Source organism: Vibrio tarriae (assembly GCF_002216685.1).
In the GTDB taxonomy this organism is placed as follows: domain Bacteria; phylum Pseudomonadota; class Gammaproteobacteria; order Enterobacterales; family Vibrionaceae; genus Vibrio; species Vibrio tarriae.
The window spans coordinates 1-114,179 of record NZ_CP022352.1; the positions used below are offsets into that span (position 1 = coordinate 1).

General features: G+C 45.7%; 118 protein-coding genes and 16 pseudogenes. 40 read left to right on the forward strand and 94 right to left on the reverse strand.

Annotation, left to right across the window (positions count from 1 at the left end):
* Nucleotides 1-623 precede the first annotated feature (623 nt).
* The gene (locus CEQ48_RS00010) at nt 624-851 is read right to left on the reverse strand and encodes a helix-turn-helix transcriptional regulator (RefSeq protein ID WP_308507404.1); all 228 of its coding nucleotides are present in this window, start codon (nt 849-851) and stop codon (nt 624-626) included.
* A 110-nt stretch (nt 852-961) separates the two neighbouring features.
* On the opposite strand from CEQ48_RS00010, the pseudogene CEQ48_RS00015 reads away from it, so the two are divergent.
* The 4 genes and pseudogenes from CEQ48_RS00015 (at nt 962) to CEQ48_RS19770 (ending at nt 3,546) form a co-directional block, all read left to right on the forward strand.
* Nucleotides 962-2,259 (forward strand): annotated as a pseudogene (locus tag CEQ48_RS00015) (phage/plasmid replication protein, II/X family).
* A 76-nt stretch (nt 2,260-2,335) separates the two neighbouring features.
* A complete protein-coding gene (locus CEQ48_RS00020) occupies nt 2,336-2,614 on the forward strand; it encodes a single-stranded DNA-binding protein (RefSeq protein WP_089069804.1) in 279 nt (92 codons plus the stop codon).
* Nucleotides 2,615-2,630: 16 nt separating this feature from the next.
* On the forward strand, nt 2,631-3,290 hold the full coding sequence (locus CEQ48_RS00025) for a gcrA cell cycle regulator family protein (protein WP_089069805.1): 660 nt from the start codon (nt 2,631-2,633) through the stop codon (nt 3,288-3,290).
* Between the two features lies 1 nt (nt 3,291).
* The gene (locus tag CEQ48_RS19770; protein ID WP_061051257.1) at nt 3,292-3,546 is read left to right on the forward strand and encodes a hypothetical protein; all 255 of its coding nucleotides are present in this window, start codon (nt 3,292-3,294) and stop codon (nt 3,544-3,546) included.
* 602 nt (nt 3,547-4,148) lie between these two features.
* Here CEQ48_RS19770 and yciH read toward each other — a convergent pair.
* From yciH to CEQ48_RS00050, 4 genes are all read right to left on the reverse strand, one after another.
* Nucleotides 4,149-4,460, reverse strand: a complete 312-nt coding sequence (gene yciH, locus CEQ48_RS00035) for a stress response translation initiation inhibitor YciH (RefSeq protein ID WP_089069807.1) — start codon at nt 4,458-4,460, stop codon at nt 4,149-4,151.
* Entirely contained in the window at nt 4,457-4,852 is a 396-nt protein-coding gene (locus CEQ48_RS00040; protein ID WP_089069808.1) for a DUF3319 domain-containing protein, read from the reverse strand. The genes yciH and CEQ48_RS00040 overlap by 4 nt, the downstream gene beginning before the upstream one ends.
* Before the next feature lie 163 nt (nt 4,853-5,015).
* Complete coding sequence (locus CEQ48_RS00045; RefSeq protein ID WP_089069809.1) at nt 5,016-6,029, reverse strand: D-alanine--D-alanine ligase; 1,014 nt, start codon at nt 6,027-6,029, stop codon at nt 5,016-5,018.
* A gap of 150 nt (nt 6,030-6,179) precedes the next feature.
* A complete protein-coding gene (locus CEQ48_RS00050) occupies nt 6,180-6,755 on the reverse strand; it encodes an SPOR domain-containing protein (RefSeq protein ID WP_181710944.1) in 576 nt (191 codons plus the stop codon).
* A 218-nt stretch (nt 6,756-6,973) separates the two neighbouring features.
* On the opposite strand from CEQ48_RS00050, the gene CEQ48_RS00055 reads away from it, so the two are divergent.
* On the forward strand, nt 6,974-9,655 hold the full coding sequence (locus tag CEQ48_RS00055; RefSeq protein ID WP_089069811.1) for a bifunctional acetate--CoA ligase family protein/GNAT family N-acetyltransferase: 2,682 nt from the start codon (nt 6,974-6,976) through the stop codon (nt 9,653-9,655).
* A gap of 49 nt (nt 9,656-9,704) precedes the next feature.
* On the opposite strand, the gene CEQ48_RS00060 is transcribed toward CEQ48_RS00055, so the two are convergent.
* The gene (locus CEQ48_RS00060; protein ID WP_089069812.1) at nt 9,705-10,592 is read right to left on the reverse strand and encodes a LysR substrate-binding domain-containing protein; all 888 of its coding nucleotides are present in this window, start codon (nt 10,590-10,592) and stop codon (nt 9,705-9,707) included.
* A gap of 235 nt (nt 10,593-10,827) precedes the next feature.
* On the opposite strand from CEQ48_RS00060, the gene CEQ48_RS00065 reads away from it, so the two are divergent.
* A complete protein-coding gene (locus tag CEQ48_RS00065) occupies nt 10,828-12,963 on the forward strand; it encodes a TonB-dependent hemoglobin/transferrin/lactoferrin family receptor (RefSeq protein WP_089070536.1) in 2,136 nt (711 codons plus the stop codon).
* Nucleotides 12,964-13,250: 287 nt separating this feature from the next.
* Here CEQ48_RS00065 and CEQ48_RS00075 read toward each other — a convergent pair whose 3' ends face one another.
* The 3 genes from CEQ48_RS00075 to CEQ48_RS00085 all read right to left on the reverse strand — a co-directional run bounded on the left by CEQ48_RS00075 (nt 13,251) and on the right by CEQ48_RS00085 (nt 15,715).
* Complete coding sequence (locus CEQ48_RS00075) at nt 13,251-14,948, reverse strand: SgrR family transcriptional regulator (protein ID WP_089069813.1); 1,698 nt, start codon at nt 14,946-14,948, stop codon at nt 13,251-13,253.
* A gap of 80 nt (nt 14,949-15,028) precedes the next feature.
* Nucleotides 15,029-15,232, reverse strand: a complete 204-nt coding sequence (locus CEQ48_RS00080) for a DUF3389 family protein (protein WP_231975517.1) — start codon at nt 15,230-15,232, stop codon at nt 15,029-15,031.
* A gap of 30 nt (nt 15,233-15,262) precedes the next feature.
* Entirely contained in the window at nt 15,263-15,715 is a 453-nt protein-coding gene (locus tag CEQ48_RS00085; RefSeq protein ID WP_000029665.1) for a hotdog fold thioesterase, read from the reverse strand.
* A 167-nt stretch (nt 15,716-15,882) separates the two neighbouring features.
* On the opposite strand from CEQ48_RS00085, the gene CEQ48_RS00090 reads away from it, so the two are divergent.
* Nucleotides 15,883-16,674, forward strand: a complete 792-nt coding sequence (locus CEQ48_RS00090; RefSeq protein WP_000753575.1) for a M48 family metallopeptidase — start codon at nt 15,883-15,885, stop codon at nt 16,672-16,674.
* A 156-nt stretch (nt 16,675-16,830) separates the two neighbouring features.
* On the opposite strand, the gene CEQ48_RS00100 is transcribed toward CEQ48_RS00090, so the two are convergent.
* The gene (locus CEQ48_RS00100; RefSeq protein ID WP_089069814.1) at nt 16,831-17,313 is read right to left on the reverse strand and encodes an RNA-binding S4 domain-containing protein; all 483 of its coding nucleotides are present in this window, start codon (nt 17,311-17,313) and stop codon (nt 16,831-16,833) included.
* A 151-nt stretch (nt 17,314-17,464) separates the two neighbouring features.
* On the opposite strand from CEQ48_RS00100, the gene CEQ48_RS00105 reads away from it, so the two are divergent.
* The gene (locus CEQ48_RS00105; RefSeq protein WP_198301125.1) at nt 17,465-18,214 is read left to right on the forward strand and encodes a substrate-binding periplasmic protein; all 750 of its coding nucleotides are present in this window, start codon (nt 17,465-17,467) and stop codon (nt 18,212-18,214) included.
* 71 nt (nt 18,215-18,285) lie between these two features.
* On the opposite strand, the gene CEQ48_RS00110 is transcribed toward CEQ48_RS00105, so the two are convergent.
* Complete coding sequence (locus tag CEQ48_RS00110; protein WP_089069816.1) at nt 18,286-18,954, reverse strand: glutathione S-transferase family protein; 669 nt, start codon at nt 18,952-18,954, stop codon at nt 18,286-18,288.
* A gap of 11 nt (nt 18,955-18,965) precedes the next feature.
* Nucleotides 18,966-19,577 (reverse strand): glutathione S-transferase, encoded by a 612-nt coding sequence (locus CEQ48_RS00115; protein ID WP_089069817.1) that lies wholly within the window; start codon nt 19,575-19,577, stop codon nt 18,966-18,968.
* A gap of 101 nt (nt 19,578-19,678) precedes the next feature.
* Between CEQ48_RS00115 and CEQ48_RS00120 the strand changes: the two genes are divergently transcribed.
* Both CEQ48_RS00120 and CEQ48_RS00125 read left to right on the forward strand, forming a co-directional pair.
* Nucleotides 19,679-20,275 (forward strand): TetR/AcrR family transcriptional regulator, encoded by a 597-nt coding sequence (locus CEQ48_RS00120; protein WP_089069818.1) that lies wholly within the window; start codon nt 19,679-19,681, stop codon nt 20,273-20,275.
* The gene (locus CEQ48_RS00125; RefSeq protein ID WP_089069819.1) at nt 20,272-20,664 is read left to right on the forward strand and encodes a PPC domain-containing DNA-binding protein; all 393 of its coding nucleotides are present in this window, start codon (nt 20,272-20,274) and stop codon (nt 20,662-20,664) included. Before CEQ48_RS00120 ends, CEQ48_RS00125 begins: the two co-directional genes overlap by 4 nt.
* Nucleotides 20,665-20,743: 79 nt before the next feature.
* Here CEQ48_RS00125 and CEQ48_RS00130 read toward each other — a convergent pair whose 3' ends face one another.
* From CEQ48_RS00130 to CEQ48_RS00155, 6 genes are all read right to left on the reverse strand, one after another.
* Complete coding sequence (locus tag CEQ48_RS00130; RefSeq protein WP_089069820.1) at nt 20,744-22,336, reverse strand: ABC transporter ATP-binding protein; 1,593 nt, start codon at nt 22,334-22,336, stop codon at nt 20,744-20,746.
* Nucleotides 22,333-23,388: an ABC transporter permease gene (locus tag CEQ48_RS00135; RefSeq protein ID WP_181710946.1), complete on the reverse strand. Its 1,056-nt coding sequence runs from the start codon at nt 23,386-23,388 to the stop codon at nt 22,333-22,335. Before CEQ48_RS00135 ends, CEQ48_RS00130 begins: the two co-directional genes overlap by 4 nt.
* On the reverse strand, nt 23,388-24,485 hold the full coding sequence (locus tag CEQ48_RS00140; RefSeq protein ID WP_089069822.1) for a microcin C ABC transporter permease YejB: 1,098 nt from the start codon (nt 24,483-24,485) through the stop codon (nt 23,388-23,390). Before CEQ48_RS00140 ends, CEQ48_RS00135 begins: the two co-directional genes overlap by 1 nt.
* Before the next feature lie 8 nt (nt 24,486-24,493).
* A complete protein-coding gene (locus tag CEQ48_RS00145) occupies nt 24,494-26,311 on the reverse strand; it encodes an extracellular solute-binding protein (RefSeq protein WP_089069823.1) in 1,818 nt (605 codons plus the stop codon).
* 231 nt (nt 26,312-26,542) lie between these two features.
* The gene (locus CEQ48_RS00150) at nt 26,543-27,064 is read right to left on the reverse strand and encodes an NUDIX hydrolase (RefSeq protein WP_113605248.1); all 522 of its coding nucleotides are present in this window, start codon (nt 27,062-27,064) and stop codon (nt 26,543-26,545) included.
* Between the two features lie 92 nt (nt 27,065-27,156).
* Nucleotides 27,157-28,089 carry an exopolyphosphatase gene (locus CEQ48_RS00155; RefSeq protein WP_089069825.1) on the reverse strand — a complete coding sequence of 311 codons (933 nt, stop codon included), beginning with the start codon at nt 28,087-28,089 and terminating at the stop codon, nt 27,157-27,159.
* A gap of 235 nt (nt 28,090-28,324) precedes the next feature.
* Between CEQ48_RS00155 and CEQ48_RS00160 the strand changes: the two genes are divergently transcribed.
* Nucleotides 28,325-28,579: a putative hemolysin gene (locus tag CEQ48_RS00160; RefSeq protein ID WP_089069826.1), complete on the forward strand. Its 255-nt coding sequence runs from the start codon at nt 28,325-28,327 to the stop codon at nt 28,577-28,579.
* Nucleotides 28,580-28,645: 66 nt separating this feature from the next.
* Here CEQ48_RS00160 and CEQ48_RS00165 read toward each other — a convergent pair whose 3' ends face one another.
* A complete protein-coding gene (locus tag CEQ48_RS00165) occupies nt 28,646-29,599 on the reverse strand; it encodes a YdcF family protein (protein WP_089069827.1) in 954 nt (317 codons plus the stop codon).
* A 219-nt stretch (nt 29,600-29,818) separates the two neighbouring features.
* On the opposite strand from CEQ48_RS00165, the gene CEQ48_RS00170 reads away from it, so the two are divergent.
* On the forward strand, nt 29,819-31,291 hold the full coding sequence (locus CEQ48_RS00170; protein ID WP_089069828.1) for a peptide MFS transporter: 1,473 nt from the start codon (nt 29,819-29,821) through the stop codon (nt 31,289-31,291).
* A 99-nt stretch (nt 31,292-31,390) separates the two neighbouring features.
* On the opposite strand, the gene CEQ48_RS00175 is transcribed toward CEQ48_RS00170, so the two are convergent.
* From CEQ48_RS00175 to CEQ48_RS00195, 5 genes are all read right to left on the reverse strand, one after another.
* Nucleotides 31,391-32,296: a DMT family transporter gene (locus CEQ48_RS00175; protein ID WP_089069829.1), complete on the reverse strand. Its 906-nt coding sequence runs from the start codon at nt 32,294-32,296 to the stop codon at nt 31,391-31,393.
* 57 nt (nt 32,297-32,353) lie between these two features.
* Nucleotides 32,354-33,058, reverse strand: a complete 705-nt coding sequence (gene phnR, locus CEQ48_RS00180; protein ID WP_044126517.1) for a phosphonate utilization transcriptional regulator PhnR — start codon at nt 33,056-33,058, stop codon at nt 32,354-32,356.
* Between the two features lie 24 nt (nt 33,059-33,082).
* On the reverse strand, nt 33,083-34,783 hold the full coding sequence (locus CEQ48_RS00185) for a putative 2-aminoethylphosphonate ABC transporter permease subunit (RefSeq protein WP_198301100.1): 1,701 nt from the start codon (nt 34,781-34,783) through the stop codon (nt 33,083-33,085).
* A gap of 10 nt (nt 34,784-34,793) precedes the next feature.
* Nucleotides 34,794-35,966, reverse strand: coding sequence for a putative 2-aminoethylphosphonate ABC transporter ATP-binding protein (locus tag CEQ48_RS00190; protein ID WP_089069831.1), 1,173 nt, complete (start codon nt 35,964-35,966; stop codon nt 34,794-34,796).
* Nucleotides 35,967-36,102: 136 nt separating this feature from the next.
* On the reverse strand, nt 36,103-37,113 hold the full coding sequence (locus CEQ48_RS00195) for a putative 2-aminoethylphosphonate ABC transporter substrate-binding protein (RefSeq protein ID WP_089069832.1): 1,011 nt from the start codon (nt 37,111-37,113) through the stop codon (nt 36,103-36,105).
* Nucleotides 37,114-37,355: 242 nt separating this feature from the next.
* Between CEQ48_RS00195 and phnW the strand changes: the two genes are divergently transcribed.
* The 4 genes from phnW to rnk all read left to right on the forward strand — a co-directional run bounded on the left by phnW (nt 37,356) and on the right by rnk (nt 41,268).
* Nucleotides 37,356-38,459, forward strand: a complete 1,104-nt coding sequence (gene phnW / locus CEQ48_RS00200) for a 2-aminoethylphosphonate--pyruvate transaminase (protein ID WP_055049881.1) — start codon at nt 37,356-37,358, stop codon at nt 38,457-38,459.
* 17 nt (nt 38,460-38,476) lie between these two features.
* Nucleotides 38,477-39,874, forward strand: a complete 1,398-nt coding sequence (locus tag CEQ48_RS00205) for an aspartate aminotransferase family protein (RefSeq protein ID WP_089069833.1) — start codon at nt 38,477-38,479, stop codon at nt 39,872-39,874.
* A gap of 6 nt (nt 39,875-39,880) precedes the next feature.
* Nucleotides 39,881-40,696, forward strand: a complete 816-nt coding sequence (phnX, locus tag CEQ48_RS00210) for a phosphonoacetaldehyde hydrolase (protein WP_089069834.1) — start codon at nt 39,881-39,883, stop codon at nt 40,694-40,696.
* A 164-nt stretch (nt 40,697-40,860) separates the two neighbouring features.
* Nucleotides 40,861-41,268, forward strand: a complete 408-nt coding sequence (gene rnk / locus CEQ48_RS00215; RefSeq protein WP_000080748.1) for a nucleoside diphosphate kinase regulator — start codon at nt 40,861-40,863, stop codon at nt 41,266-41,268.
* Nucleotides 41,269-41,328: 60 nt separating this feature from the next.
* On the opposite strand, the gene yjjG is transcribed toward rnk, so the two are convergent.
* Nucleotides 41,329-42,003, reverse strand: coding sequence for a pyrimidine 5'-nucleotidase (yjjG, locus tag CEQ48_RS00220; RefSeq protein ID WP_089069835.1), 675 nt, complete (start codon nt 42,001-42,003; stop codon nt 41,329-41,331).
* A gap of 200 nt (nt 42,004-42,203) precedes the next feature.
* Between yjjG and CEQ48_RS00225 the strand changes: the two genes are divergently transcribed.
* From CEQ48_RS00225 to msrB, 5 genes are all read left to right on the forward strand, one after another.
* Nucleotides 42,204-42,380, forward strand: coding sequence for a hypothetical protein (locus CEQ48_RS00225; RefSeq protein ID WP_181710949.1), 177 nt, complete (start codon nt 42,204-42,206; stop codon nt 42,378-42,380).
* Between the two features lie 4 nt (nt 42,381-42,384).
* Nucleotides 42,385-43,035: an isoprenoid biosynthesis glyoxalase ElbB gene (elbB, locus tag CEQ48_RS00230; RefSeq protein ID WP_089069837.1), complete on the forward strand. Its 651-nt coding sequence runs from the start codon at nt 42,385-42,387 to the stop codon at nt 43,033-43,035.
* Between the two features lie 268 nt (nt 43,036-43,303).
* Nucleotides 43,304-43,714 carry a large-conductance mechanosensitive channel protein MscL gene (mscL, locus tag CEQ48_RS00235; RefSeq protein WP_089069838.1) on the forward strand — a complete coding sequence of 137 codons (411 nt, stop codon included), beginning with the start codon at nt 43,304-43,306 and terminating at the stop codon, nt 43,712-43,714.
* A gap of 231 nt (nt 43,715-43,945) precedes the next feature.
* Nucleotides 43,946-45,694, forward strand: a complete 1,749-nt coding sequence (locus tag CEQ48_RS00240) for a formate--tetrahydrofolate ligase (protein WP_089070538.1) — start codon at nt 43,946-43,948, stop codon at nt 45,692-45,694.
* Between the two features lie 138 nt (nt 45,695-45,832).
* Nucleotides 45,833-46,969 carry a peptide-methionine (R)-S-oxide reductase MsrB gene (msrB, locus tag CEQ48_RS00245; RefSeq protein ID WP_198301101.1) on the forward strand — a complete coding sequence of 379 codons (1,137 nt, stop codon included), beginning with the start codon at nt 45,833-45,835 and terminating at the stop codon, nt 46,967-46,969.
* 76 nt (nt 46,970-47,045) lie between these two features.
* On the opposite strand, the gene folE is transcribed toward msrB, so the two are convergent.
* Nucleotides 47,046-47,699 carry a GTP cyclohydrolase I FolE gene (folE, locus tag CEQ48_RS00250; protein ID WP_000016195.1) on the reverse strand — a complete coding sequence of 218 codons (654 nt, stop codon included), beginning with the start codon at nt 47,697-47,699 and terminating at the stop codon, nt 47,046-47,048.
* A gap of 151 nt (nt 47,700-47,850) precedes the next feature.
* Here folE and moeA point away from each other — a divergent pair.
* From moeA to CEQ48_RS00270, 4 genes and pseudogenes are all read left to right on the forward strand, one after another.
* Nucleotides 47,851-49,087, forward strand: a pseudogene (gene moeA / locus CEQ48_RS00255) (molybdopterin molybdotransferase MoeA).
* An 8-nt stretch (nt 49,088-49,095) separates the two neighbouring features.
* Entirely contained in the window at nt 49,096-49,854 is a 759-nt protein-coding gene (gene moeB / locus CEQ48_RS00260) for a molybdopterin-synthase adenylyltransferase MoeB (protein WP_198301126.1), read from the forward strand.
* A 153-nt stretch (nt 49,855-50,007) separates the two neighbouring features.
* Entirely contained in the window at nt 50,008-50,376 is a 369-nt protein-coding gene (locus tag CEQ48_RS00265) for a VOC family protein (RefSeq protein ID WP_089069841.1), read from the forward strand.
* Between the two features lie 21 nt (nt 50,377-50,397).
* Nucleotides 50,398-51,228, forward strand: coding sequence for a sulfurtransferase (locus tag CEQ48_RS00270; RefSeq protein ID WP_089069842.1), 831 nt, complete (start codon nt 50,398-50,400; stop codon nt 51,226-51,228).
* 69 nt (nt 51,229-51,297) lie between these two features.
* Here CEQ48_RS00270 and CEQ48_RS00275 read toward each other — a convergent pair whose 3' ends face one another.
* Nucleotides 51,298-52,593, reverse strand: a complete 1,296-nt coding sequence (locus tag CEQ48_RS00275) for a glycoside hydrolase family 18 protein (RefSeq protein WP_089069843.1) — start codon at nt 52,591-52,593, stop codon at nt 51,298-51,300.
* A 123-nt stretch (nt 52,594-52,716) separates the two neighbouring features.
* Nucleotides 52,717-53,709, reverse strand: a complete 993-nt coding sequence (locus CEQ48_RS00280; protein WP_055027760.1) for a sugar-binding transcriptional regulator — start codon at nt 53,707-53,709, stop codon at nt 52,717-52,719.
* A gap of 618 nt (nt 53,710-54,327) precedes the next feature.
* On the opposite strand from CEQ48_RS00280, the gene tal reads away from it, so the two are divergent.
* The 3 genes from tal (at nt 54,328) to CEQ48_RS00300 (ending at nt 58,064) form a co-directional block, all read left to right on the forward strand.
* Nucleotides 54,328-55,278 carry a transaldolase gene (tal, locus tag CEQ48_RS00290; protein WP_000066347.1) on the forward strand — a complete coding sequence of 317 codons (951 nt, stop codon included), beginning with the start codon at nt 54,328-54,330 and terminating at the stop codon, nt 55,276-55,278.
* Between the two features lie 96 nt (nt 55,279-55,374).
* Nucleotides 55,375-57,369 (forward strand): transketolase, encoded by a 1,995-nt coding sequence (gene tkt / locus CEQ48_RS00295; RefSeq protein ID WP_198301102.1) that lies wholly within the window; start codon nt 55,375-55,377, stop codon nt 57,367-57,369.
* Nucleotides 57,370-57,551: 182 nt separating this feature from the next.
* A complete protein-coding gene (locus tag CEQ48_RS00300) occupies nt 57,552-58,064 on the forward strand; it encodes an RNA methyltransferase (RefSeq protein WP_089069845.1) in 513 nt (170 codons plus the stop codon).
* A gap of 338 nt (nt 58,065-58,402) precedes the next feature.
* On the opposite strand, the gene CEQ48_RS00305 is transcribed toward CEQ48_RS00300, so the two are convergent.
* The 7 genes from CEQ48_RS00305 to CEQ48_RS00335 form a co-directional block, all read right to left on the reverse strand.
* Entirely contained in the window at nt 58,403-61,678 is a 3,276-nt protein-coding gene (locus tag CEQ48_RS00305; protein WP_089069846.1) for a hypothetical protein, read from the reverse strand.
* 275 nt (nt 61,679-61,953) lie between these two features.
* Nucleotides 61,954-62,994 carry an AbrB family transcriptional regulator gene (locus CEQ48_RS00310; RefSeq protein WP_089069847.1) on the reverse strand — a complete coding sequence of 347 codons (1,041 nt, stop codon included), beginning with the start codon at nt 62,992-62,994 and terminating at the stop codon, nt 61,954-61,956.
* A gap of 12 nt (nt 62,995-63,006) precedes the next feature.
* On the reverse strand, nt 63,007-63,978 hold the full coding sequence (locus CEQ48_RS00315; protein WP_089069848.1) for a D-2-hydroxyacid dehydrogenase family protein: 972 nt from the start codon (nt 63,976-63,978) through the stop codon (nt 63,007-63,009).
* Nucleotides 63,979-64,014: 36 nt separating this feature from the next.
* Nucleotides 64,015-64,704, reverse strand: a complete 690-nt coding sequence (locus CEQ48_RS00320) for a DUF4336 domain-containing protein (RefSeq protein ID WP_089069849.1) — start codon at nt 64,702-64,704, stop codon at nt 64,015-64,017.
* Between the two features lie 34 nt (nt 64,705-64,738).
* On the reverse strand, nt 64,739-65,260 hold the full coding sequence (locus CEQ48_RS00325; RefSeq protein ID WP_089069850.1) for a GNAT family N-acetyltransferase: 522 nt from the start codon (nt 65,258-65,260) through the stop codon (nt 64,739-64,741).
* 32 nt (nt 65,261-65,292) lie between these two features.
* Nucleotides 65,293-65,724 carry an NUDIX hydrolase gene (locus tag CEQ48_RS00330; RefSeq protein WP_089070539.1) on the reverse strand — a complete coding sequence of 144 codons (432 nt, stop codon included), beginning with the start codon at nt 65,722-65,724 and terminating at the stop codon, nt 65,293-65,295.
* A gap of 75 nt (nt 65,725-65,799) precedes the next feature.
* Complete coding sequence (locus CEQ48_RS00335) at nt 65,800-66,150, reverse strand: GlpM family protein (protein WP_089069851.1); 351 nt, start codon at nt 66,148-66,150, stop codon at nt 65,800-65,802.
* A gap of 191 nt (nt 66,151-66,341) precedes the next feature.
* On the opposite strand from CEQ48_RS00335, the gene CEQ48_RS00340 reads away from it, so the two are divergent.
* Nucleotides 66,342-67,067: a tRNA (adenine(22)-N(1))-methyltransferase gene (locus CEQ48_RS00340; RefSeq protein ID WP_089069852.1), complete on the forward strand. Its 726-nt coding sequence runs from the start codon at nt 66,342-66,344 to the stop codon at nt 67,065-67,067.
* Nucleotides 67,068-67,076: 9 nt separating this feature from the next.
* Complete coding sequence (locus CEQ48_RS00345) at nt 67,077-68,018, forward strand: LysR family transcriptional regulator (RefSeq protein ID WP_089069853.1); 942 nt, start codon at nt 67,077-67,079, stop codon at nt 68,016-68,018.
* Here the strand turns inward: CEQ48_RS00345 and CEQ48_RS00350 are convergent.
* The 7 genes from CEQ48_RS00350 to CEQ48_RS00385 all read right to left on the reverse strand — a co-directional run bounded on the left by CEQ48_RS00350 (nt 68,015) and on the right by CEQ48_RS00385 (nt 74,712).
* A complete protein-coding gene (locus CEQ48_RS00350) occupies nt 68,015-68,305 on the reverse strand; it encodes a putative quinol monooxygenase (protein ID WP_000581563.1) in 291 nt (96 codons plus the stop codon). The genes CEQ48_RS00345 and CEQ48_RS00350 overlap by 4 nt on opposite strands.
* Nucleotides 68,306-68,308: 3 nt before the next feature.
* A complete protein-coding gene (gene nfsB, locus CEQ48_RS00355; protein WP_089069854.1) occupies nt 68,309-68,962 on the reverse strand; it encodes an oxygen-insensitive NAD(P)H nitroreductase in 654 nt (217 codons plus the stop codon).
* Nucleotides 68,963-69,215: 253 nt separating this feature from the next.
* Nucleotides 69,216-72,374 carry an efflux RND transporter permease subunit gene (locus CEQ48_RS00365; RefSeq protein ID WP_089069856.1) on the reverse strand — a complete coding sequence of 1,053 codons (3,159 nt, stop codon included), beginning with the start codon at nt 72,372-72,374 and terminating at the stop codon, nt 69,216-69,218.
* Nucleotide 72,375: 1 nt separating this feature from the next.
* Entirely contained in the window at nt 72,376-73,380 is a 1,005-nt protein-coding gene (locus CEQ48_RS00370; RefSeq protein WP_089069857.1) for an efflux RND transporter periplasmic adaptor subunit, read from the reverse strand.
* Nucleotides 73,381-73,489: 109 nt separating this feature from the next.
* Nucleotides 73,490-73,948, reverse strand: coding sequence for a YeeE/YedE family protein (locus CEQ48_RS00375; RefSeq protein ID WP_055033627.1), 459 nt, complete (start codon nt 73,946-73,948; stop codon nt 73,490-73,492).
* A 10-nt stretch (nt 73,949-73,958) separates the two neighbouring features.
* Nucleotides 73,959-74,378 (reverse strand): YeeE/YedE family protein, encoded by a 420-nt coding sequence (locus CEQ48_RS00380; protein WP_000144307.1) that lies wholly within the window; start codon nt 74,376-74,378, stop codon nt 73,959-73,961.
* A 16-nt stretch (nt 74,379-74,394) separates the two neighbouring features.
* Complete coding sequence (locus CEQ48_RS00385) at nt 74,395-74,712, reverse strand: ArsR/SmtB family transcription factor (protein WP_000165908.1); 318 nt, start codon at nt 74,710-74,712, stop codon at nt 74,395-74,397.
* A 154-nt stretch (nt 74,713-74,866) separates the two neighbouring features.
* On the opposite strand from CEQ48_RS00385, the gene CEQ48_RS00390 reads away from it, so the two are divergent.
* Together CEQ48_RS00390 and CEQ48_RS00395 are read left to right on the forward strand one after the other, a co-directional pair.
* Nucleotides 74,867-75,052, forward strand: coding sequence for a YgaP family membrane protein (locus tag CEQ48_RS00390; protein WP_000151361.1), 186 nt, complete (start codon nt 74,867-74,869; stop codon nt 75,050-75,052).
* Between the two features lie 69 nt (nt 75,053-75,121).
* The gene (locus CEQ48_RS00395; protein WP_089069858.1) at nt 75,122-76,825 is read left to right on the forward strand and encodes an FAD-dependent oxidoreductase; all 1,704 of its coding nucleotides are present in this window, start codon (nt 75,122-75,124) and stop codon (nt 76,823-76,825) included.
* 128 nt (nt 76,826-76,953) lie between these two features.
* On the opposite strand, the gene CEQ48_RS00400 is transcribed toward CEQ48_RS00395, so the two are convergent.
* Nucleotides 76,954-77,832, reverse strand: a complete 879-nt coding sequence (locus CEQ48_RS00400) for a DMT family transporter (protein ID WP_089069859.1) — start codon at nt 77,830-77,832, stop codon at nt 76,954-76,956.
* 406 nt (nt 77,833-78,238) lie between these two features.
* The gene (locus CEQ48_RS00405) at nt 78,239-79,369 is read right to left on the reverse strand and encodes a linear amide C-N hydrolase (RefSeq protein ID WP_089069860.1); all 1,131 of its coding nucleotides are present in this window, start codon (nt 79,367-79,369) and stop codon (nt 78,239-78,241) included.
* Nucleotides 79,370-79,776: 407 nt separating this feature from the next.
* Between CEQ48_RS00405 and CEQ48_RS00410 the strand changes: the two are divergent.
* Nucleotides 79,777-80,546: pseudogene (locus tag CEQ48_RS00410) on the forward strand (IS30 family transposase); the annotation flags it as partial.
* 2 nt (nt 80,547-80,548) lie between these two features.
* On the opposite strand, the pseudogene CEQ48_RS20495 reads toward CEQ48_RS00410, so the two are convergent.
* From CEQ48_RS20495 to CEQ48_RS00435, 4 genes and pseudogenes are all read right to left on the reverse strand, one after another.
* Nucleotides 80,549-80,837: pseudogene (locus tag CEQ48_RS20495) on the reverse strand (DUF1289 domain-containing protein).
* A gap of 119 nt (nt 80,838-80,956) precedes the next feature.
* Nucleotides 80,957-81,157: pseudogene (locus CEQ48_RS00425) on the reverse strand (DUF2867 domain-containing protein); the annotation flags it as partial.
* A 33-nt stretch (nt 81,158-81,190) separates the two neighbouring features.
* Nucleotides 81,191-82,042: an IS3 family transposase gene (locus tag CEQ48_RS00430; RefSeq protein ID WP_089069862.1), complete on the reverse strand. Its 852-nt coding sequence runs from the start codon at nt 82,040-82,042 to the stop codon at nt 81,191-81,193.
* Nucleotides 82,039-82,347 carry a transposase gene (locus tag CEQ48_RS00435; protein WP_004413754.1) on the reverse strand — a complete coding sequence of 103 codons (309 nt, stop codon included), beginning with the start codon at nt 82,345-82,347 and terminating at the stop codon, nt 82,039-82,041. Before CEQ48_RS00435 ends, CEQ48_RS00430 begins: the two co-directional genes overlap by 4 nt.
* Nucleotides 82,348-82,438: 91 nt before the next feature.
* On the opposite strand from CEQ48_RS00435, the gene CEQ48_RS00440 reads away from it, so the two are divergent.
* The 4 genes from CEQ48_RS00440 to CEQ48_RS00455 all read left to right on the forward strand — a co-directional run bounded on the left by CEQ48_RS00440 (nt 82,439) and on the right by CEQ48_RS00455 (nt 85,170).
* The gene (locus CEQ48_RS00440; RefSeq protein WP_089069863.1) at nt 82,439-82,891 is read left to right on the forward strand and encodes a GNAT family N-acetyltransferase; all 453 of its coding nucleotides are present in this window, start codon (nt 82,439-82,441) and stop codon (nt 82,889-82,891) included.
* 194 nt (nt 82,892-83,085) lie between these two features.
* Nucleotides 83,086-83,805 carry a hypothetical protein gene (locus CEQ48_RS00445; RefSeq protein ID WP_134818271.1) on the forward strand — a complete coding sequence of 240 codons (720 nt, stop codon included), beginning with the start codon at nt 83,086-83,088 and terminating at the stop codon, nt 83,803-83,805.
* A 208-nt stretch (nt 83,806-84,013) separates the two neighbouring features.
* Complete coding sequence (locus CEQ48_RS00450; RefSeq protein WP_004413754.1) at nt 84,014-84,322, forward strand: transposase; 309 nt, start codon at nt 84,014-84,016, stop codon at nt 84,320-84,322.
* Complete coding sequence (locus tag CEQ48_RS00455; RefSeq protein WP_089069862.1) at nt 84,319-85,170, forward strand: IS3 family transposase; 852 nt, start codon at nt 84,319-84,321, stop codon at nt 85,168-85,170. The genes CEQ48_RS00450 and CEQ48_RS00455 overlap by 4 nt, the downstream gene beginning before the upstream one ends.
* Here CEQ48_RS00455 and CEQ48_RS00460 read toward each other — a convergent pair.
* The 13 genes and pseudogenes from CEQ48_RS00460 to CEQ48_RS00545 all read right to left on the reverse strand — a co-directional run bounded on the left by CEQ48_RS00460 (nt 85,142) and on the right by CEQ48_RS00545 (nt 92,316).
* Nucleotides 85,142-85,588: a VOC family protein gene (locus CEQ48_RS00460; RefSeq protein ID WP_089069865.1), complete on the reverse strand. Its 447-nt coding sequence runs from the start codon at nt 85,586-85,588 to the stop codon at nt 85,142-85,144. The genes CEQ48_RS00455 and CEQ48_RS00460 overlap by 29 nt on opposite strands.
* Before the next feature lie 196 nt (nt 85,589-85,784).
* Nucleotides 85,785-86,300 carry a ClbS/DfsB family four-helix bundle protein gene (locus CEQ48_RS00465; RefSeq protein WP_089069866.1) on the reverse strand — a complete coding sequence of 172 codons (516 nt, stop codon included), beginning with the start codon at nt 86,298-86,300 and terminating at the stop codon, nt 85,785-85,787.
* Nucleotides 86,301-86,497: 197 nt separating this feature from the next.
* The gene (locus CEQ48_RS00470) at nt 86,498-86,650 is read right to left on the reverse strand and encodes a DUF645 family protein (RefSeq protein ID WP_162813140.1); all 153 of its coding nucleotides are present in this window, start codon (nt 86,648-86,650) and stop codon (nt 86,498-86,500) included.
* A gap of 383 nt (nt 86,651-87,033) precedes the next feature.
* A pseudogene (locus CEQ48_RS20005) lies at nt 87,034-87,187 on the reverse strand (DUF645 family protein).
* A pseudogene (locus tag CEQ48_RS20440) lies at nt 87,171-87,215 on the reverse strand (DUF645 family protein); the annotation flags it as partial. The pseudogenes CEQ48_RS20440 and CEQ48_RS20005, both read right to left, overlap by 17 nt.
* Nucleotides 87,216-87,525: 310 nt before the next feature.
* Entirely contained in the window at nt 87,526-88,389 is an 864-nt protein-coding gene (locus tag CEQ48_RS00490; protein ID WP_000030909.1) for a hypothetical protein, read from the reverse strand.
* Between the two features lie 198 nt (nt 88,390-88,587).
* Entirely contained in the window at nt 88,588-88,767 is a 180-nt protein-coding gene (locus CEQ48_RS00495) for a DUF645 family protein (protein ID WP_089069867.1), read from the reverse strand.
* Nucleotides 88,768-89,095: 328 nt separating this feature from the next.
* Complete coding sequence (locus CEQ48_RS20160; protein ID WP_001894441.1) at nt 89,096-89,353, reverse strand: hypothetical protein; 258 nt, start codon at nt 89,351-89,353, stop codon at nt 89,096-89,098.
* A 252-nt stretch (nt 89,354-89,605) separates the two neighbouring features.
* Nucleotides 89,606-89,781: pseudogene (locus CEQ48_RS00510) on the reverse strand (DUF645 family protein).
* 359 nt (nt 89,782-90,140) lie between these two features.
* A complete protein-coding gene (locus CEQ48_RS20500) occupies nt 90,141-90,323 on the reverse strand; it encodes a DUF645 family protein (protein ID WP_198301103.1) in 183 nt (60 codons plus the stop codon).
* Between the two features lie 317 nt (nt 90,324-90,640).
* Nucleotides 90,641-91,006 carry a hypothetical protein gene (locus CEQ48_RS00530; RefSeq protein WP_061051366.1) on the reverse strand — a complete coding sequence of 122 codons (366 nt, stop codon included), beginning with the start codon at nt 91,004-91,006 and terminating at the stop codon, nt 90,641-90,643.
* A gap of 179 nt (nt 91,007-91,185) precedes the next feature.
* The gene (locus tag CEQ48_RS00540) at nt 91,186-91,575 is read right to left on the reverse strand and encodes a VOC family protein (RefSeq protein ID WP_055032899.1); all 390 of its coding nucleotides are present in this window, start codon (nt 91,573-91,575) and stop codon (nt 91,186-91,188) included.
* A gap of 204 nt (nt 91,576-91,779) precedes the next feature.
* Nucleotides 91,780-92,316, reverse strand: coding sequence for a nucleotidyltransferase family protein (locus CEQ48_RS00545; RefSeq protein ID WP_089069869.1), 537 nt, complete (start codon nt 92,314-92,316; stop codon nt 91,780-91,782).
* A 207-nt stretch (nt 92,317-92,523) separates the two neighbouring features.
* On the opposite strand from CEQ48_RS00545, the gene CEQ48_RS00550 reads away from it, so the two are divergent.
* Together CEQ48_RS00550 and CEQ48_RS00555 are read left to right on the forward strand one after the other, a co-directional pair.
* Nucleotides 92,524-92,766 (forward strand): type II toxin-antitoxin system ParD family antitoxin, encoded by a 243-nt coding sequence (locus CEQ48_RS00550; RefSeq protein WP_089069870.1) that lies wholly within the window; start codon nt 92,524-92,526, stop codon nt 92,764-92,766.
* Nucleotides 92,763-93,062, forward strand: a complete 300-nt coding sequence (locus CEQ48_RS00555; RefSeq protein ID WP_000802134.1) for a type II toxin-antitoxin system RelE/ParE family toxin — start codon at nt 92,763-92,765, stop codon at nt 93,060-93,062. The genes CEQ48_RS00550 and CEQ48_RS00555 overlap by 4 nt, the downstream gene beginning before the upstream one ends.
* A 117-nt stretch (nt 93,063-93,179) precedes the next feature.
* Here CEQ48_RS00555 and CEQ48_RS00560 read toward each other — a convergent pair whose 3' ends face one another.
* From CEQ48_RS00560 to CEQ48_RS00765, 28 genes and pseudogenes are all read right to left on the reverse strand, one after another.
* Nucleotides 93,180-93,620, reverse strand: a complete 441-nt coding sequence (locus CEQ48_RS00560; RefSeq protein WP_089069871.1) for a GNAT family N-acetyltransferase — start codon at nt 93,618-93,620, stop codon at nt 93,180-93,182.
* Between the two features lie 263 nt (nt 93,621-93,883).
* Nucleotides 93,884-94,099 carry a hypothetical protein gene (locus CEQ48_RS20175; RefSeq protein WP_232477816.1) on the reverse strand — a complete coding sequence of 72 codons (216 nt, stop codon included), beginning with the start codon at nt 94,097-94,099 and terminating at the stop codon, nt 93,884-93,886.
* A 136-nt stretch (nt 94,100-94,235) separates the two neighbouring features.
* Nucleotides 94,236-94,370 (reverse strand): Tfp pilus assembly protein, encoded by a 135-nt coding sequence (locus tag CEQ48_RS20180; protein WP_232477838.1) that lies wholly within the window; start codon nt 94,368-94,370, stop codon nt 94,236-94,238.
* Nucleotides 94,360-94,422: pseudogene (locus CEQ48_RS20185) on the reverse strand (DUF645 family protein); the annotation flags it as partial. The pseudogene CEQ48_RS20185 and the gene CEQ48_RS20180, both read right to left, overlap by 11 nt.
* Nucleotides 94,423-94,771: 349 nt before the next feature.
* Nucleotides 94,772-94,882 (reverse strand): annotated as a pseudogene (locus tag CEQ48_RS00585) (GNAT family N-acetyltransferase); the annotation flags it as partial.
* A gap of 33 nt (nt 94,883-94,915) precedes the next feature.
* Entirely contained in the window at nt 94,916-95,767 is an 852-nt protein-coding gene (locus CEQ48_RS00590; protein WP_089069862.1) for an IS3 family transposase, read from the reverse strand.
* A complete protein-coding gene (locus CEQ48_RS00595) occupies nt 95,764-96,072 on the reverse strand; it encodes a transposase (protein ID WP_004413754.1) in 309 nt (102 codons plus the stop codon). Before CEQ48_RS00595 ends, CEQ48_RS00590 begins: the two co-directional genes overlap by 4 nt.
* A 190-nt stretch (nt 96,073-96,262) precedes the next feature.
* Nucleotides 96,263-96,649, reverse strand: coding sequence for an MmcQ/YjbR family DNA-binding protein (locus CEQ48_RS00600; RefSeq protein WP_001015086.1), 387 nt, complete (start codon nt 96,647-96,649; stop codon nt 96,263-96,265).
* 255 nt (nt 96,650-96,904) lie between these two features.
* A complete protein-coding gene (locus CEQ48_RS00605) occupies nt 96,905-97,030 on the reverse strand; it encodes a DUF645 family protein (protein ID WP_089069872.1) in 126 nt (41 codons plus the stop codon).
* A gap of 293 nt (nt 97,031-97,323) precedes the next feature.
* Complete coding sequence (locus CEQ48_RS00620; RefSeq protein WP_000110029.1) at nt 97,324-97,812, reverse strand: GNAT family N-acetyltransferase; 489 nt, start codon at nt 97,810-97,812, stop codon at nt 97,324-97,326.
* A 131-nt stretch (nt 97,813-97,943) separates the two neighbouring features.
* Nucleotides 97,944-98,426: a GNAT family N-acetyltransferase gene (locus CEQ48_RS00630; RefSeq protein WP_089069874.1), complete on the reverse strand. Its 483-nt coding sequence runs from the start codon at nt 98,424-98,426 to the stop codon at nt 97,944-97,946.
* Nucleotides 98,427-98,796: 370 nt separating this feature from the next.
* Complete coding sequence (locus CEQ48_RS00635; protein WP_089069875.1) at nt 98,797-99,114, reverse strand: hypothetical protein; 318 nt, start codon at nt 99,112-99,114, stop codon at nt 98,797-98,799.
* A gap of 375 nt (nt 99,115-99,489) precedes the next feature.
* Nucleotides 99,490-99,903, reverse strand: coding sequence for a VOC family protein (locus tag CEQ48_RS00640; protein ID WP_000049417.1), 414 nt, complete (start codon nt 99,901-99,903; stop codon nt 99,490-99,492).
* Between the two features lie 182 nt (nt 99,904-100,085).
* Nucleotides 100,086-100,442, reverse strand: coding sequence for a hypothetical protein (locus CEQ48_RS19795; protein ID WP_157724675.1), 357 nt, complete (start codon nt 100,440-100,442; stop codon nt 100,086-100,088).
* A gap of 214 nt (nt 100,443-100,656) precedes the next feature.
* Nucleotides 100,657-100,836 (reverse strand): annotated as a pseudogene (locus CEQ48_RS20505) (DUF645 family protein).
* 297 nt (nt 100,837-101,133) lie between these two features.
* Nucleotides 101,134-101,604, reverse strand: coding sequence for a GNAT family N-acetyltransferase (locus tag CEQ48_RS00665; RefSeq protein ID WP_089069876.1), 471 nt, complete (start codon nt 101,602-101,604; stop codon nt 101,134-101,136).
* Between the two features lie 144 nt (nt 101,605-101,748).
* A complete protein-coding gene (locus CEQ48_RS00670; RefSeq protein ID WP_089069877.1) occupies nt 101,749-102,108 on the reverse strand; it encodes a VOC family protein in 360 nt (119 codons plus the stop codon).
* Between the two features lie 213 nt (nt 102,109-102,321).
* A pseudogene (locus tag CEQ48_RS00680) lies at nt 102,322-102,493 on the reverse strand (DUF645 family protein).
* 303 nt (nt 102,494-102,796) lie between these two features.
* Nucleotides 102,797-103,654 carry a DUF2806 domain-containing protein gene (locus CEQ48_RS00690; RefSeq protein WP_089069878.1) on the reverse strand — a complete coding sequence of 286 codons (858 nt, stop codon included), beginning with the start codon at nt 103,652-103,654 and terminating at the stop codon, nt 102,797-102,799.
* Between the two features lie 198 nt (nt 103,655-103,852).
* Nucleotides 103,853-104,035: a DUF645 family protein gene (locus CEQ48_RS00700; protein WP_089069879.1), complete on the reverse strand. Its 183-nt coding sequence runs from the start codon at nt 104,033-104,035 to the stop codon at nt 103,853-103,855.
* A gap of 309 nt (nt 104,036-104,344) precedes the next feature.
* Nucleotides 104,345-104,758 carry a VOC family protein gene (locus CEQ48_RS00710; protein ID WP_089069880.1) on the reverse strand — a complete coding sequence of 138 codons (414 nt, stop codon included), beginning with the start codon at nt 104,756-104,758 and terminating at the stop codon, nt 104,345-104,347.
* Between the two features lie 183 nt (nt 104,759-104,941).
* Nucleotides 104,942-105,595, reverse strand: coding sequence for a hypothetical protein (locus CEQ48_RS00720; protein WP_089069882.1), 654 nt, complete (start codon nt 105,593-105,595; stop codon nt 104,942-104,944).
* A gap of 197 nt (nt 105,596-105,792) precedes the next feature.
* The gene (locus tag CEQ48_RS00730) at nt 105,793-105,969 is read right to left on the reverse strand and encodes a DUF645 family protein (RefSeq protein ID WP_089069883.1); all 177 of its coding nucleotides are present in this window, start codon (nt 105,967-105,969) and stop codon (nt 105,793-105,795) included.
* Nucleotides 105,970-106,269: 300 nt separating this feature from the next.
* Nucleotides 106,270-106,806 (reverse strand): nucleotidyltransferase family protein, encoded by a 537-nt coding sequence (locus CEQ48_RS00740; protein WP_089069884.1) that lies wholly within the window; start codon nt 106,804-106,806, stop codon nt 106,270-106,272.
* A gap of 195 nt (nt 106,807-107,001) precedes the next feature.
* Nucleotides 107,002-107,155: pseudogene (locus CEQ48_RS20550) on the reverse strand (DUF645 family protein).
* 326 nt (nt 107,156-107,481) lie between these two features.
* Nucleotides 107,482-108,072 carry a hypothetical protein gene (locus CEQ48_RS00755; protein WP_089069886.1) on the reverse strand — a complete coding sequence of 197 codons (591 nt, stop codon included), beginning with the start codon at nt 108,070-108,072 and terminating at the stop codon, nt 107,482-107,484.
* A 165-nt stretch (nt 108,073-108,237) separates the two neighbouring features.
* Nucleotides 108,238-108,918 (reverse strand): hypothetical protein, encoded by a 681-nt coding sequence (locus CEQ48_RS00760; protein WP_032475733.1) that lies wholly within the window; start codon nt 108,916-108,918, stop codon nt 108,238-108,240.
* 220 nt (nt 108,919-109,138) lie between these two features.
* Nucleotides 109,139-109,438, reverse strand: coding sequence for a hypothetical protein (locus CEQ48_RS00765; RefSeq protein WP_142578499.1), 300 nt, complete (start codon nt 109,436-109,438; stop codon nt 109,139-109,141).
* Between the two features lie 273 nt (nt 109,439-109,711).
* Between CEQ48_RS00765 and CEQ48_RS00770 the strand changes: the two are divergent.
* A pseudogene (locus CEQ48_RS00770) lies at nt 109,712-109,949 on the forward strand (RNA recognition motif domain-containing protein).
* Between the two features lie 296 nt (nt 109,950-110,245).
* On the opposite strand, the pseudogene CEQ48_RS00785 reads toward CEQ48_RS00770, so the two are convergent.
* From CEQ48_RS00785 to CEQ48_RS20225, 5 genes and pseudogenes are all read right to left on the reverse strand, one after another.
* Nucleotides 110,246-110,407: pseudogene (locus tag CEQ48_RS00785) on the reverse strand (DUF645 family protein); the annotation flags it as partial.
* Between the two features lie 250 nt (nt 110,408-110,657).
* Nucleotides 110,658-111,296: an HD domain-containing protein gene (locus CEQ48_RS00790; RefSeq protein ID WP_089069888.1), complete on the reverse strand. Its 639-nt coding sequence runs from the start codon at nt 111,294-111,296 to the stop codon at nt 110,658-110,660.
* A gap of 164 nt (nt 111,297-111,460) precedes the next feature.
* On the reverse strand, nt 111,461-112,126 hold the full coding sequence (locus CEQ48_RS20015; RefSeq protein WP_089069889.1) for a hypothetical protein: 666 nt from the start codon (nt 112,124-112,126) through the stop codon (nt 111,461-111,463).
* Between the two features lie 212 nt (nt 112,127-112,338).
* Entirely contained in the window at nt 112,339-113,052 is a 714-nt protein-coding gene (locus CEQ48_RS00800; RefSeq protein ID WP_000123659.1) for a Fic family protein, read from the reverse strand.
* A gap of 252 nt (nt 113,053-113,304) precedes the next feature.
* A pseudogene (locus CEQ48_RS20225) lies at nt 113,305-113,485 on the reverse strand (DUF645 family protein).
* Between the last annotated feature and the right edge of the window lie 694 nt (nt 113,486-114,179).

Below are 114,179 nucleotides of genomic sequence, written 5' to 3' on the forward strand. Positions count from 1 at the left end.
AACATAATGTCGAGTAATACGAATTAAGGTGTTGCCCGTTTTTAAATCACGGCTCGATTTTCTCTGCTATACGCTCGCGTGTAGAGAGAAAATGAGCAGCCAAGCGGAAAGAACGCCAAGCACTTCCCATCATGCCGACACCGCGCGGCAGTTTCCCTCACCGTATTTTTGGACTATCTCGCGCCTCTGTGCGCGACCCTCACGTTACTGCGTGACCACAATGACGACCAAACGACGGAATGACGACGACGAGAACTGAGGAGGAGGATTGGAGGAGAGCTGGGAGTAGCTTAGTGCGAATGGATGTGGATGCGGGCTTCATCCTGAAGACCGCGCCGCACCATCGCACAAGCATTCACGTAATCGGCCAAACTGACCACAGGGTACACTATCTTTAATAGTGTACTCTTGTCTCATTTTGAGACAAGTTTGGATGAATCACCGCTTCTTCGTTCTGGGATAAAGCAACTCGCTTGCGTGCATCTCGTCCATCTCGTCATGGTTAAGTTGCTGATACTTTAAGCTATTTATAAAACTTTCGTGATCCTTGATATGTTGCCATGTTCTTAGCGTGATCACATCTGTTTGGTGCTTGGCTAATGTGTTGCTCAATTATGAAATCATCAAGTGTGTAACGACCATAAAAGGTATCCGTTGCAAATTTCGTCTGCGGTTATACCCAAGTTTTCAGCCAACAACTTGATCTGGCTGGCTTTAGGCTCAGTATCTCCATTTTCCCACTTTAGATAAGTCTGCTTCGCAACTTTGACCCTCTTAGCGATTTCTTCTTGTGTGAATCCACATCGAGAGCGTGATTCCCTAAGTACGTCTTTAATCATTGTATCCTCCATATAGGTACGCTTTTTTATTAGTTTAACACCACCTTTTTACACCAATCGCTTGAAATACGCATTATTAGACTGTAACTTATAAAAAAACGTACTTGACAGGGTTTTTTGGCGTGATAGATAAGCTTAAAATATCAATACCGTTCAAAGCTGAATTTACCTTCTCGACGCCATCAAGCGAAGTCGGGCGAGGCTGTGTCTTATGTTGATATTAAAGAGTGTTCACGCCGTGGCATTGGTCTTGAAGCTAAGACCATCTTCTTTACTGGTGAGGTTGGGGCAGAGCAGTACGAAGTCGCAGACCTCCGTCATCCGTTCGAATCATTGCCAACACACTTCACTGGAATGGCATTCAAAATTTATCAGGGTACGTATCTCCGCTCCCCATGTGTTGAGTTGAAAGCGTCACCAGCCAAAATCCTCCAAGGCCATAACGTCTACGGCCCAACATCTATCGAGGTTGGAGCCATCGAAATGTTGATGGCGTTCTACAACAATTATTCTGACGTCTACGAAATGCTAGATGTTCACTTGGCAACGCTGGATGCCATTGATGCCACTTACTCAGCGCGTGTGAAAACTGAGCTTCAAGCTAGACAAGTTATCCAGCAACTGAAAAAACGTATCCAATAAGCAGATGAGAACCGCCGTACGCAATGAGCATGAAACCACTGTGTACTTCAATAAAGGCTCTCGCCACTGCGATCGTAAAGCCTATCTAAAAGGCCCCGAATTTAACCATCAATTAAATCATTTTCGGTCACTTCAAGAAAAAGGTGATACGTCGTATGACCGTGTTATTGACGTTATGTCTGACCCAAGATTGATTAACTACGCTCGGCATCTTGTTCGCCTCGAAGCCGGAGCACATCGCAGATACCTAGACGACTTAGACATACCAAAGAACCTGTTCGACGCAATTAACTACCAGAAACAATACGAATCTACGGGACGCAACTTAATCGCTGACATCTGGACAAAAGCGTTCACACCGTTACTAGAAGCACTGGAGGGGCAACACATGAACATCTTTAACGACGAAGAAGTGCACAACAAACTCAAGCAAACTTACTTCCGGTATACACCTAAAGGTAATGTGTCATACGCTAGAGCTGACAAGCTTTTCAGGTTCTATCGTCAGTTAGTATCTGATGGATATCATGCTACTTATCAATCGTTCACATCTCGACAAACTTTCGCTCGTCACCTAAACGACTTGCTTGCAATCGGCTTCTCCAAAGCTCAACTCCAAAACCTTCAAGGCAATGGCAACGACAATGTTGTTCCGTTGCTTCAGGTTATCGAAATCAATTTCTCACAGCAGCATCCGGCTGACTATGTAGAGCCTATCGTCGGCCATATCTCTCGCATGTATGGGTATGGTGACAACGTTATCCGTTTAACCGCTTAGTTCAGGGGTGTGTACTCATAGGAATAGGAGCGGGTACATACCATAGAACGGCACCAACACACATAAGGACTCATTAATGCTTAAAATCGAAATCTTCCCAGAAAATGCACATATCGAAACCCGCACTATCCCAAGCAAGGATGACCAGCCTGGTCGTGAGATATATGAGCAAATAGCTTATGCACACCTCGGTGGTAAGTTCCCCGTAGAAATGAAGCTTCAACTGGAAAAAGGACAACCAGCGTATGTTGCAGGACAGTATGCAATACATCCCTCTAGCTTTGCTGTTAATAAGTACGGCTCTCTGGAGTTGAAGCGCTTCGGCTTCCTGATAGAACCCATAAACCAAAAATAAAGGCTAGGTTAATGTTATGGAAAACGTCAGTTCAATTTTACCGGAGCAAGACTTCTCTTGCTCCTTTGCAGACCTTTTAAAACGTCCACGCCACGCGCAAGAGCCACAAAAACTAGAGCCAAAACGCACGATTATTCGATGGACAGAAGAGGAGAAAACACAGCTTACCGCCTTGTTTAAGCAGGGCACTAATATTGAAATCATTGCATCTCAACTCAATCGTCCGGTCGATGGCGTTCTAGGTCAAATCCGCAAGCTCGGCTTAAGACGTTGCAAGACGCTAACGCTTGAGCAAGAGCAATTCTTAAAACGTGACTTCTGGCTTTTGGGTGTCGAGGGTTGCGCTAAAAAGCTCTGTCGTAACCGTAGCACCATAGCTTATTACGCCAAGCTACTTAACCTCAAAAAACCCACTCGAGACGAAGTTGACCCACCAATCCCACGCTGTTTATTACCTTATGACATGGTTAAACGGGTAGCGATTCTACAGCGCAAATCACCGACATCGAGAAACCAAGTTGAAGATGCGGTGGTTATCTTTTACGACAAGAACGGCCCATCAACCGCAATGATGGCCATGCACTTAGACGAACTCTGTGCAGCATTGGACACACACTTTAGACGTAAGTCTGGCGTCACCGCATCAGCTTTGATGTATGGGTATAAGGCGGTGTGATATGAGCACTCGTTATAGAACTCACCGGTTTAAACGCCGTGATCATTGTCCCCAATGTGGGGATATCGACTTCCTATGCACCGAGTACATTATGGATAATCAGGTTTACATGTACGAGGAGCAGTGTCCTAGGTGTTACGACTTCTGGCAAATAGGCCTTGAAGACTCACTCAACGATTACCGTAAATTCAACAACATCACATCTGGAGGCAAGTGTGAAAAAGATCTTCTACAAGGGCGGCGTCAGCATGGTTAATCGCCAAGATGACCCAACATATCAATGCACATCTTGTTATAAACCGTGGTTCCAAGATGAAATTTTTACAGGCTTAGTCATTATGCAGCCGCAATGTCCATCCTGTGGGGCTGTCATTCGCAAGCTCACCAAAGACCAACCATTAATCACCAAATGACAGGGAGCTAACTGCCATAAGGCTTAAGCTTTGTGGCAGTTGAAACCTGTAACACTAATCAAGCCGCTTGAAATCTGTTACAAAAATCATCCATAAACTAAAACACCTTAGTGCGTATTATGTATGTTATGTTAAATCATGACATGAAAACAAGTCGCAAACCTCAATCTGCTCCCTATTCTTAATCCAGCATTAAACATAACTTCATTTACCATAAAATACCTAATAATCATATTTATCATTTGACAATGTTAAGTATGATTATTAGTGACATTGTCACTGTACTTGCATCAATTGTGTGTGCAAAAGTGTTTGTGTAATCCCTTGATTTGAAAACCTGTTACCAACACTTTCAAATGTGTTTAGGTTTGCTTCGCTAAAAAAGAACTCCACTCTAAGGTGGAGTTCTTGGCAGTTTGGGGTTACACGAGGAGTAAAATACGACTTAACCACCTGCTAATTTTACTTTGTGTCCTTTCGATTCAAGCAAGGTTTTGAGTTGATCTCTAACATCTCCTTGAATTTCAATATCGCCGTCTTTTACAGCTCCACCGCATCCACATTTTTTCTTGAGTTCAGCGGCAAGAAGCTTTAGAGCGGCATCATCAAGGTCTAAACCTTTTACTATGGTGACCCCTTTTCCTTTACGGCCTTTAGTTTCACGGAAAATGCGGACAATACCATCGCCTTTTGGACGCTCTATTTTTTCATTCTCAGGCTTAACGCGCCCGACTTCGGTTGAATACACCAATGTCATACTATTACTATCTTTTTTTGTTGCGCTTGTTGTTGCATCGCTCGTTGTCTTGCCACGAGGTAAGCTTCGATATGTTTTTGAATGGCGATTTTGGAACCTTTAATCAAACGGCCATTAAAAAAGCAATACCACTCATTAGCTTCACCGGTATCGTTTTTGATAGTAAAGCCATTGAATTGCTCTTGAACTCCAGCCGAAACTTCACGTTTCTGGCCGATCGACTCAAATTCTTTTGGATCAATAATCGATGCAGTATCGCAAAACCAGTCAATGCTCTTCTTTACCGCAGCCAAATTACCCGTCAATACGTGGTTTTTTATCCTGACTTGCCATATTTCAGTTGAATTGGCAGCCGATTGGAGATTGAAACCTCGATAGATTGCAACAGCCATAGATACTCTGCTTTTTTATCCCTAGGTACCTAAATAATAATTCTATATCTCAGGTTATCAAGTATATTGTCGCTAATTCGTTAGCTTACATAGAGTTATCTCATGTCTGTTACGACCTTTTCAAACCAAATCAGAGGAGCCAAGTGACAACGTCACCTGATTCCTAATGCCCTACTTCGCATTTTACTAATGTGTTTGTGACACATTGCGCGAGGAATTCACTAAATCGGTGTCCGTTGTGCTCTAGCATTTTCGGAAACATGGAAATCGGTGTCATTCCTGGAAATGTATTGACCTCATTGAGGTAAATTTGTCCCTCTTGAGTCAAGAAAAAGTCGATACGAGATAAATGACGAAGATTCATATGGATGAATACACGTTCAGCATATGTTTGAATTAATTCTTTGTGTTTCTCTGTTAGATTTTCAGCTTCTAAGACGGTTTTGGCGTGGCTATTCGCACTGTACTTTTCTTCATATGAATAGAATGTATCTTCTGGTGCAATCACTTCTCCCGGCTTTGAGATATAAAGTTTTCCGTTCATCTCATAAGCAGAAACCTCTAACTCTCGAGGTTTAACGGCTTGCTCGACGAGAACTTGCTCTGAGAAACCAAAAGCAGCCTTAATAGCTGGGGCAATCTGATCTTCTGTGGTTACTTTGTAGCATCCAACTGAAGAGCCTTGACGAGCAGCTTTGACAAAGATACTTCCCCAATGACCAAAAGCTTGCTTGGCTTTTTCAATCGATCTTGGTGTATTTTGGGTTAAAAATAGATACGGTGTGTTAGGAATATCTAATGCGTCATACCACAGTTTGGACGTGATTTTGTTAAAGCTGTTTGCACTGGCCTCTGGCCCACAGCCTAGATAAGGAATGCCTGCCAGTTCTAACATGGATTGAATATCCCCTGTTTCTCCCGGGAAACCATGGATGCAAGGAACAACAAAATCTATTGGGTAGGAAGCATTATCGCTATTTAATGTTGCGCTATTTGTATCGAGGTAGACGAGGGCTCCATGTTCGGAAAACCATCCCTCTTTTTTCATCTCGACTCGAATCACGTGAAACTCTGGAGTCAGTTCAAGCTGTTGTTGGATGTAGTTGGCTGATACGAGAGAAATTTCGTGCTCAGATGAGCCGCCACCGCACAAAAGTAGGATTGTTGTCTTAGTCATTAATCTTTCCGTGACACCGAAGTAGTAATTGATGGCTATGATAGTTCATTCAATGTGAAGTTTCAGTCAATGTTATCGTTTCTCACGAAAACCTTATTCAACTGCTCACAGAACAAACAATAAAGGGGCCTGCGCCCCTTTAAAGAAGGATTAGTTGAGCTTATTAAGCGTCGGAAATTCCGAGTTCTTGATCGAATCAATACTCTTCACGAAAGGCTTCATTGCTCGCAATTCGCTTGGAAGAATTGAAATGGCTTCTGCGGCCTCTTGGCGAGTCGCATAATCTCCGTAAAGCACGGTGTACCATTTTGTACCATTGACCATTTTGTAGTTCTCCCAAATAGGCTGGCCATTTTTAGGTAGCTTAGAAGCAAACTGATCCACTTTGCTTTGCGCGCCAACAGCAACTACTTGAATAGTAAATCCATAACGAGGATTCATTGCTACTTGTTTGGCGGTAGGCGGAGTAATTGAGACTGCAGGCTTAACCTGAGGACTCATCTTTACCACTTTTTTCTCGCTCTCTGGAGCCATTTTGACAACGTTTTGTTCAACATTCTGTTCAGAAATACCATCTGCCACACCATTTTCGGAAATGACAGGCTGCTCCACGGCTGCAGCGGAATACTCTTCGCGATGACTTTCTGTCTTCACGTCTGTGGTGTATTCACCGGATGCGCAAGCTGCAAGAAGTGCTGATAGCCCAATAACTGCGATTTTTTTCATAGATGTAGTCATGCCTTAGGTACAAAGTGCTTTAAATCATGCACATTGCAACCAAGAGAATCAAGCTTACCATATCAATATATGCATCTATCCTGTGATTTATGGCACAAACTCACCAAAGGGAACTGTAAACTCGATCACAGAGGGCTGTTCTAGCCCAACAGAGCTCACAAGAATTGGTTACCATGTAAACAAACACTCCATCAGGTAGGCAGAATATGAACCACTTGAATCAACTGCTTAGACCCAAATCAGTCGCTGTGATTGGGGCATCCATCCGACCTTTCCGCGCGGGTAATATTGTGATGAAAAACTTATTACAAGGTGGTTTTGATGGAGCAATTATGCCTGTCACACCCTACTATCCTGCCGTTTGCGGCGTATTGGCTTACAAAACGATTTTCGATCTTCCGATTGTGCCTGATATTGCGATTCTTTGTACTCACGCCTCGCGCAATCTCACCTTATTTAAGCAACTAGCTGAAAAAGGCGTCAAACAAGTGATTGTTTTATCTTCCGATATGTACTCTCTGGATGTACAAGGCGAAGAAATTCAAGCTCAATGCATGACGATCGCCAATTCTGTGAATATGCGAATTTTAGGGCCCAATAGTTTGGGACTTATCTTACCTTGGATTCAGTTCAATGGTTCGTTTTCTCCCGTTTCAGCCTTAAAAGGTAATATTGCTTTTGTGTCACAATCTGCTGCTGTGTGCACCACTATCCTTGATTGGGCTAATGATAAAGGCATTGGTTTTTCAGCATTTATTTCTTTGGGTAACGCAAGTGACATCGATTTTGCTGACTTGCTTGATACCCTCAGTACCGATAAGCATACCGATGCGATCTTGCTGTACGTCGATACAATTCGTGACGCGCGACGTTTTATGTCTGCCGCTCGCGCAGCTTCTCGTAACCGCCGGATCCTAGTCTTAAAAGGTGGCCGTACTAAAGCAGGAAGGAAAGCGGCACAAATGCATACCGGTGGCGATGATACTTTAGATATCATTTACGACTCTGCGATTCGCCGTACAGGTATGCTTCGAGTCAATAACACGCACGAGTTGTTCGCGGCTGTAGAAACATTGACCCATTCAGTACCACTCCGCGGTGAACGCCTTGCGATTATTACCAATGGTGGTGGCCCAGCTATTATGGCTGTCGATGCGTTATTGGAACGTGGAGGCAAACTTGCCCAGCTTGAAGATGAGATTTATGAGAAGCTCAATCTGTCTCTCCCTCAAAGTTGGTCACACAGTAATCCCGTCGACATTGTCGGTGATGCTGATCATCAGCGCTATGTATCAACCCTAAACATTTTATTGGAAAGCGATACCATTGATGCGATTTTGATCATGCATAGCCCTTCTGCAATTGCGCATTCAGAACAAACTGCTCAAGCATTGGTTGAAGCCGTTCAAAAGCATCCTCGCGCCAAACGGTTTAATATTTTGACCAACTGGTCTGGTGAATTATCTGCCAAGCCCGCTCGCACTATTTTTAATCAGGCTGGGATCCCGACTTACCGTACGCCCGAAAGTGCGGTGACTGCCTTCATGCACTTAGTCGAGTACCGACGTAACCAAAAGCATTTGATGGAAACCCCGACCACAACAGAAGTGGTACATGCTTCAGAGATGCAAACCGCGAAGTCATGGATACATGAACACCTAAGCGAACATGATCAGGTCAATCTGGATACACATCAAATTGGCACTTTACTTAAATGCTTTAATTTCAATGTATTGCCAACATGGATTGCTTCTGACAGTACAGAAGCGGTGCATATAGCCGAGACCATTGGCTACCCTGTGGCGGTGAAGTTACGCTCCCCTGATATCGCGCACAAATCCGATGTGCAAGGTGTCATGCTGAACTTACGTAACCGTATAGAAGTGGCCAATGCCGCGCAAGCGATTCTGGATAGAACTCAACTTTCTTATCCCTCTGCGAATATTCACGGTTTATTAGTTCAAGGCATGGCAAAACTGGCCGGTGGAGAAGAACTTAGGATCAAAGTCAAAACCGATGCGACTTTTGGGCCGGTGATTTTATTAGGGCAAGGCGGTTCTGAGTGGGATGAATCGCTGGATGCCGCCGCCGCGTTACCTCCTCTCAATATGACGCTAGCGCGCTACTTGATTGTTCGAGCGATACGTAGCGGCAAAATCCGGCTACAAAAACTCCCCGTTCCTATTGATATTGAAGGTTTATCTGAATTTTTGGTTCGTATTTCGCAAATGATCGTTGAATGCCCACAAGTTCATGAGCTGGATATCCATCCCCTGCTTGTCAATGGCAGCCAGTTTACTATCTTGGATGCTAATCTGGTGCTGCACCAGTTCAGTGGTGATGCGCAAAGCCGACTTGCTATTCGACCCTATCCGACTGAGCTGGAAGAAAGATGCCAAGCACGCGATGGAGAGTGGCTAACCGTACGTCCCATATTGCCTGAAGATGAGCCGAAACATGCCGCATTTATCAAGAAAGTTTCCAAGGAAGACCTCTATAAGCGCTTTTTCTCTGATGTCGGTGAGTTTAATCATGAAGCTCTCGCAAACTTAACTCAAATCGATTTTGACCGAGAAATGGCGTTTGTCGCGGTCAGCGGTGAAGGTGAGGACTCAGAGATTATTGGAGTCTCTCGAGCGTTAATTAATCATGAAAATACTGATGCCGAATTTGCCATCTTGATTCGTTCGGATATGAAGGGAAAAGGGCTCGGTAAGATCTTGATGCGGAAAATCATTGATTACTGTCGATCCAAAGGGACGCAACAAATGTCAGGAATGACGATGCCAACCAATCGCGGCATGTTGACCTTAGCGCAAAAAATGGGTTTTGCCGTCGACATTCATTTTGAGGATGGCACTGCTGACATGGTCCTACCATTACACTAAATATAAAAGTGACAGAAGATCCCGATGATCTTCTGTCACTTTTTCGGATCTACTCCCAACGCCAATTCTTCTTCAGGTATTGAATACACCAAGATTTGGCCTCACCCATCTGGTTACGTCGCCAAGCTAGTACTATATCCATCTCTAGATCTTCAGAACCATGAATTCCCTTTAGCTCACCTTTATCAATATAAAGCTGAGCCACTTGTAATGGCAAAGTACCAATCCCTAAGCCCGCCACTAACGCTTTGCATTTTGCGTCCAAATTACTGACTGTTAAGCGAGGTTGACGCTGTAGAATATTTACACTCATTGCTGGCTGTTCACGAGCCGTATCGGCAATGGCAATAGCACGATACTTTTCTCTGGCCTCTTCATTAAACTCCCCCGAACGACGATGCACATAGTGTGTTGGCGCGGCAACCCAGATCATTTTCATGTTACCAATGGTTTCGGCTTTCACTTCTTGTGGTAATGACTCTATGCGTGGGCAAATCAGCAGATCCGCACGTCCCGTAGCTAACGCTTCCCAACAACCCGCCAAAATTTCATCTTGAATGCGCACTCGCGTTTTACTGATGTTACCCAGCGCTTCGACCATAGGAAAAAGATTGGCTGCGGGCACAATGCCATCCAGTGCAATCGTGATGTCGAGCTCCCAGCCATTGGCCAGTAAAGTGGCATCATTGACCAATTTTTCGGTCGCAGCCAAGATGGCCCTGCCCCGCTCTAAGATAAGTTTGCCCGCTTCAGTAAAATTGGCTCGATGACCGGAGCGATCAAAGATCATCAAATCCAAATCTTGTTCAAGCTTTTGGATTTGATAGCTCAATGAACTCGGTGCTCGATTAAGCTCATTGGCGGCCGCTGCAAAGCTCCCCCTACGTTCGATTGCATCCAAAATATGCAGCGCTTCAAGAGTGATTGGACTTAACAATGCTTTCTCCTATAGATAGTTTATCTTCAATTAACAGTGATAAACATCACGGTTAGCAACAAATTAAATATCTCTAAAATTAATATAACCTTTTGATTATCAGATTCATTTCAAAAAAATCCGGCTTAGTTTTTTTCACACGAGCCAAACAATTAAACACAAATGATAGCAATTATCATTAATGTTAATTAAAATCCATGCGTTTTACTCAACATGGAAATTGCAGGTAGCTCAAATGTATAAAAAGTCTCTGCTCTCTAGCGCGATCATGCTAGCACTCGTGCCTTCAGCATACGCTGAACAAGAGTCACAATTCAATGAAGTTGTCGTCACAGCGACACGTTCAGCTCAGGATAAACAAGACGTTGCTGCTTCTATTGATACCGTCAGCGCTAAAGATATCGATAGTAGTTTGGCCACAAATGCTAAAGATGCACTCAAATACACCCCAGGTGTAGAAGTGAAATCTGGTAGTCGCTTTGGTATTTCAGGTTTCAACATTCGCGGCATAGAAGATAGTCGCATTTTGACTGTGATTGATGGCGTTCAGCAACCAGTAGGTTATAACCCAGGTGCGACAGAGCAACGTAAGTACAGTAATGCGATTGAGGTAGATACTTTACAAGCGATTGAAGTGAACAAGGGCCCCTCTTCGACCCTGTATGGCTCAGATGCATTGGGAGGCTTGGTTCAATTTCGTACTAAGAATCCAAGTGATGTATTAGTTGGTGAAGAGGATGGTCATCGCTTTGGTATTAAGTCAACTTACACTTCTGTGGATGAGCAGTTCAAAAATACCCTGACTTGGGCAATGCGCGAAGGCAAACTTGAGACGTTAGTAATGGCCACCTATGCACAAGGTCACGAAACTCAATCTCACGGTTCTGGTGCTGACATTGAAGGACCTAAACGCGGTGCAACTAACCCAGCGGATACTGATCTAGGTAATGTGCTTGCTAAAGCTCAGTACCAAGCAAATGAAAACCATCGTTTGGGGTTAACCCTAGAGCATTACACTAAAAACTATGATGAAGATGAACTCAATTACAATGGCTATGCAATTATGCCAGGGTTTGTCTATAGCAATAACTTTAATGAAGACGTGAATAAGCGTACTCGTGTCTCGTTAGACCATCAATGGTTAATGAATGCTCTGCTCGCAGACGAAAGCAACTTAACATTAAGCCACCAAGATTCTAGCTCTTTGAATAAAAACTACGACACGACGCCAAGTAGTGGTGCTCGTATGCGTGAACGTGATTCAGCAGATAAAGCAGTTCAATTTGATGCGCAATTTAATAAGCTAGTTGAAGTTGATGGTGTGTCCCATGATGTAACGTATGGTGGTGGTTTCCTAAACAATGCGTTCAGTCTAGAAAACACCGATCATTTTTATAGAACAGGAACTTCACGTTCCGGTAGCACAGGAGTACCTGATGCAGACGTCGTGAAATGGGGTCTGTTCGCTCAAGATCAACTGTATCTAATGGATGAACAACTAATCCTGACCGCAGGTTTACGTTATGACTCGTTTGAGGCAACACCAAAAACAGATTCAGGGTTTACCACCAAATATCAGCCAAATAAAGATAATGCCTTCACCGGAAAGCTTGGGGCAGTTTACCACTTAGAAGATAATCTCGCGCTGTTTGGTCAGATCAGTCAAGGATTTAAAGCTCCAACAGTGTATGACCTTTACTATTTCTACAATCAAGGGGCGATTATTGAAGCTAACCCTGATTTAAAAGCGGAACGCAGTATCTCGTATGAAGTGGGAACTCGCGGAAATAATGCGTATGGCAATATGGAATTTGCTGTATTTATCAATGATTACAAAGATTTCATCACACAAACCAAAACCGGTCAGTCTGGTGGCAAAGATGTAATCAGTAAATACAACATCGACGAAGTTCGTATTTACGGAGCTGAACTCAGTTCTACTCTATTACTGGATACGGTATCACCTCTTCCTCATGGTAGCTATGCTCGCCTAACGGTCGCTTATGCGCACGGTGAAGATAGAGCAGCGGGTAAAGAGATTGATACCGTTGCGCCATTAACCAGTGTGTTTGGGCTAGGTTATGATCAAGTGAACTTTGGTTCAGCGCTCAATGTGAAAATGGTGGCCAGCAAAGATGAGTGGCAACTTGATAACAACCTCGATGTAGCGGGTTATACCGTAGTTGACCTTACTGCGTATTATGTTCCAGTAAAAGATCTCACGGTTCGTGCTGGACTGTTTAACTTATTTGATAAGAAGTACTGGCACTACTCGGATGCTTCTGGAAAAACAGGAACCGAAGCGTTCAATATTGACTACCAATCTCAACCAGGACGTAACTGGGGAATTTCTCTCGATTACCAGTTCTAATCAAAAGACAAAAAGCCAGCTTACGCTGGCTTTTTTCTTAAAGAACACTTCATTCAAAAGGAATTTAAAAGGTGATGAAATGAATTATTTGTTCTCTGCCATCTCTTTTTTTACCATTACTGCGGCAGCAACGATAAAAGCAATGATCAGTGCCAGTTCCACTTATCCTCCTAAGCGATTCTACTGAGTTCGCACATAGTCTAGCACTGGGCTTACCGACAAGCAGTGTTTATTTTGTGAAACTGGCTAATTAGCGATCGAGATCAAATCCCACGAGTGAGTAAAAGCTAGTGTTCTGACAAATCGGGTTTTACCCAGACTTGGCTAAAATCGAACCAACCTAGCGCATTGCATTTCGCATTTTGTAGCGCACCGCACTGATCTTTACTGATTCCTAACCAGCAGTGGAACATCGGGATCAGTTGGTGTTTTTCCACCAGTGATTTCCCCAGTTCTTTCGCGGGGAAGAGCGCAGAAGAGTCAGCACGCCAAGCATCAATTAAACTCACCCACTGATTGAAATCCTCTCCTTTGCTCAAAAACTCAATATCGGAGTAATTGAGTAACCACCCCGCTAACGCATCATCACGATGATTAGCAATACCCATTGGCTTGATCCAAATATCCACATTTTCAGTTTCAACTACCGTGTGTTCATATTTGATGACATTGACTGTGATCCCATCTTGGCTGAGCAATTGTTTAATCGCATTAGCAACAGTCGGAAACATTGGATGCTGAGCGTGATAGGCAATCGTGAGTTCTTTGGTTTCTGGCGGTAACGTTCTTTGCGCTGCCGCTGCGTGATGATACCACCCGGGTTTTAACCCATAGGCTGGCAAGACCCCAAGTTCAATGATTTTCTCTTCTGGCAGAAGACGAAACAGATTGAGCGCATTGAGTTTGTCCGTGAGATAGCGTGCCCAATGTTCATCTTTGGCAACGCCATTGCGACGATTAAGCAGTAAATAGGTGCAGCCGGGATCCAGTTCTACCTCTTCTGTTGATGATCCTCGAGCGGTTTTCATCGGATTGGATAAGCTTGGAAAAACCATGGAAGAGTGCACTTCATCAATCACCCAAACTTCAACTCGGTCCAGCAGTGGACGAAAACCAAAATAGCCATCAAACGCTTGCAAAACCAAACGTTTTTCATCGTTTAGAACCACTTTGTAGGGCCCTGTCCCCACTGGCATTAAATCAAAGTCAGGATTGCGATCGGACTCCGCTGGGAGGATTTTGGCACAGGCTTCGGCAAGCAATAGCGGTAAGCGGATATCGGGCTTTTGCAGATGCACATCGACCGCCCAAGGGTAAGGTGAGTCAACTCGGTCAATATGGGCAAAAAGATTAAGCAACCGTAGCTGCCAAAGATTTTGCACAATCAGTTCGGTGGTGAGGAGATTGCCATTATGAAAGCGCACCCCGGGACGTAAGTAAAACCGCCAGTGAGTATCTGATAGTGCCTGCCAAGCGTGTGCTAAATCAGGCTGTAATTGCTCTTCTTCATCAAGGCGTGTGAGTCCGCTAAACACCTGTCGCGCAATATGCTGTTCAGAGCGGCGCATCGGCTTTTGTGGGTTCAACATCGATAGCTGACGATAGTACGGCAACCTGACAACTTGCAGACCTTCTTGATGCTGAACGCCAAGATAGCTTTCGATCACTTGAGTTAATTTTGCGGCGTCCTGATCAAGCACGGCAAACGCTTGGCCTATCTTTCCTTCATTGAGATAGCGGCGCGCAAGGTTCTCACTGACATCCGCACGACTGCGTTTAAAGATCAGTTGCGAGAGTTTGCCGCGCCCAGCCGCAGGATGCCACTCAATCCAGCCCTCTTCTTCCATTTTATTGAGGACAATACGCGCATTACGTCGAGTGCAAAAAAGAATATCGGTGACATCTTCCAGTTGGGTTTCAACGTCTTGACCTTGAAAATGTTCAAAGAGTGTTTCGAACTGAACACGTAAACGCGGGCTGCTCATAAAGAGGAAATCTCATCTAACTTCTAATTCTAGACAGTTTCCTTATTTTGTAAGCTTTAGCAAGCCCACCGCAAAAACTTTTAAAGCAAGTCACAACCTAACGTTTGAGCAATGGCGCTCAGTTGCTCTTCATCATCGAGCTTCACTGACCATTTGCTTTCACTGCCATTGGCGATCATCACATTTGCCCCCTTTCCCATTAGCGTGATGGCCTCCGCTTGGGCTTGCAAGGTAACGCGATTCTCGTGTCCGAGCCGTACGACAACTTCATGGGGGGTTACAATGATTTTGCCACCACTAAATTGAATCACCATTTAAACCTCGGCTACTGGTTTGGCTTGCTTTGGTCGTGAACGTTTCACCGCGACCGTCAAACGGCTAATACAAACCAGTCGTCCTTGTTCATCTTTGATCTCAATTTGCCACACTTGAGTCGATACCCCGATGTGCAACGGTACTGCAGTACCTGTCACTGAACCTTCACGCATCGCACGGACATGGTTAGCATTGATATCCAAGCCCACACAGTAAGCGTCTTCACCCACACTGAAATTGGCCGCTACTGAACCTAAGGTTTCCGCGAGCACCACCGAAGCGCCACCATGCAACATGCCAAGTGGCTGATGTGTGAAATGGCAGACCGGCATAGTGGCGGAAATGCTATTTTCTGTCACTTCGGTGTAAATGATATTTAAATGTTCAATTAACGTATTTTTCGATGTGGCATTGAGTGTTTCTAAACTGATGGGCTTATTCCAAATCGACATCGTTTGAGTCCTGAACGAGTAAAAGTGACTCATTGTAACGACTCCATCCAACGAACACAAAGTCGTGCACCAACTCTGCGACAGTAAAGATGAGGGGATAACATTATGAATGTATGGTGCTAATATAAACGCCATTCATCGATCGCCACAGAAATAAGGACTATAAGATGAAAAAGACGCAACTGGCGCTCACTTTATTAATGACTCTTGGTTTAGCGGCATGCAGCGCTTCACCGACAGGCCGAAATCAATTGCTACTGTTTTCTGACAACGACATGAGTCAGCTTGGCGCGAAGTCTTTCACGCAGATGAAACAGGAAATTCCAATCAGTAAAGATGCAAAAACCAATGCGTATGTGCAATGTGTAACCAAAGCGATTACCGCTCAAGTACCTAAGCAAAGCAGTTTTGAGCAATGGGAAGTGGTCGTGTTTGAGAGTGACCAAGTTAACGCGTTTGCCCTGCCAGGTGGGAAAATTGGGGTATACACGGGTCTACTGAAGGTTGCGGTGAATCAGGACCAGTTAGCGACCGTGATTGGCCATGAAATCGCTCATGTGCTGTCAAACCACAGTAATGAGCGTTTATCGCAGTCGCAATTAGCGAACGCGGGCTTACAACTGACGGATATCGCAATTGGGGCATCTGAATATGCGCAATATCGTAATCTGACCATGTCCGCGCTCGGCGTTGGTGTGCAGTACGGGGTGATTTTGCCCTATGGTCGCAACCAAGAGTCAGAAGCCGATATATTAGGATTGGCCTTGATGGCAAGAGCAGGCTTTGACCCTTATCAGAGTATTGAGCTTTGGAAAAATATGGCTAAAGCCTCTGGAGGAAAACAGCCGCCTGAGCTGCTTTCGACCCACCCATCACACAGCACCCGTATCAGCGATTTGAGTGCAACGATCAATACACTGCCACCACATCAAGGTTCTAAAGCTCAGTGTGCTCTTTAGTTTCTGGTTTTTAATAACGCCTTGGTTTTCAGGTGCTCTCGTCTGCTAAATACTGTTTTTATAAAAACGACGAGATTTCAAAAACATAGCGCCTTCATAAAACAAACATCACTAGACTGAGCTATTCAGTCTAGTGATGTTCGTCACAACGTCACGTCAAAAGAATCGGATAGCACTGCGTCCTGATGGGGATTTGCTGTCGCTTTGTGGTGATTTTTTATCGTTCTTGGCTTTTTTTTGTCCAGATGCGGTTTTGCTGTTTTTTGATGGCTTGGATTTGGCCGAAGTGTTGGCAGAAGACTTCTTCTGCGTTTTTGTCGGCTTGAGCGACGATGCTAGCTCAGGTTGAGTATCGAGTGACTCTGACTCTGTGACAGGTGCATCACAAATCACCAAATAAAACTCTTGGTTAAATTCAATCAGATCGCCATCAAACACTTTGCAGCGTTTGCGAGTTTCTACATCGCCATTAACAAACACATAGCCTTCACTGATCACGTGTTTTGCTTCACCACCTCCACTTACGGCATTGGCAATTTTTAACACTTTGTACAGCTCAATCGGCTGGCAAGAGACCTCAACACCAATCGCTTCTATTTCGATTTCTTCATCTTGCGGGTTGAATTGCTCGTCGGTCATGACACTACTCTCAAAAAATTTTTACGCAGTTTAGCCTTTTCAATGGTTTTTACCAACGCCTATCCAAATAGCCACTAAACTAAAGTGAAATTCCATCTCCTCAAATAAGGTGACTATGCGCATTGGGTTACTTTTTATCTCACTTTACTTGATCTCGGCGAATCTCCATGCGAATCCGCAAAGGGTGACCATTTTTGCGGATGATGCTTATCCGCCATACAGTTATGTTGAAAATAGTCGTGCCGTGGGTATCTATCCTGAAATACTTCGTGCCGCCGATGTTTTGATGACAGAATTTGAGATTGATTTACAACCCATCCCTTGGCGACGTGGACTCAAGCTACTCGAAGCAGGAAGAATTTTTGCTTTGCTTCCCCCCTATTATTATCCGCAGCGCCGACCTTACATCCATCCTTACTCAGACCCTATCCTAGATGAAGAGGTGGTGGTCTATTGTCAAAACGCATGGCTCAACAAACGTAAGTCAGCCGAATGGCCTCGGGACTTTTACGGTTTAACCATAGGAATGAACGATGGATTCAGTCTAGGCGGGCAAGTGTTTTGGAAAGCCGTCGAAGAAAAGCAGATTGAGGTGAAATACGCTAATGGCAATCGCGTCAATCTACTAAAGTTACGCGGTGACAGAATAGATTGCTATGTCAACGATCGCATCTCTATTTTATGGGAACTCACACGATTAAAACGTGAAGGCATTGTCGATACCGTTAATTTTTCCATAGCCACCAAAATCAGTTTAGAGCAAGGCTACATCGGGTTTACCAACCAAAACCTCGAGCAATATCCTTACCAGAGCCAGTTTGTAGCCTCATTCAACAGTGCTCTTGCTGAGCTAAAAAGCAGCGGCCAACTCGACAAGATTGTTGACCGCTATATTGAATAATGCAGTTCCCTTACGACTTCAAGCTACAGCGGCGTTAGCGCGCTGCAATGCCAAGTTGTTTGGGTATCATTTTAGCGTGTCACCATATTGCGGATCTGTTTAGCTCGCTCATCATCACTGACATTACTTGGAGGTGGCACGGTTAACCCTTTCACTACGGCAGGACGCGCAGCGATCTCGTTCATCCAACGCTGTAAATGAGTCAGACCGTCAATCGAGATTCCACTCCATTCATGGATTCGAACCCATGGAAAGGTCGCGATATCGGCAATCGTGTATTCATCTCCAGCCAAATACGGGTTTTGGGCTAGCTGGCCATCCATCACTTCAAACAAACGGCGTCCCTCTTTTTGATAACGATCGATAGCCGGTTGGATTTTCTCTGGGAAATAGCGATAAAACACGTTAGCCTGCCCCATCATTGGCCCTACGCCGCCCATTTGAAACATCAACCATTGGATCACTTTGGAGCGCGCTTTGCTTTCTTGGGGTAAGAACTTTCCGCTTTTCTCTGCTAGATAGAGCAAAATCGCACCCGACTCAAACACCGCAAAGTCTTCATTGTCACGGTCAATAATCGCTGGAATACGCCCATTCGGGTTAATCGCGGTAAATGCGGGCTGTTTTTGGTCGTTGTTCGAAAGGTTGAGCGCGTGGGTGGTGTATTCCAAACCCATCTCTTCCAATGCGATGGCAATTTTGTGGCCATTCGGTGTTGCTGCAGTATAAAAATCAATCATAGAAAAATCCTTTATTGAAAGGCTGGTCGTTGCGAGATTTGCTCAAACCAACGAGTGATGTGCGGATAGTGTTCAAACACAGGAAGTTCGAGCGCTTTTTGGGCGAAACCAATAAAAATGTAGGCGGTAATATCAACAATAGTGAAACGATTCGTCGCAATAAATTGCGATTGTGCCAATCGCTGCTCAAGTTGTGGTAAAAACGCAGCCACGCGAGCTTTGCTCTCTTCACCCCAAGCGTACACGCAGTGTTCACGATCTTTATAGATGCCACTTAAATTTCGAAAGGCTTGAAATCCCGCATACAGTCCTTGAAACTCAACCACTCGGTGCCACATCTCAACTTGGGCTTGTTCTAATGCTGAATCTCCGAACAACTGGTGAGTATTGGGGGAAGCAAGATCAAAATAGCGGCAAATTGCCACGCTTTCACACAGTGTTGTGCCATCATCAAGTTCAAGTAGAGGCACTTTTCCGTTCAAGCTTTTGCTCTTAAACGTATCCGATAAGTTTTCACCACCACGAACGTCAACTTGTACACGCTCAACATCAATACCTAATTCTTTAAGAAAAATCGAGACTCTGCGGCTGCTTGGTGTCATTGCGGTTTCATATAATTTCATTTTGTTATCCTTAATTACTTTTTCTGAACGATCGTTCTGGATATACTCTACGCAGTTTCTGAACGTTCAGTCAAGAATAGATTTAAGCAACCGAGTTTCCAATGGCAAGAAAATGCAACTTTGATCGCGAAGAGAAATTACACCAAGCAATGACGCTGTTTTGGCAAAAAGGGTATGCCAATACCGCGATATCCGATTTGGTCGATCACTTACAAATCAATCGCTTTAGCCTTTACAACACGTTTGGTGATAAGCAAAAGCTCTATTACGAAGCGCTGGATCGTTATCTGAATTTGGTCAGTTCCCCTGCCCTTAAAGATCTCGAGCTCGAAAGTGCGGCGTGGCCAGAATTGAAAGCGTTTTTGCAGCATTTTGCCGCGCTCCAACGCGAGGGAAACTGTGGTTGTTTTATGCAAAATGCCTTGGTTGAGCATGCAAACACGGACGATGAAGTCTTAAGCAAAGGTCACGCGTTATTTGATCATCTGCTGCACCTGATCGCCCGTGCGCTCAACAATGCGACGCAACAAGGTCAAATTGCTTCTCATCTTTGTGCGGACTCTTTGGCGCCATTAGTTTTGACCCAGATGCAAGGTATGCGCGTGCTTGGTAAAGCGCAGCGCCATGCCAATCTTGAGCAGGGATTAGAAGCCTTGATCCGTTTGATAGAGGGCGATTTTATAGGGGCTAAAGCATGATCCATTTGATTGCCCTGCGCTTAACTCGAGGAATGGATTTAAAGCAGCAGATTGTACAGCTCGTTCAACAACATCGAATCCATGCAGGCTCTATCGCGTCGTGCGTGGGATGCTTATCGACGTTGCATATTCGCCTTGCCGATAGTTTTTCGACCCTACAAGTGAGTGCCCCGTTTGAGATTCTGTCACTCTCCGGTACTTTAACGTACCAACATTGCCATTTGCATATCACGGTTGCTGATGCGCAGGGGCGTGTTTGGGGTGGGCATTTGCTCGAGGGTAACCTTATCAATACCACGGCAGAATTGATGATCCATCACTATCCGCAGCACCACTTTACACGAGAGTTTGACCCCAATACTGGTTATAGCGAACTTGTGATCTCATAGTGAATCCTTCCTACTTGAAGCAGCAGTGTTGGCTGCAACTCCAAGTAAGAAGAGTATAGGAATGCAATAGCTCGTCGGATTACAACAGAGAAAGACGCACTAGCTGCTGCGTATAAGGGTGACTTGGATTCTCAAATAGGTTTTGAGTTTCACCATGTTCGACAATTTCCCCCGCTTTCATCACTATGGTGTGGTGACATAAAGCGCGGATCACCGCGAGATCATGGCTAATGAACAGATAGGTTAATTGGTATTTCAGCTGCAAATCTTTCAGCAAATCCAGTACTTGCGCTTGCACAGTTCGGTCTAACGACGAAGTTGGCTCATCAAGCAATATGAACTCAGGCTTGAGCACCAACGCACGCGCAATCGCGATACGCTGCCGTTGACCACCAGAAAATTCATTGGGATAGCGATGCCGAGTGTCCACATCTAGGCCGACTTCCTGCATCACCGCGCAAATCGCGTGATCAATCTCGTCATCATTAAGCTGGCTATGCACGCGTAAACCCTCGCCTATCACTTGCGCTACCGACATTCGAGGATTAAGCGCAGAATATGGGTCTTGAAACACCACCTGCATTTTACTGCGATACGGCAGCATTTCACGGCGTTTGAGAGCTTGCAGATCTTGCCCTGCAAAACGGATAGCCCCTTGTGAGGTGAGAAGCTTGAGAATCGCCATGCCCGTGGTCGATTTCCCTGAACCGCTTTCCCCCACCAAACCAAGCGATTGCCCTTTAGCCAAGGTAAAACTCATATCTGTGACCGCTTTAATGTAGGCTTGAGTACGGCGAAAAAAACCGCCTTTGATTGGAAACCACACCCGTAACTTTTCCGCTTGCAGCAGCGTCGGAGCATCCATCGCCATAGGGACGGGCACACCACGCGGATCGGCATTGATCAACTGCTGGGTATAGGGATGTGCAGGCGCAGCAAACAAAGTGTGGCACGCGTTAGTTTCAACCAATTGGCCATTTTGCATCACTGCCACTCGGTCAGCAATTCGGCGCACTATGCTCAGATCATGGGTAATGAACAACATCGCCATGCCCAATTCTTGTTGTAGAGATTTAAGTAAATCCAAAATTTGCGCTTGTACCGAAACATCTAATGCCGTGGTAGGTTCATCGGCAATCAGTAGCTCGGGTTCATTGATTAGCGCCATGGCAATCATCACACGTTGCCGCTCACCGCCTGAGAGCTCATGCGGATAGGCATTGATCTTGATTTCAGGGTGACGAATACCCACCTTGCCAAGCCATTCAATCGCTTTTTGCTCTGCTGCCGTTGCACGTAATCCTCGATGGATCGCTAAGGTTTCTACCAACTGTTTTCCAATTTTTTGCAGAGGATTAAGCGAGACCATCGGCTCTTGAAAAATCATCCCTATGCGTCCCCCGCGGATGCCGCGCAGCGCGCGCTCTGAGCAGCGCAGGGTATCAACATCGCCAAAATGAATGCTGCCACTTAAATAGTGCGCCGATCCTTTGGGCAACAAACGCAAAATCGCGTTGGCTGTCACGGATTTTCCCGACCCACTTTCTCCCACCAAAGCCAGCGTTTCACCACGCGCAATGGTTAAGCTTACCCCTTCCGTCACACGGCGTGCCTGCCCTGCGATACCAAAACCCACCGACAGATTATCTATTTTCAATACCCAATCGTTCATGCACGGCTCCGTTGTAAATGAGGGTCAAAGGCATCACGTACCGCTTCACCGATAAAGACCAGTAAAGTCAGCATGACCGACAGCACCACAAACGCTGAAATACCAAGCCAAGGCGCTTGTAAGTTGGCTTTGCCCTGTGCGAGCAGTTCGCCCAATGACGGTGAACCGGCCGGCAAGCCAAAGCCAAGAAAATCCAATGAGGTGAGAGTAGTGACTGAGCCAGAAAGAATAAACGGCATCATGGTTAACGAGGCGACCATAGCGTTAGGCAACATATGGCGCAGAATAATGCGCATATCACTGACTCCCATCGCTTGTGCAGCACGTACATAATCAAAATTACGGCAACGTAAAAACTCGGCACGCACGACGCCCACCAAGCTCATCCAACTAAACAGCACCATGATGCCGAGCAACCACCAGAAATTCGGTTCAACAAAGCTCGATAAGATGATCAAAAGGAACAAGGTTGGCATGCCAGACCACACTTCAATAAAGCGCTGCCCAAACAGATCAAGCCAGCCGCCGTAATAACCTTGCGTAGCGCCGATTAAAACGCCAATCAGTGACGAAATCACCGTGAGAATAAAACCAAACAACACCGAGATTCGAAAACCGTAAATGATCCGAGCTAACACGTCGCGCCCTTTATCATCCGTGCCTAACCAGTTCACTGAATCCGGCGCAGAAGGCACACTGCTGGTGATATCAAAATTGATGGTGTCATAATGAAAACGGATTGGCGGCCAGATGATTTGCCCTTTCTCTTCAATCAAGCCAACCACATAGGGATCGGTGTAATCCGCTTCCGTATCAAATTCTCCACCAAATTGGGTTTCGCTATAGCGCTGTACGATCGGCATGTACCACGCTCCGTCATACTGAATGAGGAGTGGTTTGTCGTTAGCGATAAGCTCAGCAAATAAGCTCACCACAAACAGCAATAAGAAAATCCACAGTGACCAAAAACCACGCCGATTGGCTTTAAATCGCGCCCAGCGTGCCTCAGTCAACGGATTCGGCACACGCTTGCTTGCTTTTGTCATCCCCATCAACGAGCCTCAAAATCAATGCGTGGGTCAACCCACATGTAAGTCAAATCTGAAATGATGCTGAGCAACAACCCGAGCAAAGTCATGATATACAACGAACTGAATACCAAAGGATAATCACGTTGAATCGTGGCTTCAAAGCCAAGTAGACCAATACCTTCCAGCGAGAACATCACTTCAATCAGCATCGAACCCGTGAAGAAGATACTGATAAATGCGCTCGGAAATCCGGCAATGATGATCAACATGGCATTACGAAACACATGTTTGTAGAGAATGCGCTGTTCATCCAACCCCTTCGCGCGCGCGGTGACCACATATTGCTTGTTAATCTCATCTAAAAACGAGTTTTTGGTGAGCATGCTTAACGTAGCAAAACCGCCAATGACCATGGCTAATGTGGGTAACGTGAGGTGCCAAAAGTAATCCAGCACTTGTTGATACCAAGGCAAGCTGGCGAAGTTATCGGAAACTAAACCGCGCAGCGGAAACCAACTGAAATAGTTGCCGCTGGCAAAGAGGATAATCAAGATGATCGCAAACAGAAATCCGGGAATAGCGTAGCCAATGATCACCACCGCACTCGACCAAACATCAAAACGCGAACCGTGATGAATCGCTTTGCTGATCCCCAAAGGAATCGAAATCAGATAGATCAGCAGCGTGCTCCACAATCCGAGGGAAATGGAAACCGGTAATCGCTCCACAATCAAATCAATCACATCGCCGCCACGAAATAAGCTTTCGCCAAAATTAAACGTGGCGTAATCCTTAAGCATCTGGAAATAGCGTTCATGGATGGGCTTATCAAAGCCAAAACGACGGGTGATCTCTTCGACCACTTGCGGATCAAGTCCACGTGAACCTTTATACCCAGAAACCGGATAACCAGAAACCGGCGCATCCGTCGACGCCGCGACTTCTTGCCCGCCCCCCGTAAAACGCTCCATGACGCCGGAGGTGTTACCTTCCAACTGAGCAATGGCCTGCTCTACTGGGCCCCCTGGCGCAATCTGAATAATAAAAAAGTTAATGGTGATGATGGCCCACAAGGTGGGCACCACCAGTAACAAACGGCGCAGAATATAACTGAGCATTGCGCCTCCTAACGCCGTTTTTCAGGTAGCCGCGCGGCTTTCTCTTGATCTATCCACCAGGTGTCTAAACCGAGGGAATATTTCGGTAGCACACTTGGGCGGCTGAATTTATCCCACATCGCCACACGGTACATACTCAAATGCCATTGCGGAATGAGGTAGAAATTCCATTGCAACACGCGATCGAGCGCTGAACCCAGTGCGCGAAGTTTTTCGGTATCTTGCTGGCTTTTGGCTATTTGTTCGGTCAGAGCATCAATCACCGGATGATTGGCCCCCGCTGAGTTGTAGCTGGAATCCATATAATTGGAATTCCAGACAATCAGTAGATTCGGGCTAGGGTAAGGATTCGCGCTAAAGCCGTGCGATATCATGTCAAAATCACGATCACGCAGACGTTTGGTATATTGCGTGGTGTCGACCGTGCGGATCTTCATCTCAATCCCCATGAGCTGCAGATTTTTTTGCAGAGGAATCGCAATTCGCTCTGTTGTTGGACTGTAAATCAACAGTTCAAAACTGAGTGGCTCACCAGTCTTGACGTTGGTCATCACCTTATTTTTTAGCTCCCATCCCGCTTCTTTCAGCAAGGCAAATGCTTCGCGCATTTGGGTACGAATTCGTCCGCTGCCATCGGTCACGGAAGGCTGATAAGTTTCCGTAAATACCCGAGCGGGCAGTTGTTCTTTGTAAGGGGTGAGCACAGCAAGTTCTGCGGCATTCGGCAGGCCTTGAGCCTCGTATTCGGTGTTTTGGAAATAGCTGCGGGTTCGCTGGTATTGATCGTAGAACAGGTTTTTGTTCATCCATTCAAAGTCTAAGGCGTAGTTGAGTGCCTCACGGACTCGAACATCTTGGAATACAGGACGCTGTGTATTGAAAATAAATCCCTGAGTAGAGGCTGGCGCTTGGTGAGCAATTTCCTCTTTCTTAATCAAACCTTGGTCAAAATTACGCCCAGTGTAAGAGGTCGCCCAGAACTTGGCTTGGTTCTCTTCACGTAAATCAAACTCACCCGCTTTAAACGCCTCCAGCATCACGGTGTCATCGCGATAGTAGTCGTACTGGATCTGGGCGAAGTTGTTACGCCCAACGTTGACAGGCAAATCTTTTGCCCAATAGTCCGGATTCAGCTTATAGGTCACACTCTGACCGGGTTTGAAATCGATAATTTGATAAGCGCCACTCCCAACGGGAGGCTCATTGAGCGGCTCGGCCAAATTCTTGTCTTGCCAGTAATGTTTGGGTAAGACTCGGGTCGATTGCGCCAAGCTGAATAACTGTTCACGGTTTGGCTGCTTCATTTCAATGCGTACTGTCCGCTCAGCAATGGCTTTCACGGATTTTACATCCTGATAATACACTCGATATTGCGGGACACCTTCTGCCATAAACTTCTCAAAAGAGAACTCCACATCCTGCGCGGTGATCGGTTTGCCATCATGGAAACGCGCATTCGGATTGAGATCAATTTCCAGCCAAGTGAAATCATCGGAATAGCGAATTTTACTGGCAATCAACGGATAGTAAGAGTCAATTTCATCCGCAGGAGAAAACATGAGAGGATCATACAACTCCGCGGTATTGGCCGCCGACACGCCACGTGAAGCAAAACGGTTAAAGTTATCGTAGGTGCCCAACTCACCGAAGGTCACTTTACCGTATTTGGGGGTTTGTGGATTGACATAATCAAAGTGCGTGAAGTTTTCTGGGTACTTTGCTTCCCCAAACCCAACCAGCCGAGTGGTTTCAATCACGGCCGCCCAACTGAATTGGCTCGATAACGCGAGCGTCACTCCTAAAGCAATCGGCTTCCAACTGCGCATGGCTTTCTCCCTAAAGACGTAAACGAACAGTGATTTCTATTTCAGACAAAAATATCCCTTCCTACTTGAGGCTGCAGCGGCCTTGGCTGCGTTTATCTCTAAGTCGCTTGGATATAGGACACTGCAAATTATTAATAATTCAGTTACTTGGATAAGTATAGTCACAAACTACTTGATGTGGCAGGACGGCGACAAGAGAGCTCAGGGGAAATCCTTCCCCTGAAAATGTGATCAATGAAGGGTTTTAGCAATTAACCGTAAAAGATAGGTTTCACGCTCAATGCTCATGCCTTTGCGTGGATCATTGAGCAGGGTTTGCTCGTTATGAGCAATCGCTTCGTGAATGTTCACCCATACGGGTTTCATACCATTGCCTTGTTCATAACTTTCCAACTGAGTCTGACCCAGTTGTTCGTCCACTTCGCAACGGTAACAGTAAGAAACCATATGAATCACATCGACATCTTGCTGTTTGTTCCATGGACGAAATTCTTGATATAAACCAAATGGTTTAATGTTACGGATATTTTGTGCCCCTGTTTCTTCTTGCAGTTCGCGGATCATGCCCATCAGCACATCTTCATTGCTTTCTAATCCACCGCCGGGCAAAGAATAATCGTGGTAACGCTCAGTATAGAGCAGCAAAATGCGCTCACCGCGCATAGCAATCGCGCGAGCGGCTTTACGTTGCATAATTCGCTGCTGGTTCAACGGCTTAATATCAGGGTGTACAGCGACATATAGAGGTTTCATCGGCTCTCCTTTTCCAACGGTTTTGAGCGATGCTAACACATCAAAAAGTCGAAGACCCTGATAAATCAGGGTCTATTTGCGCTGAATCAAATTTAACCATCTGCATTGATCTGGGTGATCAAGGCTTTTTCGACGCGATCCGCATCTTCAATCGCGATCTGGCAGGTACCTGCGGCAGCATGTCCGCCACCACCGTATTGAAGCATCAATTGACCGATATTGGTTTTCGAGCTGCGATCGAAAATCGATTTTCCGGTGGCGAAAACGATGTTCTGTTTCTGGAATCCCCACATTTTATGAATAGAGATATTGCACTGCGGATAGAGGGCATAAATGATAAAACGGTTCCCCGCATAGATGGTTTCTTCTTCTGTAAGATCAAGCAACACCAGATTTTGGTAAACCTTACCACAGCGCTGGATCTGCTCTTTGAACAAGGTTTCATGTTTACGGTACAGATCTACCCGTTCTTTCACATCAGGCAGTTGCAGGATTTCGTCAATCGATGCGTGAGTGCAGTGATCAATCAATGCCATCATTAAGTTGTAATTAGAGATCCGGAAATTGTGGAAGCGTCCAAGACCAGTACGAGCATCCATCAAAAAGTTCAGCAAATTCCAACCCGTAGAATCTAAGACCTCATCACGAGTAAATTGCGCCGAGTCCCCTTTATCTACCGCCTCCATCATTTCAACCCATTCAAAGGGAAAGGTTTTGGTTCCGCCGTAGTGCTCCCACACCACACGCGCAGCCGAAGGCGCATGTGGGTTAATAATGTGATTGGCTCTCTCGCCTCTATTTCTGAGAGTTTCTGAGAGGTGATGATCAAATACCAAATGCGCCTTGGCGACATAAGGCAAGTTAGTGATGATGTCTCGCTCCGTGATAGGGACCTTACCATCTTGCATATCTTTTGGATGGACAAACTGGATGTCATCTATCAGCTCGGTACTTTTGAGCAAAATTGCACACACCAAACCATCAAAATCACTGCGTGTCACTAATCGATACTTGAGTGATGACATGTTATTCCCTCTTCAAAGACTTGAGATCCCCACCCATTGGAAAATGCCCTTTGTGCCAAATAAACTGACGCCGACTGCCAATTCTGGGATACCAAACCTAAAATGAAACAAAAATGTTGTTTATTAGAGCTTTTATTAATTGTAGACAGCATCAATCTTTTGACAAATCTGACATATAGCAAAAAACAATTTTTGTAGAATATGGATATGCAACCCATAACAGGATGAAGAAAGTATGAATAAAACAACCTTATTATTAGCAAGTGTGGCAGGTGCCACCTTACTAGCAGGATGTGCGCGTCAAGAAAACGAATACACCGTAAAAGAATACGTATCAATGGCCAATCCAGCAGCAGTGTTTTGCGTTAAACAAGGTGGTGAGCTAGAAACAGTCACTGAAAATGATCAACGCATCACTTACTGTGTGACCAAAAATGGCGAGAAAGTTGAGCAGTGGGAATATTTTCGCCAAAACCATGACCAACAATAGTCATCGCCGGTTGGGATAGATGAGGCAGCCTAGCTGCCTTTTTGGTTTTTATTGGTACACTTTCGGTTAGCGCTTCCACCAACGTCCTGAACGTTCGAGTTCGGGATCGCTCAAACGGTTCAATAACGTCAGTTCAGTATCCAAGATAGCCAACGCTTCACAAAACACCTGCTGATCTATCTGACTGTCCATGGTGGAATGATTTACCGCTAGGCTATGATTAGCTTGCTCATGGTTAACTTGGTCATGGCTAACTTGACCATGCTGAATCTGGTAAACCGTGGACTCCACGACGGTTTCAATCACATCGAGCAATGAAAGCAATCTGGGCTCTTCACTCATGGTGTGGCGAAGTTCGGCGATCGCTTTTTGCGCAATCCAATAAGGCTGCTGCTGAACTTGCGTGAGCGGCCTTTGGAAAGCGTTTGCCACAACGCCTTCAAGAAAAACACGATAAGTCGTCAGTTCATCGACCCACAAAAAACGTAAGCCTTGCGGGTTTTGGTGAGGATACGGCACGCAAAGATGAGCCTTAAGATCGCGCGCAATCTCTAACCGGACGCCAGACTGTGCGCAGCGCTCAACCAACTTGCGTAACAAACCTTGTTCATCCATCAGTTGCTGGATTTCAAAAATTCGTTTGAGATGGTAGTCATTGGATACCAAGGTCAAGGCAAGTGTTTCACCGCGCTGCACAACACCACTTTCCAATAATACCTGCGCCACATGCTCAATATTTTCCACTGTGCTGGTGGATTCTTGCTCAAGCAGCACATCGATTAGTGGGAATGACAGCCCTAATTGTTGGCGACGTTGCTCAAAATACTCATGCATTCGCTTTGCTTCAGACACCGTCTGGCCGAGAGTAATACCACCGCAAAAGACCACTCGTGCCGCCGTATTTTCATGACACTGTAACGCAGAGATCAATCCATCGACGCGGCTTTTGCCTTCTAATGTTAGTTGGTTAGCATTAAGACGTTTACCGAGCACCACATAAATCGGACACACTGCTGACATTCAATCTTGCCTCTCTGACGTTCAGTATTAAAAAACCGTTATAGGAAAATAAATTCATTTTCCCCTCAGCACCGACCGGCACCACCCAATCGTTGCGATAGAGAAAATGAGTGCATCACAGATTTTTTCTGCCATAATCGCGCCCTCATTTTATTAGATGCTGATGTAAAGACTAAGTTTAGAGATATACACCAGCTTAATGTGAAGAAACAGACCGATATGTGGAATAAACTCAATAAATCAATGATGTTCTGCCAAATGATGTTTGGCCTCTCGTTCTACGGCGTCATGGTGATCTTAACTCGCTTCTTCTTGGAAGATCTCAACTACAGCGAAGCCGATACCATGATGGTCGTGGGTGCATTCTCGTCGATTGGGCCCCTGTTTGCCATCGCCGGAGGTTTTATTGCCGATAAATTTCTCGGCGCGTATCGTTCATTGGCCATTTCTTACGTAACGTTTGCGATCGGTTACGCTTTATTGGTTTTGGGTGCATCATCCACCCATGTTCCCTTAAGTCTGGTTGGCATCGCTTTGGCCAGCTACGCTCGCGGCTTAATGTCACCTTCTTATCCAAGCTTGTACAAACGTACTTTTGCCAGTGAAGAAGATTTCAATAATGGCTATCCCGTTAACTATTCGGTCAACAACGTCGGCGCACTTTTGGGACAATACCTGTTTCCAATGCTAGTGTTGCTGCTGGGTTTTCACGGCAGCTTCGCGCTTTCTGCATTAATGGCAACCTTAGCCACCATCACCCTAGTGGTGATGCGTCGTCCACTGATTGAAGTGGCCAGCGAGAAAGATCAGCAATCCGTGAGCTTGAGCAATTGGATGGCGTTCACCCTACTTTCACTGGCGATGGTTGGTTTGGTATTTTTCATGTTCTCAAACATGGCGATTGGCCAAAACATCGTGTATGCGATTGGGCTTGCAGCGATTGTCTATTTCATCAGTTTGATGTTGAAAGCTCGCCGCGCGGAAGCTCTAAAAATGGGCACCATCTTGATTGTGACGGTACTGACCACCTGCTTCTTTGTGTATTACGGGCAAATGATGACCTCAATGACCATGGTCACGATTAATACCATGCGCGGCGAACTGTTTGGCATCATCCCGATTGCGCCGGAAGCCTCGATGGCCATGAACCCACTCTGGTGTATTGTGGCAGGCCCCGCCATTTCCTATCTGTTTTCTACACTAGAAAAGCGTGGCATTACCTTCTCAACCGCAACCAAAATCGCGTTTGCCTTTGTGCTAACCGCTATTTCATTTGGCATTCTGACGTTTGCCGTTTCAACCGTTGGTGAAGAGGCAATTATCCGCCCAGAAGTGTTCTTGGTGATCCATTTCTTCCAAGCGTTTGCAGAAGTCGTGGTGGGAAGTTTAGTAGTAGCGTTTATTCTGTCGGTCGCACCCAAGCAGATTGAGAATTTCTCAGTGAGCTTGTTTTATATCGCGATGGCGCTCAGCGGCATTATTGGCGCAGTCTTCTCCACCTCCATCGCGTTAGAAAAAGGCCAAGTTGTGACTCAGCAGATCGTACAGATCATTTACGGCGACTACTTCAAGTTGCTAACGGTACTCGCAGTCGTCATGGTGGGTGTGGCTCTGCTCGCGTCTGCGCTGATCCGTAAAATGCTTGCCGCAGCAGATGCGTATTCACCAAGTATCCAAGATAAGCAAGCTTAACAAGCAGTGAATCAAACCATCGCACAAACCAGAGATGGCAATGCGACTGCTGATGATTGATGAAATGGCCTGCGGGCCATTTCTTTTATCCCGTTTTTCTTATCTGGCGAAGGCAACAACCAACCCTGCCACAATCGCGCTAACGCCGAGTAAACGAGTTACGTACCAACGCTCTCCAAGAAATGCGATCCCCATAAACAGTCCAAACACGATGCTAGTTTGACGCAGTGCGACAATAAAACTGACGTTTTCGGTCAACGTCATGGCATAGAGGACCAAGCTATAGGTTCCTCCCATCATCAATCCCGCGAGGGTCGCGGTATAACGAATGCGCCATGCTTCAATAAACGGAGCGCGTTGACCAGTGAGCAAATACCAGATCGCCAGTGGTATGCACATTGCCCAAAATTGAATCCCCAAATAAAGCACGGCAGAGTAACTGGCAGGCATCTGTAAACCTACAGTCTGTTCTATGATCGCTAGCGCTTCTTTATCGATAATCGAATACCCTGCCGTGCCTAGCGCCGCGACCAAAGCCCACACAATGCCGAGGTTGGCATAATCGGCGAAACGAAACTGACGAAACTTTTGCAGCGGGATCATCAAGCAGCCGAGCGTGATCAACGCAAATCCCAGCCACTGATTAAGCTGTAAGTTATAGCCCAGCATCACAGTGCCTGCACCAACCAACAATACGGGCAATCCGCGCGCTAAAGGATAAGCAATGCCGATATCCACTTTGCTGTAAGCAAAAGCCAGCCCTAGCATGTACACCATCTGGCTCAGCCCACTCACAATCAGGAGTAACCAAAATTGAGTCGGCAGCGTTGACCAACCAATCTTAGTGAAATACCACAAAATATAAGGAGTGAGGAGTAGTGACGTCGCTGACGTGGCGCCAAGAAAGAACGAAGGACCCGAACTTTGGTAGCGTTTGCCGATGATGTTCCAGCCCGCATGCAACAGCGCAGAAAACAGCACAATTATGATAGGCACAATAGACATACGACAACCTTGTCATAGCCCTGTCGAAGACAGGGCAGAAATGCATGAGTGATAGAGTTAGCGCTTCAATTCAGCCATCGACTCAATGGTAATGGCATCGTGACGCCAATACTCAATATCACAATCGATCAACTCGCCTTTCTGGTTATAGTTGACCCGCTCCACCACCATTGCTGGTGTACCCGATGTTGCGCGCAGAGCTTGAGCCATTTCGCCCAGTAACGAGCTGGTTGATATACGGTAGTGAATCGTCTGGTATTGTGTCGCATAGTGTTCACGATACAGATCGGTGAGTGACTGTGACAGATCAAAATCGAGCAGATTCGGAAACAGCTCTGGGCGAATGTAGTTGGTCACATACACCACAGGTCGGTTATCCAAATAACGCACACGGTCTACACGATACACATCCGAAAACGGTTTAAGTTTTAAAAGGCGAGTCGCCTGCTTGTTGGCGATCACTGCTTTGGCAGACATCAGCTCCGTTTTCGGCTGGCGATTTTGCGCCAACGCCATATTGGTAAAATTGAGCGTTTGAGTGGGGTCATAGCGTAAAGGTGCGGGCGAAATAAACCAACCGCGGCGATCTTCACGATAAATCTTCCCTTCAGCTTCAAGTAGGGAAAGCGCCTCACGCAAGGTGACTCGCGTAGTATCAAATGATTCGGCTAACTTGCGCTCAGCGGGCAGCTTTTGGCGCGGCATCAGCATGCCGGCATCAATCTGCTCTACGATGGCATCTTTAATTTTTACGTATTGCACTTGCGATCCTATTGCCTCTTTCCACTAACGCTTGCGCCAAGCTTGCAGGCGGCCAAACAATCCAAACTCTAATCCCACATGCAGCAATTTGGCTAATGCGGCCGAGAGCATAATCATCACCGCCATGGCGGCGGCAGCGCCCGTTTGTCCTGCATCATCCATATTCAGTACCGCAACCGATGCGGGTACGGTGTCGGTTGAGTAGAGGAATACTACCGCAGAAGTGGTGGTTAATGCATTAATAAACAAATAGCTAGCAATGTCCAATACCGCAGGTAAGGACACGGGTAACGTCACTTTCCACAGTAAACGATATTGCGGCAGCTTGATGGAGGCGGCCGTCGCCTCCAATTCAGGTGGCAACTGTTTAAGCGCGGTAGCCGCTGTCATATGCCCCACCGTGTAGTAATGCACCACGGTATTGATCACCAAAAGCAGCATGCCGCCGTACAACCCATTGAGCGGATTAGACGCGTGATTGAAAAAGAAGATGTAACCCAAACCCAGCACTAAGCCGGGAACCGCCATCGGTACCATACTCAGCATCTGCATCGTCTGACGCAGCGGCGCGAACACTCGCCCTTTTTCAATACTGTAAGCGCCGAGAAAAATGATCACCGTTCCACACAACGCGGTGAAGCTGGCTAAGGTGAGTGAGTTAAAATACGGGCTCCAACCATAGGCACTGGTTTCGGCAAATTGGTAATGTTTGAGCGTCAGCGCCGTATTCCATGGCCAAAACGTCACCAGCGAGCCGTATACCGCAGTGGCTAATACTGCCACAATCGCCACGCAAATCAGTACACAATAGAGTAGGCATAAACCATCACGTAGCCGATGTGGTGCAGGTTGGTAAGCCACAGAACGGGTATCAAACAGGCTTTGCTGTTTTTTCTGCACCCAGCGATCGGCAATAAACGCAAACACGGCGGGTAGCAACAGCACAATACTGGTCACCGCGCCCATCGCGAAATTCTGTTGCCCCACTACTTGTTTGAAAATGTCCGTTGCAAGCACGTTATAGCTGCCACCAATCACTTTCGGTACACCGAAATCACACACCACCAAGGTAAAGACAACGATCAACGCACTGATCAACCCATATTTGGCCGCCGGTAGCGTAACAATAAAAAACGTTTTGATGGGGGATGTTTTCAGCGCCCTCGCCGCTTCATACAAACGGGCATCAGAGGTGCTCAGCGAAGTAGTCAGAATCATCAACGCATGCGGAAATGTCCAGAAAATCAAACCCAGCGTAATACCTAAGCCTCCATAAATGGATTCACCGCCGAGCCAACTCTTAAGCATCCCTTGATTACCAAATAGGAAAATCAGACTGATCGCGGGCAGTAATGAAGGCGCGAGAATCGGCGCACTGCCTAACACTCGAAACAGATGTTTTCCCGGCATACAAGAGCGGGTCAATGCGTAGGCGTAACCAAACGCGAGAATACCAACAATCGCCGTCACACTGATACCAAGCACTAAGGTATTGCGCAAAGATTGCCAGAGCGCTGCCGAGGAAAAATATTGGGCGAAGTAAGCGAGTCCGACAAATTCACCCTGCCCATTTTGCACGCTTTTCACCAACATAGCGGCCAGCGGCGCGACAATAAACAGCAGCATCAGTGATAGCAGGATTAATAAGGTGGTCGATAAAATCAGGCTATCGCGACTCCAATGCGGCAATATCCGCACTGAAAAAGTACGAGCGACATTCAACATACTTTTCTCCTTATGCCGCATAAGCACAGCTGGCTGTAGCTGCTGGCGTTGTCGACATGACCTTACGACGGTACGCGCGCAGCTGCCCTGCTCTCAATGCCAAATATCGAACATCGCCCGTTTTTAAATGCATGGTTTGTACCTGTGTGATCGGTAAATCGACACACACGGGCGGAGCCAAACGCTCACCTTGAAACATACATTCGACTCGATAAAACGCGCCAAGAAACTCCAAATGGCGAATGACGACTGGAATGGCCTCGTTGTAGCGCGTAACCAGTTCTAGATTTTCAGGGCGCACAGCCAAATCAAATTGTTCACCTTGGCAAGGCGTATAATTTTCGATTTTGGGCAAAGCAATAAGAGATTCAGCAATACGCAGTTGCTGGGAACTCGCCATGGAAACGGGAATAAAATTCATCGTGCCAACAAACTCAGCTACAAAACGGCTGGCGGGCTTTTGGTAGATCTCTTGCGGCGTACCAACTTGCTCAATCACCCCGTGGTTCATCACCACAATGCGATCCGCCATGGTTAACGCTTCTTCTTGATCATGCGTGACCATGATGGTGGTAATGCCCAATTTACGTTGCAGTTGGCAGATTTCTTCGCGCAAATGCGTTCTTACCTTGGCATCAAGAGCGGAAAGCGGTTCATCAAGCAGTAATAACCCCGGCGATAATGCCAAAGCACGCGCTAACGCCACCCGCTGCTGCTGACCGCCAGAGAGCTGGCTTGGGTATTTTTGTGCCGATGTGGCGAGCCCGATCATCTCCAACCACTGCTCCACTTTCTCTAACGCATCACGGACTGACATGCCTTGATTGCGCAAACCGATGGCGATGTTTTCTTCCACCGTTAAATTGGGAAATAGAGCATAAGATTGGAACACGATGCCGAAATCACGCTGCTCGGGTGGTAAAAAAGTAATCGCTTGCTGGTTTTGGTGAATGGTGCCAGAGGTGGGGAGATCTAACCCCGCGATGGCGCGCAATAAGGTGGTTTTGCCACAGCCAGAAGGGCCAAGAAAGCAGACAAACTCCCCTTTTTCAATCGACAAACTGATGTCATTGAGCGCGGTAAATGAGCCAAACTGTTTTACCACATGACGAATATCGAGGTAGCTTCTGCTGATCGCTTGAGGTTCATTCTGCTGCTGTGAATTAAGATTGTGCATGGTCATAAAAGCACCTTTAATTTGGTATAGTCCAAAACTAACAAGACTTTATTGCACTGCGGTGACAGTTTTATCGCTGATGCGTGACCATCTGATGACAGAGAGATAAAAAAGGAGGCTTTCGCCTCCTTTGATGAACAAGTTAAGATTTGGGTTCCGATTTAGCATCAAACTTTTCAGACCAGGTTTGCAGCACGCGGGCACGATCACTTCCCATTTGCGTGAAGTCCATCTTCGCCATCACTTTTTCAACATTGGGATAGTTAGGAACTTGCTTCCTGACATCTTGATGACCTACAACGGGATAGCTTTCAATATACAGCTCATTCGCGACTTTAGAGACAGACCAATCGACCACACGTTTTGCCGCATCGCTTGCTTTGACTAGCCCTACCGCTTCCGATTCCCAGCCAATGCCGTTTGGTACAATCACATCCAACGGTGCGCCTTGGGTTTTGAGTTTTGCGCCACGCGTTGCCATTGAGATGCCGATCGCCACTTCACCCATCCCCGCTTGAACGCAAGGTTTTGAGCCAGAATGCGTGTAATGGGCAATATTTTTATCAAGACGTTGCATGTAATCCCACGCTTTATCTTCGCCCATGTTTTGCAACCATGCGGAGACTTGCATGTACCCCGTGCCGGAAGACGCAGGGTTAGGCATCGCAATGTGGCCTTTGTAAACAGGGTTGGTCAAATCTTCCCAACTCTGTGGCTTGGGTAAATTCAGCTGTTTTGCCACCGCTTCGTTAAAGCATACCGCGTTAAAAAAAGCATCGTTGCCATACCATGCTTGCTGCGCTTGTGGATCGTTCAAATTAGCTCGTAACTCGTTCGCCCCTTTTGGAGTATAAGGTTTTAGTACACCTTGATCTTTGAGGAGAGCCATTGACGATCCAGCCAATCCCCACACCACTTCGGCACGTGGGTTGTCTTTTTCAGCCAGCAGTTTTGCCGTCATGATCCCGGTCGAATCGCGTACCCACTTAATCTCAATATCTGGGTTCTCTTTTTCAAAAGCGCTTTTGTATTTCGCCAGCAGATCGGTTTCAAATGCGGTATAAACCGTGACTTCTTGTCCCGCAAACGCGTGAGCAGACATAAGTGCTGCGATCGCCGTTAAGGTTCCTTTCAATATACGTGGATTCATCATTCTCTCCGATTGATTAAGTTTGGTATGTACCAGAATTGATATTTACCCTACCCAGTCTGTGTGACGATTCGATGAAGAAAAATTGGCAGTTTCACGACGATTTTGGGTTCTTTTCATGCCACTTTTCCTGCATCCGCGGTTATGAAACTTTTATGAAATTCGCATTCAGAGGGTTTACCGCGTGCATTTCTCGTTGTTAGATAGCGTCAAATTTATTGGTATAGTCCAAAAAGGGAATAGACATGAAGAATGCTTATCTACTGCTGACACCAGGACCGCTTTCCACCTCAGAATCCGTGCGTGAAGCTATGCTTAAAGACTGGTGTACTTGGGATGATGATTACAACTTAGAGATTGTTGAAGTGATCCGCCGCAAACTCGTCACACTGGCCACCACACAATCCGGTTACACCTCGGTGTTGATGCAAGGCAGTGGCACCGCTTCTGTCGAAGCCACCATTGGAAGCGTGATGTTACCGACGGATAAGCTACTCGTGATTGATAACGGTGCTTATGGCGCACGCATCGCGCAAATCGCTCAGTACCTGAATATCGCATGTCGTGTTATTGCTCCCGGAGAAACGGCGCAGCCTAATCTTGATGAGATTGCCGATGTGCTGACCCATGATCCGGCAATTACGCATGTGGCAATTGTGCACTGCGAAACCACCACCGGCATGCTGAACCCGATTGCTGAAGTGGCTAAGATCGCTAAACAGCATGGCAAGCGTGTGATTCTCGATGCGATGTCGAGCTTTGGCGGTATTCCGATGGATATTGGTGCTCTGGGTATCGATTTTATGATCAGCTCAGCCAACAAATGCATTCAAGGGGTGCCGGGATTTGGTTTTGTGATTGCCAAACGCAGCGAGCTTGAACAGTGCCAAGGCCGCGCACGCTCACTCACTTTAGATTTGTTCGACCAATGGCAATGTATGGAGAAAAATCACGGCAAGTGGCGTTTTACCTCTCCCACTCATACGGTTCGTGCGTTCTATCAAGCGTTACTTGAGTTGGAAAACGAAGGTGGCATCGCGGCGCGCTATCAGCGTTATCAGACCAATCAGACCCAATTGGTGAAAGGCATGCGTGAACTGGGTTTTGCCCCGTTACTCCCAGAAAAGCTGCATTCCCCCATCATCACCTCTTTCTATTCACCTGAACATTCGGATTACCAGTTTGCGGAGTTTTATCAGCGCTTAAAACAGCAAGGCTTTGTGATTTATCCCGGCAAAGTCAGTCACGCTGACTGTTTTCGGATTGGCAATATTGGTGAGGTGTATCCGCAAGATATTGAGCGCCTACTGAGCGCCATGCAGCACGCTATGTATTGGCAACAAGCGTAAACGGTTAGGAAAATCCGATGAAAGCATTCGATCCCCTCTCGCCACATAGCGCAACTCACTGGCGCAGCGAAGGCGATATCAATACCACCGCCGCACGTCGTGATTGGTTAGCGCATGTGAATGATGAAACCACTCTGAATTTGTTACAACGTGACGAAAATGTATTTCTGCATCAAGCCATGTCCACACCTTGTCTCGATGTATTGGCCAGTGCAGCGGGCTGCTATTTGTATGATGTGTCAGGGAAAAGTTATCTCGATTTTCATGGCAATAATGTGCATCAACTCGGTCATGGGCATCCGCAGGTGATCGAAAAAATCACCGAACAGATGCAAACCTTGCCTTTCGCCCCGCGCCGTTTTACCCATGACACCGCCATTCGCTGCGCAGAAAAGCTCACGGAGATTGCCGGCGGTGAGCTAAACCGAGTGCTGTTCGCTCCCGGCGGCACTTCGGTGATTGGTATGGCGCTCAAATTAGCTCGTCATGTCACGCAGAATTTTAAAGTGGTCAGTTTGTGGGATGCTTTTCATGGCGCGTCGCTGGATGCGATCTCTATTGGCGGCGAAGCTTGCTTCCGTCAAGGCATGGGGCCACTGATGGCAGGCGTGGAGCGTATTCCTCCAGCCATCACTTATCGCGGTGCATTTCCCCGAGAAGACGGCTGCGATGTGCACTACGCCGATTACTTGGAATACGTGATTGAAAAAGAAGGCGGCATTGGCGCATTCATCGCCGAAGCGGTACGCAATACCGATGTACAAGTACCAAGCCGCGCCTATTGGCAACGCGTAAGGGAAATCTGCGATAAACACAATGTATTGCTGATCATTGATGACATTCCCAACGGCATGGGGCGCAGCGGTGAGTGGTTTACTCACCAAGCGTTCGGCATCGAGCCTGATATTTTGTGTATCGGCAAAGGTTTGGGGGCTGGTCTTATCCCCATCGCCGCTCTACTTACCAAGGATAAATACAACACCGCCGCGCAGGTTTCTTTGGGGCATTACACCCATGAAAAAAGCCCGCTGGGCTGCGCTGCAGCATTAGCCACAATTGAAGTGATTGAGCAGCAAAACTTACTCGCTAAAGTTCAAGCGGATAGCGTTTATATGCGTCAACGTCTTAGTCAAATGCAGCAGCAATTTTCACTGATTGGCGATGTGCGCGGTATGGGTTTGCTTTGGGGCATTGAACTGGTAACTGATCGCGAGACCAAACAGCGTGCTCACGATGAAGCCGAAGCCATACTTTATCACTGCTTACGTCATGGGCTGAGCTTTAAAGTCTCACAAGGCAATGTGCTGCAGCTTAGCCCGCCATTGATCATTTCACGTCAAGAGCTAGATCAAGCTCTCGATATTCTCTATTCCGCTTTGCTCGCTGTTAGCCAGCAGATGAATTACTCATATTAAGGAAAAATTATGAACTCTCCGATTCAAGCCGTTATTTTCGATTGGGCTGGCACTATTGTGGATTTTGGATCCTTTGCGCCGACCTCTATTTTTGTTGAAGCTTTCAAGCAAGGTTTTGATTTTGAGATTAGTCTTGCCGAAGCTCGCGAGCCAATGGGACTGGGCAAATGGCAACACATTGAAGCAGTAGGAAAACTCCCCTGTGTTGCGCAGCGCTGGCAGAAGCAATTTGGACGCCCGATGCAAGCCAGCGATATTGATGCGATTTACGCCGCCTTTATGCCGCTGCAAATCGCCAAAGTCGCCGATCACGCAGCACCGATCCCACACTCACTTGAAGTGGTTGAACAGATCCGATCGCGTGGGATCAAAATCGGATCTTGCTCTGGTTATCCACGCCAAGTGATGGACGTGTTGATCGCTGCGGCAGCCGATTACGGTTATCGTCCGGATTATGTGGTTGCTACCGATGATTTACCGCAAGGTGGCCGCCCCGCCCCTTTTATGGCACTCAAAAATGTCATTGAGCTTGGCGTGACCGATGTACGCGCTTGCGTGAAAGTCGATGATGCGCTGCCCGGCATCGAGGAAGGCCATAATGCGGGGATGTGGACGGTCGGTTTACTACTGTCAGGCAACGAAGCTGGGTTAACCCTTGAAGAGTATCAACATGCCGATGCCAAAACGCTGCAAGTGGCGCGCGAACGTGCACAAGCCAAACTGCAACAGGCAAAACCGCATTATTTGATCGATACGGTTGCAGACTTGCCTGCCGTGCTCGCACAAATTGAGCAAAGATTATTAGCCGGTGAACGACCTTAAGCGGTCAGTTCGTTTACTCTATTTCTCGCTCCCCTTCTAAAAATCTGGTTATCTATTGGGGACTTGAAATCTTCTGCTATGCGAGCTATGGTTAGTCCGACAACTTAACAAAACTGATTGATACCGCCCTGTTTTCAGGGCGGTATTTATTTGGGAGGAATAAAATGTCTCAACTTAATACTATCGTGGTGTCCACTCGCGATATGGACAGAATCAGCCAGTTGATGGATAACCTAGCCACTTTGTCGCCAGAGCTAGAGAAACTGGAAGAAGAATTGGATCGCGCCACTGTGCTCGAACCTGCAGAGATGCCAGAGAATGTCGTCACCATGAATTCTACAGTGCGCTTTAAATTTTTGGGCAGCGATGAAGTGATGGAAAAAACCTTGGTGTATCCAAACGATGTGAAAAGCAGCGCGGATGTTTCGATTTTCGCCCCTGTGGGAAGCGCATTGCTTGGTTTGGCAGTCGGTCAACAACTGGCTTGGCCAATGCCGGGCGGTACACTCAAAACCCTCGAAATCATCGATATCGTCTATCAACCTGAACGCGCAGGCGAATTCCACCGTTAATCAGATATCCGGTGCAAAGTGGTTCACTTTGCACCAGGAGCGCCTCGCTTATTCATGGCATTACGCCAACAAAATTTCTCTCAGCTCATGCAGTGAAGCGACTTCATAATGTGGCGTAATGCCTTCTGGTTTCGGGTGCTGATGCACATTGAGCCAGCAAGTTTCGATGCCAAAATTCAAGCCACCAAGAATGTCAGAATGTGGATTATCCCCGACCATCAGCACTCGGCTTTTAGCAGGGTTTCCCATACGCTCTAACGCGTGGGCAAAAATGCCAGCATCGGGTTTAGCAATCCCAACTTCCTCGGAAATCACAATGTGGTCAAAAAAGTCGGTCATGCCGGTTTTGGCCAATCGTACATCTTGTAGTTCAGTAAAACCGTTGGTGATAATGCCCAAACGCGCTTTACCTTGTAGCGCCTGCATCAACTCCATTGCGCCCGGTAGCAAGGTGCAAATATCCGCCATGGCTTGCAAAAATGCGCTATTAAGCTCGGCAGTGGTGGTATTGAGCTTTTCAGCCCAGCCCGAAAAGCGCGTATGTTTCAATTGCGCGGCAGTGATATCACCATTTTGGTAATCCACCCACAGCGGTTTATTCACTTCTTGGTATTGGTGAAAATCTTGTTCGGTAAACTCCACGCCTTTCCGCGCGAACATCAGCTGCATTCCTTTAAAAGCATCGAAATGAAACAAGGTCTCGTCAGCGTCAAATAAGATCCAATCGTACTTCATGATGATCTCCTTAAAATCAAGCCGACAGTGTAGTGTTTTTCGCTGTGAATGAACATGGTTATCATTTTGTTAAACCGCCAGCAAATATGTAATTTATTTCCGTCAACTGACAGATTCGGTGACTTAGCGCAAAAAGTAGCCCGACATTTCTTTTTATAAAGAGCCGTGAAGCGATACATTGAACGGCAGAAGGAGTGGTTATGAAGCGTTTTTTCCCGTCAGCAGTGATGTTGATCCCGTTTGTGGTCAAACATTACCCCGAGCAGGAAGAGTATTCAGCGGCAGAAGATGGCGCGGAGCATGACACTCCTTCCTCGATAGCTAAAGACCATCTCACCGACACGTCTAAGGCGCATAAGCAATCTATGGAGGATTAATGTCATGAAGAAAGTCGCGGTTATTCTCAGTGGCTGTGGAGTTTTCGATGGAGCAGAGATCCACGAATCGGTGCTTGCGCTGCATGCCATCGAGAAACAAGGAGCCAGTTGGCACTGCTTTGCGCCGAATGTGGAACAGATGCATGTCATTAACCACCTCACGGGTGAAGAGATGCCAGAAACACGCAATGTGTTGGTGGAATCTGCCCGCATTGCGCGCGGAAAAATCCAAGATGTAGCCACACTCAATGTGAATGAATTTGATGCACTTTTGCTACCGGGTGGGTTTGGAGCCGCGAAAAATCTCACCGACTTTGCGGTGAAAGGCGCACAATGCAGTATCAACCCTGATGTAGCTGCCGCTTGCCTTGCTTTTGCGGATGCGCAAAAACCTGCGGGTTATATCTGTATTGCCCCAACCATCATACCGATGATTTATGGCGAAGCGGCGCAAGGTACGATTGGCAACGATCACGGCACCGCGACTGCGTTTAATCAGTTAGGTGGACAGCATGTAGACTGTCCAGTGGAAGGTATTGTATTTGATGAAAGGCACAAAGTGCTTTCCACTCCCGCTTACATGTTGGCGGAGAATATTTCCCAAGCCGCTTCCGGTATCGAAAAATTGGTTGAGCGCCTACTGCAACTGGCTTAGTGTTTTACTAACTCAATCAACAACCATGCCCACTTTATGTGGGCATTTGTTTTAATTTTCAGACCAACAAATAATACTAATTTGTTCCAGAAATAAAACTGACACATTAATAATGATAGTTTTATAGAAATTACAAATGGCCTAATTGCCATAATCTTGAAGCCAATATAACCTTGATAACGTAACAGGCAGCAAAAGACCGTTTGGTTCTCCTGATACCGTTACCCTTTTAACTTTAACTTTTAATCCAAATTTTGGAGAAAACCCAATGAGCTTACTCAAAGAGTTCAAGGCTTTTGCATCTCGTGGCAATGTGATCGACATGGCAGTCGGTATCATTATTGGTGCAGCGTTTGGCAAAATAGTGTCATCTTTTGTAGCAGACATCATTATGCCGCCAATCGGTATTATTTTAGGCGGTGTGAATTTTAGCGATCTAAGTTTCGTGTTACTTGCCGCACAAGGTGATGCCCCTGCCGTCGTGATTGCCTACGGTAAATTTATTCAAACCGTGGTCGATTTTACGATTATCGCTTTCGCTATTTTCATGGGTTTAAAAGCAATCAATAGCTTAAAGCGCAAGGAAGAAGAGGCACCGAAAGCCCCACCTGTACCGACTAAAGATCAAGAATTACTCTCAGAGATTCGTGACTTGCTGAAATCTCAGCAAGATAAATAATGCTGCACGGTAACCCTCTTTGTAAGGCGCTTGGTTGAGCGCCTTTTCAATCATCATGGGGTAAAAAGCAGTAAAAACCGTGTGCTTCAATTGATCAAAATCAGCAATTCGCTAAAATCCCACTCGCTCGCAGAATTCACTCCACAAGAATCTTTACAAGCCACAATTTATCGCTATGATTTGCGCGCAAACGTTTGCCTCACCATTTTAACCACTTACGATGAGGGTTTTATGCTGCCAGATATTGAAATTTGCCGCGCTACACCATTAGCGTCTATCGACACCATTGCTCAAAAAGCGGGATTGCTCGCGAATGAGTACGAAAGCCACGGACTGCATAAAGCCAAAGTGTCACTGCACTGTCTAAATCGATTAGCCAGTAGGCCTAAAGGCAAATTTATTCTGGTCACCGCGATTACCCCAACGCCATTGGGTGAAGGCAAAACGGTCACCACGATCGGTTTGGCGCAGGGGTTAGCCAAACTTCATCATTCAGTGATGGCTTGCATTCGCCAGCCTTCAATGGGACCGATTTTTGGGGTAAAAGGCGGCGCGGCGGGCGGCGGTTATTCACAAGTTGCGCCGATGGAAGAGCTGAATCTGCATTTAACCGGTGATATTCACGCCGTGACGGCGGCGCATAACCTTGCGGCGGCAGCGATTGATTCACGAATTTATCACGAGCAACGCCTCGGCTATGCAGATTTTGAGCGCCGCACCGGCATGCAAGCGCTGCGCATTGACCCTAAACAAGTGGTGTGGAAACGCGTGATGGATCATAACGATCGTGCGCTGCGCATGGTGATGGTTGGCCGCAATGAACCCGGAAAAAACATTAATGGTTATGAACGCGAAGATGGGTTTGATATCTCTGCCGCCTCCGAATTGATGGCGATTCTGGCTCTCGCCTCCGATCTACGCGATTTGCGTCGCCGCATCGGTAATGTGGTGTTGGCTTATGATTTAGACGGTAATCCGGTCACCACCGAAGATCTGAAAGTGGCCGGCGCAATGGCCGTCAGCATGAAAGAAGCCATTGAGCCGACCTTAATGCAGACTTTAGAAGGCGTACCAACGCTGATTCACGCAGGCCCATTTGCCAACATCGCGCACGGTAATTCATCGATCATTGCTGATGAAATCGCCACCCGTTTGGCGGACTACACGGTGACCGAAGGTGGTTTTGGCTCCGATATGGGATTTGAGAAAGCGTGCAACATCAAAGCCAAAGCATCTGGTAAAACACCAGACTGTGCAGTGATTGTCGCCACCTTACGCGGCTTAAAAGCCAATTCAGGCCAGTACGATTTACGTCCCGGTCAAGCCGTACCTAATACCTTATTCGCGCCAGACAGCGCCGCTTTACAAGCCGGTTTTGCCAACCTGAAATGGCATATTGATAACGTTAACCAGTATGGCGTTCCTGCCGTGGTGGCGATTAACCGCTTCCCACAAGATTGTTCCGAAGAGCTAGAGCAACTGGTTAAACTGATTGAAGCCCTGCCCAATCGCGTATCGGTAGCCATTTCTGAAGGCTTTGCCAAAGGTGGTGAAGGCACCCAACTCCTTGCCGAAAAAGTGGTTGAGCAGTGTCAACATCCAGCGAAATTCACTCCGCTCTACCATTCAGACATGCCATTGGATGAAAAACTCAAAGCCGTGGCAATGAAAGGTTATGGTGCAGCCGACATTGACCTGAGTGATAAAGCAGCGCAGCAATTAGCCAAACTGCAAGCTCAAGGCTTTGATCATCTTGCGGTTTGTTTGGCAAAAACACCGCTGTCGATATCTACCGATCCCGCCGTTAAAGGCGCGCCGCGTGATTTTATCGTGCCAATCCGCGAGCTACGTTTATGTGCAGGTGCAGAGTTTGTCTACGCCCTGTGTGGCAGTGTGATGACCATGCCGGGGCTCCCGGAAAAACCGTCCTTTATGTCACTTGATTTGGATCACAACGGCAATATTATCGGCCTCAGTTAATCGCATTTCTTATTCGCGCCGTGTTGTCACTTGCTTCACGGCGTCATTTTCAAATAAAAGTCGTTCTTGCAATGAAATTTCTGATCCGCTTTGTCGTTCTTTTTCTATAACTCTGTAAAGAACACAAAGGAAATGCTCATGAAACGACTCTTTACTTGGGGAGCGCCACTTTTCGCCTTGCTGGCACTCACCCTTTCTCTGTTTAGCCAAGCTGACACCAAACCAAGTACCATCGCCTCAGCTTCAGCCAATTACCAGCAAGCGACATTGGCTGGTGGCTGCTTCTGGTGTACAGAATCGGATATGGAGAAACTTTCCGGTGTCGTGGATGTGATTTCAGGTTATGCCGGTGGAGATGTCGATAACCCGACTTATAAGCAAGTCTCATCGGGTAAAACAGGACACATCGAAGTCATTCAAGTGACATTTGACCCGAAGATCGTCACTTATGAACAAGTGCTGGATAACTTCTTCCGACACATCGATCCAACCGATGATCAAGGCTCGTTTGTGGATAGAGGTGAACAATATCGCCCGGCGATTTTCTATCATAACGCCGAGCAACTTGAAGTCGCTAAACGTTTTATGATGGAGATTGATCAGCTCGGCATATTCAAAAAGCCACTCAAAACCGAGTTGATTGAGTTTAAAAAGTTCTGGCCAGCAGAAGACTATCATCAGGACTACTACAAAAAGAGCAAAGTTCGCTATAGCTACTATCGCCACGCATCAGGACGCGATCAGTATTTAGATGAGATTTTCGGCGCTGACCGTAACACGCATCCGAAAACCCTTCGCCAGTGGATTGATGAGAAAAATGGGCAAGCGAATGTCAAAGCTTATGTCCGCCCATCAGATGAGCAGATCCGCGCCAAACTGACTAGCTTGCAATACAAGGTGACTCAACGCGACGGCACAGAGCGTCCGTTTGATAACGAGTATTGGGATAACAAAGAAGAAGGGATTTATGTCGATATCGTCTCGGGTGAACCGCTGTTCTCTTCCACCGACAAGTACGATTCCAAAACTGGTTGGCCGAGTTTCACTCAACCGCTCAACTCGAGTTACATTGTCACTAAAGATGACAATAGCCTGTTCTACACGCGTACCGAAGTGCGTAGCCGCTTTGCCGATTCACATCTCGGCCATGTGTTTAACGATGGCCCTGCTCCAACCGGTTTGCGCTATTGCATGAACTCCGCCGCGATGCGTTTCATCCCCAAGCAAGAGATGGCAGCGCAAGGCTACGGTGAATATTTAGCTCTATTCAAATAATTAGCTATACCAATCCCCGAAAAGCAATCAGCCCTCAATTTGAGGGCTGATTCATATTCACTTTTAAGAGAATGAATTAACGCAAACCGTGTAGGAATTCCGCACGCGTCGCAGGGTTAGATTTAAAAATCCCCCCCAAAGCGGTTGTTGTGGTGACGCTGGTCGCGTCCATCACGCCGCGAGATTTCACGCAATAGTGAGTCGCATCGATGGTGACTGCCACATCATCCGACTCAAGCAACGTTTGCAGCGCAACTAAGATCTGCTGCGTCATACGCTCTTGCACCTGCGGACGCTGGGCAAAAAAGCGCACAATACGGTTAATTTTCGATAAGCCGATGATTTTGCCGCGCGGAATATATGCCACCGCTGCCGTGCCATCGATGGTGACTAAGTGGTGTTCACAAGTACTGGTCAGTGTGATGTCTTTCACTTTAACCATCTCGCTCACTTTCATCTTGTTTTCGATAACGGTGATCTTGGGGAAGTTGGCATAATCCAACCCTGAGAAAATCTCATCCACATACATCTTAGCGATGCGTTGTGGGGTTTCTTCCAAACTGTCATCCGTTAAGTCCAGTCCGAGCAGGTTGAGGATCTCACGCATATGCTGTTCGATTTTTTCCTTTTTCTCTGCTGGTGTCGCCAAGTTGGGCTGCATTGGTGTTTCCAACCCTCGGCGCTCTAGCGCATCTTTCACCAACTTCGCGGATTCGCTAAGACCTGACATTCCTCTACCTCTTAAATACCCCTTTCGGATGGCTGACAAGAATACTCGGATTTAGCGACAATTACACCCCAAAATTCACGTGGATTCTGCATCACAGAAGGATTCTGTGCTACAGTTTGCCGCAAAAGAACAACAACATAGGACATTCCCGATGGGCTGTTGCGATGCTCCCGGCTTAATGCCGATTGAAGATGCACTTGAGAAAATGCTGTCACGCATTCAACCCGTGCAAACCACTTTACGTTTGCCTCTGCCTGAGGCGCTCGGCTATGTGCTCGCCGAGGCGATCTTATCGCCCATTCATGTGCCACCGTTTGATAACTCAGCGATGGATGGTTATGCCGTCCGTCGCGCTGAACTTGCGCAGCAAAAAACCGCTGCCCGTTGCAGGAAAATCGTTTGCTGGTCAACCCTTTACAGAAGAATGGCCACCAATGACCTGCGTGCGCATTATGACGGGTGCACAAATCCCTGCCGGTTGTGATGCGGTGATCATGCAAGAGCAAGCGAGCATCACCGAAGAGGGTGTGGTGTTCTGCCAGCATGAGGTCAAACTCAATGGCAATATCCGCCCAACCGGTGATGACATTCGCCAAAACGATGTGGTGCTGGAACGCGGTGCACGCTTAACCGCACGTGATATCCCGATGATTGCGACTCTCGGCATTAGCCATGTCACCGTCTATCGCAAACCGAAAGTCGCGTTTTTCTCCACCGGAGATGAGCTCAAACCACTCGGTGAACCGCTGCAAGCCGGACAAATTTACGACAGCAATCGCTACGGCATTAAACCCTTGATTGAAAACTTCGGCTGCGAAGCGATTGATCTCGGCATCGTGCCAGATTGCCCTACCACTCTGAAAGCCACGTTTGAGCAAGCACAAAGCTTGGCAGATGTGGTGGTCACCTCCGGTGGCGTCAGCGTGGGTGAAGCCGATTACACCAAAGATATTTTGGAAGAGCTGGGTGAAATCGGTTTTTGGAAACTGGCGATCAAACCGGGTAAACCTTTTGCATTTGGTGCATTGCAGGATGCTTGGTTCTGCGGCCTGCCGGGCAACCCGGTTTCCGCGGTGCTGACCATGTACGTGCTGGTGCAACCTATGCTTGCCAAATTGGCGGGACACAGCGCTTGGCAAGCCCCGGAATCGATCCCGGCGATCACGCGTAGCCCCTTTAAAAAAGCACCGGGACGGACGGATTTCCAACGCGGCATTTACCGCATTGAAAATGGTCAATTCGTGGTGGAAAGCACCGGTAACCAAAGCTCTGGCGCATTCCGCTCAATGAGCTTGGCTAACTGCTTTGTGGTGCTTGAGCGTGAACGTGGCCGTGTGAAAGTCGGCGAAACGGTTCAAATCCAACTGTTTAACCCAACCCTGTACTAGGAGTGATGGTGGATATTCTCAGCGATGCAGAAATGCTGCGTTACAACCGACAGATCATTCTCAAAGCGTTTGATTTTGAAGGACAAGAGAAACTAAAGCAGAGCTCGGTGCTGATCCTCGGTGCGGGTGGTTTGGGCTGCGCGAGTAGCCAATACCTAGCGACGGCGGGGGTCGGTCACATCACATTGATTGATGATGATGTGGTGGAGCTCTCTAACCTCCAACGTCAAGTGCTACACCATGATGCGGATATTGGCCGTGCAAAAGTGGATTCAGCGGCCGATTCGCTGCATCTACTCAATCCTCATCTTCAGGTTGAGACGATCCAAGCGCGTTTGAGTGATGACGAATTGGATGCGCTGATCGCACGCCACGATCTGGTACTGGACGCTTGCGATAATGTGGGCACACGTAACCAGCTCAATCGCCTCTGCTTTAAACACAAAACACCGCTGGTTTCCGGAGCGGCGATTCGCATGGAAGGCCAAGTGAGCGTGTTTACGTATCAAGATCCCGCGCAGCCTTGCTATCAATGCTTAAGCGCCCTATTCGGCTCATCGGCACTCAGTTGTGTTGAAGCGGGCATAATGGCTCCAGTGGTAGGCATTATTGGTGCTGTTCAGGCGATGGAAGCCATTAAGGTGTTGACCGGTTTGGGGACACCTAAGCAAGGTAAGATATTGATTCTTGACGCGATGAACATGTCATGGCGTGAAATGAACCTGATGAAACTTCCTCAGTGTCCGGTTTGCCATACATCTGAATGACTGAAATAACGGTTTGAGAACAGATAGAGTGTGGCAGTGCTCCAATTTTGGGGTGTTGCCATTCCTCTGCCGCCAAATCTGTGGCTGGCTCGCTAGTTCAACATCATAAAGGCCGCTACAGTTATCTCAGTTGATGTATTAAGGAGAGTCGCTATGTCCAATCTCAACGTTTTGGAAATTAAATCTTTCGTTCCTGCTCAGGACTTCACCGCCTCCAAACAGTTTTACTTATCCCTCGGTTTTGAAGTGGTTTCAGAATTTGGTGATGTGGCTTATTTGCGTTTAGGCAAATGCGCATTTTTGCTGAAAAACACCCATCAGCGCCCCCATCAAGGGAATACTATGATGCATCTGTTAGTGGAAGATGCACAAAGTTGGTTCGATCAGGTCAAAACGTTGCAATTGGAAGAGCGTTTTGAAAGCAAAGTGACTGACCTCGTCACTCAGCCTTGGGGCATGTTGGAGTTTTGTTTAGTTGACCCGAGTGATGTTCTGTGGCGTATTGGTCAACGTATTGGGTAATCACAAAAATAAGGAATAACAATGACCTCCCCACTCGTCACGGCGCAATGGCTGCAACAACATCTGCACGACCCCAATTTGGTGATCCTCGATAGCAGTATCGAGTTTCAAATTCCGACCGAATCTGAAAAAGATTGGGTCAACAAGATCCCTAATGCGCAGCGCTTTGATTACGACAAAGTTTTTTGTGACCCAGATTCGCTCTTGCCGCATATGATGCCTTCTGAGGAGCGCTTTAACACTCTCGCTCGCGAACTGGGTCTCAACCAAGATTCCTTTATTGTGGTGTACGACAACAGCGGCACGTTTGCCTCTCCCCGAGCATGGTGGATGTTCAAAGCCATGGGACACCACAAGGTGTATACCCTCAATGGTGGTTTAACCGAATGGAAAGCTCAGGGTTACAACGTCACTCAAAACTATCGTGAACCTAGCGCAAAAGGCAACTTTGCCGGCAAACTCAACCCACAAGCCTTTGTTGATGCGAGTTATGTTCACAAACAGATCGCTAATCCGCACAGCCAAACCATTGATGCTCGTGGATTAGCGCGCTTTTTCGGTGAAGTGCCAGAACCTCGCCCCGGCGTGCGCAGTGGGCATATTCCCGGTTCATCCTGCTTGCCTTTTGCAGAGCTCATCGACGGTCACAAGCTGAAAGAGGAAGCCGAATTACGCCCGCTGCTGACTCATATGCTGCCCGAGACAGCCCAAGAATATCTGTTTAGCTGCGGCTCAGGCGTCACTGCATGTATTGTGCTGCTCGCGGCGTATGTGTGCGGCTATCAAAACCTCTCTGTTTACGATGGTTCGTGGACGGAATGGGGACAACGGCAAGATCTGCCGATTGAGTAATGTCTAAACCTTCAAACATTAGAAAGAGTAAAGGCCACTTCAGTGGCCTTTATTTTGTGCCCAGCAAGATTATTTGATCGATTCAAACATGGTTTGAGTTAGCTTACCGGAAGGATCGCCAGAGAGTTCCCACGTGAAAATACCACCGAGTTTTTGCTCTTTCGCCCATTTGGCTTTCGCCGCTACCGAGCGTTCATCTTCAAAACTGATGAAGACTTTCTTCTCTGGGTTCCACAGATACGGTGCGTGTGAGGCTTCGTCATAATGATATTGATAGCCTTGTTGCGCAGTGTAGTTCTTCATTAAATCCCAATACATGAAGTAACCATTTTCTGTGGTACCAAACTGTGCTCCCTGCTCGGAGCTTAGCTCCGCAGTGGGCAAACCACCGTCATAATCTTTGGTACCTTGCCAGCCACGACCGTAATAAGCTGCACCAATCACCAATTTTTCACGTGGAATGCCGAGCTCGATCATCTGATTGATAAAAACATCCGAGCCCATTCCCCACCAACTACGTTCGGTGGCGTGCAAATTGGTAACGTGTCCCGTTTGTTGACCCCATCCGCCAAGGTAATCGTAGGTCATAGCAAACATATTGGTTAAATACGGTGCAGCGGCTGGCCAGTCAATTTGCGCCGCTTTTGAGCCAACACCGACCGCAGTGGAAAGCTCATATTCACGCTGTTTAGTTTTGCCTAACGCATCCAATTCCGCACGCAGAGTTTTCACTAAGTGGGTGAATGCGGCTTTTTCTGTGGCCATTTGCTCGTCGCTAAGCTTGGTTTCAGGGTTCCAAGGTGAGGTGGTTAAACCACCGCCACCGGGATATTCCCAATCGAGATCCACACCATCAAAGAAATCGTACTGCGTGATTAGCTGTGCCGCTGTCTTTGCAAACTGCTCGACCGATTTAGGATCTTTCGCCATTGCGTGGAATGGCTCTGACATGGTCCAGCCACCAAAGGAAGGCAAAATTTTCAACTGTGGATGATCGGCTTTCAACTGTGCTAACTGAGCAAAGTGGCCTTTATAAGGCACCTTCACTTTGACTGCGCCAAAGTCTTTCTCCAACGCCGCTTCCGTATCCACCACAATGGCGGTGAAATCAGGTTTGCCTTTACACTGCTCGGCCACCAGTTTTTGTACGGTTTCATTTGCACCGGTGTGTGGGCCACACATACTCAAAAACGCGTAGATCACATGAGTCAGGTTCTCGGCAGGAATATCTTTTACAACGTAGGGATTGGCAGTGTTGGCATATTGCCAATCGGCAAAATACCCCGCGACCACCGGTTGGTTGGCGAGCACCGCATGGCTGCATAATGCAGTAAATAATGCGGTAGCAATGACTGTTTTTTTCATATTTAGAGCCTCCGTTTCACTGCCTCCAATACAGCAAATTTACGTAGGCTTGACTAAAAAACATGCGACTCTTGCGAGCCAGTGTTAAAAACTGGCTCACTTTTTCATCGATTTCATTCAACCTTATGAACTTAATGCCGTTTGCATCTGCTCATCTAAGTTGAGTACCGTCAAAGCGTTACTTACACTCGTCGCGATCACATCAATCGCACCGGTGCGCAGTGCGCCTAAAAGAGCAAGCGGTTTACTGTTTTCTGCGGCAATTGCGATCACTTCGGCAATTGGGCGGAACTCATCAATCCCCAAGCCAATCACGCGATCATTCATCACGGTATTGGCGATGCGCCCATGCACATCAAAAAAATCATGCCCGGCAAAATCCCCGACCACACCTTGATTCAAGCGTGATTGCACCACTTCTTCCGGCGTAAACCAGCCAAGGTCAACCATGTAGCTGTTTTCACTCATATCCCCAATACCGACCAGTGCGATATCCGCTTTACGGGCGAGATCGAGCGTTTGCTTCACCGTGCTGTTTTGCATGAATACCCGTTTCTGCTCCGGGTTTTCTGCGTAGGCCGGCGCGTACAAGGTTTCCGAACTTCCGCCGTATTTTTTAGCAAGCTGGCGACAAATGTGGTCGGCGTTAAACATACCGCCGCGCGGGTGAATGCCGCCGATGCTACACACAAATTTGCAATCTCGCGGCGTGATCACCCCGACATGATGCGCTACGGCCGACACATTACGCCCTTGTCCAACCGTCATTACCATGCCGTTTTTGAGCGTACTGGTGAGATAGTTGGACACCAACCCCGCGACTTGCTGGCGCTGCGCTTCATCATTGGGCTGATCGAGCGCAATCAGGGCGCGGCGTACACCAAAACGTTCGATCAAACGTTGCTCGATTTTGGCACTAAACACCGGATGGTATTTCACAGTGATTTCAACAATCCCCTCATCACGGGCTTGTTTGAGCAATCGCCCTACTTTGGCGCGTGAAATGGCGTATTTTTTGGAAATCTCTTCCTGCGTTGCGCCATCTTGATAATAAGAGACGGCGATTTCAGTCAGCAGGTCGGTACTTTCAACCGAAATCTCTGGAATTTGGCTCATGATGCTATCCTTTCTGTGGCAGCGGCTTTTTATCCGTCCCACGAAACATGGTTTATAAACCAGCGTTGCGTTCTAAACACAGTTCGCGTTCAAAACAAGAATGCGCGCTATGTTACTCATCTTTCAGGAGTGAGCAAATGATCTTGGTCATAACATTTTCTCACTCAAGATAAGAAACTAAGATCGAGGTACTTCCGTTCACCTCAAATTTGAGCAAACGATTTAATGACAACAAGGGCTGCGAAGGCGAAAAAAAAACTCCGCTCAACGCGTCATAAACCGGGTTGTTGAATTGACTTTCCCGACAGATAGGATAAATATGGCTCCATCATTTACTCAGCGAACGAGCAAATGTTCAGAGCAAAAGTTCGGGCGCTGAAAATTTTGCATTTACTGACTCGCACTCTCTAAATCTACCCAAACGACTTGGAGTTGCAGGTAGGCGGCAAGTGAGTTCATCCCCATGAGCATAGATGCACTATGTGATTGGGGTGAACGAACGTAGCCAACACCGCTGCAGCTTCAAGTAGGAAGGGGAATAAAGTTATTGAGTCATTCAACTGCTTGCCCTATCTGACCCTCATCGGCAGATAAGCCCAACGAAATAGGACGATCGAAATGAGCAATAAATTAGCGCAACTTCGTAAACTGACCACAGTCGTGGCCGACACTGGTGAAATTGATGCGATCAAAAAATACCAGCCAGAAGACGCGACCACTAACCCTTCTCTGATTCTAAAAGCTGCGCAGATTGCTGAATACGCGCCTCTGATTGATCAAGCTATCGCCTACGCAAAAACTCAAAGCAACGACAAAGCACAACAAGTACAAGACACTTGTGACATGCTGGCGGTCAACATCGGTAAAGAAATCCTAAAAACCATTCCGGGTCGTATTTCGACTGAAGTTGACGCGCGTCTTTCTTACGACACCGAGCGCAGCGTAGCGAAAGCACGTCAGCTAGTAAAAATGTACAACGATGCGGGCATCAGCAACGATCGTATCCTGATCAAACTGGCTTCTACTTGGGAAGGTATCCGCGCGGCGGAAATTCTTGAAAAAGAAGGCATCAACTGTAACCTGACTCTGCTGTTCTCTTTCGCACAAGCGCGTGCGTGTGCTGAAGCAGGCGTGTTCCTGATCTCTCCATTCGTTGGCCGTATCATGGACTGGTACAAAGCTAAAGAAGGCCGTGATTTCGCAGCAAGCGAAGATCCAGGCGTACTGTCAGTCACCAAGATCTACAACTACTACAAAGAGCACGGCTACAAAACTGTCGTGATGGGTGCAAGCTTCCGTAACATCGGCGAGATCCTAGAACTGGCTGGCTGTGACCGCCTGACTATCGCACCTTCGCTACTGGCTGAGCTTGAAGCGGCTGAAGGCGAATTGGTTGCAAAACTGGTTGACTCAAAAGGCTCTAAAGCTCGCCCTGCTCCAATGACGCACAGCGAATTCCTGTGGGAACACAACCTAGACGCTATGGCCGTTGAGAAGCTGGCTGAAGGCATCCGTAACTTCGCGGTTGACCAAGGCAAACTGGAAGCAATGATCGCGGCTAAGCTGTAATCCTGATTTTGAAGCGAGCTCCGGCTCGCTTCTTTCTGCTTTTTATTTTTGTTGAACTCACCCTGTTCAACGCAATTTCTTGAAATGAGTAAAACTATGAACCGCAAACAACTTGCCAATGCTATCCGCGCCCTGAGCATGGACGGTGTTCAAAAAGCTAACTCTGGCCACCCGGGAGCCCCAATGGGCATGGCGGATATCGCCGAAGTGCTGTGGCGTTCACACTTAAACCACAACCCACAAAACCCAAACTGGGCTGACCGCGACCGCTTTGTGCTGTCTAACGGCCACGGCTCTATGCTGATTTACTCGCTGCTGCACCTGAGCGGTTATGAGCTGTCGATTGACGATTTGAAAAACTTCCGTCAACTGCATTCCAAAACACCGGGTCACCCAGAGTACGGTTACGCACCGGGCATCGAAACCACCACTGGCCCACTAGGCCAAGGCATCACCAATGCCGTAGGTATGGCGATTGCTGAAAAAGCTCTGGCGGCGCAGTTCAACAAACCGGGTCACGACATCGTTGACCACTTCACTTATGTGTTCATGGGTGACGGCTGTTTGATGGAAGGCATTTCGCACGAAGCGTGTTCACTGGCGGGCACACTTGGCCTTGGCAAACTGATTGCGTTCTGGGATGACAACGGTATTTCTATCGACGGTCACGTGGAAGGCTGGTTCTCAGACGACACACCAAAACGTTTTGAAGCGTACGGCTGGCATGTGATCCCAGCGGTTGATGGTCACGATGCAGATGCGATTAACGCTGCGATTGAAGCCGCGAAAGCAGAAACCTCTCGCCCAACGCTGATTTGTACCAAAACCATCATCGGTTTCGGCTCACCAAACAAAGCGGGCTCACACGATTGTCACGGCGCGCCTCTGGGCAACGATGAAATCAAAGCTGCACGTGAATTCTTGGGTTGGGAATACGCTCCGTTTGAAATCCCTGCGGACATCTACGCAGCGTGGGATGCAAAACAAGCAGGCGCAAACAAAGAAGCCGCTTGGGATGAAAAATTCGCGGCTTACGCGAAAGCTTACCCAGCCGAAGCTGCAGAATACAAACGCCGCGTAGCGGGCGAGCTGCCAGCGAATTGGGAAGCAGCAACCAGCGAAATTATCGCCAATCTGCAAGCCAATCCTGCCAACATCGCATCGCGTAAAGCATCACAAAATGCGCTGGAAGCGTTCGGCAAACTGCTGCCAGAATTTATGGGCGGCTCAGCTGACCTAGCGCCTTCTAACCTCACCATGTGGTCTGGCTCTAAGTCACTGACGGCAGAAGACTTCTCAGGTAACTACCTCCACTACGGTGTGCGTGAGTTTGGTATGACGGCCATCATCAATGGTATCGCGCTGCACGGTGGCTTTGTGCCTTACGGTGCAACCTTCCTGATGTTCATGGAATACGCGCGTAATGCGATGCGTATGGCGGCACTGATGAAAGTGCAAAACATCCAAGTGTACACGCATGACTCGATTGGTCTGGGTGAAGATGGTCCAACCCACCAACCGGTTGAGCAAATCGCTTCTCTGCGTATGACGCCAAACATGAGCACATGGCGTCCATGTGACCAAGTGGAATCGGCAGTGGCTTGGAAACTGGCGATTGAGCGTAAAGACGCGCCATCTGCGCTGATTTTCTCGCGTCAAAACCTCGCGCAGCAACCACGCAGTGCTGAGCAAGTCGCGAACATCGCCAAAGGCGGTTACATCCTGAAAGATTGCGCAGGCCAACCTGAGCTTATCCTGATTGCGACTGGCTCTGAAGTGGAACTCGCAGTTGCCGCTTACGAGCAACTGAGCGCTGAAGGCAAAGCGGTGCGTGTGGTCTCTATGCCATCAACCGACGCGTTTGATAAGCAAGATGCCGCTTACCGTGAAGCTGTACTGCCAGCGGCAGTCACCAAGCGTATCGCGCTTGAAGCGGGAATTGCTGACTTCTGGTACAAGTACGTCGGCTTTGGTGGTCGCATCATCGGCATGACCAGCTTCGGCGAATCCGCACCAGCGGGTGAGCTGTTCAAGCTGTTTGGTTTCACGACTGAAAACGTAGTGAAACAAGCCAAAGAACTGCTGGCGTAATTGAAAGCCATTCTTTGTGAAGCAAAGAAAAATAGACGATAAAAAATCCCGCTGCGGCGGGATTTTTGTTTTCACTAAAGCAAGCCGGACAATCAACTGGCTTTTCTCTCGTGTTAGAGCGACAATCGCGCCATTCGTGAGCCAAGCTCAAATCAAAGCAACACAGAAGTAGAACCACCGCAATGACCACCTCTTCCACCGTAATTATTGGATTGCACAACCCGAAAAGCCCAACCAACGTCGGCGCAGTAATGCGTGCTGCTGGCTGCTACAACGCCACTCAAGTGCGTTACAACGGTACACGTTATGCTCGCGCCGTGAAATTTCAGACCGATACTCAAAGTAGCCATGAACGTATTGGATTAGTAGAGATGGACGATCTCACCGCGGGATTGGATAGCAAAGTCAAAATCGTCTGTGTCGAGCTGGCGGTAGGTGCAACTGCGCTGCCTCACTTTACCCATCCAGAACAAGCGATTTATCTGTTTGGCCCCGAAGATGGTTCGCTGCCGCAAGAAGTGGTCGATCAAGCGCATCATGTGGTTTACGTACCCACCCACGGCTGTATGAACCTCGCCGCCACCGTCAATGTAGTGCTGTATGACCGTTTAGCCAAAAGCCTCGGTGAGATTGACGATCAAGCACAAGTAATCGCCAATCGAGATAATAAAAATCGGTTGAAGGTGAAAAGCTAAACCGCATTCACTCTTTACGTTAGAAATAGCGAAAATACTTCGTGCCCCTCCCCCTTTTTGGGGGAGGATGGGAGGGGTATTCCACGCCAGCCTTACTCAACTGTGTGCGATTTTTAGGTCAGCGATAACTAAAATACCCCACCCTAACCCTCCCCTAGAAGGGGAGGGAACTGGATTTGTGGTCATTTGGATTTTGTGGCTGAACGTGAATGGATAACGCGTTTATGGACAAAGATGAGCTAGATTATTTGCTCTATCTCACCAGATAGAGATTACTAAAAGTAAGTCGAGCAACCATAATTTCTGTTACGCACACACTTCACTACCTGTTTATAGTATCACTCTTTATCTATGCTCTTTATTTCAGTTTTAATACAAGGTAGCTCTTCCACTAAATCCACTTTCATCCAATAATTTATCGACAATTCACCGACATTTTCATTTTGAGATGGCACATAATTTACTTCTACAAATTGATTATCCATAACCTTGCCAAATACGATTGATTCGAATAAATCTCTAGTTGTCAGTAAACTAAAGTTTACGTCCGAAAAATGAAGACTATATACAATGATATCACCCAGATTACAGATATAGTTATTCCCGAAGCCATCAATAAAGGAGATATCAAACTTATTAGCTATTTCTGGTTTGTATCTTGCTTCTCGAAGTAATTGATTCAACTCTGAGCTTCCTGAAAACAACACTGGATTTGTAATATCTTTGGTTAAGTTAGAAATGTCGAAAATGTTGTTTTCTGCATTGGTATAGACTTTTGAATCAGAAGTTTTGTACTGCAATAGCTTTCTTAGAATATTTACTTCAACATTATTTCTGGTTGATTCTTTAAGCCAACTTTCCTCGTTGACAGCTCTATTGGCTTCAATGTTTTTAGCAATATTTTCTTTAGGATATCCCTGTATATTTAATTTATACAAGGTTTCCTCCACAGGATTGCCGTTAAAACCAACCGATTTAAATAAATTTATAGGAAACTCGAAGTTCGCGTCTTCGCCCATAAAAGCCTTGGAACAAGCTATGCCAAATTTAGTTAGCAGATCTTCGTCAATATCTGCCTCTGCAACTAACTGATTCTGTCGTTGGTTTAGTTGGTCAATAACTTGTTGAATTGAAGTTTTAAAGTTATCTAGGTTACTATCAAATTGTTCTTTAGAGATGAGGAATGGGTCTTTGATTTCGTCAACCAATCTAAGCCACTCTTGTAAGTCACGAACAAGGGATTGTTGGTCTTGATAGCGAAATGCATCCGAAAAAATAATATCGAACCATTTACGTCCCAGTTGCCATTGGCTATTTGAAAAGGAAACGGCTATCTCAACATAAGCAATATTCATACTTTGAGCGTCGTTGCGTCCCCAACCTGAATAGATACGACCCGATACTCTTCTCTTTTCATTAACTCGCCCAAAGGACTCAAGTACTTTTGAAATCCATGAGCCGTAGCTACCGCTTCCATAATTGGGATAATCCCTATGCCTAATATACGTTCCAACTACGTCACTAGCGTTGGATATAGACTTAGTTCTTCGACCAATTGCACCTGTTGGGTGAATTGCAGCGTTAGAAAGTAACGCTTTAATGTATTGTCTTATTCTTTCATTATCATTTAAGTTCGGTTTTAGCAACATGTAACAAGCAGTAATAACTCTAAGGTCAAACGCTGCATTCTCAAATGCAATATTAAAAGCTGATTTAAGGTTAAACTGATGACCATTTAAGATCACAATCCAATTTTTGTCATCTAAGCTTTTAAGCAACATATCATGAGTCACTAATTCAGAGTGCCATCTATATTCTTCTAGTCCATGACCATAATCTCTAACTGAAAGCTTTTCACACCAATTGTTCAGCATGTCAACACCCCATCCAGCAGCCTCGTCATTGTTATACCTCAAAGCTGTTATCGCGGTATGCGCTGTAAACTCTAAATGGGTAAGGAACAATGGTAGTGACTCAGTTAGGCTATCAAGCCGTTTACGTCTCGGTTCAATATAATCCAGCCAAGACTCCCACGACCCAACAAAATCAAAAAGTACGTCTTCATATTTATTTGCTACGCGCATATCTGACGAGGAAGAACTATATGAACGCCATTCCATCAATAATGACCAAGTAAAGTAACTACCTTGGATCAATAAAAAGCCTTCACGCTTAACCAGTTTTTCCCGCCGTGAAAACAGTCGTTTATGCAAATAAATGACTTCGTCAAAGAATTCAATATTTTCAGGAATTAGTTCGACAGAAGATTTAGCAATTTGATAATATTCTGTCAAAATTTCATCGAGATAGCTCCTACTGAAAAAATTGGTAGTTGGCAACAAAAGCCAATTATCGTCTTCTTTATTATCGTTAATAAAGCTTAAGGCAGAAGCAATCTCTATATGCCATTTCACGATGTTGTCTAAAGCGTATTTAAATTCTCCTATGTTCTTTTCTCGAATCGAATCATTAGCTGAGCCAACTAAGCCTATCATCATGGAAGTTAGGCTTCTTTCATCATTATCTTTGTTTTTCTTGATTGTAAAGCTTAATTTAATCAACATCTTAGATAGCCAACTCAGATCGAAGCCAGAATACCTAACAATTACTAGACCTGTTTCATTTTCATTAGTCCAAATAGGTTGTAGTACAAATTCTGGTTCAGCATTTAAATCTAAATGGAGCCAGCTAAAACCTTTTTTCGAAACTAGCCTCTTCACCAAACTCTGGCGATTAAGCCAGCGAAGCACTTTGAGCTTCTTAACTTGGTAATGAATTATCGCATTGATGATTGAAAAGTAGACGTTAGTTACTCGAATTGGATCTGGTGACGGAACCATAATTTCATTGTATTTATCATCAGAGAACTTATAGGTGCTTACTTTGAGTACGCCCTCATCTGGGTTAGCCAGAACATTATTTCTTACTGAGTTTTGTAGTAATAATTCATGAATCCTGTGCCTAATATCAGTCTCACATAGTTCATGAATAGTGAATCGAACAACTATCCTGTCACGTTTCGTTTCATCTAACATCAAGAATGTAGCTGTAAAAAACCAACTCGTTAATAAAACATTAAATGTCAACCATAACGCGGTAGTTATGCAAATCGCTAGATAAGTTGACTGATCCATACTAGCGCTGAGGAAGTAGCCCACAATTATAAAGATGGACAAAAACAATCCACTTAAACCAGCAAACATGAAGCCAGAGTACAGCTGATAAATAGGAAACAATGTCTTCTTAGCTGACTTATTCTGAAAAAGTACACCAATCAAACCAATAACAAGTGGATATACAACACCGACAATGGTTAACTGACCAGCAAGAAAACCACCTTGCCAGTCGATTAGTCTTCTCCAGTTAGGAAAATACTCGATAGCAAATGGAGTTAATTCTTCTTTCCAAAGCAATAAATTGGCTACAAGTAAACTAGCTAAGACGAAGGTGAGAAAGGTGTAATAACTATGCCTTTGAGACCAACGTAATATGTTGTGCTCTAAAAGGTTCCATTTACTTGAGAGGAACGCCTTATTTTGGTAGAGCGTTTCATCAATGTTTTTATCTACATGATGCTGAAGTGAATTTAACAGCTTCTCAATACTAACAAACACTTAGATGCCCCCCCAGGAGCTAGCTCGTTCTTTTTTAAGTGCAACTACTTTACTATAAATCGGCTGTTAATCAATGATATGCGTCTCTTTGAATTGATTAGTGTGTAGTGGTTGTACTGGCTGAGCAAATTTGGCCGTATAGCTAGAGCTTTGACATAAGGAAAAATAAGTCAAATACCAAAATGAACGCTGTACAGAAAAACTGACCTAAAACATTTTGGACAACACTAAGCTACCACCATCCACTAGATAGATCTTACTCAAGAATTCCCCCATCACCTCCCCCTCAACTCCTCTAACTGCTTTTTCAGCATGGCGGGCAGTGAGTAGAGCAACAACAGGCGCAGAGCGTGATTAATCATCACAAACGCGGGCTCCATTCCGAGCAGTAGGGCGACGGCGGTCATGGCTTCTACACTGCCGGGAACCCAAGAAAGCAGCAGCACGACCCATGATTTATCGATCAAAATAGAAAAGACGCCGGAGACACCCACCGCGACCAAAAGGCCAATCATGGTGACCATTACCCCTGCGCGGGAATACGCCATGGCTTCGCGCAGTGTGGTATCGGCAATGCGTGAGCCGATCAAAATGCCGAGTAAAGCGGTGGCGAATATCACCATCCATTTCGGCAGTTGCATATCAATGCCAGTGGCAAAGCCATTAAAGCTGGCGGTGGTGAGTAACGCTGCCAACATATAAGGCGCAGGAATGCCGAGTAAGGTGGAAGCTTTACCCAGTAGCAAACTCATCAGCGCCAGAGCCAAGAAAATAAGCCAAGCGTAAACGGTCAGGCTGCCGTCTACGGATGCGCTATCTGGCGCGCTGTTGGAGATCAACAGTGCCAACAAAGTGAGGATCATCAGTCGCACAGAGTGGGAATAGACCACTTTGGCGGAAGGCTTTTCGCTTGATTCGCTGATCACCAAAATCGCGGCCATGGCACCCGGTACGGCACCGAGTAGAGATTCAAACGGCGTCCAACCCTCTTTTTTGGTAAGCCACAAATAGCTACTGATGATTTGCAGCGTTAAACAGCACACCAACCCCACGATCACTGGCAAGGTTAAGGTGGTACCTAGCTCACTCAAACTGATGGTCGCGCCGACACTGATCCCAAGCACGACTTGCACAAACAGCAGCAGCCACGGCGGCGTATAAATAGTTAGCCAACGCTTCTTGTGCAGCACAATAACCAAACCCGAGGCAATAAACATTTCAGAAAGTGGGATGGAGAGTAGCGTCCCTGTCCCCGCAGCCACGGCGGCGATAATCAATATTTGAATAAAGAGTGTGAAAGAAACTCTTTCGAACATGCTGTGTTTCCTTTAGGCCTTATCGCTCAATGACGCTTTCGTGGTCGAGCGAGCAAACTTGACCACATTCTCAAACGCGGCCTGAAAGTAGATCTCGTAGCTGTTTTTTTCCACATAACCCAGATGCGGCGCGCACAGCACATTGGGCAAACTCAGCAGCGGCTCATTGCTGGGTAACGCGGGCTCGTTTTCGTATACATCGACCGCAGCTTGGCGCGTTGGGTTAGCCTGCATCACTGAGTAGAGTGCGCCCGATTCCACTAACTCCGCTCGGCTGGTATTCACAAACAGCGAATCGGCTTTCATGGCAAGCAGATCTTGCTTGGTCACAATGCCACGCGTGACGTTATTCAAACGTAAGTGCAGTGAAAGTACGTCGGCTTTAGCAAAAAATTCGGCTTTATTTGCGGCGGCTTGATAACCCAACTCAAGCGCTTTTTGCCGCGAGGCTTCACTGCCCCACACCAAGATTGGCATACCAAATACGTGACCAAATTGAGCAATGCGCTGACCGATTTTGCCTAACCCCCAAATGCCCAAGGTGCGACCAGAGAGGGTTCGACCTAACCCTAATCCGCCATTTTGCTGCCAATGGCCTGCGTGTACATGCTCGATATAACTTGGCAAATGGCGCGAAGCGGCAAGGATTAAACCCCAGCACAGCTCCGCTGGGGCAACGGGAGAACCGATGCCTTCTAACACGGTCACGCCATAACGCTCACACAGAGGCACATCAATATGGTTGCTGACTTTTCCGGTCTGGCCGATGAGTTTCAAATTCGGCAGATGAGCCAAAAGATTTTCAGTGATTGGGGTGCGCTCGCGGATCAGCACCAAAGCCTCAAATGGTTTCAGACGCTCAATCAATACCGTTTCATCACTCAGGCTGTCATTGAATACGGTGACGTCATGCCCTTGTAAGCATTGAAAGGCGTTTAAGCCACGCACCACATTTTGGTAATCATCCAGAACAGCGATTTTCATTGTTTGTTCTCTTCCTTGCTGTGAATTTGTCCTGTTTTAGATCTTCAACCAACGGAATGAATGGCGCAGAAACTCTACGGCCTGTTCTTTTATCCATTCACCATGCGCTAAAACAATTTGCTTTGGTTCCCAACTCAGAATGATCGACATATGGCGACTGGCCTCAGTTTTGTTTAAATAGAAAGTGAGTCGCCAATCGAGCGGAGTTTGTCCGTTTGGAGCCATAACACCTGCCCAACGGGCAATTCGTTGTCGCCAACCCGTAATCGCCGAGGGCGAAAAGTTTTCAATCAGATCAGTCAGGATCAAGGTGTGTGACAGAGGGTGAAAGAAAACACTCTCTTGCATGACTTTTGAGCCAGTAAAGAGCAGATAAGCGATCTCATCACCCCAAGGAACTGCAAAATCCGAAGTTAACAAACCATCAAAATGAAGATCAGGCCGTTTTTTTGCCACTTCTTGTGTACCAAATGTTCGGGCTTGCGGAAACGCATCTTGCCAATCTTTGATAAACAGATGATGCAAATGATTTGGAGCGATCAGATAAGCGATGTCTCCCAAAGAATCGACTTCTGTTTTTAAGGTATCCGTCAGTCGAATCGGGCTGTGTACCCATAACCGCCCATCATTCAGCTTGATAATGGTCATTCGTGTCGTGTACGGCATATTGAAAAACGGCACGGCCTCACCATCAAAAATCCAAATTCGCTCGCCAATCAATTGCATCCTGTCTCTCCTTATTGAGTTGTGAATGCTTCGTTCATTCTTTTAAATCAATCCAGTAGCGTGTCAGTAAAGAGGGGAAATACTCTCCGGTGATCGTGCTTTCAAACACACCGCCGTTACGTTCAATCACGCGGCGTGATGCGTGAATATCGCTATCGGCAACCAGCAACACGCGTTTTAAGCCTAAGCGTTTGGCTTCTATCAATCCAAGACGCAGCATTTCGCGGCCAATGCCCTTGCGGCGTGCACTGGGTGCAACATCGTAGCCAATATGCCCCGCTTCGTTAGTAAGAAATGGCGTATCAATGTGGTGGCGCAAACGCAGCGCACCCAAAATCTTGCCTTGTTGGTCCTGATACCAAAAATAGCTGCAAGGCACGTAGCCACAAGGCAGGTTTTGGCCGTGGGCGTGGTCATCCAACAGCTGCACATAGTCGGCAAAGTTTTCATCGCCTTGGCGGTAAAAATCACAGTTGATCGGATCGTTGCGCTGAAAATCTTGGAAGAACTCGGCAAAAGCCGTTTCATCCTGCAAAGTTAATCGAGTTAACGGCATAGTCTCTCCTTGACGAATGATTGAGCGCGAATTTAAAGCGCCAGATAGCGTGGATACAGGCGTTGGAACTCTTGAATCGCGATTTTATCGGCAATGGTTTCCACCGCACTTGGCGCAATCGGCGTCCAAAAAACTTCGTCCGCTTCGTGGCAGGCAATCTCACCTTGCCATTGATCCACCACGTAATAGTGCAGCAGTTGCAGCTCAAATTCTGTCGGATGATAAAGCGAGCAGAGATAAACGCTGCGCATGGCGTCTACGCCTAACTCTTCTTGCACTTCACGCTGCAACGCTTGCGATTGGTTTTCTCCCGCTTCGATATGCCCACCGGGGATCGCGATGATATTAGGATCGCTCGCTTTGGTTGCTGAGCGACGTTCGAGCAGACAACTGCCCTCTTTGATCAGCAAAAAAGAGACACATTCGGCCACGGGCAATCTTGTTGGCGATTTCTCTACAGACACGTTTTTTTCTACAGACTCAGTTTTTTCTACAGACACAGCTTTCTCCTTAAATCCGTTTCATGATGGCGAGTGAGCTTAGGCCATGCTCGGGTGTAAACGAGTCCAACCCACCAGTAAAAGTGCAGCAAACACCAGCCAAACCAAGGTGGCACAGACCAGAGTGCCAGTAAGGCTCAGGCGGTAACTAAAGTAATACACCGCAAGAAGATACGCCGCATACGGGATAAGCGAATACAGCCCAAACAGCGCGGTAGTGCGCAAATCTTCTATGGTGCGTTCGGTGCCAACAATGTAATGGGCGATTAAAGCAAAGGTGGGAAATAGCGGCACAAGGCCGGAAATAAAAAAGCTTTTGGTTTTGGATAACAGGGCAATGATCAACACCGCAAGCGCTCCGAGCAAGCACTTGAAAAACAGAGCCGCCATGACATTTCCTTTTGTCAGAACAGGTTACAGGCAACCACTATAAATCACTCTCCCGTTAAGAAGAACTGCTCATTAACCAGTTTGTTAATTTCTCTGCAACATTTTTCCGAACCTGAGTAAAATGGCCGCCTCTGTTTTGATTCGGCAGCCGATAGCGGCGGCTTCTTTTAGTTACGGCATGTAGGTACGGCATGAAATTAGGAAAACGGCTGACTCAGTTAGTCCAACACGTAAAGCGCGACTACGACCATATTTGGGATTGCTGCTGCGACCACGGCTTACTCGGCGCAGCGTTGCTCAAACAGCACCCAAGCAGCACAGTGCATTTTGTCGATATCGTTCCGTCTTTGATTGAGAAGGTGACGATCGATTTAACCCGCTATTTTCCTGCCACGACCGATTCACCGCGCTGGCACACATACTGCCTTGATGTGCGCGATTTGCCACTCGAAGCGAACTCCGGATCGCATCTCGTCATCATCGCCGGAGTAGGCGGAGATTTGATGACGGAATTTATTGCCGAGCTTGCCAAGCGTCATCCAAGCATGACGTTTGATCTGCTGCTGTGCCCGGTTCACCACACTTACACCTTGCGCGAGCAGTTAATCGCGCTTAATGCGGAGCTGAAAAGCGAGCGTTTAGTGGAAGAGAATCAGCGCATTTATGAGCTACTGCATGTGCAGATCTCTCCCAGTTCGGGGGCTTGCTCTCACCCTCTCTCTTTGGTCGGTGAATCGCTGTGGCAAGTCAGCGGCACAGATCAATCAAAGATCGCGCAGCGTTATTTACAGCAGTTGCAGCAGCACTATCAGCGCAAAGCGCAAGGCGGTGATGCAGGTGCAGAGCAGTGTTGGCAAGCGTATCAAGCCGTGGAGATCATTCAGCACATGGATGCCTCTCTAGAACTCGCTCAATAGGCTAGAAAGATGAAAGCACTCAATGATTTGAATTTGTTTGTCGAAACGGCGCGCCAAGGCAGTTTTTCTAAAGCGGCCAACAGCCTATCACTTACAACCGCCGCCGTGAGCGCTGCGATCCGCCGCTTGGAAGAGCAAGTGCAATTTCCGCTGTTTGTGCGCTCAACGCGACATATTCGTTTAACTCATGAGGGTGAAATCTTTCTCGCGAAAACCCAAACCGCGCTGGCCACCTTGCAAGAGGGTTTGGATCAGATCGCTTGTGCGCGTGGCCAGTTGGCTGGACAACTGCACATCAGCACGCCTTCCGATTTAGGGCGTAATTTGCTGCTCGACTGGATTGATGAATTTATCGCGCTGCACCCTAATGTCACCGTGAAACTGGATCTCTCCGATCGTCTGACGGATATGTACGCCAATCCGGTCGATATCGCGATTCGTTATGGTCAGCCCGCCGATTCCAATTTAGTCGCCATGTTGCTGTGCGATTCTAACGAGCGCGTATTGTGTGCTTCGCCAGAGTATTTGGCCACTCACCCGCCCATTCTGCATCCTGACGATTTACAGCATCACAACTGTCTGTGCTTTATGTTGGCCGATACGCTACACAACAAATGGATTTTGAGTCGCAATGGTGAAACGCACAGTGTGGTGGTGCAAGGCAACCCTGCCTGTAATGATGGCGAAGTGGTACACAGATTGGCGGTAAAAGGCAAAGGGATTGCCAATAAATCGCTGATGGACATCAGTCAGGACATTATTGATGGGCGTTTAGTGCGGATTTTGCCGGAATGGGAAAGCGGCCCAGTACCCATTTATATGGTGTGTGCCGATCGCCGTTTGATCACCCCAACCATTCGCGCTTTTCAGGAGTTCATTCGTGAAAAAGGCTGCCAACAACGACGTGCGGTGCTGACAGCCATTCAAGAGCGAGAGCAAAATCCTCGTTAGCCAACAAAAGTCAGTGGGCGTAACTGGAGGTATTCCAACATCTCGCGCTCACCGATCTTTTGCTGAAAATGCTGGAAATGGTCGCTCTGTTGGTGCTTTTGCAAGCTCTCTTCCGAGCACCAAATTTCCTGCATTAAAAACAGCCCCTCAATCGAGTTGTCACGATACAGCTCATATTGGCAGCACCCCTCTTCATTACGACTAGGCTCAAGGAGCGCTTCGAGCAGAGCTTGCACTTGCTGCGCCGAATCAGGGAAGGCTTTGATTTCTGCGAGTAAATGGATCATAACTTACAGCTCGGTAAAGACCGCTTCCGCAGGCCAACGTGATTTAGGTAGTTTGGCGTTGAAGTCGTCTTCACTGTGGAATCCTAGTGGTACAATCACCACGCTGTTGAAGCCTTTTTCGGTTAAGCCAAACTCTTCGTTCAGCACTTGAGCATCAAAGCCTTCAATCGGAACCGCATCAATCCCCATCGCCGCAGCACCCAGTAGCAGTGTACCCACGTTGAGGTAAACTTGTTTTTGCATCCAGTGCTCAGCATCGTTCAGGGTCTCACGGTGTAGATTAACGAAATAGCTGCGTCCGCCATGCATGCCATTTTTTGCTTCTTCATTCGCAAAACGGCCATCTTTATCTTCGTTCTCCAGCAGTGAGAGCAGATAAGCATCATCAATGCTGGTTTTGGCACAAAACACCATCACGTGCGATGCATCTAAAATTTTGCGCTCGTTAAACGAAAAACCGCCTTGCGTTGCTTTGGCAATGCGTGCTTTGCCTTCATCACTGCCGGCCAGAATAAAATGCCAAGGTTGCGAGTTCACGCTAGAGGCACTCATGCGTACCAACTCTTTCAAATCTGCAACTTGCTGTTCAGACAGCTTGCGGCTAGCGTCAAACGCTTTAGTGGAATAGCGAGACTGCGACGCTTGTACAATATTCATGTTTCACTCCTAAGGAAATTGCCTGTGACCTGCCATTGCAAGTCGTCTGTGTAAAGATGAGGTTTAAGATGGCGCTAAGATATCTGACTGACACACAACAAGAAACCACCTGCTGCTTGAATCATTTTCAAAAATTTTTTGATAATCCAACCTTGAATAGGCCAGCTACATGTTTGGGACAGCGAATAGCACCTAAAAAAGAGGCTGACCTGTGCGATCAGCCTCTATCCATAAATTGTCTCGTCACTCTGAGTTAATGTGCCGAGAAGCGTTTACGCATCACCACGTAATAGAGCACCGGAATCACCAACAAGGTCAGTACAGTTGAGACGAAAATCCCGAAGATCAAGCTGATCGCCAGACCATTGAAGATAGGATCATCGAGGATAAATACTGCGCCAATCATGGCCGCCAAGGCGGTCAGCATGATCGGTTTGGCTCTCACTGCCGCCGACTGAATCACGGCTTCTGAGAAGGCCATGCCCTGCTCGACCTGTTGGTTAATAAAGTCCACCAACAAGATGGAGTTACGCACAATGATCCCCGCCAACGCAATCATCCCAATCATGGAGGTGGCGGTAAATTGCGCGCCCAACAACGCATGGCCGGGCATCACGCCAATGATGGTCAGTGGGATTGGAGCCATGATAATCAGCGGCACCAGATAAGATTTAAACTGCGCAACCACCAGCAGATAAATCAGCACCATACCCACTGCGTAAGCAATACCCATATCGCGGAAGGTTTCGTAAGTCACCGTCCATTCGCCATCCCATGCCACCGCAACACCGCTTAGGCCATCGGGTTGATGGATGTAGTACTGCGCCAATCCCATTTGCTCATCCAGCGCAAAACCAATCTCAAACATGCCGTACAGTGGGCTATCCAGCTCGCCTGACATATCGCCGACCACCATCACCATAGGCACCAAGTTTTTGTGCACGATGTAGTCGTCCATACGGGTTTGGCGCACCTCAACCAGATCGGAAAGCGGATAAGCGTGACCGTTTGGGCTACCGACTTTCATATTCAGCACCTGCTCTAAACGCACCTTTGCGGTTTCAATGGCTTGAATCTGGATCGGAATCGGGTACTTGCTGTGTTCACTGTGCAAGTAAGTGATGGGTTTGCCGCCCACCGCGGTCGCCAACGCATCGACAATTGAGGCATAAGGCACTTGCAGATGCGCAGCCTTGCTGCGATCAATCACCACCTGCCATTTCTCATGCCTTTCCGGCAAGTACATATCCACATCAACAATATCTTTCGTTTCACGGAAAATTTCACGCACTTGGCGTGCGGCTTCGTTACGAATTTCTTGAGTTGGGCCATACACTTCCGCCAGAATCGGCGACCAAACTGGCGGCCCTGGCGGCACTTCTACCACTTTGACTTTGCCGCCAAAACGCTGCGCAATTTCATTCAGTTGTGGGCGCAGTTGACTAGCAATGGTGTGGCTATCGCGATGGCGCTCTTTGCGCCCCAGCAAGTTGACTTGAATATCGCCTTGGTTGGCTTGGTTACGCATAAAGTAATGGCGCACTAAACCGTTGAAGTTAATTGGTGCAGCCGTGCCGGCATAAATTTGGTAATCCCGCACTTCAGGAACGTCATTCAGCGCCACCCCCATCTCAAACAGCACCCGTTGTGTTTTTTCTAGCGAACTGCCTTCGGGCATATCGAGCACAATCTGGAATTCCGATTTGTTATCAAACGGCAGCATTTTCAACACTACGGCTTGGAACACTGGTAGCATTACGGAACCGGCAATCAGAGCCAGAATGGTCAGCAGCAAAAACAGTCGGTTACGCCCCTGTTTTGGTGCAGTGACAAAAGGCGACATAATTTTGTGGAAAATGCCATTCGCCGCTTTGCCTTCTTCATGATGATGCCCCGCCTTGAGGAATTTACCCGCCAGCCAAGGAGAAAGTACAAAGGCTACCGCAAGGGAAATCAGCATCCCCATTGACGCGTTAATTGGAATTGGGCTCATGTACGGCCCCATCAAACCTGACACAAACGCCATCGGCAACAAGGCCGCAATAACAGTTAGGGTAGCAAGAATGGTTGGCCCACCGACTTCATCTACCGCAGGGGGAATGAGTTCCGACAACTTGCGTTTGCCCATCGCCATATGCCGGTGAATGTTCTCCACCACCACAATCGCATCATCGACCAAGATACCGATGGAGAAAATCAGCGCGAACAATGAGACTCGGTTGAGAGTAAAACCCCATGCCCAAGACGCAAACAGGGTAATCATCAGGGTAACGATGATGGCCATACCAACCACAATGGATTCACGCCAGCCCATGGTCAGCAGCACCAAAATCACCACTGCCGTGGTGGCGAAAGCGAGTTTACCAATCAAAGTATTGCTTTTATCGGCGGCAGTTTGTCCGTAATCACGAGTGATATCCACATCAATCCCTTGCGGGATCAGTTGGTTTTCAAGGCTGACTAGGCGAGCTTCCACCGCTTTGGCGACATCGACCGCGTTTTCTCCCCCTTTCTTAGCCACCGCAATCGTAACTGCAGGATGAATACCGTCGCGATCGCCTGTCCATACATTTTGAGTGGGCGTGTTGACGCCAAAGGAAACGGTCGCAATATCGTCCAGATAAACGGGCTTGCCGTTATGTAACCCAACCACCAGTTGTTTGACCTCTTCCACCCGAGTTAAAAACTGGCCAACTTGCACCGGGAACTCTTGGTTATCATGGGTTAAACGCAGCATCGGTGAGCTTTGATTCGCCGCCGGCAGACTTTGATTGAGTTGATCTAAGGTGATGCCAAAGCCGTTCATTTTGGCGGGATCCAGTCGAACATCGACAATGGTGTTCTGCCCGCCGATGGTATAAATATCGCGTGTACCGGGAATGCGCTTAAGCTCGGTTTCTAAACCGTGCGCCACTTGCGTCAGTTGCTGCTGATCGAAGCGATCACTCTTATCTGCCAAGGTGATGGTGACAATCGGGACATCTTCAATTCCTTTCGGTTTGATAATGGGCTCACCCACGCCAACACCTTGCGGCATCCAATCTTTATTGGAATAGAGTTTGTTGTAGATGCGCACCACCGCATCATTACGTGGCACACCCACTTTGAAAATGGCAACGATCATCGCGCCATCCGGTTGAGAGAATGAGTAGATCTTATCGATCCCTTCAATCTCTGAGATAACTTGCTCTGCTGGCGTTGTCACCAAACTTTCCACTTCACGAGGGGAAGCGCCGGGAAACGGAATATAGACATCCGCAAACGTCACATCAATCTGCGGCTCTTCTTCTTTCGGCGTCACCATAACCGCAAATAACCCCATCAGCAAACCGACTAAGGCAAGCAGTGGTGTCATGGCTGAATTTTGAAAGGCCGCAGCGATGCGACCCGAAATACCGAGTCGACTATCCATGTCATTCACCTTTTGCTGTTACTGCTCGTGTAGCAACCACATCACCTTGTTCAAGGCCAGAAAGCACTTCAACGTAGTCGCCATAATTTTGCCCCAAACGGACTGGGTTAAGTGCACGTTGGCCGTTATTCACTCGGTACACGGCACTCAATTCGGCACGGCGCAAAACGGCGCTGTTTGGAACCACTAAGACTTCTCGTTGACCATAATTGAATTCGGTTTTTACCCACATACCAGGGACAAGTGCAGCAGTTTTCTCCGGCAGCTCAAGCCGAGTTTTGAAGGTATGTGATTGCGGATCGGCATAGCTAAACAAACTAAATTCTGTTGGCTTGAGTTGCTCACCTTGCGCGGTACGCACAGTAAATTGATCGACTTGAGAAACAAAAGGTTGATAGCGCTGAGGAATTTCCGTTTCCACTCGCAGTTCATCGAGCGAAAAACCACTAAGCAGTGGCGTACCCGGTGCAACGGTTTCACCCAATTCCACCATGCGCTTGGTAACAATGCCATCATAAGGTGCGGTGATATTAGTGTAACCCAAAGACTCTTTGGCTTGCTCCACCGCAGCTTGTGCCGATTTCACTGCGGCATCCGCACTGCGCGCGCGCGCTTCGGCACTGTCCATTTGATCTTTGGAAATCGCCCCTTTGGGAAAAAGTTGGCGATAGCGGTTTAGCTGCGCTTGCGCTTCACGGTTTTGCGCATTGGCGCTCGCCAATTGAGCTTTAGCCGCATCAAGCGAAGCCGATTGTTGAACCGCACTGATTTCTAGCAGCACTTGGCCTTTCTTGACATAGTCATTGACATCGACATATAAGCTAACCACTCGTCCCGAGGTTTGCGCCGCTAAAGAACCCTGATTGACAGGTTGCACAACGCCATCTAATTCGACCACCTGCGAGATCGACTCTGTTTTCACGGTAAACAGTTCGTTACTGTCTTGATTTTGAGCATAGCCCGAACTGGCGAGCACCAGTGCGATACTCCAACTTAACGCTTTCATCCTCTTCCCTCGCAGATTCTACTTTCCCGCTTGTTGTCACACGGTATCGCGAACGCTTCAAGCGGGTCAGAGAGTGATTTCCTAGATACTGCCTAATAGACTAGTTGCATTAGGCAGTTTGTGTCTGAATTTCTTTACGATTTTTAATACAGATCAATAAATTAGTAACACCTAAGCCAAGCATCATTGCGGGAAAAAAGACCCATGCCCCTAAATTCCCTAACGCTAAGCTGGAAACAATCGGCCCCGGACAGATGCCAACCAATCCCCACCCTAAACCGAAGATCACAGATCCTGAGATCAAGCGACGATCAATCTTGGTGTTATTGGCCAAACAAAACACTTTGGCATTAACTGGCTTGGCTTTCGGTTTGATCAGCAAGAAATAAGCAGGCATGAAGACCACTAACGCGCCGCCCATCACAAACATCAAACTGGGATCCCAAGCTCCTGCCACATCCAGAAACCCGATCACTTTTGCGGGATCCGCCATGCCAGATACCACCATTCCTAAGCCAAATAACAGACCAGCGACGAGTGAAGTCACACGAAATAATACGTTATGCATACCAACCCACTTACATCAGATGAAGACGAACGAAAACCGTAATAGCAGCAACCACCATAAACACACAGGTCGCAACGATGGAACGCTTAGAGAAGCGACCAATCCCGCAGATACCGTGTCCACTGGTACAGCCATTCGCCAGTCGTGTACCCACGCCAACCAATAAACCTGCGGTCGCAAGCACAATACCACTTACACCAAAATCGGTAGGGACATGATGACCGAAGAGTCTTACGCCCATCACACCACCGGAAACCATGCCAACCACAAATAGCAGTCGCCATGCAAAATCCCGCGATTTAGGCGTCAGTAAGCCCGTCAAAATACCACTGATTCCGGCAATTTTTCCGTTCATCAGCAACATCAATGTCGCTGAAATCCCTAAAAGCATCCCTCCAATTAACGAGTCCCAAGGAATAGAAAACGTCATACTTTCCTCTACTTAATTATCGACAAAACACATTCTGTAAACTTTGAATCAACGCGGTGATTCGGCTGTCAGCTAGGCTATAGAAAACTTGTTGTGATTCTTTACGCGCCTGAATAATGCCGTGTTTACGCAGCACGGTAAGATGCTGAGAAAACGCAGACTGACTCAATGTTGAACCTTGTTGTAACTGCCCAACCCCCATCTCGCGATTGGTCAGTTGGCACAACACCATTAACCGTTCCGGATGAGCCATCACGCGCAGTAGCTCAGCAACTTCCACGGCATTACTCTTCATTTGTTCAATTTCAATGTGGTCATTGGCTTGCTTAGTCATGGCTTATCCTCTAACTAAAATTTAACGAGATCATACAAATATATTTATATTAGTCAATTCTTATTTAGCCACAATCAATTTAGATAAAATTACATTAGACATACCTAATTTAGAGGCGTATAGTTTTGAACAAACAACAACGGAGGTTACCAACATGACGATTGAAAACGGTGTAAGAGTATTAGCTGGCAGCATGATTCTGCTTTCAGTCATTCTCACTTGGTTTGTTCACCCTAATTTTCTGTGGCTAACAGTATTTGTGGGCGTAAACCTGATCCAAAGCGCATTCACAGGATTTTGTCCTGCCGTCTTCTTTCTTAAGAAACTAGGATTACGTTAACGACAGCCCAACACACTCTGCCTCATCGAGCTTGTGTGTTGGGATCTAGCAACTGATTTGGAGTAACTCATGACGAAAATAGTGATTATTGGTGGTGTTGCAGGTGGTGCATCCGCAGCGGCTCGTGCTCGTCGACTCAGCGAAGACGCTGAAATCATCATGTTTGAACGCGGCCCCTATGTCTCTTTTGCCAACTGTGGCTTGCCATATCACATTGGTGGCGACATCAAAGAACGCAGCAATTTGCTGCTGCAAACGCCAGAGAGTTTTTTAGCGCGTTTTAATGTGGATGTGCGCACCATGAATGAAGTGTTGCGCGTGAATCGTGCGGCAAAAACCATTACCGTACGTAATCTGCTCGACCAATCTGAGTATGATGAAAGCTATGATTTTCTTCTGCTTTCTCCTGGTGCTGGCCCAATCGTGCCACCTATCCCAGGGATTCAAAACCCACTGACTCATTCGCTGCGTAACATTCCAGATATGGATAAGATCATCCAAACGCTGCAAATGAATAAACCAGAACATGCCACCGTGGTTGGCGGTGGTTTTATCGGGTTGGAAATGATGGAAGCCTTTCACCAACTGGGCATCAAAACCACGCTGATTGAAATGGCCGAACAAGTGATGACACCGGTCGATCGCGAAATGGCGGGCTTTGCTCACGCTGAAATTCGCGCCAAAGGTATCGACCTGCGTTTAGGCGTGGCTTTGAAATCGGTCGAATACAGACCCGCAGCCACCTTACCGAGCACGGAATCGGGTGAATCCCTTGAGCATAAACACGTGGAAGGCGAACTGGATTTGGTGCTCAGTAATGGTGACACCCTAACTACCGACATTTTGATCATGGCGATTGGTGTACGCCCAGAAACCAAACTGGCCGCGGAAGCCGGTTTGCAGCTCGGTGAACTTGGCGGCATTTGGGTCAACGAGCAGATGCAAACCAGCGATCCGGCAATTTACGCGGTCGGTGATGCGGTTGAAGAGAAAGATTTTGTTACAGGTAAACAAACGCTGGTTCCACTGGCGGGGCCTGCTAACCGTCAAGGTCGTATGGCCGCAGATAACATGCTTGGTCGTAATGAAAGTTACCAAGGTACGCAAGGCACCGCGATTTGTAAGATCTTCGATTTAGCGGTGGCTTCGACCGGTAAAAACGAGAAACAGCTTAAACGTGAAGGCATTGCTTACGAAAAAGTGTATGTGCACACCGCAAGCCATGCGAGCTACTATCCGGGGGCGGAAGTAGTGTCGTTCAAGATGTTGTTTGATCCACAGACAGGCAAAATCTTCGGCGCACAGGCCGTGGGTAAAGATGGCATTGATAAGCGTATCGATGTGATGGCGGTTGCACAACGTGCAGGCATGACGGTTGAGCAGTTACAGCACCTTGAACTGACCTACGCTCCCCCATTTGGTAGTGCGAAAGATGTGATTAACCAAGCCGCCTTTGTCGCCACCAATCTGATGAAAGGTGATGCCAAAGCGATCCATTTTGATGAGATTGATAGCCTCACCGCAGATCAAGTGTTGCTTGATGTACGTAACCCGATGGAGCTACAAAACGTGGGTTACTTGCCCGGCGCAATCAATATCCCTGTTGACCAGTTGCGCCAGCGCATGAACGAGCTGCCGAATGACAAAGAGATTGTGATTTATTGCCAAGTAGGGTTACGCGGTAACGTAGCGTACCGTCAACTGGTCAATAACGGTTTTAAAGCACGCAACTTGATTGGTGGTTATCGTACTTATGTATATGCCCAAATGTAATTGCTATTAAGAAAATTGGTAGCCAGCAATATATTGCTGGCTATTGCGTACTTGACTGTGTCTACACACGGCCCATTGGGACTGGAAACGCCACGTGATGACAGTCCCTCTTAAGGCGTTTGTTAAGTTCACCGTTTTACAAACCTTCGGCGGCTGATTAACACAATAAAAATCCCACCAAGAACAAGTATGCATGCAATAACTAATCGTATATCGATTGATTCAGAAACAAATAAAACACCACCAATAGCCGCTATAACAGGAACGGATAACTGAACCACTGCAGCTTCAATCTCTGTTAAACCACTTAGTGCGATATACCAAATCGTATAGCCTAACGCTGAAGCAAACGCCCCCGAAGCAACGGCCAATATCGCTCCATAAAATGAAATATCCATTAATGGAAAAGTAATTACAATCAAAGCCATTATTAAAGGAACTGTGTACTTAAAGTTAGAGGCAGTATCTCTCATCGGATCAATTGAACCACGACCAACCGATGTGTACATTCCCCAGGCAATACCAGATAGTCCCATTAGAATAAATCCAGAGAGACTAGGAGCAGTTAGCGTTGGATATACTAAGTAAGCAAGACCCGAAAAAGAAATGCAAACCCCTAGCCACTCTGATATATGCAATATTTTCCCCTTAAAGACACTGCTAGTTATCATTGTTAGCTGGACGGCACCAAATAGAACTAGCGCCCCTGTCCCTGTATCCAAGGAGGTGTAAGCATATGAAAATGTAATTGCATAAACAAATAGCATTAATGCAGATTTCCAGTTACCAGATCTTTTTTCTGAAGTATTTGTTGATTGCTTAGCTTTAAAACTCAATAAAACTAGAAACATTAAAACGCCAGATAAAAGACGAATCGCAGTAAAACTTGGTGCATCAATGACATCATCTTTCAACGCAATTCGGCACAATACAGAATTTGCAGCAAACGCAATTAATGCTATGACGGTATAGCATATCGTCTGGATATTTTTATTTACTGTTTTCATCAAATAAATGCCTATTGGGACTTAACGCCCGCCTAATAGACTGGAAACGCCACGCGTTGACAGCCCATAATGAGGTGTCTGTTAGCTTCATAACCTATTGTTTAACAATGATTTTTAAACGACTTTTGTTGAAGGGCATTTTACGCAAAGGCATCAAGCAAACACACATCCAACACCAAAAGCTGTGGAGTTATGAAAGCTGAATGCTAAGAGCTAAATTTTCACGACAAATGAGCTTAGATTCTGATGACTTTTGTTTCAAGAAGCTAACACATGTTTAAAGGCTGCAGAGTACCACAAAACTCATTTACAGTAGCCATATAACCATCGCAGCTCAAAAAGGGAGAAAATGTACTCGCTAGCAACCCTTTTTGAGCTATTTGTATGCTGATGCCTAAGATGCGCTCTACATCTGAATTGGGGTGACATCCTCAATGTCTTCAGCCTTTACTCTGTCGAGAGGAATTAGAATTGGCTTACGCAATGAAACGAAGTCAATTTTGCTTACATCAATTGAGCGAACCCGTCTATTATGCTGTGTGTGGTAATACAAGGTTTTGTTCTTCGTATCATAAATCGTGGTCCAGATAGTAGAGCTTCGCATGATGTCCTTCGTTTCTTTTGCTTCCTTCTCACCCTCACCGGCGCCTTCAGCGGCTCCAAGTGGCAAGTTGAAATTATCTAATATACGGAACAATTCGTAGACCGTCTCAGACCCAGTTGCTGTAGACCGAGCAGTCTGAGAAAAAGCGACAGCACGAACGAATCGCGAAGGAGGCGTATTATCTCCGGGCAATCCGATCATACCGCTTCCGGCACCTAGTGGAGAAAAATCCATATTTTCAATTCTCTTGGTCGGCAAGGATACATGCGATAAGTTGAGATAATTCCGCAGGTTGGTCATATGCCAATCATAGTTTGGAGCATTGGTTATAACACCAAGAGGGGCTTCAAAGATCGTAAGTTCACCCTTTATATATTCGATCACAACAGCTTTTCCACTAGGCTCTGTGATGATGTAATGTGCGGGCGGAGCAAAACCAAGAGATGGTGAGATTACTGGCGTTACATACACTTTGGTGAGTGCAAGTTTAGCTTCATCTATCGTTTCAGAAGTAGAAAGTAAATAAGGTATTACATCTCCGGGACCTATACTTACATTCGACTTGGCTGGATCATATTGCTGATACTGGGTAAACCCTGGAAGATAGAACCCATTGACAGTGAGTCCCTTCTCATTCATACCATCAAGAATCAGTCCCTCCCCCATAGCTGGAGCATCCAAGCCTATAAAGCCATGTTGAGCTTTCCAGTTTAAGCCGGGCTTACTGTCAGGAGTCTGACCGGAGAATTGGTGTCCACGGGGAACAATTACAACTCTGGATTGAAGATCGAAGGAACCCCATTCCATGGTGCGACCAAAAACTACCGCTCCATCTTGTGACTTTAGGGTAACTCCAGTGCAAGCATCGGCAACCGATGTTATAGAAAAAGTAGCAATTACAGACAGCAACGCTACGAGTGGTCTCGTCAACATTTGAATTTCCTTTGGTTTTGGTTAAGGCACATGACAATGATAGTAGGCTAACTCCCGCCTAAGGGATTAATACATTACACAGAATTTAATCACAACACCACAGACAGAGAATGCCATATTTGCAACACCTTCTCAGGTATTTTCTAGCTTCGTAAGCATCATTTGACAATGATTTTTATATACTTTTTTTGAAAATGATTTTATTAAAAAGTGCCAGATAAACATACGCCCAACACCAGAAGTTGTGAAGTGAACGACTAATGCCAGACGCACAGAAGGTAAATTGTAAAACTTGAACGCTAAAAACTGATTTTTAAGCTGGATTCATATACTAAGTGCAACACTAAAAAATAAAACGGTGAGCCGTCATAATCCCTATTTTTCCTCCCGCCAAGAAGTGAAAAAGAATGACTTATAAACAGCTCACCGAGGGTGAGAGATATACAATCGCGGCCTATAAAAAGCAAGGTCTCAGCTATACCCATATCGCCAAACTCACCGGAGGACATAAGAGTACGATTTCTCGCGAAATTGCTCGCAACCGTTGTGCTTACGATGGAGCCTACCAGGCTTTTAAAGCCGACCAACGCACTCGGACAAGACGAAGTAAATCTAGGCGCAATCAGCGCATTACTCAGCAGCAATATAACCAAGTCGTGCACTTTATTAAAAAAGACTGGAGCCCTGCTCAAGTGGTCGGAAGAATGAAACGATATAAACAACCCACCATTAGCCATGAGTCCATTTACCAGTACATCTGGCGAGATAAAGCCAATGGAGGCACGCTTTGGAAGCATCTAAGGCAATCAACCAAACAGCGGCGAAAGCGTTATGCAGCCTACGATAGTCGAGGCTCGCCAATAAACGACATATCTCGGAACGACCCAAAAGTGTCGAAACACGTAAAACGCGTGGACACTGGGAAATTGATACGGTTATGGGGAAAGGCTCTAAACACTGTATCGTGACACTCGTTGAGCGCATGACCGGCTACACCCTGATTGGGCAAATGGACGACCGAACAACCGCATCACTTAACCGGCGAACCATTCAGCTTATGAGTCGATTTGATGGTCTGTTTACCACCATTACCGCCGATAATGGCACTGAGTTTAACCAATATGAGCTTATCGAAGCCGCCACCGATACTCGATTTTATTTTGCTAACCCACACCACTTTCATGTCAATATGTTTCGGCTCTGAACTCTAGCTAAGCTATTGATTAATATCTCTTGTTTTTCGCTATTTGTTATTTGTTGCACTACTCCAACGACATATCTCGTCAAGAGTCCTGCCACAACCTATGCAGATGTCTTTGTCATCTAAACAACAATGACGAACACAAGGACTTTTATATGAACAAGTTTCAATTGGTTCAGCTCTTTTAACTTTTTGATTTTCAGACATAGTGCACCTCACGTCTGAATTATAAGCGCAGAGCTGTGAAAATTTTTCAGAAAAACACATAACGCCCGCCTAAGGGGCTGACAACGCATTACCACAAAACTCAAACACAACAGCCATAACCACCGCGGCTCAATGGGACTGGAAACGCCGCGCGTTGACAGTCCCTCTTGAGGCGTTTGTTATGCCTGTGCCAATGTTTTCAATGAACTAGGGACAATAAGCTTGTGAACTGGAGCAACAAAAAACATGTACACCTTACCAAACAAGTTATGTACGTGTACTACTGTGGTTGCATGTACTGTGATTTTGTCGCCAACTCGATCCAGCAGAAATGACACTCTTACATCAAGATGCTTGTCACTGTCCTCTAAGACAATTTCTGGTGTACCCCACAAAAAGTAGACAGCACATAACTACCTACTTTCGTACTCAACTGGGCTGACATACCCCAACGCTGAGTGTCTTCTTCTGCGATTGTAAAATACCTCGATGTATTCGAAGATGCCCATCCGAGCTTCTTCAACAGTTTGATAGTCTTCTGCGTATATCAGTTCGACTTTCAGTCGACTGTAGAACGACTCCATCACCGCATTATCCCAACAGTTGCCCTGTCGACTCATGCTCGGTACACCTCCATGCTTGCGCATGAAGTCTTGATATTTATAGGCCCTGTATTGTACACCTCGGTCCGAGTGAATAATGACTCCCTTAGGCGGCTTACGTGACTCGAACGCCATTTTTAGAGCATTGGTGATGAGCTCGACTGTCATCGTTGTTTCTAGCGACCAACCCACAATGCGTCTTGAATGCAAGTCCATCACTGTCGCCAAGAAGAGCCAACGACTCTTCACCCAGATATACGTAATGTCCGTGACCCACTTCTGATTGGGTGTCTCTGATTCAAAGTCTCTTCGCAGTAAATTGTCGGCAACATTCGTCATAGCCGCTACATCCTTGCTGTATTTAAACCCTTTACCATTACGTGCCATGATACCTTTTTCCTTCATGATATCAGCCACATAGTTCACGCAGCAGGCATAGCCTGCTTCGTTTAGCTCTTCGGCTATGCGCACTGAACCGTAACGCGCCCGATATTGGGCAAAGGTACACATCACTAGCTGTTCAAAGCGCTCTCGCCGCTTTGAACGCTCACTCGGCGTATGATGACACCATTTATAGTAACCGCCTCGACTCACTTCTAAGGTGCGGCACATTAAGCTAATCGAGTACTCGCCGGTGTAGCTTTCAATGAACTCGTACTTCACTCTTGCTGCTTCGCGAAGTACGCCGAGACCTTTTTTAGGAATTCCATTTCATCTTTGAGCCGCTTGTTCTCGCGCCTTAGCGCTCGAAGCTCTTCGGACTCTTTCTTCGAATAATCGACACCATCTAAGGTGTTAAACTGTTTATCAGATAGGCGTGTGAACTGGCGCTTCCAGTTCCGGATCTGCTGGGCACTGATACCCAGCTCTTTAGCAACAGAGACGGCAGTTCGGCCGGGAAGGCTGGCCAGCCGAACTGCTTCTTTGCGAAACTCTTCGGTGTACGCTGGATTACGATGTTTAGCCATAAATCACCTCTCAATTAGACCCTAGATCTAACTTAGTAAAGTGTCTACTAAACGTGGGGTACTCGGGCCAATTATGAACAAGGAAGTTCAGATGAAAGTGATTGAAGCGAGTGTTTCAAATTTAGATGACATTGCGATCTTATTTGATGCCTATCGTCAGTTTTATGAGCAAGAAAGTGATATTCAAGGCGCTAGAAATTTTATCGAGATGCACATGAAAAATGGTGACTCAGTGATTTTTCTAGCCTTATCAGAAGGTAATGAGCCTCTAGGTTTTGCGCAGCTATATCCTTCCTTTTCCTCAGTTGCGATGAAAAGGATGTGGTATTTAAACGATCTGTATGTGTCTGAGAATGCACGTAAAAAAGGTGTCAGCAGAGCTTTACTACAGAAAGTTGCTTCTTTTGCCAAAGACACAGACGCGATAACAGTCAAACTGGCGACAGCGGTATCCAATGAAAAAGCTAAATCGCTTTATGAGTCTGAAGGTTATGTGAAAGTCACAGCCTTTGAACATTACACTCAACGGGTAAAATTGGCATAACAAACGCCTCAAGAGGGACTGTCAACGCGCGGCGTTTCCAGTCCCATTGAGCCGCGGTGGTTCCGGCTGTTGTGTTTGAGTTTAGTGGTAATGCGTTGCCAGCCCCTTAGGCGGGCGTTATGCTTATGCACCATGAGGAGTATCGTAGTATGATGCACGTTACAAATATTCGAATATTAATAAAAAGGTGAGAGTTGAATAATCCCGCTGAAAAAATGTTGTTAGTTGCATTACAACTAAGAGATCATAGATATAGTCAAACTAAAATTCGTAATATTTGGCAAGAGGTTCTGGATGTGAAGGATGGTTCAACATCTGATCTCTATCGTGAAATCGCAGCTATATTTGATTTGCCAGAATTTATTCGAGAGGCACTTAATGCTATTGATTACCCAGTAGAAACACTCGAGCCACCATTGAAAAAGCTAGATCATTTGTTCGATAACTTAGAGTTCAATAGTTCGGGAAGTATATTCATACAGCAAATAAGTGATGATGTCATAAGGTCTTTAGAACAAGCTAAGTGGATCATTGATCACCCAAATTTCAGTAAATTTAGCGCAAGCGAATTGACAACTTTGAACGAGCTTTGTGATGAATTGAAGACCTTATTTGAAAGTATTTCAGATATCGAAAACTTAGACGTTGAACTGAAAGAGTTCTTAGATATATACATTGCTCAATTAATATCTGGGATTGAAGAATATTTAACGACTAATAATGTTCAGAGTTTAAAAATTGCTGCTACATCTGCCTTTTCTGTATTAGGTTTAGAGCGTTCAATTCTTGATGCAGCACAAACAACCCAGGAAGGTGTGATTTTTCGAACAGTGTTATTCAAAATACTCGATTTTATCGGGTACGGTAATGACATTAAGCAACTTGCTGATAACCTTCAACTTTTGACGGGCTAGTGCAAAATAAGCATAACAAACGCCTCAAGAGGGACTGTCAACGCGTGGCGTTTCCAGTCCCATTGAGTCGAAGTGGTTACGGTTGTTGTGTTTGAGTTTAGTGGTAGTGCGTTGTCAGCCCCTTAGGCGGGCGTTATGCGACCCGAGTACCCCACGTTTAGTAGACACTTTACTAAGTTAGATCTAGGGTCTAATTGAGAGGTGATTTATGGCTAAACATCGTAATCCAGCGTACACCGAAGAGTTTCGCAAAGAAGCAGTTCGGCTGGCCAGCCTTCCCGGCCGAACTGCCGTCTCTGTTGCTAAAGAGCTGGGTATCAGTGCCCAGCAGATCCGGAACTGGAAGCGCCAGTTCACACGCCTATCTGATAAACAGTTTAACACCTTAGATGGTGTCGATTATTCGAAGAAAGAGTCCGAAGAGCTTCGAGCGCTAAGGCGCGAGAACAAGCGGCTCAAAGATGAAATGGAATTCCTAAAAAAGGTCTCGGCGTACTTCGCGAAGCAGCAAGAGTGAAGTACGAGTTCATTGAAAGCTACACCGGCGAGTACTCGATTAGCTTAATGTGCCGCACCTTAGAAGTGAGTCGAGGCGGTTACTATAAATGGTGTCATCATACGCCGAGTGAGCGTTCAAAGCGGCGAGAGCGCTTTGAACAGCTAGTGATGTGTACCTTTGCCCAATATCGGGCGCGTTACGGTTCAGTGCGCATAGCCGAAGAGCTAAACGAAGCAGGCTATGCCTGCTGCGTGAACTATGTGGCTGATATCATGAAGGAAAAAGGTATCATGGCACGTAATGGTAAAGGGTTTAAATACAGCAAGGATGTAGCGGCTATGACGAATGTTGCCGACAATTTACTGCGAAGAGACTTTGAATCAGAGACACCCAATCAGAAGTGGGTCACGGACATTACGTATATCTGGGTGAAGAGTCGTTGGCTCTTCTTGGCGACAGTGATGGACTTGCATTCAAGACGCATTGTGGGTTGGTCGCTAGAAACAACGATGACAGTCGAGCTCATCACCAATGCTCTAAAAATGGCGTTCGAGTCACGTAAGCCGCCTAAGGGAGTCATTATTCACTCGGACCGAGGTGTACAATACAGGGCCTATAAATATCAAGACTTCATGCGCAAGCATGGAGGTGTACCGAGCATGAGTCGACAGGGCAACTGTTGGGATAATGCGGTGATGGAGTCGTTCTACAGTCGACTGAAAGTCGAACTGATATACGCAGAAGACTATCAAACTGTTGAAGAAGCTCGGATGGGCATCTTCGAATACATCGAGGTATTTTACAATCGCAGAAGAAGACACTCAGCGTTGGGGTATGTCAGCCCAGTTGAGTACGAAAGTAGGTAGTTATGTGCTGTCTACTTTTTGTGGGGTACACCAGATCCCATTTGTTTCCATAAAGATCTTGGAACACAACCACTATCCCATACTCTTCTACTCGTGGTTCTTCATTAAAAACAACACCATTGGTCTTCATCAACTCATAATCTCGCCAGAAGTTATTCGTTTGTAGAAACAGAAAAACACGACCTCCAGTCTGATTACCTACAAATTGAGCTTGCTCTTCGGTACTTGCTTGAGCAAGAAGTAGGTTCGTTCCATTCGAGTTTGGCGGCGAAACTTGAACCCAACGTTTACCACCACCCAAATCGGTATCTTCAACCAAACTGAACTGAAGCTTTTTTGTATAGAACTCAATGGCATCATCGTAGTTTTCTACGACAAGTGCGATATTGCCGATTTGCTGTTGAACGACTTTAGACATGCTGATTTCTCAAGATTTCAAAAGCTGAATTCTACACTACTTCGAGATTTTTCGAGAAAGCACATAACGCCCGCCTAAGGGGCTGGCAACGCATGCCACTAAACTCAAACACAACAACGGCAACCACCGCGGCTCATTGGGACTGGAAACGCCGCGCGTTGACAGTCCCTCTTGAGGCGTTTGTTATGTGAATTACCTACCGAAGCCTGTTGTTTTTGTTAAAGCGCCTAACTTTGGCTCGCATATTCTTCATTGGTGATGACGTGTTGAACTGGATCATTCGACCAAATGTCCATTGTTCATACCACGTCGTTTCATACAATTCTTCATTGCTTAAACTTGTGACTAACAAGATAAGCTTGTTTATTGTTGAGTCTAACTCCTGAAGTAAGTCCTCGTATTGCCAATCACGGTACTGATCGTGAAAACTGACTGCCAACAATCCAAGCTGATTCCATTTATAACCCGTGTCAGGAAAATCGACTGGCAAACCTTGAGACTTCAAACTGTGCCATTTCAAAACCAAGTTTCCCCAACCAACAAGATAAGCGACTGTGTCACAAACGCTAATTTGTGTTCCTTTTACGTTACCCTCAATTTCACACTGACGTGCCATTGATGCTGGAACGCTCCGATAGTCGTCCATAAGTTTCGGGAATATAGAATTTATCGCTGTGAGCAACTCATCTTTTGATTCTGGAACTGAAGACATTATTTTCTCCATTCACATAACGCCCGCCTAAGGGGCTGACAACGCATTACCACTAAACTCAAACACAACAACTGCAACCACCGCGGCTCATTGGGACTGGAAACGCCGCGCGTTGACAGTCCCTCTTGAGGCGTTTGTTAGTTTCGTAGCCCATTGTTTAGCAATAAGTTTTTAAACACATTTGCTAGAAAGTGATTTTACGCAAATGCATCAAACAAACACACGTCCAACGCCAAAAGCTGTGAAGTTGGCTGCCAAAACTCAAAACGGTCAAGGTTAAGTTGGCCACTTACCGAATCAACGACAAAGAAAGCACGCTCACAGCAATGATGCCGCTTTTGTGAAACCAAACTTGCAGTGTGGAACATCCAACAACGTTGAAGCATCGAGGCTTGTTAGTTTTCAGCAACTTTGAAACTGCTGAACTTCCAACACTTTCTACCGAATCAGCATCAGACTTAAACCCAAAAGCCAAATTGTGCAGCTTGAACGATAAAGGCTGAATTTTCAGAATCTTGCGCGTGAATTTTTGATAATTTTTCCTGATAGAAACTAACGCCCGCCTAAGGGGCTGACAACGCATTACCACCAAATTCAAACACAACAACTGCAACCACCACGGCTCAATGGGACTGGAAACGCTACGCGTTGACAGTCCCTCTTGAGGCGTTTGTTAGCTTCGTAGCCCATTGTTTACCAATGACTTTTTAAACACATTTGCTTGAAATGCATTTTACGCAAAAGCATCACTCAAACACACGTCAAACGCCAAAAGCTGTGAAGTGAGCTGCCAAAACTTGCAGTGATCAAGGTTAAGTTGGCCACTTACTGCATTTCCGACAAAGAACGCGCGATTTCAGCGACGATGCTGCTTTTTGTGAAACCAAGCTGCCAGTGTTGAACATCCAACAACATTGAAGCATCGAGACTTGATGGTTTTCAGCGACTTTGAAACTGCTGAGCATTCAACACTTTCTACCAAGTCAGAATCCGACAAACTCGGAAGCCAACTTGTGCAATTTGAACGCTAAAAGCTTATTTTTCAGAACGATTGAGTTTGGATTTTGATGATTCCAGCCTTTAAGAAGCTAACGCCCGCCTAAGGGGCTGACAACGCATTACCACTGAACTCAAACATAACAGCCATAACCACCGCGGCTCAATGGGACTGGAAACGCCACGCGTTGACAGTCCCTCTTGAGGCGTTTGTTATGTGCGCACTAAATTAGAGCTTGGAACTTAGAATAGCCCGACCTATAGGACTACTAACGAGATTTTCTGGTTGTTGTTTAGCAAGGTTGCTCTTAATGATGCTCTGCTGTTTATCACTAATATCTGTACGACTAGCAACCATTCTTCGAGCGCCATCCAACATACGATGAAGAACATAATCGTTCAATTCAATTGAACAAGGCTTGAGAACACCACTTTGATGATTAATACGTGAACTACGCCAACCTTTTTGAGTTTTTGTATAAACTGGGCAAAGAACCAAAAACTTGAGGAACTTAATGTATACGAATATTACAATATCACTTGCTACCACATCGTATTCAATTGCTCTAGTTGTATATAAATTAAACTCTGACTCTTTAATCCCATTAATATAGCCTGAGCTTGAATGAGCTGTATCCAATAGAATCATATGCTGACGCTGTTCATTTGGGTGAGGAATTTCACCCAAGAGATAACGAGACAAATTATTAAGAGCTTTGGGTACATATGAAATCAAACTATTTTCAATATAACTTAATCTATTTTCTACGTATGAAAGCTTCAAGCAGCGAAACGATAGTGAAGCTAAGAACTTTGATAAGTCTGAGTCATATGAAAATTCAGATTTCTCACCCTTCTCATAAGGGTAGAAAATATTGTTTGCAAACGAAGTTTCCCAACGACTAAATAAGTCTTCACATTCACCGCAAAGAAACGGCACTTTCTCACCATCTTGAACTATACGATTCGGGTTCACAACTGAGCGGATGTTACCAGTCGGTGAGCTCTTTTTTTGATAACGGAACAGGAACTTGGGCAAAATATGGCTAAGTTCTAGCTCTGCTTCACAACTACATAATGAACACTTACTCATAATTCAGCCTCAAAGCACATAACGCCCGCCTAAGGGGCTGGCAACGCATTATCACTAAACTCAAACACAACAACCATAACCACCGCGGCTCATTAGGACTGGAAACGCTACGCGTTGACAGTCCCTTTGAGGCGTTTGTTAGCTTCGTAGCCTATTGTTTACCAATGACCTTTTTAACACTTTTAGTTGAAAAGCATTTTACGAAAATGCATCGGACAAGCACATGTCCAACGCCAAAAGCTGTGAAGTTGGCAACCAAAATTTAAAATGATCAAGGTTGAGTTGACCACGGTTAAGAGTCCGCGACAAAGAAAGCCAGATCACAGCGATGATGCAGCCTTTTGTGAAACCAGGCTTTGAGTGTTGAACATCCAACAACGTTGAAGCATCGAGGCTTGCTAGTTTTCAGCGACTTTGAAATCACGGAACTTTCAACACTTTCTACCAAATATTCATCAGGCTAAAACACAGAACCAAATCGGGCAACTTGAACGCTAAAAGCTGCATGTTCAGCGCAACTAAGGTTAGATATTGATAATTTTCCGCTTCAAGAAGCTAACGCCCGCCTAAGGGGCTGACAACGCATAACACAAAACTCAAACACAACAACTGCAACCACCGCGGCTCATTGGGACTGGAAACACCACGCGTTGACAGTCCCTTTGAGGCGTTTGTTATGTGTTTGAACTCTAAGCTAAAGTTAGCCTCACCCAAACATGCTACGCGATATTTTATGACCCACTGCAAAGCAAACCACAGCAACACCTATGAAAACTAGGATTGAGAGTAAATATCCAACCGTCGCTGATACGCCAAAGCCCCAAACAAACGAAAATACTAAACCTTGATATGCTTCGTATGGCCATTCAATTACTGGAAAGTGTGAACCGTCCATAACAGTAAAGATTAAAGCTGCCAATCCTAATAGTGATGCCACAATCCCAAATATGCTTGATCTATTCATGCTGAAAACTAAGTTGGAAACAAGTCTGCCAATTCTATGTGCTTGATTCGATTGGGACTAGTTAAAAAACACATAACGCCCGCCTAAGGGGCTGGCAACGCATACCACTAAACCCAAACACAACAACCGAAACCACCGCGGCTCAATGGGACTGGAAACGCCGCGCGTTGACAGTCCCTCTTGAGGCGTTTGTTAGTTTCGTAGCCTATTGTTTTCCAATGACTTATTTAACAAATTTCTTTGAAAGCCATTTTACGTAAATGCATCAAACAAACACACGTCCAACACCAAAAGCTGTGAAGTTGGCAGCCAAAATTTAAAACGATCAAGGTTGAGTTGACCACGGTTAAGAGTCCGCGACAAAGAAAACCAGATCACTGCAATGATGCAGCCTTTATGAAGCCAAATCTTCCTCGTGGAACATCCAAGAATATTGAAGCTTCGAGGCTTGTTGGTTTTCAGCGACTTTGAACCAGCTGAATTTTCAACACATTCTACCAAATCAGCATCAGGCAAAACTCAAAAGCTAAATTGTGCAACTTGTACGCTTAAAGCTGATTTTTCAGAACGTTGAACCTGAGCTTTTGATGATTTTTTAGATAGAAACTAACGCCCGCCTAAGGGGCTGGCAACGCATAACCACTAAACTCAAACACAACAACTGCAACCACCGCGGCTCAATGGGACTGGAAACGCCACGCGTTGACAGTCCCTCTTGAGGCGTTTGTTAGTTTCGTAGCCTATTGTTTAACAATGACTTTTTAAACTCATTTGCTTGAAAGTGATTTTACGTAAAAGCATCACGCAAACACACTTCCAACGCCAAAAGCTGTGAGGTTGGCTGCCAAAACTTAAAACGACCAAGGTTAGTTTGGCCACGGTTAAGAGTCCGCGACAAAGAAAACCAGATCACAGCGATGATGCTGCCTTTTGTGAAACCAAACTTTCCGTGTGGAACATCCGACAACATGAAGCATCGAGGTTTTTGAGCTTTCAGCGACTTTGAAATAATTGAACTTTCAACGCTTTCTACCAAATCAGTATCAAACAAAACTCAAAAACCTAATTGTGCAACTTGAACGCTAAAAGCTGAATTTTCAGAACATTGTGCGTGAATTATTGATAATTTTTCCTGAGAGAAACTAACGCCCGCCTAAGGGGCTGGCAACGCATACCACTGAACTCAAACACAACAACCGAAACCACCGCTGCTCAATGGGACTGGAAACGCCGCGCGTTGACAGTCCCTCTTGAGGCGTTTGTTAGCCGTGCGAAACATTATCTAGATTAGTCCGCCATGAATGACGCTTTACTATGCGCATCTGCGTCTGCTTGGCCTTGACAACTTTCACAATACGCACCGTCATTTTGATAATACGCAACCAAGTCATCGTCATCTAAGATATTGGGGCATTCTTGATGTTCTTCTTCAAATTCATGCGTATAGCCTGAGCATTGGACATCTTCGATCAAATGTCGGATTGATTTATCAAAGTGATACTTCTGACTTTCAGACAGAGCCTCATAACCATTTCGACAGGAAAACTCTGCTATTCCCATAATTACCCTTTCATCGGCACCGTTGCTACGAGCAGATTCTTCAAGAATAACTGGGCAATTATCAATAATTTCTTTTAATGCTTCTAAGTTCATTTTTATCCTACCTATTACTTTTAACGTTGAATTCAAATAGCACGGCTAACGCCCGCCTAAGGGGCTGACAACGCATTACCACTAAACTCAAACACAACAACGGTAACCACCGCGGCTCAATGGGACTGAAAACGCCACGCGTTGGCAGTCCCTTTGAGGCGTTTGTTATAGCGGTGCTTTTAGTTACCCGTGGACATATGATGTGTTGCACATAGCTTATTGCCTGCTGGATCTCGTAAATAAGCTAAATACATTTTTCTTTGTCCACTCGTTCTGATACCCGGAGGATCTTCACAAGCAACACCACCATTTCCTAAACCGGCTGCATGCCATGCTTCTACTAACTCTGGACTACTAACTTTAAAACCAATTGTCATCCCATTACCATGCGTCGCAGGTTCACCATTCACTGGTTTCGTAATACCAAGTACACCGTCTTGGTTTATGTAGAGACAGCGGCCTTTAGCGTCAATAACACCCGCCGGATAACCTAACACTGACAATATTGCATCATAGAAAACCTTTGACTTTTCAATGTCATTTGAGCCGATCATGATGTGACTAAACATACTTGTTCCTTTTGTTGAGCAAAGTCGGAATTTACTCTGAGGCATCGATTGAGCAATGTCTAGGTTGAAATGTGAGATAAGCTATAACGCCCGCCTAAGGGGCTGGCAACGCATTACCACTAAACTCAAACACAACAACCGTAACCACCGCGGCTCAATGGGACTGGAAACGCTACGCGTTGACAGTCCCTCTTGAGGCGTTTGTTATGGCGCAATTCTCAAGTTAGGCCACACAGCCAGCCAACCCTTTGACTTTACTCGATTTTCGAAGATTCCATATGCTCGTTTAGGATTATGTGTGATGAATCCTTGAAATAAACTCTCGAAACCAAAGGCTGATATACATTCGTAACGATCATGCTCGACTTTTCTCACCGCTACCGCCGTTTCTTTTTCAGGCCAATAGCTCATGGCATCCAATATGCTTTGGTAAGCATTGTCGCCATTTTGTAAGTGCATCTTAGCTTGATTTTTCACTTGCCAATTGAGCTGGGGCATTTGCTCCGACAACTTGAGCTCAAGTGATTTTTCATAATCTGAATCTAAACGATCGGCATCGAAGAAAATGACATCAATGTCGTTTAATGGCGTCAGCTTTACGTTGTGATGTAAAGAGTCCCAGACAAGATTTCGCACAAAACCTGCGGCTATGTAGCATTGAGGCAGTTCAAGCTGGTAGACACATTCTAGTGCTTCAAGTCGAATGGGATCTTTTCTAATTAAATCAACGATACCTTTCATTTTCACCTTGCGCCATAACGCCCGCCTAAGGGGCTGGCAACGCATAACACTAGACTAAAACGCAACAACCGTAACCACTGCAGCTCAATAGGACTGGAAACGCCACGCGTTGACAGTCCCGCTTGAGGCGTTTGTTATGCGCGCCTTGCCCAAAATGCCATTTGATACCATAATTAGGTACTTTTTGGTATTTATGGAGATGGGCTCATGGCTAAAAACACAAGTATCACTCTTGGTGAACACTTCGATGTCTTTATTACAAGCCAAATACAAAGTGGACGTTACGGCTCAGCAAGTGAAGTCATTCGCTCTGCGCTACGTCTACTCGAGAACCAAGAAACCAAACTACAGTCACTCCGTCAATTACTCGTTGAAGGTGAGCAAAGTGGTGATGCTGATTATGACCTTGATAGCTTCATCAATGAACTCGATAGTGAAAACATTCGATGAAACCATTTAATCTTACTGTCGCCGCTAAAGCCGATTTACGGGATATTGCTTTATTCACTCAACGACGCTGGGGAAAAGAGCAGCGAAATGTTTATTTAAAGCAATTCGATGATTCCTTTTGGCTTTTAGCGGAAAATCCCGACATCGGTAAATCATGCGATGAAATTCGAGAGGGATACAGAAAATTTCCCCAAGGGAGCCACGTCATCTTTTATCAGCAAATCGGCAGCCAACAAATCAGGGTGATCCGAATTCTTCATAAGAGCATGGATGTGAACCCAATATTTGGCGCATAACGCCCGCCTAAGGGGCTGACAACGCATAACAACCAAACTCAAACACAACAACCGTAACCACCGCGGCTCAATGGGACTGGAAACGCCACGCGTTGACAGTCCCTCTTGAGGCGTTTGTTAGGCAAAATTCAACCGCTTCACGTAAACGTGCGATGTTTTGGAATGTGTAAAACCTATCGAACGATAAAACACATGCGATTCTTCTCGAGATACATTAGACCGAACCACGATTTGTTTTAACCCCTGGCTACTCGCCCATTTTTCGGCAGCATTCACTAATGCTTCGGCGATTCCATTGCGTCGATATTCTGCGCCAACAATAAGTCCAGTAATTTCTGCTATAAAGCCTGATTCTAGGAATACGCGTTTTTCGACGACTATCCAACCACAAACATTCAAATCTGAAACAGCAACAAAAACAAAATGCAAAGGTGAGCTTATTAATTCACTTAACCAATTCTCTGTTTCCTTGTGACTAGCTTTATAACCCAATTCGGATGTCAATTGAGCTAGATCTTTTGAAATATCCATTTTTGCTTGAACAGCTTCAAACCGCATGAAGAACTCTCCATTTTGCCTAACGCCCGCCTAAGGGGCTGGCAACGCATTACCACTAAACTGAAACACAGCAACCGTAACCACCGCGGCTCAATGGGACTGGAAACGCCGCGCGTTGACAGTCCCTCTTGAGGCGTTTGTTAGCCAGATAGTCCAACCAAGAGCGACCCTACAGCTAGCAAACCTGATATTACAATCGCAGCTATAGATACTCTATGAGCTCGATTAGCTGTTTCAATTGCGTGTTGATATTGACAATACTGCTAGTAATTAAAATAACTCTGAGGACTAACTTTCCATTCAAAGCTCTCATGTTTAGCAATGGGTTTCTCTTGTGCGGCGCTCAGAATAAAAATGTCATGTCGAATAAAGTCAAACTCAACTGAAGACAAACCACACTTGTTACAAGCTTGTTCTTTGGAAAAGTTTTTGTTCTCTAATGCGTATTCGATTAATTTTATATACGCATGTTTGTCCATGATTATCTCCATCTGGCTAACGCCCGCCTAAGGGGCTGGCAACGCATAACACTAAACTCAAACACAACAACCAAAACCACCGCGGCTCATTGGGACTGGAAACGCCACGCGTTGACAGTCCCTCTTGAGGCGTTTGTTAGCTTCGTAGCCTATTGTTTAACAATGATTTTTTTAAACACATTTGCTTGAAAGGCATTTTACGCAAAAGCATCATACAAACACACGTCCAACGCCAAAAGCTGTGAAGTTGGCTGCCAAAACTTAAAACGATCTAGGCTAAGTTGGCCACGGTTAAGAGTCCGCGACAAAGAAAACCAGATCACAGCGATGATGCAGCCTTTTGTGAAACCAAACTTGCCGTGTGGAACATTCAACAACCTTGAAGCATCGAGGCTTGTGGGTTTTCAGCGGCTTTGAACCTGCTGAACTTTCAACACTTTCTACCAAATCGGCATCAGAAACACTCGAAAGCCAAGTTGTGAAATTTGAATGCTAAAAGCTGAATTTTCACAACAAATGAGCTTGGATTTTGATGATTTTTGCTTCAAGAAGCTAACGCCCGCCTAAGGGGCTGGCAACGCATAACACTAAACTCAAACACAACAACCGTAACCACCGCGGCTCAATGGGACTGGAAACGCCACGCGTTGACAGTCCCTCTTGAGGCGTTTGTTATGTTTCTGGCCACGATGTACGACTTAAGCCATAAACCGCATGATCTACGACACGACCATTTAAATTTTCTGCACGAGTAATTGTCCCCTCAAGCACGAATCCTAAACGTGGTGTACCCCACAAAAAGTAGACAGCACATAACTACCTACTTTCGTACTCAACTGGGCTGACATACCCCAACGCTGAGTGTCTTCTTCTGCGATTGTAAAATACCTCGATGTATTCGAAGATGCCCATCCGAGCTTCTTCAACAGTTTGATAGTCTTCTGCGTATATCAGTTCGACTTTCAGTCGACTGTAGAACGACTCCATCACCGCATTATCCCAACAGTTGCCCTGTCGACTCATGCTCGGTACACCTCCATGCTTGCGCATGAAGTCTTGATATTTATAGGCCCTGTATTGTACACCTCGGTCCGAGTGAATAATGACTCCCTTAGGCGGCTTACGTGACTCGAACGCCATTTTTAGAGCATTGGTGATGAGCTCGACTGTCATCGTTGTTTCTAGCGACCAACCCACAATGCGTCTTGAATGCAAGTCCATCACTGTCGCCAAGAAGAGCCAACGACTCTTCACCCAGATATACGTAATGTCCGTGACCCACTTCTGATTGGGTGTCTCTGATTCAAAGTCTCTTCGCAGTAAATTGTCGGCAACATTCGTCATAGCCGCTACATCCTTGCTGTATTTAAACCCTTTACCATTACGTGCCATGATACCTTTTTCCTTCATGATATCAGCCACATAGTTCACGCAGCAGGCATAGCCTGCTTCGTTTAGCTCTTCGGCTATGCGCACTGAACCGTAACGCGCCCGATATTGGGCAAAGGTACACATCACTAGCTGTTCAAAGCGCTCTCGCCGCTTTGAACGCTCACTCGGCGTATGATGACACCATTTATAGTAACCGCCTCGACTCACTTCTAAGGTGCGGCACATTAAGCTAATCGAGTACTCGCCGGTGTAGCTTTCAATGAACTCGTACTTCACTCTTGCTGCTTCGCGAAGTACGCCGAGACCTTTTTTAGGAATTCCATTTCATCTTTGAGCCGCTTGTTCTCGCGCCTTAGCGCTCGAAGCTCTTCGGACTCTTTCTTCGAATAATCGACACCATCTAAGGTGTTAAACTGTTTATCAGATAGGCGTGTGAACTGGCGCTTCCAGTTCCGGATCTGCTGGGCACTGATACCCAGCTCTTTAGCAACAGAGACGGCAGTTCGGCCGGGAAGGCTGGCCAGCCGAACTGCTTCTTTGCGAAACTCTTCGGTGTACGCTGGATTACGATGTTTAGCCATAAATCACCTCTCAATTAGACCCTAGATCTAACTTAGTAAAGTGTCTACTAAACGTGGGGTACTCGGAAACATAACGCCCGCCTAAGGGGCTGGCAACGCATAACACTAAACTCAAACACAACAACCATAACCACCGCGGCTCAATGGGACTGGAAACGCCACGCGTTGACAGTCCCTCTTGAGGCGTTTGTTATGAGGCGGATTCACCATCTGCTCTTGGCGTAATTCCCAACTCTTTCTGTAACCTTTTACTAAGCCCGAGCACAACAAGACGGTAGGACTCAGACAAGTAATACTTCAACTCTTCGTCTAATACACCTGACGTCTCCGTTTGTTGGATCCACTTCATCCCTCGGTTGGCAAAGTAAGGGGCGGGAATATAACCATCGTGCTCACTCAGATACTCAAAGTTCAAATCCGATGTTTTGAAAGTAAAAACGGGTTGCTGATCCTTGCCGATACTACCAATAGAAAACACTTTTCCAGCCACTTTCCAAACATGAGAGCCACCCCATTGCACTACGTATGTAGTAGCAGGAAAGGATCGACAAAACTGGTTGAACTCATCGTGATTCATCTTGTTTTCCTATAGCCTCATAACGCCCGCCTAAGGGGCTGGCAACGCATAACACTAAGCTCAACCACAACAACCGAAACCACCGCGGCTCATTGGGACTGGAAACGCCACGCGTTGACAGTCCCTCTTGAGGCGTTTGTTAGCTTCGTAGCCTATTGTTTCCCAATAACTTTTAAACACCTTTGCTTGAAAGCGATTTTACGAAAAAGCATCACGCAAACACACATCCAACGCCAAAAGCTGTGAAGTTGGCAGTCAAAACTCAAAACGGTCAAGGCTAAGTTGACCACGGTTAAGAGTCCGCGACAAAGAAAGCAAGATCACAGCGATAATGCAGCCTTTTGTGAAACCAAACTTGCCGTATTGAATATCCAACAACATTGAAGCATCGAGACTTGATGATTTTCAGCGACTTTGAAACTACTGAACATTCAACACTTTTTACCAAGTCAGCATCCGAAAGACTCGAAAGCCAAGTTGTGAAATTTGAACGCTAAAAGCTGATTTTTCAGAACGATTGAGTTTGGATTTTGATGATTCCAGCCTTTAAGAAGCTAACGCCCGCCTAAGGGGCTGACAACGCACTACCACTAAACTCAAACACAACAACCATAACCACTACGGCTCATTGGGACTGAAAACGCCACGCGTTGGCAGTCCCTTTGAGGCGTTTGTTATAGGGATTTTGCCAGCTTATTCAAATCATTACCTTCAAATCGGTAATACTCTTTTTCTCTAATCAAACTGGCTCCGATTGATTTGTAAAACTTTCCTGCTGTCGGATTCGTACTCTCTGCTGTCCAATCTAGGCGCTGACAGTTATGAGTAATAGCGATAGCAGCCAAGTGTTTCATCAATTGAAGTCCGATACCTTTACCACGAGCAGAGGAAGATACAAACAGGTCTTTCATATACATCTGGCCTGATAATTTTGGTGCCGGAAACATTATTGTGTAAGTTGCAAAACCTAAAATCTTATCGTGTTCAAAGGCTGCGATCACTTTTACGCCTGAGTGCTCAGAAAATACTTGATGACTAAGATAGTTGGCTAAGTCCTGCTCTGATGCAGCCTTATCACCGAAATAGTACTGCTCAAGTTCAATGAAGATCCCAACTAAATCAAGGCAATGGTGTTTATCAACTCTTTTGATTTCTACAGACATTTACATCCCTATAACGCCCGCCTAAGGGGCTGGCAACGCATTACCACTAAACTCAAACACAACAACTGCAACCACCGCGGCTCATTGGGACTGGAAACGCCACGCGTTGACAGTCCCTCTTGAGGCGTTTGTTAGGCACAGGATGCCCGCTGTAGCACCCATTTTTCCAATTTTTCATTGTCGCTATCAACCACAAAACCAATGAAAACAAAGTGGTTGGCTCGTACGACATTCAACGAAGCGAGGTTCGCCGATGAAATCAAAGCCACAACACTTTCAATTGAATCCACATTAAACGCTAACTGACAAAGTTGATTGACTGCCAATTTTGCAAATCCTCGACCTTTTTTATAAGGCGAAACATTGTATCCAATTTCAACTTCACCATCTTGAGGTTCATCTTTGAAGCCACAGAAACCAACGACATTATTGTCCACTGACATCATGTAGGGTAATGACCAAATTTCAGCTTTTGAGTTTTGGAGCTGCTCATAAGAACGGATCAGAACATGCTTTGGTGGCAAAGCCCCTTCACAAAACGTCAATTCTGAGTCAAGTTCAACATGGTCGAGCAAGCATTTTAGATGGCGCTGATTTAACTGTTGTAGTTCCAATTTTCCACCCTGTGCCTAACGCCCAATTAAGGTGTGAACCACGCGATCACAAAACTCAACCAGAGCACCTTAATCACTAAACTAGCCCCAAACCAAAAATGCCAAGCGTGGTGAATCACTCTTAAATTGTTTGTTAGGCGAGTGTTTTCGACCAACTAGTATGACAATGCATTCTTCTTAAATAATTCAACCTCAGACGGTTGAATTACCTCTGCGGTATCTCTAGCGTCCGATATAACAATTAGCTTTGTATCCAATGCCTTAAGTAGTTTTTTTGCTTGATGTCCATTCAGTATTCCACAAAGGATGATGCTTGCCGTCTACAATTTGACACAAGGGTTCGTCACTTTCAAAATCAACGCCAACACTCTTAGGCTTGGATAGAACCATAACAGTCCGTTACATCTGTATGTAACACGTTGCTATATTCTAGTGAGTACATTAAAGATTTTTGCTCTACAGCTTGCCACCAGTTTTTCACTTGTGCAGCTTGATCTTTATCCGTATTTAGAGACAACACAGGCAGGCTGCAGCACTCAATGAGACTATCTTCAAACTCTTTGAATCGCTTAACTATAAATTCCCAATTTTCTTGGGCACAAATGACATCGAGCAAAGCGACATAAATAATTGGATGAATTAATTCATATGGTCGCCAAGATAACTTACCGTCTTTATTCGTGATCAAGCTATAGTTTACGTCATCGCAATCAGAAGGTGATTTTCCATTTTTAAACTGAAGGAATGGTCTTTTGTTTAACTCAGCATCAACTTGCTCTAATACTGGTGCAAAACTAATGTAATTAGGTAAATCGCCATTGAAATAACTGCTGTCTTTGAGGAAGTGTTATTTAGCCTCATCGTGCTTCAAATCTAATAATTGCTTCATCTATGTAACCTCAAAATACATGCCTAACTTCAAATAACTCGCCTAACGCCCGCCTAAGGGGCTGACAACGCATTAACACTAAACTCAAACACAACAACCATAACCACCGCGGCTCAATGGGACTGGAAACGCCACGCGTTGACAGTCCCTCTTGAGGCGTTTGTTATGTGCGTGCTATTTGTGAGCCTTGTTCAGTTGCAATAAATCCCATTTGTTTCCATAAAGATCTTGGAACACAACAACTGTCCCATACTCTTCAACTCGTGGTTCTTCGTTGAAGACAACACCATTGGCCTTCATTAACTCATAATCTCGCCAGAAGTCATTCGTTTGTAGAAACAGAAAAACACGGCCTCCAGTTTGATTACCTACAAATTGAGCTTGTTCTTCGGTACTTGCTTGAGCAAGAAGTAGGTTCGTTCCATTCGAGTTTGGCGGCGAAACTTGAACCCAACGTTTACCACCACCCAAATCGGTATCTTCAACCAAACTGAACTGAAGCTTTTTTGTATAGAACTCAATAGCATCATCGTAGTTTTCTACGACAAGCGCGATATTGCCGATTTGCTGTTGAACGACTTTAGACATGCTGACTTCTCAAGATTTCAAAAGCTGAATTCTACACTACTTCGAGATTTTTCGAGAAAGCACATAACGCCCGCCTAAGGGGCTGGCAACGCATAACACTAAACTCAAACAAACAGCCGTAACCACTTCGGCTCAATGGGACTGGAAACGCCACGCGTTGACAGTCCCTCTTGAGGCGTTTGTTATGTGTTTTTTGCACCACAAATTTTTTGTAATACTGCCTCAATGACATTTTCACTGATTTGCAGCTCCACTTCTGATGATGAAATCGGGTCGGAAGTATAAAGAAACCCATTCCCTGTCACTGTAAATTTTCTAGTTTTACAATCAATACTGACTGGAGCTGATAAATCACCAGATTTACCGTCCCTTCTTATATGTACGTTCTTCAGATCTGTTAAATCACCATCAATAAACCATTGATCTGAATAGGGTCGCATCTCCAACGGTTCGTCATAAACATAAAGGCTATTAATGTCTGATGAACTATGGCAAAAGAAACTAACAAAGACGAAAGCTGTCAATACACTTCTATACATTATCTTTCCTGAGTGAACCGTAAATAGATAAACACATAACGCCCGCCTAAGGGGCTGGCAACGCATAACACCAAACTCAAACACAACAACCGTAACCACCGCGGCTCAATGGGACTGGAAACGCCACGCGTTGACAGTCCCTCTTGAGGCGTTTGTTAGCTTCGTAGCCTATTGTTTAGCAATGATTTTTTAACACATTTACTTGAAATGCATTTTACGCAAAAGCATCACTCAAACACACGTCCAGAGCCAAAAGCTGTGAAGTTGGCTGCCAAAACTCAAAACGGTCAAGGCTAAGTTAACCACGGTTAAGAGTCCGCGACAAAAAAAGCCAGATCACAGTGATGATGCAGCCTTTTGTGAAACTAAACTTTGAGTGTTGAACATCCAACAGCGTTGAAGCATCTAGGCTTGCTAGTTTTCAGCGACTTTGAAACCACTGAACTTTCAACACGCTCGACCAAATCGGCATCAGAAAATCTCGCAAGCCAAGTTGTCAAATTTGAACGCTAAAAGCTGAATTTTCACAGCAAATGAGCTTAGATTTTGATGGTTCTAGCCTTTAAGAAGCTAACGCCCGCCTAAGGGGCTGGCAACGCACTACCACTAAACTCAAACACAATAACCGTAACCCCCGCGGCTCATTGGGACTGGAAACGCTACGCGTTGACAGTCCCTCTTGAGGCGTTTGTTATGCGATTTTTCCACGCATGATGTGTTGTGGGCCAGCTGGACCACTCAAATACTGTTCACCATTATCTTCAAAGCCGCCTTTAAGATAACAAGCTCTTGCAGCTGGATTCTTACAGTTAACTGTCAAATAGACACTCTTAAAACTTGGATAGCTCTTTTTCAGATAATCAAACAGCGCTTTCACCGCTTTCGTCCCAAAGCCTTTACCTTGTTGCGACTTGTCTATAACGAAAAATCTTAAACCGAGCCCGTCAGATGGACAAAATTGATAACTTTCGGAGTAAGCAATGTCCAACTTGAAGAAGCCAACAATTGAACCATCATGCTTGATGACATGGAGATGAGCTGTATCACTGCCATCTTGAAGAAATTCCTCTGCTGTCCCAGCAAATCTTAACTGTTCATCTTCAACGCTCACTTTTTTGAGTGCATTGATATGTGATTCATTAAGTTTTTCAATTTCCAACATTAGCCGATGATTCCCTCTAATCGCATAACGCCCGCCTAAGGGGCTGACAACGCATACCGCTAAACTCAAACACAACAACCATAACCACCGCGGCTCATTGGGACTGGAAACGCCACGCGTTGACAGTCCCTCTTGAGGCGTTTGTTATGCGCGTGCTTCAGACCAAACAGCAAATTCATTTCCACTTGGCTCTGCAAAATGAAAACGACAACCACCAGGAAACTCAAAGATAGGACGGATGATATGACCGCCATTTTTCACGACTTTTTCTAAAGTTGCTTCAATGTCTGAACTGTAGAAAATTAACAGTGCGCCACCATTTTCAGTCCGACTACAAAGCTCAGCCTTGAAAAAACCACCGTCTAAGCCTTCATTTGAGAAAGCTGTATATTCAGGTCCATAGTCAACAAAACTCCAGCCAAAAGTCTTTGAAAAGAACGCTTTCGTTGACTCTAAGTCGTTCGCTGCAAACTCCACATAATTAAGCTTTTCATGCTGGTTCATTGTTAACTCCTGTCAATTTTTCCAATTAGCGCATAACGCCCGCCTAAGGGGCTGGCAACGCATGACAACCAAACTCAAACACAACAACCGATACCACCGCGGCTCAATGGGACTGGAAACGCCACGCGTTGACAGTCCCTCTTGAGGCGTTTGTTAGCTTCGTAGCCTATTGTTTAGCAATGATTTTTCAAACACATTTGCTTGAAAGTCATTTTACGCAAAAGCATCAAGCAAACACACATCCAGCGCCAAAAGCTGTGAAGTGAGCTGCCAAAACTCACAGCGTTCAAGGTTAAATTGGCCACTAACCGAATTTCCAACAAAGAAAGCACGATTTCAGCGACGATGCTGCCTTTTGTGAAATCAAGCTGACCGCATTGAACATCCAACAACATTGAAGCATCGAAACTTGTTTGTTTTCAGCGCCTTTGAAATTGCTGAATTTTCGACGTTTTCTACCACGTAAATATTCGATTGAAACGCAAAGGCCGATTCATGAACTTTCAAAATATGAGGCTGATTTTTCAAGAACATTGAACTCAAGATTTTGATGATTCTTACTTCAAGAAGCTAACGCCCAATTAAGGTGTGAAGCACGCTACCACGATACTTAATTTAGCCACCTTAAACACTGAACTAAACCCAAACCGAAAATGCCAAGCGTGCTGAATCACTCTTAAATTGTTTGTTAGGCAATTAAACTCGATAACACTAAGTTTTGTTTCGATAGTTCAGAAACAGCGTATTCATAGAACTCTTGGTTACGTTGAGCGCCGCAGATTTTTATCAACTCTAGCCCAGCCTTAGTGAGCAAAACTTTTCCAGTCCGAACTTCGTTGCCATTGTCATTTGGGAACTCTACCAATGTAGGGCGCCCAAAATAGAAAAATACTGCTTTTTTAGGTAAACCGTAACGCCTATAACTTGATGCAGTCTCAAATGAGATTAAGCCGATTGCATCAAGATGCTTTAACGAGCCAAAGTCGATACCATGTTTCCGATAGATATCATTCTCAATGTCAAATATTAGTGGCGTTGCGTCACCAACCATCCATATAAATTGGCAGAAACTAGTAAAAAGTTCTGCGTCCTTTTTGTCCATGGTTGCAACAAAATCTACAGTTCGCTTCGAATATGTACCTGGATTTGCAGCCTCACCAGCAAGTAAGCCCGACCAAAGCGTTTGCATTTCTTTGTCTGAAACTTTGTCACACTTATCGAAGAAATGAGCTATCCAATCTTCCTCAAGCTCATCAGTTTTAGCTGATTCATTTAGCTGTGATACAGCCTGAGCAGTAATTGATTCAATATTTTCCTGTTTTCTCGCTTCTTGGTGAACTAACCTTTCTATGCCTCTCTGTTGAATTTCACTTAATTCAATGCCTGCGAGTACTTTTATTTTTTCTGCTTCAGCCTCAGCTTCTGCTTTCTTACGGATTCGCCTTGGCTCATAAAGCACACCAACAGCATTCGAAACTTTTTCAATCAACACTGTTGCTGGTTTAGCCAAATCACCAAAATTTATAACAGAATTACCGTCTGACACGAATGCCTCCTTTACTTGCCTAACGCCCGCCTAAGGGGCTGACAACGCATACCACCAAACTCAAACACAACAACTGCAACCACCGCGGCTCATTGGGACTGGAAACGCCACGCGTTGACAGTCCCTCTTGAGGCGTTTGTTAGCTTCGTAGCCTATTGTTTAGAAATGACTTTTTAACAAACTTGCTTGAAAGTCATTTTACGCAAATGCATCGAACAAACACACGTCCAGCGCCAAAAGCTGTGAAGTTGGCAGCCAAAACTTAAAACGATCAAGGTTAAGTTGACCACGGTTAAGAGTCCGCGACAAAGAAAACCAGATCACAGCGATGATGCAGCCTTTTGTGAAACCAAACTTTCCGTGTGGAACATCCAACAACATTGAAGCATCGAGATTTGTTAGCTTACGGCGGCTTTGAAACTGCTGAACGTTCAACGCTTTCTACCAAGTCAGCATTAAAGAAAAACAACAAAAAGCCAATTTGTGAAAGTTGACCGCTAAATGATGAGTTTTCAATGCAAATTAGCTTATATTTTGATGATTCTTGCCTTTAAGAAGCTAACGCCCGCCTAAGGGGCTGGCAACGCATTAACACTAAACTCAAACACAACAACCATAACCACCGCGGCTCATTGGGACTGGAAACGCCACGCGTTGACAGTCCCTCTTGAGGCGTTTGTTATGTGCGTGCTATTGGTGAGCCTTGTTCAACTCCAAAAGATCCCATTTGTTTCCATAAAGATCTTGGAACACAACCACTGTTCCATACTCTTCAACTCGTGGTTCTTCATTAAAAACAACACCATTGGACTTCATCAACTCATAATCTCGCCAGAAGTCATTCGTTTGTAGAAACAGAAAAACACGACCTCCTGCCTGATTACCTACAAATTGAGCTTGCTCTTCGGTACTTGCTTGAGCAAGAAGTAGGTTCGTTCCATTCGAGTTTGGCGGCGAAACTTGAACCCAACGTTTACCACCACCCAAATCGGTATCTTCAACCAAACTGAACTGAAGCTTTTTTGTATAGAACTCAATAGCATCATCGTAGTTTTCTACGACAAGCGCGATATTGCCGATTTGCTGTTGAACGACTTTAGACATGCTGACTTCTCAAGATTTCAAAAGCTGAATTCTACACTACTTCGAGATTTTTCGAGAAAGCACATAACGCCCGCCTAAGGGGCTGGCAACGCATAACACCAAACTCAAACACAGCAACCGTAACCACCGCAGCTCAATTGGACTGGAAACGCCGCGCGTTGACAGTCCCTCTTGAGGCGTTTGTTAGGGCAATCTAAACTCTGACGCCTCGTCTATCGCTTGCTCAAGACGGAGAATATAGTTCTGTAATGTATCAATTATTGATTTGATTAATAACATCCCAATGTACAACCCCCCTAGAAATGATAGAGCCCAAATCTGGGCGAGATTTAACGTGTTATTTTCTATTTTTGGTAGTTGCGTATATGTGTAATACAACATGAACAAAGCAGGAAAAACCCCCAGTTTATCCATAGCTCCAACTAGAAAGCTCGCTCGCCCCGTTAGAAATGCAATGTGCTTTTCAAATAAACATTTCACATACTTTAATGACTCAACTTTATATTTCGCAAGTTCATGAACCAACCCAGAAGATGACTCGTTGTTAATTTTAATGGCATTCAACACACTACGCTTAGCTGAAAATATGAATGTAAACGCCCCTACTGCCGTTGATAAAACATACGCGAAAACAAATAGATAACATAGGATAAGAAAATATATTGAATAACCCTTACATCCTAAAAACAAAAGAATTATTGCTGTCACCAAAGATAAGATCGCCAATAATAATGACCATTTTTCAAAGGAAGACTCAAATAAATAAATTCTCCATGATCTAAATCTTGCTTCTCTGGTAATAAACAAGTCAATTATTTCATTAACGTCTGAACTCATACTCTCCTCGAATGCCCTAACGCCCGCCTAAGGGGCTGACAACGCATTAACACTAAACTCAAACACAACAACCATAACCACCACGGCTCATTGGGACTGGAAACGCCGCGCGTTGACAGTCCCTCTTGAGGCGTTTGTTAGCTTCGTAGCCTATTGTTTCACAATGACTTTTCAAACACATTTGCTTGAAAACGATTTTACGCAAATGCATTAGACAAACACACGTCCAACATCAAAAGCTGTGACGTGAGCAGCCAAAACTTACAGCGTTCAAGGTTGAGTTGGCCACGGTTAAGAGTCCGCAACAACGAAAGCCAGATCACAGCAATGATGCTGCCTTTTGTGAAACAAAACTTCCCGTGTGGAACATCCAAAAAAAGTGAAGCATCGAGGTTTGATGGTTTTCAGCGACTTTGAAACTGCTGAACTTTCACTCTTTCTACCAGATCAGCATCAAGCAATACTCAAAAACCAAATTGTGCAATTTGAACGCTAAAAGCTAATTTTTCACAACAAATGAGCTTAGATTTTGATGATTCTAGCCTTTAAGAAGCTAACGCCCGCCTAAGGGGCTGACAACGCATTACCACTAAACTCAAACACAACAACCGAAACCACCGCGGCTCAATGGGACTGGAAACGCTACGCGTTGACAGTCCCTCTTGAGGCGTTTGTTATGGCGCAACTCTCAAGTTAGGCCACATAGTCAACCAACCCTTTGACTTTACTCGATTTTCGAAGATTCCATATGCTCGCTTAGGGTTATATGTGATGAATCCTTGAAATAAACTCTCGAAACCAAAGGCTGATATACATTCGTAACGATCGTGCTCGACTTTTCTCACTGCTACCGCCGTTTCTTTTTCAGGCCAATAACTCATGGCATCCAATGTGCTTTGGTAAGGATTGTCGCCATTTTGTAAGTGCATCTTAGCTTGATTTTTCACTTGCCAATTGAGCTCGGGCATTTGCTCCGACAACTTGAGCTCAAGTGATTTTTCATAATCTGAATCTAAACGATCGGCATCGAAGAAAATGACATCAATGTCGTTTAATGGCGTCAGCTTTACGTTGTGATGTAAAGAGTCCCAGACAAGATTTCGCACAAAACCTGCGGCTATATAGCATTGAGGCAATTCAAGCTGATAAACACATTCTAGTGCTTCAAGTCGAATGGCATCTTTTCTAATTAAATCAACGATGGCTTTCATTTTCACCTTGCGCCATAACGCCCGCCTAAGGGGCTGGCAACGCATTACCACCAAACTCAACCACAACAACTGCAACCACCGCGGCTCAATGGGACTGGAAACGCCACGCGTTGACAGTCCCTCTTGAGGCGTTTGTTAGCTTCGTAGCCCATTGTTTACCAATGACTTTTTAAACACATTTGCTTGAAATGTATTTTACGCAAAAGCATCACCCAAACACACGTCCAACGCCAAAAGCTGTGACGTGAGCTGCCAAAACTTGCAGCGATCAAGGTTAAGTTGGCCACTTACCGCATTTTCGACAAAGAAAGCGCGATTTCAGCGACGATGCTGCTTTTTGTGAAACCAAGTTGACCGAATTGAACATCCAACAACTTTGAAGCATCGAGACTTGTTGGCTTTCAGCGGCTTTGAAACTGCGGAACTTCCAGCACTTTCTACCAAAACAGCATCTAGCAAAATTCAAATGCCAAATTGTGCAATTTGAACACTAAAAGCTGATTTTTCAGAACAAGAAGTTTGGATTTTGATGATTTTAGCCTTTAAGAAGCTAACGCCGCGTTAAGTAGTGAGCAACGCTACCACCTACCTTAAACTATTGTGCCGTAAACACTAAAGCCGATTAAAACCAAAAATACTACGCGTTGCGAATCTGCCTTAAACGCTTTGTTAGAACTATTCTTCAAATATACCTGGATTGTGCTTTTTCCATATTTTCATTTCTATATCTGCTGGAATATAAGACTCTTCAGTTGACCAAGTTGGGTATTGTATACATTCGATTACCGTTTTAACCATTTTGTCAATTGAGTGATAATATAGATCAATACCTTGAAAAATACATATAACTGGCTCATCAAAACTATTTGACCACTTGTTCTTACTTGCAGGAATGACAAACCAACCACCATTAAAAGCAGCAAATGGAAAGCAGTCTTTTATTAGGACACCGTCTTCTTCTAATGTATTTTCAAAACCATAAGACTGGTTCATTGATTCATATTCTGCTTCAGCCTGATCTAGACTAATAAAGCTCATATCCCGAAACAAAAATGGAAACTCTTCTTCCCATGCATTATGTCCTTGCCCACCTTTCCATGTATAAAGATCTTTTATGGCAGTCGGAATTTCACCTGGAAACCAGCTTGCACATTTAGCTTCAGGCTCCTTTTCAGTCAAAGGTGCTAGTAATGATGAAGCAACCAAGTGCCCTTTACTTTCAAAACAGGCACAAAGCTCGTTTAGAAGGTGATGTAAATCTTTCATAACTATCCCTAGTTCTAACGCCCGCCTAAGGGGCTGGCAACGCATTAACACTAAACTCAAACACAACAACTGTAACCAACGCGGCTCATTGGGACTGGAAACGCCACGCGTTGACAGTCCCTCTTGAGGCGTTTGTTATGCCGAATTTCAGCTATAAACGAAATTTTAATTTGTAACCTCAAAGTTTTCTCTAAAATGCTTTTTAACTATAAATTCGATAGATGTATTATCATACGACAAGACTTCTATCACTGACCCTTTATAATTAATAATTTTAGACTTTTTCATGTCATACTCAACATTATTGGTGAATGAGTCCCTAGCCATTCCATTGGAAAACTCTCTATAGGAAATATTTATTTTATTACCTACCGAGCCATTATAAATCAATGTTTGCTTAAATGAGCTTTCACCATGTACTGTCTTGTTTTGGATTTTAGCAATACCTTCATAACACTGTGCAGGTTGATAAGAAACTGTTGTTACACAAATCTTCCCGGCTTCTAGCGATAATGCCAAAGGGGGCTCAAACAGGCCTGCAATAAAGCTAACATTCGTCTTTCCTTCAGAAGAAGTTGCAAAGTATTCAATACCTTTATAATTACCAATCTGGACATAACTACCTTTAGGAATATCATAAGCAGCACCATCAATAGTGTTACTAATTGTTAGATATTTCATTGTTGTAGCCACACCTTGATCTACCATGTGATCACCAACATATGATTTAGTAACAACTCCTAACTCAGGTAATGAATAATGATTTTGTGATACTTCAGAACCATAATTAATAGTAGTGCAACCAGACATAAACACTGCAAATATAATTGGAATAGATTTTCTCATCGTTAATTACTCAAAATAAATTAAAGGAATTAGATTAAACTATTAAACATTATGACACAACACGAATACTCATCTTCGGCATAACGCCCGCCTAAGGGGCTGACAACGCATTATCACAAAACTCAAACACAATAACCGTAACCACCGCGGCTCAATGGGACTGGAAACGCTACGCGTTGACAGTCCCTCTTGAGGCGTTTGTTATGTGTAAAGGAGGCCACTATGAATTTAAGAGTGCTCCTACAATAACGCCAACGACTCCAAAGATTGCTGATGTAAGAGCACTAACATATGTCGCGTTGCTTTGAATTTTAGCTAACCTTTGCTGCAACATATACTCAGCGACTATTTTACGTTCGTCCCTTTGTGAGCTGATTGACCCATCACAAATAACTTCAGCTAGTTCCCATACGTCCATTTTTCTGAGCTTCTTTTCTTCATCGGTAAAGTGATTAAACCAATATTCTTCTGGATTTCTTGAAACAAAGCCTCTGAACCTTTCCCACATAGTAATTTTCAAATCTAACTCCATAGACGTTTGGAAACAGACCTACACATAACGCCCGCCTAAGGGGCTGACAACGCATTAACACTAAACTCAAACAAAACAACCGAAACCACCGCGGCTCAATGGGACTGGAAACGCTGCGCGTTGACAGTCCCTCTTGAGGCGTTTGTTATGCAATTGGTTGCCATAAATGCTGCTATTTTACGGTAAAACTAAACTATCGCTTGGTAGCCACTGCCTTTATTGAGACAATCCTCACCGTTATTTCTACATCAACGGACAACTATGAAACTCTTAGTTCGCAACCTTGCTCGCACCACAACTGAGCACGACATTCGTAAACTGTTTTCTGAACACGGCTCTGTTACAGAATGCACTCTCGTTTTAGACCAAGAAACCGGTCTATCGAAAGGCTTTGCTTTCGTCGAAATGCCAGATGCTTCAGAAGCAAAAAACTGCAATTGCAGCGCTGAATATGGCAAGCGTTGCCAAAAGCAAGATCCGAGTCAAAGCAGCTCAATAAAGCAAATTCTAAAGCCAGTTGAAAATGCTGGTTTTTTATTGCCCAAAAACTGCATAACGCCCGCCTAAGGGGCTGGCAACGCATTATCACTAAACCCAAACACAACAACTGCAACCACCGCGGCTCATTAGGACTGGAAACGCCACGCGTTGACAGTCCCTCTTGAGGCGTTTGTTAGCTTCGTAGCCTATTGTTTCAAAATGACTTTTAACCACTTTTGCTTGAAATGCATTTTACGCAAAAGCATCACACAAACACACGTCCAGAGCCAAAAGCTGTGAAGTTGGCGGCCAAAACTCAAAAAGATCAAGGTTAAGTTGGCCACGGCTACGAGTCCGCGACAAAGAAAAAACACTTTCAGCGATGATGTGGCCTTTGTGAAACCAAACTTTCCGAGTTGAGCATCCAACAACATTGAAGCATCGAGGTTTGATGGTTTTCAGCGACTTTGAAACCACTGAACTTTCAACATGTTCGACCAAATCCGCATCAGAAAACCCCGCAAGCCAAGTTGTGAGATTTGAATGCTAAAAACTGATTTTCACAACAAATGAACTTAGATTTTGATGATTCTAGCCTTTAAGAAGCTAACGCCCGCCTAAGGGGCTGACAACGCATTACCACAAAACTCAATCACAACAACCGAAACCACCGCGGCTCAATGGGACTGGAAACGCTACGCGTTGACAGTCCCTCTTGAGGCGTTTGTTAGCTGTATGGCTCGATTTCCATTCCCAACTGAATTAAGTAAGCTTTCATAAATTTCATTCTCTTTTCAGCCTCTGCCTTTGCTGACGCTGTATGCATTATTTCAGACAATTTAAATAGCTTAGTGTAGAAATGATCTACCGTATTCACTCGATCATTCGGCTCACGTGTACCGCAAAAGGGGTCAGTTGCGTCATATAAACCCACGCCTAAATTTGTGCTCACCTGAATGCAACGAGCAATCCCAATTGCACCTAGAGCATCGAGTCTATCAGCGTCCTGTACGACCTTTGCTTCAAGCGTATCAGGTTGAACATTGGCGCTAAAACTATGAGCAATAATTGCGTGCTTTATAGCCCCGTAATATTCCTTCGGATAACCAATCTCATTAAGAAACTCCAGTGCCTTATCTGCTGCAATACGAGAGCTTTCACTTTTATGAGGATGATTCTTGGGAAATGAAAAACAATCGTGGAGATACGCTGCAGGTAAAACAACCTCAAGCATCGCACCTTCAATTTTGCTCAACAGCTTGGCCATTTTGACAACACGAAATATATGGTTTAAGTCATGCGCCAAATCTTGCTCCATTTCAGACTCAACGAAAGTTACAAATTGAGCCTCATAGTTTTCTACCACATTACTTCCTTGGTTCATCGTATACAGCTAACGCCCGCCTAAGGGGCTGACAACGCATACCACCAAACTCAAACACAACAACTGCAACCACCGCGACTCATTGGGACTGGAAACGCCACGCGTTGACAGTCCCTCTTGAGGCGTTTGTTATGTGCTAGTTGAGGTTAGAAGCCTACTGAAACCATTAACATCCAGCTAATTTCATCTTCTTCATCAAACTGAATATCATCGTATCGAGCAGGCAGAGCCTCTCCCTCTCTTATACCGTCAGCCAAAACCCTTGTACGGTGCCATACGGGACCAACGCCAATGTTAATAGAATCAGCAATACTGCCTTCAGGTTTAGGAGTACTTAGAGCCGACCTCTTAAACGACCACATAAGACCTAGGCTAAATGCTTGAAATACATCAGAGTCAGGACCTAAAAGCCTAGCGCCTACATAAAAGCCTGGTGCAGAATGAGTAAATCCCAAGTCCTCGCCGATACCATCCCAAATGTAGTGGGTCTCAAGCCATATAGATGGTTTGTAATCTTGCCTATCACTTATTCGTACAATTCGGTCACTCCCTACAATTTGCGCTTCATTAATAAATGAATCTTTGTAGTGCTCATAACCTATAGCAACTCCAAATTTAAAACGGTCAACAACAGAGCTTATAGAGCGATTATTTTCTTCTATTTTCGATAACTTTTCCTTAGAACATTTTCCATCAATACATTCTTTCTTAAGTTCTTCGTTTTCCTTTTCTAAATCTAAAACACTAGAGCTTGCGAGTGACGACATTGGCAACAAACTTATCGTTATCAGCATGTACTTAATCAGTTTCATAAGAATCTCCTAGTCCTAATCAACTCACAAAAGATAGCTGAAAACATAAATATAACAGGCACTATCAGCGCCTCAGATGTGAGAACAAGCACATAACGCCCGCCTAAGGGGCTGGCAACGCATAACACGAAACTCAAACACAACAACCGTAACCACCGCGGCTCAATGGGACTGGAAACGCCACGCGTTGACAGTCCCTCTTGAGGCGTTTGTTAGCCGATTTTCAGATCCAGTTTGAAATTACGGATGATTTTCTCATCCAAACAGCTTCGCAAAAACTTATTCATCGCTGTCATATCATTGGAGCTGTAAAAATCGAGCATCAGCGTATTAAACTCTTGTTGACGCTTTGCTTGAACATTGATGATCGGAAAACCATTAGCTAAAAGGATCCCATTCATCATAAAACGGCCAGTACGCTTATTGACGTCCCAAAAAAATTGGGCTCGGGCCATTTGTAAAAATGCAGTGATCGCCTGATCGTAAATATCAGCCTCATTGCCTACTTGTTGCTCAACCTCAATCCACTTTGCATCCAACTCATCCGGAGCTGGAGGTTCATACTCAGAGCCCGTTATAGAAACATAACCCGAACGGAATTTTCCCCACTCCAATGCCTCTTCTTGCCCGGCGATGTTGTGAATTTTTAAGGCTATTTCTTTAGTAAATTTAAACTCTCCACGATCGACTAAAGCAAAGATAAATTCCCATGCTTTAGCTTGGTTCATGGCCATGTTTTGATCACTGATTCGATGACCACCGACAGTGATCCCATCAAGGATGGTTTGTACCTCTGGCAAAGTCATTGCAACACCTTCAAGGTTCACCGCATCATAAACCAGAGCAGGCACATCTCTTTTAGCAAGCTGCTTAGCCAAAGCTATATTTGGCTTCATATGCCAAGTGTTATCTGAAAATGCTGTCATAGCGATATTCTTCAATTTAAGTAAAACTAGGCCAAGTATACACTTGTGAGCAGACAAGGTGGTAGAAGTCGGCTAACGCCCGCCTAAGGGGCTGGCAACGCATTACCACTAAACTCAAAAACAACAACTGCAACCACCGCGGCTCATTGGGACTGGAAACGCTACGCGTTGACAGTCCCTCTTGAGGCGTTTGTTAGTTTCGTAGCCCATTGTGTAACAATGATTTTTTAACACGTTTGCTTGAAAGTCATTTTATGCAAATGCATCACACAAACACACATCCAACGCCAAAGCTGTGAAGTTGGCTGCCAAAACTCAAATCGATCAAGGTTAAGTTGACCATGGTTAAGAGTCCGCGACAAAGAAAGCATAATTTCAGCGGTGATGAAGCCCTTTGTGAAACTAAGCTGACCGTGTGAACATCCGACAACATTGAAACTTCGAGGCTTGTTGGCTTTCAGCGACTTTGAAATAGCTGAACTTTCAACACTTTCTACTTCAGGCAAAACTCAAAAGCCAAATAGTGCGACTTGAACACTTAAGGCTGACTTTTCAGAGGATTGAATCTGAGCTTTTGATGATTTTTTCTAGATAGAAACTAACGCCCGCTTAAGGGGCAGCCAACGCCACGACCAACTTTCCGCATAACAACGTAACCACAAAAACCAACGCATTATAAAAATGCCACGCGTTGGCTGTCCCTCTTGAAGCGTTTGTTATGCTTAAGCTTCAATGACTTACGTTTTACCTAAACCAAGATTAACTCAGCTTTGATACACGAACAAAACCCAAAAACCAAAAAACTGAAATGACTCATGATTTTGAAAATCAGACTTTGAACTTTGGCAGCTAAAACGAAAAAACCTAAGATCAAGTTGCTGATGGAGCCAACTGGCCTAATCTCGTGCTTGCCCGAAAATTGACTGAGGCAACTCTCAGAATTTTTAGCGCCCAAGAATGGATGTCCAGAAAACAGCGCCCGCTGAAGCCAATTTGCCGACGAGCACGAAACTCACAAGCCAAGGGAATAAAGAACAATCATAAACCACTGATTTTGGGTGATTAAGCATAACGCCCGCCTAAGGGGCTGGCAACGCATAACACCAAACTCAAACACAACAACCATA

Excerpts from the sequence above, each read along its gene's own strand:
- CEQ48_RS00010 (WP_308507404.1), bottom strand. The coding sequence starts at position 851 with ATGGAGGATACAATGATTAAAGACGTACTTAGGGAATCACGCTCTCGA.
- CEQ48_RS00020 (WP_089069804.1), top strand. The coding sequence starts at position 2,336 with ATGCTTAAAATCGAAATCTTCCCAGAAAATGCACATATCGAAACCCGC.
- CEQ48_RS00025 (WP_089069805.1), top strand. The coding sequence starts at position 2,631 with ATGGAAAACGTCAGTTCAATTTTACCGGAGCAAGACTTCTCTTGCTCC.
- CEQ48_RS19770 (WP_061051257.1), top strand. The coding sequence starts at position 3,292 with ATGAGCACTCGTTATAGAACTCACCGGTTTAAACGCCGTGATCATTGT.
- yciH (WP_089069807.1), bottom strand. The coding sequence starts at position 4,460 with ATGACATTGGTGTATTCAACCGAAGTCGGGCGCGTTAAGCCTGAGAAT.
- CEQ48_RS00040 (WP_089069808.1), bottom strand. The coding sequence starts at position 4,852 with ATGGCTGTTGCAATCTATCGAGGTTTCAATCTCCAATCGGCTGCCAAT.
- CEQ48_RS00045 (WP_089069809.1), bottom strand. The coding sequence starts at position 6,029 with ATGACTAAGACAACAATCCTACTTTTGTGCGGTGGCGGCTCATCTGAG.
- CEQ48_RS00050 (WP_181710944.1), bottom strand. The coding sequence starts at position 6,755 with ATGAAAAAAATCGCAGTTATTGGGCTATCAGCACTTCTTGCAGCTTGC.
- CEQ48_RS00055 (WP_089069811.1), top strand. The coding sequence starts at position 6,974 with ATGAACCACTTGAATCAACTGCTTAGACCCAAATCAGTCGCTGTGATT.
- CEQ48_RS00065 (WP_089070536.1), top strand. The coding sequence starts at position 10,828 with ATGTATAAAAAGTCTCTGCTCTCTAGCGCGATCATGCTAGCACTCGTG.
- CEQ48_RS00075 (WP_089069813.1), bottom strand. The coding sequence starts at position 14,948 with ATGAGCAGCCCGCGTTTACGTGTTCAGTTCGAAACACTCTTTGAACAT.
- CEQ48_RS00085 (WP_000029665.1), bottom strand. The coding sequence starts at position 15,715 with ATGTCGATTTGGAATAAGCCCATCAGTTTAGAAACACTCAATGCCACA.
- CEQ48_RS00090 (WP_000753575.1), top strand. The coding sequence starts at position 15,883 with ATGAAAAAGACGCAACTGGCGCTCACTTTATTAATGACTCTTGGTTTA.
- CEQ48_RS00100 (WP_089069814.1), bottom strand. The coding sequence starts at position 17,313 with ATGACCGACGAGCAATTCAACCCGCAAGATGAAGAAATCGAAATAGAA.
- CEQ48_RS00110 (WP_089069816.1), bottom strand. The coding sequence starts at position 18,954 with ATGATTGATTTTTATACTGCAGCAACACCGAATGGCCACAAAATTGCC.
- CEQ48_RS00115 (WP_089069817.1), bottom strand. The coding sequence starts at position 19,577 with ATGAAATTATATGAAACCGCAATGACACCAAGCAGCCGCAGAGTCTCG.
- CEQ48_RS00120 (WP_089069818.1), top strand. The coding sequence starts at position 19,679 with ATGGCAAGAAAATGCAACTTTGATCGCGAAGAGAAATTACACCAAGCA.
- CEQ48_RS00125 (WP_089069819.1), top strand. The coding sequence starts at position 20,272 with ATGATCCATTTGATTGCCCTGCGCTTAACTCGAGGAATGGATTTAAAG.
- CEQ48_RS00130 (WP_089069820.1), bottom strand. The coding sequence starts at position 22,336 with ATGAACGATTGGGTATTGAAAATAGATAATCTGTCGGTGGGTTTTGGT.
- CEQ48_RS00135 (WP_181710946.1), bottom strand. The coding sequence starts at position 23,388 with ATGGGGATGACAAAAGCAAGCAAGCGTGTGCCGAATCCGTTGACTGAG.
- CEQ48_RS00140 (WP_089069822.1), bottom strand. The coding sequence starts at position 24,485 with ATGCTCAGTTATATTCTGCGCCGTTTGTTACTGGTGGTGCCCACCTTG.
- CEQ48_RS00145 (WP_089069823.1), bottom strand. The coding sequence starts at position 26,311 with ATGCGCAGTTGGAAGCCGATTGCTTTAGGAGTGACGCTCGCGTTATCG.
- CEQ48_RS00150 (WP_113605248.1), bottom strand. The coding sequence starts at position 27,064 with ATGAAACCTCTATATGTCGCTGTACACCCTGATATTAAGCCGTTGAAC.
- CEQ48_RS00155 (WP_089069825.1), bottom strand. The coding sequence starts at position 28,089 with ATGTCATCACTCAAGTATCGATTAGTGACACGCAGTGATTTTGATGGT.
- CEQ48_RS00160 (WP_089069826.1), top strand. The coding sequence starts at position 28,325 with ATGAATAAAACAACCTTATTATTAGCAAGTGTGGCAGGTGCCACCTTA.
- CEQ48_RS00165 (WP_089069827.1), bottom strand. The coding sequence starts at position 29,599 with ATGTCAGCAGTGTGTCCGATTTATGTGGTGCTCGGTAAACGTCTTAAT.
- CEQ48_RS00170 (WP_089069828.1), top strand. The coding sequence starts at position 29,819 with ATGTGGAATAAACTCAATAAATCAATGATGTTCTGCCAAATGATGTTT.
- CEQ48_RS00175 (WP_089069829.1), bottom strand. The coding sequence starts at position 32,296 with ATGTCTATTGTGCCTATCATAATTGTGCTGTTTTCTGCGCTGTTGCAT.
- CEQ48_RS00185 (WP_198301100.1), bottom strand. The coding sequence starts at position 34,783 with ATGTTGAATGTCGCTCGTACTTTTTCAGTGCGGATATTGCCGCATTGG.
- CEQ48_RS00190 (WP_089069831.1), bottom strand. The coding sequence starts at position 35,966 with ATGACCATGCACAATCTTAATTCACAGCAGCAGAATGAACCTCAAGCG.
- CEQ48_RS00195 (WP_089069832.1), bottom strand. The coding sequence starts at position 37,113 with ATGATGAATCCACGTATATTGAAAGGAACCTTAACGGCGATCGCAGCA.
- phnW (WP_055049881.1), top strand. The coding sequence starts at position 37,356 with ATGAAGAATGCTTATCTACTGCTGACACCAGGACCGCTTTCCACCTCA.
- CEQ48_RS00205 (WP_089069833.1), top strand. The coding sequence starts at position 38,477 with ATGAAAGCATTCGATCCCCTCTCGCCACATAGCGCAACTCACTGGCGC.
- rnk (WP_000080748.1), top strand. The coding sequence starts at position 40,861 with ATGTCTCAACTTAATACTATCGTGGTGTCCACTCGCGATATGGACAGA.
- yjjG (WP_089069835.1), bottom strand. The coding sequence starts at position 42,003 with ATGAAGTACGATTGGATCTTATTTGACGCTGACGAGACCTTGTTTCAT.
- CEQ48_RS00225 (WP_181710949.1), top strand. The coding sequence starts at position 42,204 with ATGAAGCGTTTTTTCCCGTCAGCAGTGATGTTGATCCCGTTTGTGGTC.
- elbB (WP_089069837.1), top strand. The coding sequence starts at position 42,385 with ATGAAGAAAGTCGCGGTTATTCTCAGTGGCTGTGGAGTTTTCGATGGA.
- mscL (WP_089069838.1), top strand. The coding sequence starts at position 43,304 with ATGAGCTTACTCAAAGAGTTCAAGGCTTTTGCATCTCGTGGCAATGTG.
- CEQ48_RS00240 (WP_089070538.1), top strand. The coding sequence starts at position 43,946 with ATGCTGCCAGATATTGAAATTTGCCGCGCTACACCATTAGCGTCTATC.
- msrB (WP_198301101.1), top strand. The coding sequence starts at position 45,833 with ATGAAACGACTCTTTACTTGGGGAGCGCCACTTTTCGCCTTGCTGGCA.
- folE (WP_000016195.1), bottom strand. The coding sequence starts at position 47,699 with ATGTCAGGTCTTAGCGAATCCGCGAAGTTGGTGAAAGATGCGCTAGAG.
- CEQ48_RS00265 (WP_089069841.1), top strand. The coding sequence starts at position 50,008 with ATGTCCAATCTCAACGTTTTGGAAATTAAATCTTTCGTTCCTGCTCAG.
- CEQ48_RS00270 (WP_089069842.1), top strand. The coding sequence starts at position 50,398 with ATGACCTCCCCACTCGTCACGGCGCAATGGCTGCAACAACATCTGCAC.
- CEQ48_RS00275 (WP_089069843.1), bottom strand. The coding sequence starts at position 52,593 with ATGAAAAAAACAGTCATTGCTACCGCATTATTTACTGCATTATGCAGC.
- CEQ48_RS00280 (WP_055027760.1), bottom strand. The coding sequence starts at position 53,709 with ATGAGCCAAATTCCAGAGATTTCGGTTGAAAGTACCGACCTGCTGACT.
- tal (WP_000066347.1), top strand. The coding sequence starts at position 54,328 with ATGAGCAATAAATTAGCGCAACTTCGTAAACTGACCACAGTCGTGGCC.
- tkt (WP_198301102.1), top strand. The coding sequence starts at position 55,375 with ATGAACCGCAAACAACTTGCCAATGCTATCCGCGCCCTGAGCATGGAC.
- CEQ48_RS00300 (WP_089069845.1), top strand. The coding sequence starts at position 57,552 with ATGACCACCTCTTCCACCGTAATTATTGGATTGCACAACCCGAAAAGC.
- CEQ48_RS00310 (WP_089069847.1), bottom strand. The coding sequence starts at position 62,994 with ATGTTCGAAAGAGTTTCTTTCACACTCTTTATTCAAATATTGATTATC.
- CEQ48_RS00315 (WP_089069848.1), bottom strand. The coding sequence starts at position 63,978 with ATGAAAATCGCTGTTCTGGATGATTACCAAAATGTGGTGCGTGGCTTA.
- CEQ48_RS00320 (WP_089069849.1), bottom strand. The coding sequence starts at position 64,704 with ATGCAATTGATTGGCGAGCGAATTTGGATTTTTGATGGTGAGGCCGTG.
- CEQ48_RS00325 (WP_089069850.1), bottom strand. The coding sequence starts at position 65,260 with ATGCCGTTAACTCGATTAACTTTGCAGGATGAAACGGCTTTTGCCGAG.
- CEQ48_RS00335 (WP_089069851.1), bottom strand. The coding sequence starts at position 66,150 with ATGGCGGCTCTGTTTTTCAAGTGCTTGCTCGGAGCGCTTGCGGTGTTG.
- CEQ48_RS00340 (WP_089069852.1), top strand. The coding sequence starts at position 66,342 with ATGAAATTAGGAAAACGGCTGACTCAGTTAGTCCAACACGTAAAGCGC.
- CEQ48_RS00345 (WP_089069853.1), top strand. The coding sequence starts at position 67,077 with ATGAAAGCACTCAATGATTTGAATTTGTTTGTCGAAACGGCGCGCCAA.
- CEQ48_RS00350 (WP_000581563.1), bottom strand. The coding sequence starts at position 68,305 with ATGATCCATTTACTCGCAGAAATCAAAGCCTTCCCTGATTCGGCGCAG.
- nfsB (WP_089069854.1), bottom strand. The coding sequence starts at position 68,962 with ATGAATATTGTACAAGCGTCGCAGTCTCGCTATTCCACTAAAGCGTTT.
- CEQ48_RS00365 (WP_089069856.1), bottom strand. The coding sequence starts at position 72,374 with ATGGATAGTCGACTCGGTATTTCGGGTCGCATCGCTGCGGCCTTTCAA.
- CEQ48_RS00370 (WP_089069857.1), bottom strand. The coding sequence starts at position 73,380 with ATGAAAGCGTTAAGTTGGAGTATCGCACTGGTGCTCGCCAGTTCGGGC.
- CEQ48_RS00375 (WP_055033627.1), bottom strand. The coding sequence starts at position 73,948 with ATGCATAACGTATTATTTCGTGTGACTTCACTCGTCGCTGGTCTGTTA.
- CEQ48_RS00380 (WP_000144307.1), bottom strand. The coding sequence starts at position 74,378 with ATGACGTTTTCTATTCCTTGGGACTCGTTAATTGGAGGGATGCTTTTA.
- CEQ48_RS00385 (WP_000165908.1), bottom strand. The coding sequence starts at position 74,712 with ATGACTAAGCAAGCCAATGACCACATTGAAATTGAACAAATGAAGAGT.
- CEQ48_RS00390 (WP_000151361.1), top strand. The coding sequence starts at position 74,867 with ATGACGATTGAAAACGGTGTAAGAGTATTAGCTGGCAGCATGATTCTG.
- CEQ48_RS00395 (WP_089069858.1), top strand. The coding sequence starts at position 75,122 with ATGACGAAAATAGTGATTATTGGTGGTGTTGCAGGTGGTGCATCCGCA.
- CEQ48_RS00400 (WP_089069859.1), bottom strand. The coding sequence starts at position 77,832 with ATGAAAACAGTAAATAAAAATATCCAGACGATATGCTATACCGTCATA.
- CEQ48_RS00405 (WP_089069860.1), bottom strand. The coding sequence starts at position 79,369 with ATGTTGACGAGACCACTCGTAGCGTTGCTGTCTGTAATTGCTACTTTT.
- CEQ48_RS00435 (WP_004413754.1), bottom strand. The coding sequence starts at position 82,347 with ATGGCTAAACATCGTAATCCAGCGTACACCGAAGAGTTTCGCAAAGAA.
- CEQ48_RS00440 (WP_089069863.1), top strand. The coding sequence starts at position 82,439 with ATGAAAGTGATTGAAGCGAGTGTTTCAAATTTAGATGACATTGCGATC.
- CEQ48_RS00450 (WP_004413754.1), top strand. The coding sequence starts at position 84,014 with ATGGCTAAACATCGTAATCCAGCGTACACCGAAGAGTTTCGCAAAGAA.
- CEQ48_RS00460 (WP_089069865.1), bottom strand. The coding sequence starts at position 85,588 with ATGTCTAAAGTCGTTCAACAGCAAATCGGCAATATCGCACTTGTCGTA.
- CEQ48_RS00465 (WP_089069866.1), bottom strand. The coding sequence starts at position 86,300 with ATGTCTTCAGTTCCAGAATCAAAAGATGAGTTGCTCACAGCGATAAAT.
- CEQ48_RS00490 (WP_000030909.1), bottom strand. The coding sequence starts at position 88,389 with ATGAGTAAGTGTTCATTATGTAGTTGTGAAGCAGAGCTAGAACTTAGC.
- CEQ48_RS20160 (WP_001894441.1), bottom strand. The coding sequence starts at position 89,353 with ATGAATAGATCAAGCATATTTGGGATTGTGGCATCACTATTAGGATTG.
- CEQ48_RS20500 (WP_198301103.1), bottom strand. The coding sequence starts at position 90,323 with ATGTTGTCGGATGTTCCACACGGAAAGTTTGGTTTCACAAAAGGCAGC.
- CEQ48_RS00530 (WP_061051366.1), bottom strand. The coding sequence starts at position 91,006 with ATGAACTTAGAAGCATTAAAAGAAATTATTGATAATTGCCCAGTTATT.
- CEQ48_RS00540 (WP_055032899.1), bottom strand. The coding sequence starts at position 91,575 with ATGTTTAGTCACATCATGATCGGCTCAAATGACATTGAAAAGTCAAAG.
- CEQ48_RS00545 (WP_089069869.1), bottom strand. The coding sequence starts at position 92,316 with ATGAAAGGTATCGTTGATTTAATTAGAAAAGATCCCATTCGACTTGAA.
- CEQ48_RS00550 (WP_089069870.1), top strand. The coding sequence starts at position 92,524 with ATGGCTAAAAACACAAGTATCACTCTTGGTGAACACTTCGATGTCTTT.
- CEQ48_RS00555 (WP_000802134.1), top strand. The coding sequence starts at position 92,763 with ATGAAACCATTTAATCTTACTGTCGCCGCTAAAGCCGATTTACGGGAT.
- CEQ48_RS00560 (WP_089069871.1), bottom strand. The coding sequence starts at position 93,620 with ATGCGGTTTGAAGCTGTTCAAGCAAAAATGGATATTTCAAAAGATCTA.
- CEQ48_RS20175 (WP_232477816.1), bottom strand. The coding sequence starts at position 94,099 with ATGGACAAACATGCGTATATAAAATTAATCGAATACGCATTAGAGAAC.
- CEQ48_RS00595 (WP_004413754.1), bottom strand. The coding sequence starts at position 96,072 with ATGGCTAAACATCGTAATCCAGCGTACACCGAAGAGTTTCGCAAAGAA.
- CEQ48_RS00600 (WP_001015086.1), bottom strand. The coding sequence starts at position 96,649 with ATGAATCACGATGAGTTCAACCAGTTTTGTCGATCCTTTCCTGCTACT.
- CEQ48_RS00605 (WP_089069872.1), bottom strand. The coding sequence starts at position 97,030 with ATGTTGTTGGATATTCAATACGGCAAGTTTGGTTTCACAAAAGGCTGC.
- CEQ48_RS00620 (WP_000110029.1), bottom strand. The coding sequence starts at position 97,812 with ATGTCTGTAGAAATCAAAAGAGTTGATAAACACCATTGCCTTGATTTA.
- CEQ48_RS00640 (WP_000049417.1), bottom strand. The coding sequence starts at position 99,903 with ATGTCTAAAGTCGTTCAACAGCAAATCGGCAATATCGCGCTTGTCGTA.
- CEQ48_RS19795 (WP_157724675.1), bottom strand. The coding sequence starts at position 100,442 with ATGTATAGAAGTGTATTGACAGCTTTCGTCTTTGTTAGTTTCTTTTGC.
- CEQ48_RS00665 (WP_089069876.1), bottom strand. The coding sequence starts at position 101,604 with ATGTTGGAAATTGAAAAACTTAATGAATCACATATCAATGCACTCAAA.
- CEQ48_RS00670 (WP_089069877.1), bottom strand. The coding sequence starts at position 102,108 with ATGAACCAGCATGAAAAGCTTAATTATGTGGAGTTTGCAGCGAACGAC.
- CEQ48_RS00700 (WP_089069879.1), bottom strand. The coding sequence starts at position 104,035 with ATGTTGTTGGATGTTCCACACGGAAAGTTTGGTTTCACAAAAGGCTGC.
- CEQ48_RS00710 (WP_089069880.1), bottom strand. The coding sequence starts at position 104,758 with ATGTCTAAAGTCGTTCAACAGCAAATCGGCAATATCGCGCTTGTCGTA.
- CEQ48_RS00720 (WP_089069882.1), bottom strand. The coding sequence starts at position 105,595 with ATGAGTTCAGACGTTAATGAAATAATTGACTTGTTTATTACCAGAGAA.
- CEQ48_RS00740 (WP_089069884.1), bottom strand. The coding sequence starts at position 106,806 with ATGAAAGCCATCGTTGATTTAATTAGAAAAGATGCCATTCGACTTGAA.
- CEQ48_RS00755 (WP_089069886.1), bottom strand. The coding sequence starts at position 108,072 with ATGAAAGATTTACATCACCTTCTAAACGAGCTTTGTGCCTGTTTTGAA.
- CEQ48_RS00760 (WP_032475733.1), bottom strand. The coding sequence starts at position 108,918 with ATGAGAAAATCTATTCCAATTATATTTGCAGTGTTTATGTCTGGTTGC.
- CEQ48_RS20015 (WP_089069889.1), bottom strand. The coding sequence starts at position 112,126 with ATGAAACTGATTAAGTACATGCTGATAACGATAAGTTTGTTGCCAATG.
- CEQ48_RS00800 (WP_000123659.1), bottom strand. The coding sequence starts at position 113,052 with ATGACAGCATTTTCAGATAACACTTGGCATATGAAGCCAAATATAGCT.